Origin of the sequence: Roseovarius sp. EL26 (assembly GCF_900327775.1) — a bacterium.
GTDB lineage: Bacteria > Pseudomonadota > Alphaproteobacteria > Rhodobacterales > Rhodobacteraceae > Roseovarius.
The window spans coordinates 1,776,026-1,885,615 of the sequence record NZ_OUMZ01000007.1 but is presented as its reverse complement, the minus strand read 5'-3'; the positions used below and the strand labels follow the sequence as shown (position 1 = coordinate 1,885,615).

The window sequence follows — 109,590 nt, the reverse complement described above, 5'->3', positions numbered from 1 at the left end:
TATGATACGATGCAATACATCCGTCCGAAAGTTAGTACCCTTGTGGTTGGTCAGGCGGCCAGCATGGGATCGCTTTTGCTGACAGCAGGCGAGCCAGGCATGCGGTTCTCGTTGCCCAATAGCCGAATCATGGTGCACCAGCCCTCGGGTGGTTACCAAGGTCAGGCAACTGATATTATGATTCACGCAGAAGAGACGCTGAAATTGAAGCGTCGCCTGAATGAAATCTACGTGAAGCACACTGGTCAATCGCTCAAAAAAGTTGAAGACGCGCTTGAGCGCGACAACTTTATGACAGCTGAAGACGCAAAATCCTGGGGTTTGATCGACGAAATCGTTGAAAACCGGGCTAAGTCGGATGATGAGGACTGATTGACAGAGTGAGCCTCGTTTCAGCCGACCATTTTGCGATTGTGGTGCCGCGGCACCTGTCTTAAGCTGGCTGATACGAAATGCATGGTTGGGTTGAAATGACCCGTTTGGCACAGGGCACTAGGCCCGAAAGGTAAGTCGATGGCGAACAATTCAGGTGGCGACAGCAAAAACACCCTCTATTGCAGCTTCTGTGGCAAGAGCCAGCATGAGGTGCGTAAACTGATTGCTGGGCCGACTGTTTTTATCTGTGATGAATGCGTCGAACTTTGCATGGATATCATCCGTGAAGAGACTAAAACCGCAGGTTTGAAAGCCAGTGACGGCGTGCCGACCCCGCGTGAAATCTGCGATGTTTTGGATGACTATGTCATTGGCCAAGCTGTTGCGAAACGTGTTTTGTCAGTTGCGGTGCATAACCATTACAAACGCCTGAACCACTCGGGCAAAGGTGACATCGAACTGCAGAAATCCAATATCATGCTGATCGGCCCTACGGGTTGTGGTAAAACCTTGTTGGCTCAGACGTTGGCGCGTATTTTGGATGTGCCATTCACCATGGCTGATGCGACAACGCTGACGGAAGCGGGTTATGTCGGGGAAGATGTCGAAAACATCATTCTGAAACTTCTGCAGGCCAGTGAATACAACGTTGAGCGTGCGCAGCGTGGCATCGTTTATATCGATGAAGTTGATAAAATCACCCGCAAGTCTGAAAATCCATCGATCACCCGTGATGTATCGGGTGAAGGTGTGCAGCAGGCGTTATTGAAACTGATGGAAGGTACGGTTGCGGCCGTTCCTCCACAAGGTGGTCGTAAGCATCCACAGCAGGAGTTTCTGCAGGTGGACACGACCAATATCCTGTTTATTTGCGGTGGCGCCTTTGCAGGGCTGGACAAGATTATTGCCCAACGCGGCAAAGGCAGTGCAATGGGTTTTGGCGCGGATGTGCGTGACAATGACCAACGCAATGTCGGTGAGATTTTCCAAGAGCTTGAACCAGAGGATCTACTCAAATTCGGATTGATCCCGGAATTTGTTGGCCGTTTGCCTGTGATCGCCACGCTTGAGGATCTGGATCAGGATGCATTGGTGACAATTCTGACAGAGCCCAAAAATGCACTGATCAAGCAATATCAGCGTCTGTTCGAGCTGGAAGAGACGGACTTGTCATTCACTGATGATGCCCTAAAGGCTATTGCCAAGCGCGCGATTGAGCGCAAGACAGGTGCCCGTGGGCTGCGTTCCATCCTTGAAGACATCCTCTTGGACACGATGTTCGAGCTGCCGGGCATGGAAAATGTCAGCGAAGTTGTCGTGAATGAGGAGGCTGTGACATCTGAGGCCGCCCCGTTGATGATATACGCCGATGCCAAGAAAGAAGGCGCCAGCGCCTGATAACAACAATACGCGGTGGGCAAGAAATGGCTGGCCGCGTTTCTATTTGTTGAGGCACCAGACACGCTGGACCTTTCCCCTTATATACGCCATATCTGTGACACGCATTGTCGGAGGGACTGATGGGCATTCTCAACACGCTTTTACGCGCTGTCACGTGGTGGAACGGGCAAACTCTGAATACTCAGATGTATACTTGGCGCAAAGGTGTTCGCGTTGGCGAGGATGAACAGGGCAATGTGTTTTACCAGGCACGCGATAGCAAACGCCGGTGGGTAATTTTTAACGGCGAGGCCGAAGCCAGCCGCGTGAGCCCCGATTGGCATGGCTGGCTGCACCATACATTCAACGAGCCTCCGACAGACAAACCGCTGGCCCATAAGTCATGGGAAAAATCGCACGAGGAAAACTTGACCGGAACGGCATTGGCTTATGCGCCAAGAGGATCGATACGGCGCGTTGCAGCCCCGGTGGAGCGGCGTGATTATGAGGCTTGGAGCCCAGAATAGTAAACTGAATAGGCCCTCCAGAGTAAGGCAGTACCAAAATGTCAGAAAACACCACTGAAGTCATCGTTGGCGGCGCTGTTCTTGCGATTGCCATTGGGTTTCTTGCCTATGCAGGACAAGCGACCGGTATATCGGCGGCAGCCAAGGAATACCCGTTAGCGGCGAGCTTTCGCAGCGCTGATGGTGTTGATGTTGGCACCGATGTGCGCCTTGCAGGCGTCAAAGTCGGCCGCGTGACGCAACTGCATCTTGACCCGGAAACATATCGCGCTGAAACAACATTCACAGTGCGTGAAGGGATCGAAATTCCTGATGACAGTGCCGTTTCAATCAGCTCCGAGGGTCTATTGGGCGGTAATTTTGTCGAAATCCAACCCGGCGGATCGCCATTCTATCTGACGGCCGGGGATGAAATTGAATTTACGCAAGGCTCGATCAGCTTGATCTCTCTGCTGCTCAAATTTGTTAGTGGTGATAGCAAGGACGCTGAGGGATGAGAACCGCAGCGCTTGCTTTGCTGATGATCGGTGCCGCTGGCTATGCATCGGCACAACAAGAGGTCAGTACAGGCACAGGCGCGGTATTGCGTGGGTTAGATAAGCTGACCGGTTATGTCACAGACATTACGCTGAAAAACGGCGAAAGCTATCAGTTGGGGCGTCTGAACATCGCGCTAGATAAATGCCGTTATCCCGTCGGAAGTGCGGCCTCTGATGCCTTTGCATTTATGACCATTCTGGACGAGGGCGAGGTAGAGCCAGCGTTCCGGGGTTGGATGATGGCCTCATCTCCGGCGCTGAGCGCGATGGAGCACCCACGTTATGATGTCTGGGTCATGCGGTGCAGTACCGCGTCGGAGGCGGACTCAAACGCCACCGAATCCAACGCGGTCGACTGACCAAGGGCCTGAGCCAACAGTTTGCGATAATCATCTCGTGGTATTTCAATGGCACCAAGACTGGCCAGATGATCCGTCAGAAATTGTGTGTCGCACAGGGTAAAGCGACAGCGGCGCAGGTGGTCACATAGGTGAGCCAAGGCCAGCTTTGATGCATCAGTTTGGCGCGAAAACATACTTTCCCCGAAAAACGCACTACCAAGCGCAACACCGTAAACCCCACCAACAAGCCTGCCGCTAGCTGAGATTTCCAGCGAATGCGCAAAACCCTTACGGTGAAGGGCGGTGTAAAGGCCGCGAATTTCATCGTTGATCCAGGTTTGACTGCGATCAGCGCAGCCATCCAGAACACCACTGAAATCTGTGTTCCATGAGGCAGTGTAATCGCCTTTGCGCATGCGTCGCGCAAGTGAGCGGGAAATGTGAAAACCATCCAACGGTAAAATACCGCGATGTTGCGGGTCTACCCAAAAAATTTCTGGATTGTCCTGACCCTCTGCCATTGGGAAAATGCCGGATGCATAAGCGCGGAGCAAAAGCTCAGGGGTGATCTCATTTGGAATTTTTGTCATGTCCGATCCTAAACCAGACAGATGGTTTCAGAATGCGGCACACCGGATGTCTGACGCCTGACGGCAGGCATCCGGTGTGTCATGGCAGAACAGGTTAGCCCTGCAGGTTGGTTTCCAGCCATTTTTCGAGCCAATGAATGTTGTACTCGCCAGAATGGATGTCTTCCTCGGCCAGTAGCGCGTGAAACAGTGGAACCGTTGTATCGACGCCGTCGACGATCAGTTCCCCCAAAGCGCGTGAAAGGCGCGCAATGGCAGCCGGGCGGTCACGTCCGTGGACGATCAGCTTGGCAATCAGAGAATCGTAATAGGGTGGAATGGAATACCCATCATAAAGCGCCGAATCCATCCGCACACCCAGTCCGCCGGGGGCGTGGAATTGCGTGATCTTGCCGGGGCGTGGTGCAAACTCTGGCACCTTCTCGGCGTTGATGCGGACCTCAATGGCGTGGCCATTGATCACCAGATCATCCTGCCCGAACGACATTGGCAGGCCCGAGGCCACGCGGATTTGTTCACGTACCAGATCGACGCCAAAGATGGCCTCGGTTACCGGGTGCTCTACCTGAAGACGGGTGTTCATCTCGATGAAATAGAACTCGCCATTCTCATAGAGAAATTCGATTGTGCCAGCGCCAGTGTAGTTAATCCGTGCGACGGCATCGGCACAAACGTCACCGATTCTGGCGCGTTCCTCCGGCGTAATGCAGGGGCCGGGGGCCTCTTCGAACACTTTCTGGTGGCGGCGTTGCAGCGAACAGTCGCGCTCGCCCAGATGCACCGCCTTACCCTTGCCGTCTCCAAAGACCTGAATCTCGATATGGCGCGGGGTGGTGAGGTATTTTTCAATATAGACCTCATCATTGCCAAAGGCAGCCTTGCCCTCGGACCGTGCGGTCATGAACGCGTGTTCCATCTCGCTGGCGTCAGCGGCAACCTTCATTCCGCGCCCACCACCACCAGCGGTGGCTTTGATGATCACTGGGTAACCGATTTCTTCGCCAACCCGACGGGCATCTTCCAATGTCGGCACGCCACCATCGGATCCGGGCACACAAGGCACGCCCAGTTCTTTCATCGTGTCTTTGGCGGTGATCTTGTCGCCCATGACACGGATGTGCTCGGCTGTGGGGCCAATGAACGTCAGGTTGTGGTCTTCGACGATCTGCACAAAGTTGGCATTCTCGCTCAGGAACCCATAACCGGGGTGAATGGCCTGCGCCCCGGTGACCTCGCAGGCCGCGATGATCGACGGGATCGACAGATAGCTGTCAGTGCCGGGTGGGGGGCCAATACAAACGGATTCGTCAGCCATACGCACATGCATGGCATCAGCGTCAGCGGTCGAGTGGACCGCGACCGACTGAATGCCCATTTCACGTGCGGCACGGATGACCCGCAGGGCAATTTCGCCCCGGTTTGCGATGAGGATTTTATCGAACATCAACCAGACCTTATTCGATGATCATCAAAGGTGAGCCGTATTCAACCGCTGCACCATCTTCGACCAAAATACGTTTGACCGTGCCACCACGAGGGGCTGGAATGTGGTTCATGGTTTTCATCGCTTCAACGATCAGCAATGTGTCACCTTCGCTGACCTGATCACCAACGCTGACAAATGACGGTGCGCCGGGTTCGGCTTGCGTATAAACGGTTCCAACCATCGGCGAGGCCACAGCACCCGGATGGTTTGCCGGATCATCCGCTGAGGCGGCTTCTACGGCTGCGGCTGAGGGCGCTGCTGCCAAAGGTGCGGCAGCGGCTGGGGCCGCGACCTGCATCGCAACTGGCGCCACTTCCTTGCGGCGGCTGACCCGGACATTCAGGCTGTCATTTTCGCCGTAGTCGCGCTTGACCTGAAGTTCTGTCAGATCGTTATCATTGAGCAATTCCGCAAGTGCCCGAATAAAGGTCACATCGGTTTCATGAGTCTTGTTTGGCATCAGCTTCCTCGACCATAGGCGGGGTTATGATCTGTATGTCCCGCACATTTGTTTTTGCTTCTTATAGGCCAGTCTTTCGCCTGAGAAAAGCAAGCAATTGTAGTGTTAAGTGGGGTTAAATCAAAGAAATGACCATAGGGAAGCCGATTTTTTCCGACATTTGCCCAAATCATAGCGGCATGCCTGAAAGTTTGGCGACCAATTCGGGCAATTTCCGGGCCTGAAATTTTTCTAACAACCGGGCGCGATACATTTCAATCGTGCGATACGATAGCGTCAATTCCAGTCCGATCTCTTTGGATGTCATGCCCCGGCAAGTCAGGATTGCCACCTGCCGCTCGCGCGGGGTCAGTTCAACCATGGGGCGCTCTTCGGACAAATCGGTAAACGACCAGATGCCTTGTTGAAAAGGGGCTTCGGGCGTTAAGGATTGGCCACGTACACGGCACCAGAACAGGTCACCGTCGCGACGCTTCATGATCCGCTCATCATTGTACTGCCCGGTTTCGCGCATGATATTCAAACTACGCTCACCGATGCGGCGGTAATCTTCGATAGAGGGATAATAGAGCGCCAAGGGTACATTGGAGTAATCGCCCGGCGTATCACCGAAAATTTCGGCAAAGCGGTGATTGCACTGCCGGATGACCCGGTTTTCCAATACCACCAGCCCGATGGGCGCATTTTCAAAGGCAAGTTGTTGCAATGTCATGCGGCCACTATGCCGCTCTGGTCAAGCGATGCCAAGGCCGCCTATAAGGACGCAATTCTATCCTGCTGCTTGACGGCGGGCCATCTGCGGCGCAGTGTCCGCGCAAAATGTAATATTGGCAGTAAGACCTTATGTCGGAGCCAAAGAAAAACGACTGAGGTAACACGTGGCAGGCACCCCAGCCCCCTTCGCCCCATTTGAATGGATGATCGCATGGCGTTACTTGCGCGCTCGCCGCGCTGAGGGCGGCGTGAGCGTGATGACCTGGATCAGTCTAATTGGAATTACACTGGCGGTGTTCGCGTTGATCGCTACGCTTGCCGTGCGCTCGGGCTTTCGGGCTGAATTTGTTGATACCATTCTTGGCGCGAACGCCCATGTGACTGTGTACAATTTGGGTGCTGTTGACGAACAGACTGGCAAGCTTGATCGTACGATCAAAGATTACGCTGGAATGGCTGAACGTGTACGCGAGGTTGAAGGGGTGACCCGTGTGGCCCCGCTGATCAAAGGGCAGGTCATGGCCAATATGCGCGACCGTAACGCTGGCGTGCAGGTGTTCGGGATTACGCTGGCTGATCTTCAAACCATTCCGCGTATTGCCAACCCCGAAACCGGGTTGGGTGACATCAGCCGCTTCGGCGATGGGATTGCCATCGGGTCCGGCGTTGCACGCGAGCTGGGTGTGACACTTGGGGATCGGATCAAACTGATTTCACCTAACGGGGTTAAAACCGCCTTTGGCACAAGTCCGCGGATCAATGCCTATGAGGTGACCTATATCTTTAGTGCCGGGCGCTATGATATCGATCGGGTGCGGGTCTATCTGCCGTTTGAAGAAGCGCAGAGCTTTTTCAATCGCGAAGGGCGCGCCGACGAGTTGGAGGTCATGGTGTCCGACCCGGACATCGTTGATGACATGGGGCTGGAATTGATCCGTGCTGCTGGTGAACGCAGTCAGATCTGGACCTGGCGTGATGCCAGTGGTGGTTTTCTGCGTGCGCTTGAGGTTGAGGATAATGTGATGTTCATCATCTTGTCCATTCTGGTCTTGATTGCCGCGATGAATATTACCAGCGGCCTGATTATGCTGGTTAAAAACAAAGGTCGCGATATTGGCATTTTGCGCACAATTGGCCTGACACAAGGCTCTGTCATGCGGGTGTTTTTCATCTGTGGTGCCTTTACGGGGCTGATCGGTACAGCGTTTGGCGTGATCCTTGGTTGCCTCTTTGCGCTTTATATTGATCCGATCTTTTCCTTTGTGAATGCGATGATGGGCGGGGGGGTCTGGGATCCGTCCATTCGGGGAATTTATCATCTGCCAGCTAAGTTGGAAGCCAAGGATGTCCTATCGGCTGTGGGTTTGTCTTTGGGCTTGTCTTTCATTGTTACTATTTTCCCGGCCCGTCGCGCGGCGCGACTGAACCCGGTGGAGGCATTGCGTTATGAGTGAGGTCAAACTGAAGCTTTCGGGTGTTTCCAAAACATACAACAAAGGCCTCGCGCATGAAGTTCCGGTGCTGAACAATGCCGTGGTGGAACTGAAGGCGGGCGAGATCGTGGCGCTTGTGGCCCCGTCTGGTGCCGGTAAATCGACCCTGATGCATATTGCTGGCTTGCTGGACACTGCGGATGCGGGGCAGGTGGAAATTGCAGGCATCGATATGACCCGACTGAGCGACCGCCGTCGGACCAATGCGCGGCGGCGTGATATCGGGTTTATTTACCAATTTCACCATCTGCTGCCCGAATTCACCGCCAAGGAAAACATTGTCCTGCCGCAGCTGGCAAATGGTGTTCCCCGCAAACAGGCGGAATTGCGTGCTTACGATTTGCTAGCACGGGTGGGCATTGCCGAACGCGCCGATCACCGTCCGGCGGCTCTTTCAGGTGGCGAACAACAGCGTGTGGCCTTTTGTCGTGCAGTGGCCAACGAACCCAAAATTCTGTTGGCTGACGAACCCACAGGAAACCTTGATCCGACGACCTCAGATCAGGTGTTTGCGGCATTGGTCGGGTTGGTGCGTGACACAGGATTGGCTGCTTTGGTCGCGACACACAATCTGGAACTGGCTGCGCGAATGGACCGGATTTTACGTTTGGAAAATGGCCAATTGATCGCCGTGTAAACTATTTGACCTGCTGGGTGATAAAGACCCCTGCAGCCATCAGTGCAATACCCATAGCCCGTGTCAGGGTTAGCGGCGTGACGGGGGCGCCGAATAGGCCGAAATGATCAATAATAGCGGCGCTGATCAGTTGCCCCAGCAGCACGGCAAACACTGCATTTCCAACTCCAAAATGTGGTGCAATGTAAGTGATGGACAACACATAGAAAGCCACCAAAATACCACCTAAAAACAGATGTTTGGGCGCACTCAAGGCGCCAACTAAAGCAACCGGTTTATCAAACAGCAGCAAAACGAGAACGGCACAACCAAAGGCAATCATGAACAGGAATACGGCTGCAGCGGCAGGTGAGCCAAGCCGTACACCCAACGCAGCATTCAAAGCGGCAAGCATCGGTACACCAATCCCTGCTGCAAGCATGATTAGGGCATAATATGTGGTTGACGACATCCGAGGTCCTGCGCGTTCATGAATGGTTCACTTCTAGTTATCATTGAAATTGGGGGAAGGGACTAAATTTTTGCTTTGAATTGACATATCACTTCGGGTTGCTCGTAATGACATTGAAACACCCGGAGCTTCGCAAAATGACTTTCAAATACAAACCTGGTGATGATGTGGGCCCGTTGGATGACTGGCCGTTTGACAACCCTTTGAGCGATTATGTGATTCAAGAAGGTGCCCCCCGAACCTCTGGGCGGATTGATGCGGGCGGACCAGGGCATACCAGTAGATATGGAATATGGCGCTGCACCAAAGGCGCTTTTGACTGCACAGAACAGGGTGATGAACTGATGATGGTTCTGTCTGGGCAATGTCGTGTGATCGAGCATGCCAACGGAGACATTTGTGAACTTGCCGCAGGAGACAGCCTGTTTGTGCGCGATGGCAGCCGTGTGACGTGGGATATACGGGAAGATGTGACCAAAGTTTTCTTTGGTCACAAATCCGATGGGTATTAGAATATAGGTTTAAGAGGCATTGCGGCGCAAAGCAGCCAAACCACCAAGCCCTGCCAAGAGTAACCAACCCGCAGCTGGCAGAGGAATGATCGATGTTCTCTCTACGTTGATCGTGTCGAGCCGCGATTGACCTGAGCCTTTTGCGGACCACGAAATTTTATCTACATCTTGGAAGAACGCAGATGTGAGCGTGACCCGGTAGCCTTCGTTTTTACAGATTTCCGCTTGGCAGGTCGCTGATGCACTGCCAGTGGCGCCCTCACCGGCTGCCCAAGTGACATCCGCCAGAGGTGAAAATGACGACAGCATATCGCCAAGGGCAAATTGGATTGTCGTTTCAACTGCACCTTTGATGGCGGTGACAGAAAAGAAGTTATCGATCAACTCACCATCATCGCCAAGAACTGGATTTGCTGCCTTGCCTGTCGGCGAGAACCAGAAATCAATCAAACTGAAAGTGGTGTTGTCCAGTCTTGTAATCTCGGTCTGAGTGGCCTGACCGCTTTCAATGGTGCATGCCATGGTTTCGCATAGGCCACTTTGAATGTTTGTTGGTGAAATGAAGTATCCGTCAATAGTTGCGGATGATCCCGCAGCGTTTTCATAGGTCGGCGATCCGGCATCAAAATCGATTGATGTGCTGATAGTTGCCGCCGAGGCAGTTCCAGCAATGAATGCAGCGCTGGCAAGGGTTGCGAAAAAAGTTGAATTTATGGACAGCATATGACTCTCCCAATACTGGCAAATGTAACTTCTATGACCTGTGAAAGGTCTACATTTATTCTAAATTTTATAGTGCGTCATAATTTTGCCATAATTCCCTCTGCAACGCAAAAATCGTTGAAATTTACACGTTAGGGGCATTGTTTGGGCATTCGAGAGGCTCATCAATCCCCTCATGGTTGATTTTTGCCTACTCATGGCACCAAAAAAATAAGGTAATGATTCGTTTGCAAACCAGATCGAGGATAGCGCATCATCGGGGAATACTGCATTGCGCCTGCTATTTGGCTGCTATGAGGTGTCGAAAGCCCTAACTCAATTTCACTCAGGCGAACTGTGCGCCAAGTCCATGAAGGCACGTATGACACGGACATCGCGGCGTGTTGCCATATGGACCATGGTTTCGCTCATGCTGAGTTCAGTGTCTCGTAACGGAATCTGAACTAGTCGGGCGTCATTTCCAAATTCCGCCTCAGATACAAAACCGATGCCGGTGCCAGCTGCCACAACCTCACGCATGGCTTCGCGTCCCTCGACCTCCAGCGCTGGGGTCAGGGTGATGTTTTTGCGTTGGGCTTCTTCTTCAAGCTTCTGACGGGTTTTCGATCCTGGCTCACGAAAGACCAGCTGTTCATTGCTAAGATCCTTGAGTGAAAGCGTGGTTATACCCTTGGGTAGGTAACCCTTCACGCTGAAGGCGGTGATTCTGGTTGAGCCCAGATCAACGGAATGAAACTCATGGCCGGGGTCGATGCTACCAACGATGCCGATTTCAGCATTGAAGGTGCGTAATTCGTTCAGGATTTCGGTTGTATTCCCTGTGTGCAGAGACACGAACACATTGGGATAGCGCCTGCGAAACCGGCTAAGGTGACTGGTGACGTGGTGGGCCGAATCGGCGATGATTCGAAGCTGCCCTTCCACGGCAGCGCCGGATTCAGAGAGGTATTCCTCTATTTGTTGCTCGACTTCAAAAAAGCGTTTGGTCATCAGGAACATTTGCTCGCCTGCCGCAGTGAGGCGAACGCCTTTTTTATCACGGTGAAACATCAAAATATCGTGGTCTTGCTCTAGCCGTCTAACCTGTTCTGATAGGGCTGGTTGGGTTTGGAAAATAGCCTCGGCAGCGCGGGAAAACCCGCCATAAAGTGCGACATTGTGAAAGGCTTTAATCTGGCTGTATCGCATAATTCTTTGACACTCTTGTGATATATTATTTTCCTATGATGCCATACCAAATAACAATTTTACATATAAAAGATCATTGCCCATTTATTCGGTATTGCGTTTATCTGGAGATGATCCGTGGAACACGTTGGTCACAAGATTGAATCCCCCCGGCTGGGCGAGCCTTACCTGCTGACACCAGGCCCATTAACAACATCATTTGCAGTCAAAGAGGCGATGCTGAAAGATTGGGGTAGTTGGGATGGTGAATTCCGCGCCGCCACACGCGAAATACGCGAGCGACTTTTGACTTTGCTTGGGGATGGTAAGGACGATTTCGACTGCGTTCCGATGCAGGGTTCCGGTTCTTTCGCCGTTGAGGCGATGCTGGGCAGTTTCATCCCGCCACATGGCAAGGCATTGGTTCTGGCGAACGGGGCTTATGGACAGCGCACCGCAAAAACGATGGAATATCTGGGCCGAGCACACGTTGTTTTGGATAAGGGCGATTATCTGCCGCCGCGCGGTGATGAAGTTGCTCAAATTTTGGCGGATGATCCCGCGATCACCCATGTGATAGCCATCCATTGCGAGACGTCCTCGGGCATTTTGAACCCCGTTGAAGAGATTTCCGAGGTGACCTATGCCGCTGGGCGCAAACTGTTGGTGGATAGCATGTCCGCCTTTGGGGCGGTTGAGCTGAAGCCAAGCGAAATGCGGTATGAGGCGATGGTGTCCTCGGCTAACAAGTGCATCGAAGGTGTGCCGGGCTTTGGCTTCATCATTGCCCGCAAGGCCGAGCTGGAGGCCGCCAAGGGCAACAGCCATTCATTGAGTTTGGATGTGCATGCGCAATGGGCGCATATGAATAAAACTGGGCAGTGGCGCTTTACCCCGCCAACCCATGTCGTTGTGGCCTTTTTAGAGGCACTAAAAGCACATGAAGCCGAAGGCAGTGTCGCAGGCCGCGGCGCGCGCTATACACGCAACCGCGATGTCATGGTTGCCGGGATGCGCGAACTTGGTTTTGAGACGTTGCTGAAAAACCGTTGGTTAAGCCCGATCATCGTGACGTTTTTCTGCCCGGCAGATGAGAACTTTATCTTTGATACGTTTTACGAACTGATGAAAGAAAAAGGCTTCATCATCTACCCTGGTAAGCTGACGGTCGTCGACAGTTTCCGTGTCGGCTGCATTGGACAGATGGATGAACATGTCATGCAGCAGGTTGTCACCGCCGCAAAAGAATCGCTGGCACAGATGGGGGTTGCCGACGCGGCACCACCGTCGGCCGCACTGGAAGAACGCGCCAAATTGGCCGCATGAGTTAAGCAAGGACCCAATAAGATGACATTACATACCCCTGTGACCGCGAATGAGCGTGTTTATCCGATGCCCAAGGTGCCGGCGATTGCGATTTGTCTGGATGGCTGCGAGCCGGAATATTTGACCAAGGCGATTGCCGATGGGCTGATGCCGACGCTCAAGCGGATGCGTGAAACTGGAACCGACCGTTTGGCACATTCTGTGATCCCGAGCTTCACCAACCCTAACAACCTGTCGATTGCGACCGGCCGGCCGCCAATCGTGCATGGCATATGCGGTAACTACCTGATTGATCCTGATAGTGGCGAAGAAGTGATGATGAACGATGTGCGCTTCTTGCGTGCGCCAACCGTATTCAAGCAGTTTTACGATGCGGGTGCCAAGGTGGCTATCGTGACCGCCAAAGACAAGTTGCGTGCTTTGTTGGGGGCGGGACTGGCATTTGATGATGATCGGGCAAAGTGCTTCTCGGCCGAGAAGTCGGATACATCGACTGCGGTAGAACATGGTCAGGACAAAGCCAGCGCATGGTTGGGCATGGCGCAGCCTGAGGTCTATTCAGCAGACCTGTCCGAGTTTGTCTTTGCCGCGGGGGTCAAGCTGCTGCGTGAGTGGAAACCAGATGTGATGTATCTGACCACAACTGACTATGTGCAGCACAAATATGCGCCAGATGACGCCGAGGCCAAATCGTTCTACGAGATGTTCGATAAATATCTGGCCCAGCTGGATGAGATGGGTGCCGCGATTGTTGTGACTGCAGACCACGGTATGAAGCCTAAGCACCACGCAGATGGCACGCCCAATGTGATCTATGTTCAGGACCTGATGGATGAGTGGCTGGGCAAGGACGCTGCCCGTGTCATTTTGCCAATTACCGACCCTTATGTGGTCCACCACGGTGCCTTGGGGGGCTTTGGCACTTGCTACCTGCCCGAGGGAGCGGACAAGGCAGATATCATTGCCAAGCTGAAAGAACGCGAAGAGCTGATTCTGGTGATCGACAAGGAAGAGGCGATCAAACGGTTTGAGCTTCCGGGCGATCGGATCGGCGATATCGTGATGATTTCCAGTGAAAATATTTGTATAGGTACATCTGAGCATCGGCATGATTTGGCCGCACTCAAGGAACCGCTGCGCAGCCATGGCGGTCTGACCGAACAGGAAGTGCCGTTCATCGTGAACCGGGTGATCGACCTGCCCAGCCAGCCTGAGTTGCGCAATTTCGATGCGTTTTTCTACGCAACCACCGCTGCCGCGCTATAAGTAGGGAGAAGATGACAATGGATGGAAATATGACAAAACACGATATCCGCCATGATGGCATGCGCATTGGGGGCGAAGTTGTCTTTACTGATAACGTGGTAGAGGTGCTTTATCCCTACACCGATGAAGTGATCGGTACCGTTCCTGCGGGCACGGCGGAGCATGCGGCACGAGCGTTTGAAATCGCAGCCAACTACAAACCAAAGCTGACGCGTTACGAGCGCAGTCAGATCCTTCAGCGCGCTGGTGAATTGATCGGTGAGAAACGCGAGTATCTGGCCAAATGGCTGACGCTGGAGCTGGGCATTTGCCACCAGCACGCGATTTACGAGACCAAACGCGCACAGGATGTGTATCAGTTTGCCGCCGCAGAGGCGCTCAAGGATGATGGAGAGATTTTCTCTTGCGATCTGACGCACAATGGCAAAGATCGCAAGATCTTCACCACGCGTGAGCCGGTGAATGCGATCTCGGCGATTACGCCGTTTAACCACCCACTGAACATGGTTAGCCATAAGATTGCGCCATCAATTGCGACCAACAACTGCATGGTTTGCAAGCCAACCGAACTGACACCACTCACGTGCATTGCGCTGGCCGATATCCTGTATGAGGCTGGCCTGCCGCCGGAAATGTTCCAAGTGGTCACCGGCATGCCGCAAGACATTGGCGACGAGATGATCACTAATGACAACATTGACATCATCACTTTTACTGGTGGGGTGCCTGTTGGCAAAATCATCGCCTCCAAAGCCGGTTATAAACGTCAGGCGCTTGAGCTGGGCGGCAATGATCCGTTGATCATCTGTAACGACCTGTCCGATGCGGATTTGGACAAGGCCGCAACCATTGCTGTGGCGGGTGCCACGGGCAACTCGGGCCAGCGTTGCACAGCGATCAAGCGGATTTTGGTGCAAGAAAGCGTCGCGGACAGATTTGTGCCACTGGTGTTGGAAAAGGCCAAGAAGATCAAGTTTGGCGATCCCCAAGATCCAGCGACTGAACTGGGTTGTGTGATCCATTCGCAAGCGGCAGAATTGTTTGAAAAGCGTGTCTTCATGGCCGAAAAAGAGGGCGCGGAAATCCTCTATCATCCGGGTCGTCAGGGCGCATTGTTGCCACCCATCGTGGTCGATAAGGTGCCGCATGATAGCGAGTTGGTGATGGAAGAAACCTTTGGTCCGATTGTGCCGATTGTACGCGTGCCGGATGACGATACAGAGGTCATGCGGATTTCAAATTCGACTGATTTTGGCCTGTCGTCAGGCGTCTGCACCAACGATTTAAATCGGGCGATTTCTTACATCAATGGCTTGGATGTGGGCACGTGCAACATTTGGGAGCAACCCGGCTATCGCATTGAAATGTCACCATTTGGTGGCATCAAGGACAGTGGTAACGGCGTCAAAGAAGGTGTCATTGAGGCGATGAAATTCTTCACCAACGTGAAGACCTATTCGCTGCCTTGGCCACGCTGATCTGAGCGGCGTTTCAACAAAATGCACATCCGGGCCAGATCTGGCCCGGATGACCAAGCAGGGAAAAATGGCGCGGCCTGGCTGACGCTGATTCAGCGAGGCGACGCCCATGTCCACCCATACCGAAGGCGAATCCAATACTTCAGCCGCGCGTGCCAGTTGGGCCGCCCGAGAGGAGGATTCAGCCACCAAGGCGCTATTGAAGCGGGATGCCGATACGTTCTTACATCAGGCATTATCGTCACCCTGCGTGTCGACCATCGCCAAGGCCGAAGGCATCTGGATCGAAGACACCGCCGGGCGCAAATTTATGGATTTCCACGGCAATTCTGTCCATCACATTGGCTATGGTCACCCACGTCTTGTTGCCGCGATTAAGGCTCAGTTAGATGATCTGCCGTTTGCGCCACGACGTTTCACCAATGAGCCAGCTGTGGCACTGGCCGAAAAGCTGGCGCAGATTGCGCCCGGTGATTTGAACAAAACCTTATTCACCACAGGGGGGTCGGACGCCAATGAGGTGGCGTTAAAGATTGCGCGTGCAGCGACGGGTCGGTTCAAAACTGTCAGCTTCTGGGACGCCTTTCATGGGGCCGGATTTGGCGCGGCATCCGTTGGCGGGGAGGCCACCTTTCGTAGCCACATCGCCGGGCCGCTTCTGCCGGGGGCGGAACATGTGGCGCCGTTTGCCTGTTATCGCTGCCCGTACAATCACGCAGGCCCTGATGTCTGTGGTTTGGCTTGTGCCAAGATGGTGGAGTTTGCATTGGAACGCGAAGGCGATGTGGCGGCTGTCATTGCAGAGCCGATGCGCGCCGTTCCCTATGTACCGCCTGCGGGGTTTTGGAAAGCCGTGCGCGAGGCTTGTAACCGTCATGGCGCCCTGCTGATTATGGATGAAATTCCCACCGGGTTGGGTAAGACAGGTCAGATGTTTGCCTTTGAGCATGATGAGATAATCCCCGATATTGTCACCTTGGGCAAAGCGTTGGGCGGGGGCATCTTGCCGATTGCCGCCTGTGTGGCGCGAGAGGGTCTGGATGTCTGTGGAGATTTTGCCATCGGGCATTATACGCACGAAAAGAACCCGGTGACCGCACGCGCGGCTTTGACCACGATTGAGATTATCGAAGACGAAGAGTTGGTAGAACGTTCCGCAGAACTTGGCGCCTATGCGATGGAGCGGTTGCAAAATCAGCTGGGCCATCTACCAATTGTCGGTGACATCCGGGGGCGGGGGCTGATGTTTGGGATTGAGATTGTCGAAGATCAAGCCGCGAAAACACCGGGTAATGAGCGTGCCGAGCGTATTTATTACGCCTGTCTAGAGGCTGGGCTGAGTTTTAAGATCAGCCAAGGCTGCGTTTTGACATTGTCTCCGCCGCTGACCATTGCGCGCGCGGATCTGGATCGCGCATTAAGCATTGTTGAAAATACCATTCTGGCTGAGGCGGCGTGACACCCGCAATCATCTGCACTGTGCTGGCAGCGGCTTTGCTGCACGCGGTGTGGAATGCAATGGTCAAAGGCTCAGGTGACAAAACTGTCATGCTGGGCCTGATTGCTTTGGGACATGTTGTGCCTGGTGTGGCGATGCTGGCCCTGTTTCCGGCCCCGTCCGTTGCAGCGGTGCCCTATATTGTTGCCTCAACGGTCATTCACTGGGGTTATTACTATTTCTTAAGCACAGCCTATCGATTTGGCGATCTGTCGTTTGTCTATCCCATTGCCCGTGGCCTGACGCCGGTAATGATTGCATTGGGTGCAACGGTTTGGGCGGATGAACATTTGCCGCTGACGGCATGGGGTGGCATTGTGATCGTGTCACTTGGGATCATTACTTTGGTGATAAAACGTGGTGGATTTTCCGGTCCCGCACTAATGGCTGCACTGATCACATCGCTGACAATTGCGGCCTATTCCATTGTGGATGGTATCGGAATTCGCCTGTCTGGCAGCCCATTTGGATACATCGCTTGGATTTTCAGTGCCGAAGTATGTGTCTTTGCGTTCATTGTCTTGCGGTTTCATAAACGAATGAGCCAGCTGACACGCCGGATCGGCCTTATTGGGATCTGCGGCGGAGTGTTGTCCGGCGCGGCCTATGGTCTGGTGCTCTATGCCAAAACCTTCGCGCCCCTTGGGCTGGTCTCTGCTCTGCGTGAAACATCGGTCGTGTTTGCTGCGATGATTGGGGTCTTCTGGTTTCATGAAGGGCCGGGGTTTCGGCGTGTGATTGCAGCTATAATCGTGAGTATTGGCATCATCGTGATTACATTGGTCTGACTTTGCATGTTCCCGTTGCAAGATGTCGTAAACCGTATGGCGGGAGACGATTCTTGGTTTGCACAGGGGCACAGCTCTCATTATAGAAAACGGTGACGAAGCCCGAATTCGGGCCGGAGAGGTGTGCAAACGGGGCTGACCCATATCGGGGGCTTTTGAGTTGCGTCGTCAGGAGGGGCCCGCGCCCCTGTTGTTGCTTTCCAGTCATTGTAGAGCTGTTTTGAAATGGGGGATCCCTGCATGAAGTACGCAATGATTATTCCGGCCCTGCTGGCCGGTACGATGGCTCAGGCCCATGTTGGGCACCTGGGCGAAGTGGCCGGCCATGGCCACTGGCTGGGCGCTGCTGCGATTGGCGCAGCAATCGCCATCGGTCTTTGGGCGGGGTTGCGCGGCAAGTCGGACAAGGCGGAAGAAGTAGAAACCGAAGAGGTCACTGACGAAGACCTGCAAGAGGCTTGAGCGTATGACAAAGACAGGTGTGATGATTTGCGGGCATGGCTCGCGGAGCCAGTCGGCGGTTGATGAATTCGCCACGCTAGCTGAAAAACTCCCCCCCTATCTGCCCGCTGATTGGGAAATGGAATACGGCTATCTCGAATTCGCCAACCCGGTGATCCGTGATGGGTTGAACAAGCTGCGCGACAAGGGGTGCGAGCGTATTCTGGCTGTGCCGGGCATGTTGTTTGCCGCGATGCATTCAAAGAATGATATCCCAACGGTTCTGAATACATATTCAACCAAACATGGCGTTGATATTTCTTACGGGCGTGAGCTGGGCGTGGATCCTAAGATGATTGCGGCCGCAGGTGGTCGCATTAAGGAAGCGATTGATGCGGCCAATGCGGAGCAGGGCGAGGTGTCTTTGCATGACACTTGCCTAGTGGTCATTGGGCGTGGCGCATCGGATCCTGACGCCAATGGCAACGTATCCAAGATTGCGCGTCTGCTGCAAGAAGGCATGGGTTTTGGTTGGTGCGAAGTTGGCTATTCCGGCGTAACTTTCCCACTGGTCGAACCGTGCCTGCAGCACGTGGTCAAACTGGGCTATAAACGCGTTGTTGTTTTCCCGTATTTCCTCTTCTCAGGCATCTTGATTGACCGAATTTACGGCTTTACTGATCAGGTTGCGGCTGAAAACCCTGACATTGTTTTTGTTAAGGCGGGTTACCTCGGCGACCACCCCAAAGTCCTTGAGACATTCGCTGAACGGATCACCGAACAGGTTGGCACGGTGCCGCCGCCCAACTGTGGTACCTGCCAATACCGCACACAGGTTCTGGCGATCGAAGGTCAGGGCGAGCTTACAATCACGCCTGAACAACGCGCCGCGATTGCGGCAGAAAATGGCGCGGGGCATCCGGCCTTTGGCGATGTTCCACCACCCACTTGCGTCATGTGCAAATACCGCACGCAGGTTCTGGGTTTTGAAGCCGAAGTTGGTGCGGTGCAGGAAAGTCACCACCACCATGTTGAGGGCCAGGGCGCTTCTGCCCCTGGCTCAAATGTCGAAGACTGCAGCCATTGTGATACCTTCTGTACCGGCATGTGCCGTTTGTTGATGGGCGGGCACCACCACCATCACGACCATGATCATGACCATGACCACCACGATCACGGGCACAGTCATGATCATCATCACCACGATCATGACCACGGGCATCATCATGACCATGATCACCACCATGCTGAATACCCGCACGCCGATCACCCGCACGGGCCGGAAAGCGCACGTAAGGCAAAGGTGTGACACCGGAAATGATGCGCCCTTATGAAAAAGATCCCTCGGCCATCTACGCCGAGAGCTTTGCCACCGTGCGCCGCGAGGCGCGGTTGGAACGTTTTGGTCCGGGGTTGGAATCGCTGGCGATTCGCTTGATCCATGCCTGTGGTATGGTTGAGGTGGCTGATAGGTTGGACTTCTCGCTTGATGTCTACGAATCTGGTCATGCAGCTTTGCAATCCGGCGCGCCGGTGTTGTGTGATTGCGAAATGGTCGGTGCGGGGATCATTCGCCGGTACTTGCCTGCGGACAATCAGGTGATCGTAACATTGAATGACCCATCTGTGCCGGGGCGCGCCAAAGACATTGGTAATACCCGATCTGCTGCTGCGGTTGAGCTGTGGGCCGAGCATCTTGAAGGGGCCGTGGTGGCAATTGGAAATGCGCCAACAGCCCTTTTCCACCTGTTGGAGTTGTTGGATCAAGGTGCGCCGAAGCCGGCGGCTATCTTGGGATTCCCAGTGGGTTTTGTCGGCGCGGCTGAATCCAAGGCTGAGCTGGCGGCGCGACCACGTGGATGTGAATTTGTCGCCCTGCGCGGACGACGCGGCGGGTCGGCAATTGCCTCTGCTGCGGTAAATGCCTTGGCTGCAGGCCTGCCGGAGATTGCCAAATGAGCGAAGCCTGGTTGCACATCGTCGGCATTGGCGAAGACGGGATGGACGGGTTGGTCCCCGCCACCCGAGCGGTTGTTGAGGCGGCCGAGGTGATTGTCGGTGGTGACCGGCATCACAAGCTCTCGGACAACACCACAGCAGAGCGAGTTGCATGGCCATCACCGTTTGATGCGCTGATTGATCTGCTGGCGGACAAGCGTGGCAAGCGCGTGGTGGTTCTGGCCACCGGCGATCCGCTATGGTTTTCCGTCGGTGCCCGGATCGGGCGTGAAATCGCTCCAAATGAGATTGTCTATCACCCACAATTGTCGGCGTTCCAATTGGCCTCGGCGCGCATGGGCTGGTCAATGGCTGATCTGGAAACCCTAACGGTGCACGGTCGCCCAGTTGAACAGATGATCGCCTTTATCCAGCCGGATGTGCGATTGCTGATCCTGACAACTGGGGCCGAGACACCGGGGCAGATTGCGCAATTTCTGTCTGAGCGCGGCTTTGGTCAGTCAAAAATGACAGTGCTTGCCGCTATGGGGGGCAAGGATGAGCTACGCTTTGATGGCGTGGCGGACAGTTGGGATCACGCTGTGCCAGCGTTCAATACCCTGGCGGTCGAATGTGTCGCAGACCCTGGCGCGGCGTTGTTGCCAAGGGTGCCGGGGTTGGCGGATGAGCTGTTTCAGCACGATGGCACCATGACCAAACAGGAAGTGCGCGCAGCGACCTTGGCCAAGCTGATGCCAATGCGCGGTGCACTTTTGTGGGATGTGGGCACAGGCTGCGGATCGATTGCTGTCGAATGGATGCGCGCGGCGCGCTATGCCCGTGCGATTGGAATTGAACCACGTGCCGACCGCCGTGCGATGGCAGCAGCCAATGCGCTGGCACTGGGTGCACCGAAGTTGCAACTGGTGGAAGGCCGTGTGCCGGAAGCGTTGACCAATTTGGATGCGCCGGATGCTGTGTTTATCGGTGGTGGTCTGAGTCGTGAGACATTTGAGGCCGCTTGGAGTGCTTTGCGTCCATTGGGGCGGATGGTCTGCAATGCAGTGACGCTGGAAAGTGAGGCGCTGCTGTTGAAATTGCACAAAGAACATGGTGGGCAGCTGGTCAAGCTGAGTGTCAATCGGGCCGAACCAATTGGTGCGCTGACCGGATGGCGGCCGTTGATGCCGGTGACACAGTGGAGCCTGATCAAACGATGAATGAGACTGCGATAACTGGTAAACTTTATGGCGTGGGCCTTGGGCCGGGTGATCCGGATTTGATGACGCTGCGCGCGCACCGGTTGATTTCTGGTGCGGGAGTTGTAGCTTATCCGGCGTTGACCGGGTCCGATAGCTTTGCCCGGGCGATTGCTGCGGATGTCATTGCTGCGGATGCACGTGAGATCGTCATGGACGTGCCGATGACAGTGGAACGCGCGCCAGCGCAAGAAGCCTATGACAAAGGTGCAGATGAAATTGCAGCCGCGCTAGACGCTGGGCAAGATGTGATTTGCCTGTGTGAGGGTGATCCGTTTTTCTATGGTTCGTTCATGTATCTGTTTGCCCGCTTATCAGATCAGTATGAGGTTGAGGTTGTTCCGGGTGTAACTTCAATCACCACCTGTGCGGCACGGGCAGGGATGCCTTTGGTGGCGCGCAATGAACGTCTAACTGTCTTGCCCGGACCTTTGCCTGAAGATGAATTGCGCGCGCGCATCGAAGGTGCGGAAAGCGTGGCGATCATGAAGGTTGGCCGCCACTTGGCGAAGATTCGTAACGTGATCGAAAATCTCGGTTTCGTTGATAAAGCGATGTATGTGGAGCGCGCGAGCTTGCCAGAAGAGGTGGTTCTGCCGCTTAGAGAGGCGCCAGAAAAGGCGCCGTATTTTTCGATGATTTTGCTAACAAAAGGGGCCGATCCATGGCTGTAAACCCTGTATCCCCAGTGGTTCTGGCGCTGTCGCGCTCAGGTGAAGATGTTGCGCACAAGGTTGCCGCCCTGATCGGTGCGCCGGTGCATGGGCGTGAAGGACGTGTGGAAAAAGCGGATGCGTTTTTTGCCAATGCGCTGGATCATGCGCGCGATCTGTTTGCTGCGGGTGTGCCGGTGATTGGCGTTTGCGCCAGCGGTATCTTGATCCGTGCTGTCGCACCGATGTTGTCGGACAAACGCGCCGAGCCGCCGGTTGTTTCAGTGAGCGATGATGGATCAGTTGTTGTGCCATTGCTGGGCGGCCATCGCGGTGCGAACCGTTTGTCGTCGGAAATTGCCAAGGGTCTGGAAGCTGTTGCAGCTGTGACCACTGCCGGGGATGTTGCCATGGGCGTGGCTTTGGATGAACCACCGGTAGGCTATCGTCTGGCTAACCCGGAAGATGCCAAGGGTGCGATGGTGGCGATGTTGTCAGGCGGCGGTGTTTCGGTGTCTGGTGAAAACATCTTTGACATTGATAATAGCGGTGAGGCGGTTGAGCTTTGCGTGACAGAAACGCCTGCTGAAACAGGTGAAACGCGTCTGGTCTATCATCCGCAGCGCTTTGCATTGGGCTTGGGCTGTGCGCGCGGATGTGACAGCGATGAGCTTTGGACACTTGTGCAGGACACGTTGAAGGCAAATGGGATTGCGGCAGGGGCAATCGCCTATGTGGCCTCAATCGACCTGAAAGCCGACGAAGTGGCGATGAACGACGTGGCACGACGTTTGGGCGTGCCGTTCCGCTTGTTTAGCGCTGCAGAGCTGGAAGCGCAGGCTGGCAAACTGGCCAATCCATCCGAGGTGGTTTTTGCTGAAGTGGGCTGCCATGGCGTTTCGGAAGGGGCGGCGTTGACCTGTGGCGGAGCCTTGGTGGTTGAGAAACAAAAGACAGCTAACGCGACTTGTGCGCTTGCACGTTGTGAGCAGGTGGTCACCGAAATGCCGGGGCGGGCACGTGGACGGTTAAGCGTTGTGGGCATTGGGCCCGGTCAAGCAGCCTGGCGCACGCCAGAGGTGTCAAAGCTGGTTTCGGAAGCCGAAGAGCTGGTGGGTTACGGTCTGTATATCGATCTTCTTGGACCACTGGCAGTTGGCAAAGAACGCTCAGATTTTCCGCTGGGCGGGGAAGAGGCACGTTGTCGTTATGCGTTGGAGCAGGCGGCAAAAGGCAAGAATGTATCGTTGGTTTGTTCGGGTGATGCGGGCATCTATGCCATGGGAGCATTGGTTTTTGAACTATTGGACCGTGGTGAAGATGAACATGGTGTGTCTGATGCGGCGCACCGGATTGAAGTTGTGTGCTCGCCCGGCGTATCGGCCCTGCAGGGGGCAGCGGCGCGGGCCGGGGCACCTCTGGGACATGATTTCTGCACCATCAGCCTTTCAGACCTGTTGACGCCTCGTGATGACATTATTCGCCGTCTACACGCGGCGGCTGAGGGGGATTTTGTGATCGCCTTCTACAACCCCGTGTCCAAAACCCGCCGGACATTGTTGGCAGAAGCACGTGATATCTTGCTGCAGCACCGCCCAGCAGACACGCCGGTGATGCTAGCCAGCTCGTTGGGACGGCCAGAAGAATATATCCGCTACCGCCGGTTGGATGAATTGGAAGTGGATGAGGTGGACATGCTGACCGTGGTGCTGATCGGTTCCTCGAATTCACGTTTGGCACAACTGGGCGAGGGGCCACGGATGTTCACGCCGCGGGGCTATGCCCGCAAGATTGACGGTGATTTGGCACAACAGGCGTGACGGTTTGCGGGCGCTCGTTGCCGAAGGCGGCAACATCGCCCCGCCCACCATCCCGCAAAGAAGGCTCGTGAGGGAGACTTAAGATGACAGTTTATTTTATTGGTGCAGGTCCGGGCGATCCGGAGCTTTTGACAAAAAAGGCAGAGCGGATCATCGGCGAATGTCCGGTGTGTCTCTATGCAGGATCACTGGTTCCGGCCGAGGTGGTGGCTTGTGCGCCTGAAGGCGCAAAGGTAATGGATACGGCGCCTATGACGCTGAATGATACGCATGCCGAAATCAAAGCCGCGCATGACCGTGGCGAGAACGTTGCGCGGGTACATTCCGGTGATCCGTCGCTTTATGGCGCAATTGCCGAACAGATCCGCCGCTTGCGTGCTGATGGTATCGATTATCAGATCATCCCGGGCGTGCCTGCCTATGCGGCAATGGCGGCGGAGATGAAGCAAGAACTGACCATTCCCGAGATCGCGCAATCGATCGTGCTAACCCGGATGTCGATGCAATCCACATCGATGCCAGAAGGCGAAACGTTGGAAAACTTTGCCCGCACCGGCGCGACGCTGGCGATCCACTTGGCAGTGCGCAATATGCGTGAGATCGAACGGGTTCTGGTGCCGTATTATGGGGCAGATTGCCCGGTTGTGGTGGGCTACCGTGTGGGCTGGCCAGATCAGATGCTGATCCGTGGAACGTTGAGTGATATCCGTAAAAAAGTGAGATCAGAAAAGATCACCAGAACGGCATTGATTATGGTTGGGCCTGCCCTACGAGAGGCGCAGGATTTTAAGGATTCCGCGCTTTATGATCCGGCCATTCCGCATGTCTTGCGCCCGGTGACCGGGATTGATTTGGTGGAAGACCACAATACCTGAGATCGATCGTAAACCGATTCTTAAATGGGACTCTGCCGGAAAATGTTCTGGCAGGGCGATCCATGATCCACGCGATGTACGTTCATTGCGGTCGGATCAGAAACAATCGTGACCCAAAGGGTGCGAAAGTGGGGCTAAATTATGGCGTGCCCCCAGTTTTAACGTGATTGTTACATCATTGTGCGACATCATCGTTACCTATGTAGCGAAGGTGATGTGAGCGATGATGAGTTTTTTGCCGAAGGAAATCAGTGACGGATTGGAGCGCGCCCGAAAATTGGCGGAGCGTAAGAACCCCAAGCTAAAAGTCTGTATTGATGGTCAGAACCATCGTGTTCTGTCAGCATGGGATGATGGGTTTGCGTTGGATCCTGACGTGCGGATCAGAGGGCGTGTGGCACTTTATGATGGCGAACGGCTGATTTCACATTGCTTGATTGTGGCCTCTGAAGAGGCAGACGGTGAGCGCCGGTTTGAATACAAGCGCATCACAGAGGCGGTGGAAGAGCAGCCGCTGGATTTCTATCGGGCACCGGATGCGCCTGTAGCACTGCTGGAACAACACTGACTCTCTAAGGGCGGATCACAACAGTTGTGCCATTTGGGGTGACGCGCCAGATCTCTTCGATTTGCGCATTTGTAACGGCGATGCAGCCAGCGGTCCAATCGCCGGGCCGTTTAATCAGGTCTTTTAATTTGTTCGGCTGACCGTGGATGAAAATATCTCCGCCCGGTGATACGCCCGCGGCTTGTGCGAGGGCACGATCTTCGGCCTGTGGATAATCAATGCCCAATGACAGGTGAAAGGCACTCTCGGGGTTGCGGCGATTTATGGTGAAGGTGCCCTCGGGGGTCTTACCGTCGCCTTCGCGAAATTTATCGCCATCGGGGGTAAAGCCAAGAGCGATATCATAGCTGCGTAAGGCCACATCGTCACGAAAGACCGTGAGCAGGCGGTCAGATTTATCAACTTCAATACGGTCGATTTGGCCGGTGAGCGGTACCAATGGGGACGCGGGTGGGCGCGGTGCATAGTGTTGCCACCCAATCAGGGCGAGCAGGACAATCAAACCACATGCAGTGGCATAGATGATTGCCCTGATCAACCGACGGATCATTGCAAATCGGCAAAGGCCGCTTGCAGACGTTTCACTGCCTCTTGCAACATTGGACGTGGCAGCGCGATGTTGAAACGCAGGAAGTTTTCACCACCCTTTCCGAAATCGGCCCCGATGCTGGGGGCTATTCGAGCGTCTTCGGTCACGCGACGGATCACTTCGTCCATGTCCATGCCGGTGTTTGAGAAGTCGATCCAACTGAGGAAAGTGGATTGCATTGGCATCGGAGTCACACCAGGGATATCGGCTAAGCCCTCCAGAAACAGGCGGTGATTGCCGTCGATGTAGGCGCGCATTTCATCGGTCCAGGCGGCCCCGCGTTCACTATAGGCCGCTTGCGTCAAAACCTTGCCAAACAGATTTGGTTGGATGTTGAGCGCGTTGACGAAGGATTGGAACCGCTCGCGAAGTCCTGCATCAGCAATGATGACACTGCCCAAGCGCACACCCGCGATGCTGAACGTTTTTGACGCGGCCGTTACGACAATACTATGGGCGGCTGCCTCGGGGGCTGCGATCAGAAGCGGGGTGTAGGTTTGCCCCGGATAAATGATGTCATGGTGAATATCATCTGAGACCAGCAGCAGATCGTTGCGCGCACAGAAGGCTGACAGCTCGCGCAGCTCCTCAGGCGTCCAGATCCGGCCCGCCGGGTTATGTGGCGAGCAAAACAGCATCATCTTTTCTTTGCCGGTCAGTGTGGCCTCGAGCCCCTCGAGGTCCAGTTGATACACGCCATTTTCAATCGGCATAGCCCATTGTTTTGGGGTACGGCCAGCGCGCAGGATTTTAGAGGTGAATTCATGGTAAACCGGAGTGAAGACGATAATTTCATCATCGGGTTCGGTATAGATGTTGATGCATAGGGCGATGGCATTGCCAAGCCCATAGGTATTGGTAATCCAGTCGGTGTCGATGTCCCAGTTATGGCGGGTTTTCATCCACCACGCGATTGAGCGGTTCAGGTCTCCCTCGCCAGTGAAATATCCGTAATTATCAAGATCGACCTGCTTTTGGGCGGCTTCCTTGATGAAATCCGGTGTGCTGAAATCTTTGTCAGCGATCCACATGGCGATGGCATCCGGAGCAGTGACGCCTGTGGCGGCACGCATGCCATCCCATTTTGCGCTGTTGGTGCCGCGGCGTTCGGGGAATTCGTCGAAATTCATGGGATGCTCCGTTCTGATCGACGGCAAGCTAACGGATTTCAAGCCGGGTGCAAGGGGCGTTGCGGAATGATCAATGATCGCCTAAATGACACCCATGATACTGCCTATTCTTATTCACCCCGACCCTCGCCTGAAAAAGCTTTGCGCCCCGGTTCCTGATCTGACAGATGAGCTGCGCAAGCTGGCCGATGATATGTTGGAAACCATGTATGACGCTCCCGGTGTAGGGTTGGCGGCGCCGCAGATAGGCGTTTTGCAACGCCTGTTTGTGCTTGATTGTGCCAAAGACGATACAGAAGATCCGCAACCGATGGTTATGTTCAATCCTGAGATTGTTGCGTCCTCGGACGAACTGAATGTTTATGAAGAGGGTTGCCTGTCTATCCCGGAACAATACGCCGAAGTGACCCGCCCGGCCGAAGTTGACGTGCTTTGGATGGATCGTGATGGGAACGAACAGAAAGCCACGTTTGACAGGTTGTGGGCGACGTGTTTTCAGCATGAGCTGGATCATTTGAATGGCAAGTTGTTCATTGACCATCTAGGGCCGATGAAACGACAGCTAATCACTCGCAAAAGCCAAAAATACAAACGCGAAAAGGCGCGCGGCTGATGGCCGTGCGCAGGTGCTTGCCATGGCCGGATAAACGATTGCGGACCAAAGCGTCTCCGATCGATACGATTACGGATGAAGTGCGCGCAGTTTGGCAAGACATGATCGACACGATGGAGGCCATGCCCGGTGTGGGCATGGGCGCGCCGCAGATCGGAGTGATGCAGCGATTGGCGGTGGTTGATGCCAGTGCCGAACGTGGTCAGGTTGTGCGTATGGCCAACCCCGAGGTGTTGCATGCCAGCGCCCAATTGCGTCCGCATGAAGAGGCCAGCCCCAATCTGGTTGGTGTTTCAGCTGAAATTAAACGCCCACGTGCCGTGACTGTGCGATTTATGAACGATCAGGGTGAGATGGAAGAACGTGACTTTGTTGGGCTTTGGGCCACAAGCGTGCAGCACCAGGTCGACCATCTGAATGGCCGGATGTATTTTGATCACCTGAGCAAGGTGAAGCGCGATATCCTGCTGCGCAAGGCAAAGAAAATGGTGAGTTAACACTCACCCTACGGGGGATGGCATGCGTATTGTTTTTATGGGAACGCCTGATTTTTCTGTGCCAGTGCTGGATGCGTTGATACAGGATGGTCACGAGATTGCGGCCGTCTATTGTCAGCCCCCGCGCCCTGCTGGTCGGGGTAAAAAAGACCGTCCAACACCGGTTCACGCCCGCGCGCTGGAGTTGGGTTTGGATGTGCGCCACCCGATCAGCCTGAAAGGCACCGATGAACAGGCCGAATTTACCGCGCTGAATGCTGATGTGGCGGTGGTCGTGGCCTATGGGTTAATCCTGCCGAAACCTGTTTTAGATGCACCCCGGCTGGGATGTTTGAATATTCACGCTTCGCTGTTGCCGCGTTGGCGTGGGGCCGCGCCAATTCACCGTGCTATTATGGCTGGGGATGTGCAGACGGGCATCTGCATCATGCAGATGGAAGAGGGGCTGGATACTGGGCCGGTACTGATGCGGCAGGCCACCGATATCGAAGCTGAGGAAACGACCGGTCAACTGCATGACCGCTTGTCCGAGATGGGCGCGGCGCTGATAGGTGAGGCATTGGCTGGGATCACGACGTTAACACCAGATCCACAACCCCAAGAGGGTGTCACGTATGCCGCCAAGATCGACAAGACCGAATCCAAGCTGGACTGGGGCTGGACAGCGGCAGAGGTAGATCAACATATTCGCGGGTTGTCGCCGTTTCCGGGGGCTTGGGTGGAACATGGCGGTGAGCGGCTTAAACTGCTGGCCTCACGCCGGACACAAGGCTGTGGCGCGCCGGGAACATTACTTGATGAGCTGCTGACCGTAGCCTGCGGCCGTGGTGCGGTCCAGATTTTGCGCTTGCAACGGGCGGGTCGGGGCGCGCAGGATGCGAAAACATTTTTGCGCGGGACGCCCTTGATCAAGGGCGCGCGACTGTAAGCGAGGGTAGGCATGTTTCTGCATCTGTTCGGGACCGTAGTGATTGCAGGCATTGTTGGGTATGTGGCCGAGAAATCCCGCTTTACCCACAATGGATATCTTCCATCGATCATCATATGCGTTGGTGGCGCATTCTTGTTTTATTTTGTCCGGATCATGTTTGGGGTGAAATTTGGTGCGCCGGGGGTGGATGCGATCTTATCGTCCATCGGGGCGTTGATCATTGTGCCAACCCATTGGCGTAAACGCAAATAAGGAGGCGCGTATGTCCATTATCATGCTGTTAATTGTTGGGGCGGCTGCCGGGTTTCTGGCCACGCGGCTGATGAAAATGGAAACCGGTATCTTGCCTACAGTTGCGATCGGTATGGCGGGGGCCTTGGTGGGTGGTTTAGTCTTGCGCCTGTTGCTGAGCACCCTTGGGGCATTGTCGGGATTGGTTGGCGCAGTGCTGGGTGCGATGTTGCTGATCTGGCTATGGAAAACCTACATGAGCTGATTGAGTTACATGCGTGGCGGGCGGCTGCGGTAGGTTGGCAGTTGCCAGCCGAAAGCGAGCGACCCAGCGCGCAGGATCCACGTTGCTCCAGCGCATGATATCATGACCAATTTGATATCCCCAGTTGCGACGTTGACCCAAAACCCCACAAGTGCACCCGTGAGCGCGGCGGTGACGTAAAGCTCCCCTTGTTTGAGAACCAATGGCACTTCGTTGCACACAACATCGCGTAACAAGCCACCCATGCAACCGGTCAGGATGCCCATCAAAACCACGATCAAAGCAGGTTGTTGCATGTCAATCGCCAGTACAACGCCTGCAGGCACGGCGATGGCAAAGGCAAAGCTATCGAGCCAAAGCAACCAGCGATAGCGGCTTTCGACTAAGGGGGCAGTAAAGAAAATCAACAGGGCTGCGGCGCAGGCGATCATGATGTAATTGGGATTGCCGATCCAAAACACCGGATCCCGATTCAATAATACATCGCGGATTGTGCCGCCGCCCACCGCCGTGAGGCAGGCGATAAAGGCAAAGCCGATCAGGTCCAGTTGCGCGCGGCTGGCGACCAGTGCGCCGGTCAGCGCAAATACCAGAACCGAGGCGTAGTCCAGAAACGCCAGCGTGGTCATTTCTTTACCTTGTGTGGCTTGAATGGCTCCATGCCCGCACGAGCCAGCTCGTCAGCGCGTTCATTTTCGGGGTGACCTGCGTGGCCTTTAACCCATTCCCATTCTACCGAATGACGGGCTTGAGCCGCGTCTAGCTGTTGCCAAAGTTCGGCGTTTTTGACTGGTTTCCTAGCGGCGGTTTTCCAGCCGTTTTTCTTCCAGCCGTGGATCCACTTAGTGACACCGTCTTTGACGTAAGAGCTGTCGGTCACGATGGTGATGGTACTGGAACGCTCCAGTGCCTCTAGCGCGCTGATGGCGGCCATCAGCTCCATCCGGTTGTTGGTGGTGTCGGCCCCGCCACCGCTGAACTCTCGTTCTTTAACGATTTCGCCATCTTTTGTGGCGCGCATTAAAACGCCCCAACCGCCCGGGCCGGGATTTCCGGAACAGGCGCCATCTGTGTATGCGTATAGCTTAACCATGTGCAGCAATCGTAACCCAGTCGGCCAGTGTTCCATCAAGGCCTTTGTCGCGCCCCGTGGTGCTGAAAAACGGGGTGAAACCTGCCAATTTCAAAAGGCCGTGTAATTCATCGGCGGTGTAATAGGTGTACATTCGACCAAGCGCATCGCGGTGCATTCCGGTACCGGTTTTCATACCGATATGAAACAATCCGCCGGGCTTCAGAACCTGACGAAGTGCTGCCAAATGGCAAGGCATGTCAGGACGTGGCGCATGTAGCAGGCTGAAATTAGCCCAGATGCCATCATACAGATTTGTGCCGGTGATGTCGTCAAAACTGGCAACGTGGGCTGTGACATTAGTGTGCTTTGCTGCCATTGCAACCATTTGGGCACTCGCGTCTGTTGCTGTGACGTGATGACCCGCTTGCGCCATAAAAGCTGATGCAAATCCGGGGCCGCAACCCAAGTCAAGAATATGTGACCCCTTGGGCAGGCTGGAAACAAAGGTTTCAAGCTGTGGATCATTATGATCTGTCGTCACCAGTTCAGCATATTCCGCAGCTTTGGCATTATAAATGCCGACGGTTTCAGGGTCACTGCTCATGCGGTTTCCCTCAATACGCGCGGCACTTTGAAATGCACACTTTCCTTGGCGGTTTCGATCTGTTCGATCTGCACATCATAGCGGGATTTCAACGCATCGATAACTTCGTCCACCAGGATTTCGGGGGCAGATGCACCTGCGGTGATGCCGATGCTAGTGATGCCCTCAAGCGCGCGCCAGTCGATATCACAGGCGCGTTGCACCAGTTGCGAATAGCAACAACCCGCCTTGGAACCGACCTCCACCAGACGGCGCGAGTTGGACGAGTTTGGCGCACCAACAACCAGCATTGCATCAGCCTTTTCCGCTATGGCTTTGACCGCCTCTTGCCGGTTTGTGGTGGCGTAGCAAATATCTTCTTTGTGGGGGCCGCGAATGCTGGGAAAGCGAGCCTCAAGCGCGGCAACGATGCCTTTTGTATCATCAACTGACAAGGTCGTTTGCGTCACAAAAGCCAGCTTGTCAGGGTCGCGCACGGTAACGGCGGCAACATCATCGACGGTCTCAACCAACAGAACCTCGCCATCCGGAAGCTGCCCCATGGTGCCGATGGTTTCGGGGTGGCCGTCATGACCGATCATGATGATCTGTAGCCCAGCGTCATAGTGGCGCTCGGCCTCGATATGTACCTTGGAAACCAACGGGCAGGTGGCATCGACAAAAGCCATCTCGCGACGGCTGGCCTCAAAAGGGACCGATTTGGGCACGCCATGGGCGGAAAAGATCACCGGGCGATCGCTGGGGCATTCATCCAGCTCTTCGACAAAGACTGCGCCTTTGGCACGCAAATCATCGACCACATATTTGTTGTGCACGATCTCGTGGCGGACATAGACCGGTGCGCCCCATTTTTGCAGGGCGATCTCTACAATTTTGATGGCGCGGTCAACACCGGCACAAAAGCCACGTGGCGCGGCCAGATATAGCCTGAGCGATGGTTTCGTCATAGGGCCCTCCTGTCAGGGCAGAGGTAAGCTGTCTTGCTGCGCGCGTCCAGTGGCAGGGTGGTGTGTCTCTCAAACAAAAACGCCCGCGTGAGCTGCGGGCGTTTTTGCAAATTGTATCCAAAGCTACGTTTAAGTGCCGTGGCTTTCGAACAGAACTTCTCTTTCGCCTTGATTTTCACGCGGTGGTCGCCCAACAACTTCGCGTAAGCCTTCCAGCTCGATGAAATTGTCCGCCTGACGGCGCAGGTCGTCCGAGATCATTGGGGGTTGGCTGCGAATGGTTGAAACAACCGATACGCGGACGCCTTGGCGTTGCAGGCTTTCGATCAGTGGGCGGAAATCCCCATCACCAGAAAACAGCACAATATGATCGACACGTGGTGCGAGTTCCATCGCATCAACCGCCAGTTCGATATCCATGTTGCCTTTGACTTTGCGTCTGCCTTGGCTGTCAGTGTATTCTTTGGCTGGTTTGGTCACCATTGTGAAGCCATTGTAGTTCAGCCAATCAACCAGTGGGCGAATAGGAGAGTATTCGTCGTTTTCAAGCAAAGCGGTGTAGTAAAATGCGCGTACCAGTTTGCCGCGACGCATGAATTCTGTCCGGAGAAGCTTGTAGTCGATGTCAAAACCCAGTGCCTTTGCAGCCGCGTAAAGGTTTGATCCATCAATGAACAGCGCCAGCCGTTCGTCTTTATAAAACATTTTTAAACATCCTTCCGAAGTCATAAATCCGTTCGTCGTGAAAATATGTGAGTGGCAATAAAACGAACAGATCTGTTTGGTTAAGCTAGAATTTCAGATGCTATTATGCAAGGGGAGTGTTCCTGAGCAAAAGGATAGGTCGCGATGAATGATTTACAAGAATTCTTGATCGCTTTAGGTGGGAATCAAGACGAGATACCCGAAAATATAAGTAAAACCATTGAGATGGCGCTTTTTGAGCTCGAAAGTTCAGGTGTTGTTATTTCAAAGGTAAGCCGCTTTTACCGTACGTCATGTTTTCCAAAAGGTGCTGGCCCGGATTTTGTGAATGCAGCAGCGCAGCTGCATTTTGGTGGTACCGCGGATGAAATGCTAAGGCGGTTACATGCGGTTGAAAACGCATTTGGCCGCAAACGGCTGCAGCGATGGGGCACGCGGAGTTTGGATCTGGACTTGATTGCAGCCGGAAGTTTGGTTTTGCCAAATTCAAAAACGCAAAAGCACTGGCGTGATTTGCCACTGGACGAACAGATGCGGCAGGCACCCGAGGAATTGATCTTACCTCATCCGCGCCTTCAGGATCGCGCCTTTGTACTTGTTCCACTTGCGGATGTGGCCCCGGATTGGGTGCACCCCATGACTGGCACAACTGTGGCCAAGATGCTGTCTGCGCTGCCTCAAGACGAGATCTCAGATGTGGTTCCTTTGTGAATTCGCCCCTTGTAAATCCAAATTTATGGCCTTAAATATCGCCCTTCTATAATTGTCTGCCCTATGGGAGAGGTCCTGATGGCCCGCGTTACCACAGAAGATTGCGTTGATAAGGTTCCAAACCGGTTTGACCTTGTGATGCTTGCCGCGCATCGCGCACGTGAAATTTCGGCCGGAGCGCCACTGACCGTTGATCGTGACAACGATAAAAACCCCGTTGTTTCGCTGCGTGAGATTGCGGATGAAACCCAATCTGCCGAAGATCTGCGCGAGCGTTTGATCGAATCGAATCAGACTCAGATCGAAGTTGATGAGCCTGAAGAAGATTCTATGGCTCTGCTGATGGGCGGGGGTGAGCCAGAAGCCCCAGCCGAAGACGATATGTCCGAAGAGAAATTGCTTCGGGCGCTGATGGAAGCTCAAGGTCAGGGATAATCCTGACCCAGCGGGCGGGGTACAGGCCGGATGATAGCCGTTGATGACCTGATTGAGCTGGTCCGGGCCTATAACCCAAAAACAGATGAAAAACTTATTCGCGCGGCCTATGATTACGGTCGCGATATGCACGAAGGGCAGTTTCGCCATTCGGGTGAACCTTATTTTAGTCATCCCGTCGCTGTTGCCGCGATCTTGACGGAACAAAGGTTGGACGATGCGACGATCGTTACGGCATTACTGCACGATACCATTGAAGATACCCGCGCGTCTTATGCGACAGTGACGGAACAGTTCGGTCAGGACGTGGCTGATCTTGTCGATGGCGTGACTAAGCTGACTAATTTACAACTCTCTAGCACCGAAACCCAACAGGCTGAAAACTTTCGCAAGCTGTTCATGGCGATGTCCAAGGATATGCGGGTTATCTTGGTCAAACTGGCTGACCGTTTGCACAACATGCGTACGATCAAGGCGATGCGGCCGGAAAAGCAGCTAAAAAAAGCCCGCGAAACCATGGATATCTTTGCTCCGCTTGCCGGGCGCATGGGGATGCAGTGGATGCGCGAAGAGCTGGAGGATCTGGCATTCCGGGTGATCAACCCCGAGGCCCGTGCATCCATTATCCGACGTTTTATTACGTTGCAGAAAGAAACCGGTGATGTGATTGCCCGGATCACCAACGATATGCGTCATGAGCTGGACAAGGCTGGCATTGACGCCGAAGTGTTTGGCCGCGCCAAGAAACCTTATTCAATCTGGCGCAAGATGCAGGAAAAAGACATGGGTTTTTCCCGCCTGTCAGACATCTATGGTTTTCGGGTGATCACGCGTCAGGAACGGGATTGTTATGGCGTTCTGGGGGCAATCCATCAACGATGGCGTGCTGTGCCGGGGCGGTTCAAGGATTATATAAGCCAACCCAAATCCAACGGTTATCGGTCTATTCACACAACCGTCAGTGGGCGCAATGCGCGCCGTGTTGAGGTGCAAATCAGAACCCGGCAAATGCACGACGTAGCGGAAACCGGAGTTGCGGCGCATTGGTCGTACCGCGACGGTGTGCGCAGTAAGAACCCGTTTGCTGTAGATCCTGCAAACTGGATTGCCAGTCTGACCGAGCAGTTTGACGCTGAGGATGACCACGCGGAGTTCCTCGAGGCGGTCAAGCTAGAGATGTACGCCGATAAGGTGTTCTGCTTCACCCCAAAGGGCGCAGTGGTGAAACTACCGCGCGGGGCGACGCCAATTGATTTCGCATATGCGATCCACACGCGGATCGGCAATGCATGTGTTGGTGCCAAGATTGATCATATGCGCGTGCCACTCTGGACTCGAATTAAAAACGGCCAGTCAGTCGAGGTGATAACTGCTGATGGCCAAACCCCACAGGCAACCTGGCTGGATATCGCGACGACCGGCAAGGCGCGCTCATCGATTCGTCGTGCCCTGCGGGAATTGGACCGTGATCGCTATATTAAGCTTGGTCGTGAGCTGGCACGGTCCGCGTTCGAACATATTGGCAAAAAGGCGACTGATAAGGCGCTGGACACTGCCTCCAAAACATTGCGTCTTAAAGACCGTGATGAGGTCTTGGCCCGGATGGGCAGCGCTGAGTTGACAGCACATCAGGTTTTAAGCTCAGTTTATCCTGATCTGGCACCTGTCGATGGGGCTGAGGTGCGTTTGGATCGCGCTGTGATCGGTCTGGGCGCGGATCAAAGCTTCAAGCGTGCCAGCTGCTGTCAACCGCTGCCGGGGGAACGTATTGTTGGGATTACCTATCGCGGGCGCGGTGTTTTGGTACACGCAATTGATTGTGAAGACTTGTCCAACTACGAGGAACAGCCCGAGCGTTGGCTGGATCTCCATTGGCATGCGGGGACGCATCCACCAGTTTACGATGTATCGATTGATGTCACTATCGGTAATGATGCTGGTGTATTAGGGCGGGTTTGTACTCTGATCGGCGAACAAAAGGCCAATATCGCAAACCTGGCTTTTCTTGATCGAAAAACAGATTTTCACCGCGTGTTGATTGATGTCGAAATACGCGATGCGGAACATTTACATAGCGTGATGTCTACACTTGATGCAGAAAGCCATGTAGCAGCTGTTGAGCGTCACCGAGATCCGAATCGGATCGGGGACGAGTAACAAGTAATCAACCAGGAGCCCCTCAGTGGTCTTCAAAAGACGAGACAAACGTCCCCTGTGGAAAGCGGTCACAGATTTCGTGTGGCCTAAAGGCGGCTGGGCGCGTGGCTTTCACTATGTAAAACACCGGGTACGACGTCTACCTGATCCGCCACATCGAATTGCGCGGGGTATTTTCTCTGGAATTCTCGTAACCTTCACGCCATTTTTTGGGCTACATTTCTTTCTGGCAGCTGGGCTGGCATGGCTTATTCGCGGCAATCTGGTTGCGTCGTTGTTATCTACCTTTGTAGGCAATCCGTTGACTTTTCCTGTCATTGTCACCGTTTCCCTGCGATTTGGGCATTATGTGTTGGGTCGCCCGATGCCGACGGAAGTGGACGAGGGGCTAGCCCGGATTTTTTGGGAAGCTATCAAGGAATTTTTTTGGAACATCTGGGCGGGAATAACGGAAGCCAATGCTGACTGGACACGCCTGTCAGAATTTTATCACGAGATTTTCTTGCCCTATCTGGTCGGTGGAATTCTCCCCGGATTGATCGCTGCTTTTGCAGGATATTATGTCAGCTTGCCCTTGATTCAGGCCTATCAGAAACGGCGCAAGGGCGTGATAAAAACAAAACTTGCGGCCCTGAAAGAAAAAGCCGCTTCCAAGGCTGACGGACGGACGAAACAGGACTAGTCTGCAAGAGATTCGGCCAGAATTAGGCACTTGGCAGGGAAGGAAAGAATATGCAGGGCTTGGGTGATCTACGACTTGGGATCAACATCGATCACGTGGCTACGGTGCGTAATGCGCGCGGCGGGATGTATCCTGACCCAGTTCGTGCGGCCAAGCTGGCTGAAACTGCGGGTGCGGATGGTATCACTGCGCACCTGCGTGAAGATCGCCGTCATATCTCAGACGCTGATATTGATGGTTTGATGGATGCGCTGAGCGTGCCGCTGAATTTTGAGATGGCCGCCACAGAAGAAATGCAGGACATTGCCCTGCGCCATAAGCCGCATGCGGTGTGTATCGTGCCAGAGAAACGCGAAGAACGCACAACTGAAGGCGGGCTGGAAGTGGCGCGCGAGGAGAACCGTCTGGCACATTTCATAGCGCCTTTGCGTGAAGCCGGCAGCCGGGTGTCGATTTTTATCGCGGCTGACCGCAAACAAATCGAAGCTGCACACCGTATTGGGGCTGAGGTAATTGAGCTGCACACAGGAGCATATTGTGATGCCCATGCCGAAGGGCGTTTTGAAGAACGCGATCACGAATTGAAAATGCTGCGCGAGATGTCTGCCTATGCGCATTCGTTAGGACTTGAAGTGCACGCAGGTCATGGGCTGACGTATGATTGTGTGAAGCCGATTGCGGCTTTCCCAGAGGTGATGGAGCTGAACATCGGACATTTTCTTATTGGTGAGGCGATCTTTTTGGGGCTTCAGCCTGCAATGGCTGAAATGCGCCGCCTGATGGACGAAGCTCGCGGCGACGAATATCGGTCTGCTGTATGATCTGGTTACGTTACGCCTGCGTTTTCGTGGTTACGGCACTGGGCACAGGGGTGCTTGTCTCAGTGCTGAAACAGAATGTGACCAGTGGCATTGGATCGTCTGCGCAATTGATGGTGCCTGCGATGATTGCTGCCGTGATCGAAGGGCAAAGGTGGGCGAAGACTCAAAAAGTTAAACCAAACTCGGGGCAGGTATGGGGCTTTGCTTGGATCGCTGCAGCATTAGCTACTGGGTTGAATGTGGTTCTGGCCTACGGTGCTGGGGCTATACTACCTGAATTTGCCAAACTCGCCATCGCACCGGCTTTGTCAAAGCAGTTTCTGATTTTATTGGGAATCTATGCTGGTGGCTATCTGATCTGCAACTGGTTCTTTTACAATTTGGGGGCTGGTAACCAGCTGACCTTGATGCAAGACCGCGACAAATCAAAGTGATGAGGCGTAGATGATTTTGGGCATCGGTAGCGATCTGGCCAATATCGAACGGATCGGCAAGACGATAGAACGGTTTGGTGACCGATTCAAAACCCGTGTTTTTACAGAAGCCGAGCGCGCCAAAGCCGAGCGCCGTCGTGACAGTGTCGGCACCTATGCCAAACGCTGGGCCGCGAAAGAGGCCTGCTCTAAGGCCTTGGGCACTGGTCTGGCCATGGGGATCTCTTGGCAGGATATGGCTGTGACCAATCTGGAAACGGGGCAACCGATGATGCAGGTTACAGGCTGGGCCGCGGACCGGTTGAGCGAAATGACCCCCACCGGGCATGAAGCCATAATCCATGTTACGTTGACGGATGATCACCCATGGGCGCAGGCTTTTGTGGTGATCGAAGCCCGGCCAAAATCTGGATGACAACAGGTCACACAAAGGTTCAGGCGCACAACTTGACACCTGACGCGCCACGCCGCATGTAGCGCTTGTATTGAGGACGGAGATTTTTTCGATGGCGACAGAAGAAAAAAAAGGCAGCGCGATACTTGAAACCATCAAGACGGTCTTTTGGGCGCTGATTATCGCCGGTATTTTCCGCACGATTTTGTTTCAGCCCTTCTGGATCCCGTCGGGGTCGATGAAAGACACATTGCTGGTCGGTGATTTCCTCTTTGTAAACAAAATGGCATATGGCTATTCCTATGCGTCCTGTCCCACTATTCGGATCCAACGTATTGGCGTTAACATCGATGCTGCCGATATCTGTGGATTTTTGGACGGCGACAACACCCGTATCATGGGTGGTGAACCAGAGCGCGGCGATATCATTGTTTTCCGCCACCCTGTCACCGGCGCTGATTTTATCAAACGCCTGATTGGCACGCCGGGCGACCGCGTGCAGGTGAAAGACGGTGTCTTGTATCTCAATGACGAAGCGGTCAAACGCGAAGACGCAGGCGTCTTTGAAGAAATTTATGAACCGCAAGGCCCGATCAGATCCCGCCCGCGCTGCGAAAACCGGGTGATCGCCGAGGGCGCTATTTGCCGTAAGTCACGCGAGCGCGAAACATTGCCCAATGGCGTGTCTTACGACATTTTGAATATCGGCACTCAACGTTCTGACAATACGGGCGTATTTGTCGTGCCGGAGGGGCATTACTTTTTCATGGGTGATAACCGTGATAACTCGACCGACTCGCGTTTCCCTCAAGCTGTTGGCGGCGTCGGTATGGTGCCCTATGAAAACCTTGTTGGCCGTGCTGATCGGGTGATCTTTTCTTCGGCGGGTCGCTCAATGCTGTTCTTCTGGACATGGCGAGGTGATCGTTTCTTTAAGGGGTTGGAGTGAAACTATCCGCTGATCTGAAAGCCTTTGAGGCGCGATTGGGGTATGAATTTTCCGACCCAGAATTACTGGTGCGTGCCGTTACGCATTCGTCAATGTCATCGCCAACGCGTGATGACAATCAACGGCTCGAATTTCTTGGAGATCGCGTTCTGGGCTTGGTTATGGCTGAGGCAGTTCTGGAACATGATCGAGCCGCCAGCGAAGGGCAATTGGCACCGCGGTTCAACGCCTTGGTGCGCAAGGAAACCTGTGCTGAAGTGGCGCAGGAGATTGATTTGGGCAAGGTGCTTAAGTTGGGCCGATCTGAGATGTTGTCAGGGGGGCGACGTAAGCTGGCCTTGTTGGGGGATGCGATGGAAGCGGTGATTGCCGCGGTCTATCGCGATGCTGGTTTTGAACCTGCCAAAGCAACCGTGCTGCATCTCTGGGGAGGTCGCGTCAAGACGGTTAAAGCGGATGCGCGTGATGCTAAAACTGCCCTGCAGGAATGGGCGCAAGCGCGCGCATTGCCGCCACCAGAATATATTCAGGTGGCACGTTCAGGGCCCGATCATGCGCCGCAATTCACCATAGAGGCGCGGTTGAAATCTGGCGAACGTCAAATCGCCTCAGCCGGGTCGAAGCGGCAGGCAGAGCAGGCCGCAGCGCAAGCGCTATTGTCCAGCCTGGGCTGATCAAACCACGCTGATATACCCGGCAAGCCCGGTTTTTTGGTGTTCAATCACATGGCAGTGAAACGCCCAGTCGCCGGGATTGTCGGCAACAAGGGCGATGTCCACGATCTCATCCTTAAGCAACAATAATGTGTCTGTGAACAGCGCCGGTAGCTGTCGCAGATTGGATCTCAGCGGCACAAACGCCAGTCCGTGCAGGTGGATCGGATGCAGATTTGGTGACTCATTGCGCAGGCGTAGGATATAGCTACGGCCGTGTTCCAACGTGGCCAATGGGCCGGTGCCTTTGGCCGCATCCCCCGACCACGGGGTGCGATTAATGGACCAGAACGTGTAGCCGAGGGATCCGCAATAACCGTCATTTGGAGCTGTGCCCTCCGGGCTCCAACCAAAGATAAACTCATGGGGCTGGGCCGTGCTCAGGTCTGGCATGGAAACGGGGTTGGCGGGCAGGCGGGGCAGGTCACGTAGATCCCGTCTCAAATCATTGCCCACGGCCCTCAATTGCGCCATTGGACGTGCTGCGACACCGGGAAATTTTGCCATCAGCGTGATAGATTCCCCTTCGCCAGATGGCATCTGAACCGCAAAATCAACCCGCTGCCCCGGCCCTAGCAGAAGCGGTTCTTCGGGGGTTGGTAGCGGCAGGTTCAGGTCAGTTGGGTGGCCATCCCAAGCGATGATACGGGCGTCAGTTGTATCAAGGTGCAGTTTGTAAATTCGGGTGGTATCGGTGTTCAGCACACGCAGCCGTACCAACCCACCACAGGGGTGGTCGTAACTTGGCGAGCGATACCAGTTTGCAGTTTGAACGTTGCCAAATGTCCCGGCTCGCGCTGCTCCACGTGCGGTGTAGGATGGCAAAAGGCTGCCGTCATCATTCAGGCGGAAATCACGTAGGTTTACCACCTGATCGGCATCGAATTCAGGGGCGTTTGCCTCTTCGATGATCAGGGCCCCGGTTAAGCCATGCGCCATTTGTGACATAGTCATGCAATGTGGGTGATACCAATAAGTACCAGCATCTGGCGGGGTGAATTCGTAGACGAATTGATCATTCTGACCCATAGGTAGTTGCGTTAAGTAGGGGACGCCGTCCATCTGATTGTCAATCCGCATGCCGTGCCAGTGCATCGCGGTATAATCGGGCATGGAGTTTGTCACTGCCAAGCACAATGGTACGCCCTGTTTGCCGTATATTACGGGCGGGGGCGCATCCGGTGATAGGCTAACCAACCCATGAGTGGTCTGCGCGCCAAATTGATAGATCGCAGGCTGAATGGTCATATCATATGTGATTGGGGAAGCTCGTCCCTGAAACGTGTTCGCCAGACAGGTCGTGCCTGCCATTGCAGCGGATCCCAGTAGGAAAGTGCGGCGGTTCATAGCCGTGTCCTCGTTGGTGATGTGGGCAGGCTGCTGGCGTATGGCTGGCAGGGATTTATGAGAGTACGGTGCCCAACGTACCACTCTATTGTGTCATGAATATTCAGGGGTGTGCAATGCGTGTTGTGACTTTGCTGCCTAAAATTGGCCTCTGGCCTGCTATGATAAACTGCTGTAGGGCATAGCGCTTAACACAGGAGCCGAAAACATGAGCACACGCGCCGGATTTATTGCCCTGATCGGAGAACCGAACGCAGGTAAATCCACGCTTCTTAACCGGATGGTTGGGGCGAAGGTCAGTATTGTGACGCATAAGGTGCAAACCACCCGTGCGCGTATTCGTGGCGTGGCGCTTGAGGGCGAGAGCCAGTTGGTGTTTGTCGACACGCCCGGCTTGTTTCGCCCACGTCGCCGATTGGATCGTGCGATGGTTGCCGCAGCTTGGGGTGGAGCGGCGGATGCGGATGTGGTTGTGCTCTTGGTCGAGGCCCATCGCGACATCACCGAAGGCGTGCAAAGTATTCTTGAGGGCCTGGGTGATGTCACCAAAGGCCGCAAAGTTGCGCTGGCGATCAACAAAATCGATCGCGTCAAAGCCGAAGCATTGCTGGCTCTGACTGAGAAGCTGAATGAACAGTTTGATTTTGCTGAAACATTTATGATTTCAGCCGAGAAAGGCTACGGCGTGGATGTCCTACGCCATTGGTTGGCGGAGCAACTGCCTGAAGGCCCGTGGCTCTACCCCGAGGATCAGATTGCTGATCTGCCATTGCGGATGATTGCCGCAGAAATGACCCGCGAAAAACTGACTCTACGCCTGCATCAGGAACTGCCTTATCAACTGACCGTTGAGACCGAAAACTGGGAAGAGCGCAAAGATGGGTCCGCCCGAATTGATCAGGTGATCTATGTCGCCCGTGACGGCCATAAGGGCATCATTCTGGGTCACAAAGGTGAGACGATGAAAGCGGTTAGCAAAGCCGCGCGCGAAGAACTGCAGGAATTCCTTGGCCGCCGTATTCACTTGTTCTGTCAGGTCAAAGTGCGTCCAAACTGGCTCAATGAAGCCGAGCGGTATTCTGAGATGGGACTCAACTTCAAGGACGGCAATGCATGAGTCGCCTGACGGCGGAGTTTTGGGTGCAAGCCTATATGACGCGTCTACGACTGACCGATATTCCGGCCTTTGTTGTCGCCCATGGTGATAATACGGCTGGCGCGGTTTTGGTCAAACTGAACACGCTGGATGGACAGGCGCAGGCTTATCAGCGCAGTTTTGATTTGATGAGCGGCGAACGCCAGTGGATGGTGCTGTCCGAAGGTGCTGAAACTGAGGTCGATGAAGCCATCAAACGCCAGCGCAGTTTTGATCCCGACCTATGGGTGATCGAGGTCGAAGATCGTGCAGGGCGGCACTTGCTGGATCAATCGGGTTTAGCTTATTAATCAGTGTCGCCCAGCGCTAATCTAATTTTGAGACATGTGATGCAGCTTGCCTGCGTTTGAAAACTGGTATCCAATGCTGGAAACTTTGAGGGCCGCGCATGGAGTGGCGAGATACAGGTATATTGCTGTCCAGCCGGACGCATGGGGAAAACGCCGCGATCATCGAGGTGTTCACCCCGACCCGTGGCCGTCATGCGGGCGTGGTGCGCGGGGGCACGTCGCGCAAAATGGCGCCGGTGTTGCAGCCCGGGGCGCAGCTTGATCTGATGTGGCGCGCCCGACTTGAGGATCACATCGGCACGTTTCAAGCCGAATTGGAGCAGTCGCGCGCTTCGCAATCGATGAATGACCGGTTGAGCCTTGCGGGGTTGAATGCGGTGACGGCGCTGCTTTTGTTTTGCCTGCCAGAGCGTGAGGTGCATGCGCGGCTGTATGAACGCACTCAGACTTTGCTCAATCTGTTGGGTCAGCGCGAGGTCTGGCCATTGGCTTACTTGCAGTGGGAGTTGGCTTTGTTAGAAGACATGGGTTTTGGTCTCGATCTGTCGTCTTGCGCGGTCGAAGGAGCGCGAGCCAATGACCTGAGTTACATTTCTCCCCGAACAGGAAGGGCAGTCTCGCGAAAAGGGGCAGGGGACTGGGCGGATCGACTATTGCCGCTGCCGCAATGTCTGATGGGACATGGTCCGGCACCGGATGCAGAGATCGCACAAGGGTTTGAGGTCACTGGGCATTTCCTACAAAATCATTTGGCCCCGGAAATCGGCAATAAACCTCTGCCTGATGCCCGGCAGCGCTTTGTCGACCGGTTTGCGCAAAATCACTGCGCCTGAAAGATCATTTCACGCCCAGCATCATTGCTGAGGATGAGAGTATCGCCAGCGATTTCAGACAAGGTCATCGCGCGGAGTGATTTAAGATATCGCCCCTCTGCAGCCAGATCTGGGCACGCGCGTTTTGTGGTGCTGATGTTTTTGGCTTCGAACCATGGATAAGGCGCAGTTTGCTGGCCGTGGTAGCTATTGCAGGGGCCGGAACCTGAAACCACGCCTGGTGCGGGGAACAGCAAAGTCGCGTTTGTTTGGCTGGGTTCACCATCAATGTCGCGCAGATGCCAAGTTGCCTCAGCACCGCCATAAGCTGCGAGCGTTTCGTCACTGGCGCATTGCGTCAAAGCCGCGAGCAAGACAAATGCGAGGACAGCGCGCGAAAGCATCATCTGAGCGCCAAAACTAAATCAACCAAAGAACCGATGGCGTCTTGATCTGTGGCGGTGCCCCGCGCGGGTAGTGACGTCATGCCAATGGCTGCGGCATAGATGATGCGCGCCATTTCGGGGTTGGTCACCCCAATTTGACTCAGCAATGATTGTAGGTACATCAAACGGCCTTCATCGACACGCATCAAGCTGGCCTGTACTAAGGGCGATGCCGCGCCCCAAGCTCGTATGGCAGCGTCAAGACGGGCGGACTGTTCTACCAGTGACTGCACGAAGCTGCGCAGTTGCGAGACAGGGTTGGTACCTGAATTTGGTGGCGGCGTTGCTAGGCGGCTTTCCCAATCTTCCAACAGAATTTGATGATAGGTGGGCACATCCTTGAAATGCCAATAAAACGACCCCTTGGTGGTGCCGATACGGCGTGCCAGAGGTTCGGCCTTTAAGAAATCATGACCCCCAGTGGAGAGCGCGGCAAAGCCAGCGTCGATCCAGTCTTTTGTAGTAAGACGTTGGGCATTCGCGTTTCGCATGTGCAATCAATACGTAGGCGTATGTTGATCGGCAACCCCAGTAACGATTGTGAGTGAGAAATAGTTGATCAGGGCTATCGTCAAGGCGTTGGCTGGGGCAGGGTAACAAGATGAGTAACGGATTGTCACATATCACTTTTGTTGTGTCTGACCTGAACCGGATGCAACAGATTTTGGAAACGGTATTTGATGCGCGTTGTGTCTATCAAAGTGGGGATGATCAGTTTTCCCTGTCAGAAGAGCGATTTTTCCTGATTGGAAATGTTTGGGTTGCTACGATGTGGGGGCAGTCTTTGCCCACGAAAACGTACAATCATGTGGCATTTCAAATCGAAGAGGATGAGTTTGATGATCGTCAGGCCCGAATTGAACAATTGGGGTTAGAATTGCGTCCGCCTCGTCCACGGGTCGAGGGTGAAGGGCGGTCGCTGTATTTTTATGGGCCAGATAATCACTTGTTTGAATTACACACCGGGACGTTGGCACAAAGATTACAACGCTATGCGAGCGGCCCCAGCGAATAGCGTGTGATCAGGTGGAAAAAACCGTCTTTCGCCTCACCTACCAGACTGAGTGCATCAATTTCTAAAGGTGCCTCAAACGGTGCGGCCAATGACGCGAGGCATTTTTGAACAAGGGGCAGCTGCCTCTTGGGCATTTTTCCTGTGAGGGTCATGTGAAACCGAAAGCCATCCATTACATGCGGATACCCCCACTTGAGTAATCGTTCTTCCTGGTCTGCGCTCAGGCGTCCAGATCGGCGGCGGTCCAGCTCTGCATCTGTCAAAGAGGCTCGATAATTATCAAACTGCTGCACAACACGCGCCGCAATCTGGTGCATTTCGCTTGTGTCTCCGGTTGGCGTGAGTGCCAAAAACCGGCCTAGTGGCCTGAGCGTTAAACCCTCCAAATTGACTGCAGAAGTTTGTTGGCAAAACTTCTCAAGCTCAAATTTAAGCCCCTCTTCAGTGCAATCTGGTGCTAAACGAAAGGGCGGCTTGATGGTCGCGTGCAAACCGTACTTGCGTGGTGTTTCTGTCAATTCTGGCAGGTCTATGGGTAAACCCGGGCAATCGATGTGCGGGTTTAGCTGACCAAGGGCAATGTCCCATCCCAGCCAACCAGCGCCGAATGTCGCCAGAGGGCTTGTGGGAGGGGTGTAATAGATTGCGTAACGTTTAAACTGCATTGATAGCCTTGAGTGTGACGGGCGTTGCCCTCTCTTCGCACAAGTTCGTGTTTACGCCAATGGCGGGGTGATCTGTTTTGACAACCGGCGGAGAGCGCCGCATAACCGGGGCAGGTGCCAATTGCAGGAGACCTGATCATGACTGCCGCCACGCTGTTCCCCTTACCACTCGCCCCTGAGGTCCCAATCGTAGGTGAGGATCTGAGCTATCCGGTCAGGCGTATTTTCTGTGTTGGGCGCAACTACGTGGCCCATGCGGCGGAAATGGGCAACGAGGTGGACCGCGAGGCACCATTTTACTTTACAAAATCACCCTCAAATATTTGCCATACTGGCGCAGAGATCGCCTATCCGCTTGGTACTCAGGATTGTCACTATGAGATGGAGTTTGTTGTGACAATTGGTTCAGCAGCGTTTCAGGTCACAGCAGATCAGGCGATGGATGTGGTCTATGGTTATGCCTGTGGCATTGACTTGACCCGCCGAGATTTGCAGACCGCAGGTAAGGAAAAACGCCGCCCTTGGGATCTGGGTAAGGACTTTGAGAATGCAGCCGTGATCGCACCGATCACGCCGGTGGCCAGCTTTGGAACAATTGCCGATCAATCCATCACGTTGAGGCATAACGGGCAGGTCTCTCAGCAAGCCAAACTGAGTGATATGGTCTGGTCAGTTCCAGAGATCATTGCGCATCTCTCGGGTTATTATCATCTTGGGCCGGGAGACCTGATTTACACCGGAACACCTGCGGGTGTCGGGCCTGTGGTGCCGGGTAGTACATTGCATGGGATGATCACCGGATTGGAGCCTATCGCGTTGGAAATCGCTGCAGAATGAGAATGAGTTTGGGGCACAAAATTCAATGACACTGCAACGTTTGAAATGGTTGGAACACTTCCCCATCGCGATGTTCACCATCACCATGGGATTAAGTGGATTGGCAATGGCATTGCGCGCGGCCGAACCGGTACTGGGTTTGACCGGGGTGTTGTCCACGGCTGTGTTTGGGCTAACGTTGGTATTGTTCTTTAGCTTTTTGGTGCTCTACCTGATCAAGTTGGCTAGTTGCGTGCGTTCTGTTGCGGATGAATGGAACCACCCGGTGCAACTGGCGCTGTTCCCGTCTATGTCGATCTCGCTTTTGTTGCTGTCGGCGCTGATGCTGGACAGCTGGGCCGGGCTGGCACATCTGATGTGGTTGGCAGGCATGGTGCTGCAAGGCGTGCTGACGTTGGCCGTGGTCTCGGGCTGGATCAGTGCAAGGGCGTTTCAACATGGGCATCTGAACCCCGCGTGGTTTATTCCAACCGTGGGCAATGTTATCGTGAGCTTTGCCGGGGTGCCATTGGGCTATATAGAGATCAGCTGGTTTTTCATCTCTGCCGGGCTGATGTTTTGGCTGATCCTTGTGTCATTGGTGATGAATCGATTGATTTTTCACGACCCACTGCCAGAGCGACTGCAGCCCACACTGGTAGTGTTGATTGCGCCACCCGCTCTGATCTTTCTGGCGTGGGTCGGGTTGATGGGCCGCGTTGACGCCTTTGCCCATATCTTGTTGAACGTGACCTATCTGTTTGTGCTGATCGTGGCGATGCAATTACCGCGCATGTTGAAACTGCCCTTTGCTCTGACGTTCTGGGCGCTGTCGTTCCCGATTGCTGCTGCAACCAGCGCCAGCTTTACCTACGCAGCAGCAACCGACTCTATTCCGCATCAGGTGATCGGATTGGGGCTGCTTTTTGCGCTTTGTGTGATTATTAGCTTTCTGGCATTCCATACGATCCGTCTGGTGATTTCTGGGCAACTTTTCCAGCCAGACTAAACCTAATGCTCATAGGTCACTGCTTTTGTTGGTAAGATGCGTGGGGGCTGGTAGGCTGGCAATATCATGACGTGAGAGATGTAAATAGCGGTGATGATAAAGAGTAAATTGGCCAAGGCGCGTATTATGGAGCTTCAACGGGAGCTATCGCAGCCTGTGACCGTCTGGGGGCGGCGCTATATGGCGACATTGATCGTTACGATCATACTGTCGGTATTTTATCTGTTCATTCAGGATGAATTCCCGCTGGCATTGCCGATGGGCAGTTTGCGATTGTTGGCGATTGAACTGTTTATTCTTGTGGTATTTTCCGCTGACTTTCTGCTCAGATTGTTGGTGGCGAAAAAAGACAAGCGAGAGATTTTGTTTCTTGCGATTGACTTTCTGGCAATTCTACCTTCGGTGATTGTGGTGCTGCAATACACTGGGTTGATTACGGACAATGGGTTTGAATATCTAGCGTTGCTTCGCCTGATGCGGTTATCGCGTATCCTGAAACTGTTGCGAATGCAGAATGCGGTTGTAGACATTTTTGGTGCCTCAGTACTGACTTTAGTGTTTGGCGTCATGGCGTTGCACCTTGGGCTGCGGGTGTTTTTGTTAGAACTCACCGAAGTGTTCGGTGTCAGTATTGAGGATTATTTTGATCGAAATATTTTGATGATAGCAGTTACGGCCGTTGGTTCGGTTTTTGGTATTGCACTGGCCATTACCTTTGGAATTGCCAAGCGCAAACAAATTGAAATTTCTGAACTGCACAGATTAGCTCTGGATGCATTGGATGCGATCGAGGCAGATATTGAGCGCCTTAAACCTGACAATACTTGGAAAGGCTCGCAAGTGTGGAGAGACAGCATTGACCAGTTTTTGAATGAAGAGGTCAGCTACCCCGAAATGAAGAGCAGAACGCGGGTGTTGTTGTCAGACGTTAGGGCACAAATTATCGACAGGCCTTCGCTTGATGTGCCGTTTCACAACAATCTTGTGGCAAGGGTAAGCCAGTTTCTTACCAAGACACAAATCGAGTTTCACCCGGTGTTTTACAAATGGCTCAACCGGATCGCACAACTGTATTTCGTTCTGGTCCTGTTAGCGGCCCCAGGGCTGACAGGTGTTTTTGTACAGTTGATGGTGATCTTTGTCTTTCAGGGGTTGGTGGTGATCATCGATGATATGGACCACGCTGTAGATACAGAAGTGACGTTGTTTAATTCCAAGATCCTTGAGGTTTGATCGCGTTATCAAAGCGGTGTTCACCATCTAAAACGTGAGGCTTTTGTCTTTGGTGTAAAGGTAAGGCTTCTAGTTTAGTAAAGCGAACCCGGAAGCTTTGTCAGCTCGCAGGGTTGAGGCAACAAATTAGCCAAGCAGACGGCGGGCGATTGTTTGCGCCAGATTGAATGGCTGATTTTGTCGTGTATCTTTTGTGTTCAAGGTGCAATGTGCGCGTTAGATACCACCCGTCGATGAAATCATGTATCACGGCAAATCGTGTGAACTCTCCCATTTCTCAATCAACCGATCACTGAGTTCTGGAAAATGTGACCCAGTTGGTGTGCATTGCTCAATACGATCAATTCTGAAATGTCGGAAGTGTTGGCGTAGCTCACACCATGCCGCAAGGAGTACTGCATCGATATAGTAGACAAGCGCAAGAGGTTTGATCTCACGCTCGGTACGTTGGTCTTGTAGGTCTAGATACGTTATCTTTAGCTCGGTTGCCTCTCGTATGAAGTGGCGCAATGTGCGTGCCTCAATGCTGGGCGTCGGTATCGCATTCCATTTCGAGACATGTAGCGGGGTCCTACGCTTCAAGTCTTGGGGTAATACATCTGAAATCTTGGCCGTTACGCTGTTGGCAGAGCGCTCAAGCCCCGGATCGCCAATACGACCCAAGAGTGCGAGCCCCACAGCAATGGCTTCGATTTCATCCTGAGTGAACATCAGCGGTGGCAAGTCAAAGCCTGCGCGCATTACATACCCAATGCCCGCTTCACCTTCGATTGGCAGACGCATTGCCTGTAGTGCGGCCATATCCCGGTATATGGTACGTTTTGTAACTTCCAGCTCGTGGCTAATTTGTTGCGCTGTCATGGGCGTGTTGGCGCGCCGCAATAGCTGGATAATTTCAAACAAGCGAGTCGATCTGGGCATATTGCAATGTAGTAGAACACTACTGACACCATGTTGTCAGTAGTGATTTTATAGAACGACAAAAATCGCCAATATATCGCTCAATAAGGACACCGTAATGCTTCATGATTACAAGGCCAGTTCAGGGACATTTGAAGCTATCTGGGCACTCGAAATTAAAACTCTAACTGAAGACACTGATCGAATATTGGATGCCGTGTTGAAGGTGCATCCCCTTAGCTATGGGCGCTACCAACGCACGGCATCGATATCTGCGGTTGGGATGGAAGCCGCGCAACCACAGGTCAACTCGACCACAACCACCCATAAGCAAGGTTATGAGGTTGGTGCCACGATGGTCGCGGATTGCCCAATCAAAGCAGGAGTATAAGGTGATTAAATATTATTATCTGAATGGTGACCATTGTTACCGCGCACTACATACGGCACATGCAGTGTATCATTCTGATGATGGCAAACTGATTGCGCGCGCTATGCGACCAGACAACAGCGAGCTATATGAGTTTGAAATCGCAGGATTTGAGATCGTAGAAGCGGGCGTGCGATGTGATTAGACCCCGTAGCGGGGCTAATTCTTTCGTCAAGCCGGGTCGTGCCATACGTGAGGCGTCTTGCGGGGCTTTCCCCATCTGCCATTATGGCACAGTTGTAACACGACGTAGTGTTAACCTAAAAGCCGCCTTGCAATCACTTGCGCCTGAATTTCGGCAGCGCCCTCAAAGATGTTCAGGATGCGGGCGTCGCACAGGATGCGGCTGATGGTGTATTCCGTCGCAAAGCCGTTGCCGCCGTGAATCTGCAATCCGTTGTCGGCGGCAGCCCAAGCGACGCGGGCGCCGAGTAGTTTGGCCATGCCAGCCTCAAGGTCGCAGCGGTGACCATGGTCTTTTTCCCAAGCGCTGAAATAGGTCAGTTGACGGGCGATCATGATCTCGACCGCCATCATCGCCAGCTTACCGGAGACGCGCGGGAACTCGATTAGGGATTTGCCAAACTGCTTGCGGTCGATGGCATATTGCATCGCCACATCCAGCGCCGATTGTGCGACGCCGATGGCGCGGGCGGCGGTTTGGATGCGGGCGGACTCAAAAGTCTCCATCAGCTGTTTGAAGCCTTTGCCTTCTTCGCCGCCCAGCAGGTTTTCACCTTTGACGTGGAAGTTGTCAAAACCCAGCTCGTATTCTTTCATGCCGCGATAACCCAGAACTTCGATCTCGGTGCCGGTCATGCCTTCGGTTGGGAAGGGGTGTTCATCCGTGCCGGGTGTCTTTTCGGCCAGCAGCATCGACAGGCCACGGTGATCGGTAGTGTCGGGGTTGGTTCGCGCCAGCAGGGTCATCACATGGGTACGCGCGGCGTGGGTGATCCATGTCTTGTTGCCGGTGATTTTCCAGTCACCGTTTTCATCTTTGACCGCACGGGTGCGCAGGCTGCCAAGGTCGGAACCGGTGTTCGGTTCTGTAAAGACGGCTGTTGGCAGAATTTCACCGCTGGACAGTTTGGGCAGCCAGTTGGCTTTCTGCTCGTTCGTGCCGCCGCAGAGGATCAGTTCAGCGGCAATTTCAGACCGGGTGCCCAGAGAGCCGACACCGATGTAGCCGCGGCTGAGTTCTTCGGAGACTACAACCATGGACGCCTTGGACAGGCCCAAGCCGCCAAAATCCTCGGGGATGGTCAGGCCAAAGACGCCCATTTCGGCCAGTTCCTCGATGATCTCCATCGGGATCAGCTCGTCCTTGAGGTGCCAATTGTGCGCGTTTGGAATGACCTTATCGACGGCGTAGCGGCGGAACTGCTCGCGGATCATTTCGAGTTCTTCTTCCAGACCGGTAGCGCCGATGGTGATTTCGGCGCTGCGTTCCTGCATCAGCTCGACCAGACGGGTGCGGGCCGCTTGGGAGTTGCCCTGCGCCATCAGTGTTTGAACTTCTGAACATTGGAAGCCGCCAAGCACATCCCAACCCAGACCCAAATCAGCCAGACGCACGACCTCGGTTTGGTTCATCGGAATGCCGCCGGCGATCTGGTGCAGGTATTCGCCAAAACCGATTTGAAGCAACAGCTGCTCGACTTCGCCAAACTTTCCATCCGCATCCAGACGTTTCGCCCAGTTGCGCATCTGACGCAGAGCTTCCACATATGTTGCCAGCCAGGACAGCCCATGCGCGGCATTCTGGTTGGCTTCCATTTCGGCACCTGAAACCCGGCCATCAATCGTCACCAAGTCGCGTAGTTTCTGCTTTGCAGCATCGAGTACGGATTCAGCGGGTGGCACGGCGGCTTCGGCCAGTGAAATCAGGTTATCGAGAACAATCGGCTTAGTCATGGTGGCGTCCTGTCTTGGCGGAAAGTGAATTACAATTACGTCCTATCTATTTTGCAGTTGCAGCGCAACTATAATGCATGTGGATGCGTTGATTTGTTCAAATCTTGCGTGACGGAAAATCTTGCTGCACACAACAAGCAACCTGTTATGTGTGGCTCATGGAGACGTTGTTTGGCGCTGATGCGCTCTGGATTTTGAGCTTTGGTTGTTTGATCGCCATCTTGGCCGGGACGGTCAAGGGGGTCGTTGGCTTTGGCATGCCCATGTTGCTGATTTCGGGGCTGAGCACGGTGATGCCACCCGATCTGGCGCTGGCGGGGCTGATCATGCCGACGCTATTGACCAACGGCTGGCAAGCATTGCGGCAGGGGTTTTCTGCAGCGTGGGAATCTGTGCGCAAATACCGAGTGTTTTTGTTGGTCGGATTGGTGTTTCTGCTGGGCTCGGCGCAGGTGGTTCGGGCGGTGCCCAGTCAGGCCTTGTTGCTGGGGATCGGCGCGCCGATTGTGCTTTATGCATTGGCATCTTTGTTGGGCTACCCTTTGCGCTTGCCTGCGGGGGCAGGGGCGCGGGCTGAGGCGGCCATCGGTGCGGTGGCCGGGTTCTTTGGCGGGATCTCTGGCGTCTGGGGGCCGCCAACGGTGGCGATGCTGTCGTCGCGTGATACCGAAAAGACCGAGCAGATGCGAGTTCAGGGCGTAATTTACGGGCTTGGTGCTGTGGCATTGGTCGTGGCGCATGTGACATCGGGTGTGTTGAACCGAGAAACCGCCCCGTTTTCGATGATCCTGATTGCCCCTGCGATGGCGGGCATGTGGATCGGATTTCGTATTCAGGATCGGTTAGATCAGGTCACGTTTCGTCGATTGACGTTTTTGGTGTTACTGCTGGCGGGGGCCAATCTGGTGCGCCGGGGACTTTGGGGCTAAGACGGCTTGATTGGTAAGAGGAAGCAGTGATGCAGGCGGCACTGGCGGGCTTTGCCCTAGGGTTTTCATTGATTTTGGCGATTGGGGCGCAGAATGCCTTTGTGTTGCGGCAGGGGCTGCGGCGCGAACATGTGTTTGCGGTTTGCCTGACTTGTGCGGTCTCAGACGCGCTGTTGATTGCTGCAGGTGTGGCGGGCTTTGGTGCACTGGCGGAGGCCGTGCCATGGTTGGAAACCGTGATGCGTTATGGCGGGGCGGTGTTTCTGATCTGGTACGGGTTGCGCAATTTTCTATCAGCCTGGAAGGGCGGCGAGGTGATGGAGAAGGGCAAGGGGACCAGCAGCCTGCGGGCGGCTTTGCTGACCTGTCTGGCGCTGACCTGGCTGAACCCGCATGTTTATCTGGATACGGTGGTATTGCTTGGATCGATCAGCGCGCAATACGCCGACAAACTGTCGTTCGCGATGGGGGCGATGACGGCCAGCTTTGTTTTCTTTTTCTCATTGGGATATGGCGCCCGCATTCTTGATCCGTTGTTTCGCAAACCCTCGGCCTGGCGGGTATTGGATGTGATTGTGGGGCTGACAATGTGGGGAATTGCGGCGAAGTTACTGCTGCATTGAGGTGTGGCGCACATGGGCTGTGCGCCCGCATCTAATAGCCGTGGTGCGATTTTGGGTTAGGTTGATGGCAACGAGACCTTTAACGGAGCCTGATCCATGAGCTGGAACCCGATGCTGGAGCCGCAACACCCCGATCAGGGGCGGTTGGACGATATTGAAACTGTGATCATTCCGCGTGCACGGGATCTGGGCAGCTTTGAAGTGCGCCGGGCCTTACCGGCTCCGCAGCGGCAGATGGTTGGGCCGTTTATTTTCTTTGATCAGGCGGGGCCGGCTGAGTTTGTGACCGGGCAGGGGATCGATGTGCGACCGCACCCGCATATTGGGCTGGGGACGGTGACATATCTGTATAAGGGTGAGTTTGAGCATCGCGATAGTCTGGGCACCCATCAGATGATTTACCCCGGTGAGGTAAACTGGATGGTGGCCGGCAATGGCGTGACCCATTCAGAGCGCACCAGTGAAGAGACCCGCAAGGGGCGCAGCGAGTTGTTCGGCGTGCAAACATGGGTTGCCCTGCCCGAAGAGGACGAAGAACGTGGTGCCAATTTTGAGCACCACGACGAGGCGGCCCTGCCGTTTTTGCAGGCCGAGGGCAAATCGCTGCGCCTGATTATGGGGCACGGCTGGGGCGAGGTTGCGCCAGTGAATACATTCACGGACATGTTTTATGCCGATGTGGTGCTGGAGGCGGGTGCGGCATTGCCATTGCCAAGTGATCATGAGGATCGTGGGATCTATGTGATGACTGGTAATATTGAGGTTGCCGGCGACACATTTGAGGCGGGCCGCATGATGGTCTTTCGCCCCGGTGACGAGATCACCATCAAAGCAGGCGAGCAAGGTGCGCGGCTGATGGCGTTGGGTGGTGAAACAATGAACGGCCCACGTCATATCTGGTGGAACTTTGTGGCTTCCTCGCGCGAGAAGATTGAGGCAGCCAAAGAAGCTTGGGCGCAAGGAGATTGGGAGCAGGGTCGGTTTCAGCTGCCGCTGGGGGATGATGCGGAGTTTATTCCGCTGCCGTGAACATGGATTGAACAGATAATCGACTGAGGATTCAATCTGACCTTTGACCTGAGCGGGGAATTAAGACACTCTGGCCTGATGTCGTCGTTATCCCAATTTGAGGTTTTGCTGCCTGAGCTGAGGGCCTATGCGCGCTCTATCGCAGAGCGGGCGGAGGATGCCGAGGATCTGGTGCAGGATGCGATTGAGCGAGCTTTGCGTAGTGACGCGCAGCCCAATCGCCTGGAAGAGTTGCGACCCTGGATGTTTCGTGTCATTCGCAACCTCTACTATGATGAATTGCGCAAAAGACGGGTTCGTCGGGAATATTCGGATGGTTTTAAACGTTTCTCTCAGGAACAGACTCACCTGAGTGACCATGTGCGGGATATTACAATTCGACAGGCATTTGATCAGCTCCCCCCTGCGATGCGGGAAATCTTGTTTCTTGTGGATATTATGGGAATGAAATATGCCGAGGCCGCAGTGGTTTTGGATGTTCCAAATGGCACAGTGATGAGCAGGATCAGCCGGGCGCGACGCGCTTTGTTGGAGTTGGTGAACGGGTCCGTCATGGGCGAGATGGAAAAACAAAAGTGACGCAGGTAACGGATCACGATTGGGCGCTTTTGAATGCGCTGGCAGACGGAGAATTGCCTGCTGATGAAGCCGAGGCTCTGTCCCAGCGGATTGAGGCCGATCCGGAGCTGGCGGACATGTTGGCGTCAATTCAACAGGTCTCGCACGCGTTGTCGGCGCTCAAACCCGACACGGTTCCTGACACGATTGTACAGTCCGCCCCAGCCAATGTGAACTGGCAGCCGTGGCCGTGGTCGTGGCTGGTGGGCGGCGCTATTGCCGCTGCGATGTCGGTGATGGTGTTTTTTGCCAACACAAGTAAATCTGTTGATCCCGCAGCCATTCATGCACTGTATGCGGCACAAATGTTCCCGGTGGCGAGTGCTCAGAACATTCAGATGGTGTTAGGGGCCGAAATCGATGGCTTCCCCAGTCTGGTAGGGGCCAATCTGACATTGGTTGTAACCAAGACCGATACCGCAGCCACATCAGCGCATTATGTTGGGGTAAATGGCTGCCGTTTGACGGTATTGCAGGGGGCTGGGGAGCAACCGGCTTTGCCGCAAAAGCTGCAATCAATTCAGTGGCGGGTCGGAGAACGTTGGTATCAGGCTCTGGCCTCGGGTATGGATCCGATTAAATTCAAAGCGGTCAGTGCCTATCTGCAACAAGCTACGCGTCGTCAAGCCACCAAAGTCGATGTCGTTGCGCTCCATGGGGCGACAAATGCTGCCGCCCCATGTGCATGAATTAAAATTCCGCTTGTCGATGTTCTGTGAGTTAGTTTTGAGCTGTCGGAAAATTGGGCCGATCTTCGTTGTAGTGGGTCTCTAAATAGTCAAGGATGATCGTCAGATCTGGATCTTCAATCTCTGACATGCCCTGTTCATCAACCATCCATTCCAGCATCTCTTCCCAACCATCACGCGTCAGGCCCTGTTGAGCGACAATCATTTCTGAATGGCAGGCAGAGCAGGCATAAAAGGTTTCTTCCGCCCCGGGTGCCATTTTCAGGATGCCGAATTCATTTTCATCGGATTCGTCGGTAGAAGTTTCTGTTGTTTCAGAGGCTGCAGGTGCATCTGACAAGGTGCTCAGATAGGCAATGAGGTTGACGCGGTCTTTTTCTTTCTTCAACCCCGCAAAGCTCATCTTGGTGCCCTTCACCTCGGCTTTGGGTCTGGTCAAAAAGGCTTCCAAACGATCAATGCTCCAGCTTCCGCCATATTCCGTCAAAGCGGGGGAGTATTTAAATTCCGGCACAGCGGCGACGTCACTGCCTATAATGCCATAAAGATTGGGGCCGGTCTTTTTTTTGCCATCAGGGCTGGCGGCGTGACAGGCTTTACATTTGTTGAAGACTTTTTTGCCTTTTTTGACGTCGCCGGCTGCGATGGCTTCGGCCAGATCGGCTTTGACTGTCGTGGCCGGCAGCAAAGTTGTGCATAGCGCAACGAGGCACATGTTCAAACTACGATTCATTGAGTGTTCCGGGATAAATGAGGGCGGAAGCATCGCTGCTTCCGCTGGGTTGGGTTAGCTGACACGCAGGCCGACGCGGTGCATGGTGTTGTTCAGATAACCCTTGGGGTTCCAGTCGATTGCAAAGGGCTGCATTGTGCCTTCGCTATCCGTTGCACGTGCCCAAACCTCGTAATAGCCTGCCTGAGGGAACGCGACGTTGGTGCGCCAGTTCTGCCAGGCGCCTGAATTGACCGGCACGTCCAGTGCGGCATCCTGCCATGTGGCTCCAAAATCGATAGAGACTTCCAGCTTCTCAACCGTGCGATCACCTGACCACGCGTGGCCGCGGACTTCGCTTTCCAATCCAACATCGGCACCGTTGGCCGGGAAAGTCACCAGTGATTTGACCGGCATACGCTCGATGATGACAAAATCCTTTTTCTCGACTTTTTCACCGGGTTCCACAGCGCGGTTAGGGACACGGTAGGCTTTGCCTGTCATTTTTGGCCCGTCATGTACGACATCGCGCAGTTGAATACGCGTGAGCCACTTTTGCGCGGTTGAGGCTGGCCATCCGGGCACCACCAGACGCAAAGGCGCGCCGTTGAGTGGGTGTAGGGCTTCGCCGTTCATTTCAAAAGCAATCAGGATGTTATCGGTCATCGCCTTGGCAATGGGCATGCCGCGAGAGATTGGCAATTTCTCCGGATCGCCGGACAGGTGCGTATCTGCACCGTAATGCGCGGTGTAAACCACGTTGGACTGAATACCCGCTTGTTCGAGCACGTCTTTCAAACGCACGCCGGTCCATTCAGAGCAGCCAACGGCGCCGTAGGTCCATTGGTTGCCTTTTGCTGGGGGATTAAAGAACCCACGGCCGTTGCCGCCACATTCCAGTGTCAGGGCCATGGTGACGACCTCGAACTGAGCTTTTAGATCAGCAATCGACAATTCCATCGGGCTGTCGACCAGCCCGTCAATGGTCAGGGTCCAAGTAGCAGGGTCGACGTCTTCAGGCGGAATGCCGTTGTTACGCACAAAGTGGCGCGATGTTGGCGTGATGGCATCATCCAGCAGCTCAGGCGGTGTTTCTGCGTTAACCGGGCGGTCATTGAGCAAGGTAAGGCCGTCTTTGCCCACCAGCACGTTGTCCTGCGCCATTGCGGCCGGCACAAAACCAATCGGCATATTGCCAGAAAACGGAATCGAGGTGCCAACCATTGCGGCCATGGTTGCCAGGCCGGTGTTTTTCAAAAATCCACGGCGATCTGGATTGGCCACGCGACCAAAGAATTCTTTGTCGGCGCGCTCGGGATCTTCTGCAAAAAAGCTGTGCACGTCGCGTGATTTATCGGGGGTTTTGGCCATATCTTCCTCCACTGGCAATGTCACGGCGTTTACTTTTTCACCGTGTTGTTTCGACATTGACGTGCGGGAAAGCCGGTTTATTCCACCGAGGTTGAAGTTTTGTTAACCAAAGCAGAGGTTTTTGTTCGCCGGGAACGCATTGAATTTCGAGAATTACCGCAACCAGGCAGGTGGGTTTCCTATTTTCTCGACGAGGTAGTCGATGAAAACCCGGACCTTGGATGTCAGCACATTTGATTTCGGGTAGACCAGCCAGATGGCCGAGCTGTCTTTGATTTCATAGTCAGGCAGGATCTGAACCAAAGATCCGTTTTGTAGCTCGCGGTACACGCTCCACATTGAGTTCATCGAGATACCAGCCCCAGCAACGGTGGCCAGACGCATGCTGGCCCCGTCATCACAGGTGACCCGGCTGTCGGAATCGGATGGCGGGAAGCTGTAGTCGTGCGGATCACCCATCTTAGAGAGTTTCCGTGGCTCGTTGCTAATGAAAGTGAGGGTTTGGTGATTGGTGAGATCCTCGGGCGTTGACGGCGTGCCGTATCGCGCAAGATAGGTGGGGGAAGCGCAGAGGATTCTGGGATCATCAGAAAGTTTGCGCGCTTTCAGGCTACTATCCTCGATGGCGTAGATGCGGAGCGCTAAGTCGAAGCTGCCGTCGATCAGGTTCATCTGCGTGTCAGAGAATTTGAGTTCGAGATTTATGCCCGGGTAGCGGTCAAGGAATTCTGGCAGCAGTGGAGCAATAAAAAGCTGCGCAAAGGTGCTGGAGGCTGCGAACCTTAATGTGCCGGTGACATCAGCACTGCCGTGCCCGAGGGCTGCGAGTGCGGCTTTTTCTTGCGATAGTATTTCCTTGGCGTAGGGCAGGAATTCGGCCCCTTCTATCGAGAGGGAAACCTTTCTTGTGGAGCGGTGGAGCAGGTCTGCACCGAGTTGATTTTCTAGTTTCGCCAATCGCGCACTCGCAACAGCAGGAGCCAACCCAAGTCTGCGCCCGGCCTCGCTGATGTTCAAAAGCTCGGCGGCCATGACGAAGAGTTTGAGGCCTGCAGTATCCATTATTATATCCAATTTACGAATTCTGAAGTGGATTTACGCCCATTTATTAAATTTCACTAGCTAATATCTTGTGTGCCAGATGCCGGCAGACTGACCTGCATCTAACTTAGCGCCCCGTACAGCAATCGTTGTGGGGACGTTTCAATGCTCAGGCTGATATAAGGATAGCTGCAATGAAATATGAAAACTTCACAACCTTTGATGTTGTGGTGAAAGATGCAATCGCAACCGTGACCTTTGACTTTGGCACTGTGAATGTTCAGGGGCAGGAAATGTTGGCGGACTTGAATAACCTTGCGATGCGGCTTGAACGAGACCGGGAAACAAAGGTTGTTGTATTCCAGTCGGCTAATCCGGAAATCTGGGTTTGCCACTATGATACGGAATTGTTGAAAGATATGTCGACAGAGGTTGTGTCACGTGAAGAGGCCCAGTTGCTTGACCTGCAATCGGTTTGCGAACGCATCAGCAAGGTGCCACAGGCTACAATCGCAAAGCTTGAAGGTTTCGCGCGCGGTGGCGGGCATGAGCTTGCCCTGGCATTGGATATGCGGTTTGGGGCGCGTGGCAAGTTCAAGTTTATGCAAATGGAGGTTGGCATGGGCATTCTGCCATGTGGTGGCGGGGCATCGCGAATGGCACGCCAGGCTGGTTTGGGCAGAGCGCTGGAAATCATTCTGAGTGCGCGTGATTTTGACGCGGATGAAGCCGAAGCAATGGGAACCATCAACAAGGTGTTGGAGCCCGATGAGATCGGCAAATACGTTGATGATCTGGCCAAGCGCATTGCCCAGTTCCCGGCGGAATCTATCAATGCATGCAAGCAGATGGTTTACGAGTCCATCGACAAGCCGATTGATGAGGCTTTGAAGGCGGAAGCGTACTGGCTATATCAGGCGACCAGCAAAACACCAGCGATCAAGCGGTTCACAATCGCCGATGAGCAGGGGCTGGAACATGACATCGAAAATCAGCGGAACTGGAATGACCTTGTCATGAAAGTTCAAGAAATCAACTAATTGAATTTAGTGTTTGAGGCGGGTATCGCTGGATAACTGGCGAAGTCCACCATTCCCTATCAATGATCGGCTTGGCGGATACGATGAACTGCGATTTCAATTGTGGTGGCGAAAAATCAGAATACTATAATTGTGAGCAATGCGATCAGCCTCGGCTGCCGCATGTCACGCAATAATCAGATTTTCGGAGCGCAAAATGATTGAACGGCTTGATTATGTTTCCCTAAATGGTCCTGCGATTGCCGGGATGGCGCAGACAAAGGATATGATGCCTTCGATTGAAGGTGGATTAAGAGCTCTGGTTGAACTTCGTGTTTCGCAAATCAATGGTTGTGCTTATTGCGTTGACTTGCACACTGTTGAGGCACGGCAGGCTGGTGAGACACAGCAAAAGCTTGATTGCCTTACCGTGTGGCGGGAAGTGCCCTTTTTTGATGCAGCGGAGAAAGCGGCGTTAGATTGGGCTGAGGCCGTCACTTTGGTTTCTGAAAGCGGTGCGCCAGATGTCGTATACGATGCCTTGTCGCCGCATTTTTCCGAAAAGCAGATTGTCGACCTTACGTTGATCATTGCGCAAATGAATGCGTGGAACCGGATCGCGATTGGTTTCCGGCACCTTCCGGAAGCGAGAACTAAATAAGTTCTCGCTCGTTGTGTAGAAATCAGTTGAATGAAACGGCGTGGATCAGAATGCTTCTGGCTTTGCCTCACGCGCCATGTGATCCAGCACGGCGTTGACGAACTTGGGCTCGCGGCCTTCGGGGTAGAAGCTTTTGGCGATGTCAACGAATTCCATGATCACCACTTTGGGTGGGGTATCGGCTTGTGTCAGCTCGGCCCCTGCAGCACGGAAAAGCGCGCGAATGGTGGGATCAATTCGGTTGATTGGCCATTTGGCCACTAGCGCGCGGTCAGTCATCTGGTCGATGCTGGCCTGATAGTTAACCGCGTCTTCCAGTATTTTGGTGAACAGGGTCACGTCACCTTCGACCATGTCCGTGTCTTCGTCTACTTCGGCACCGAAGCGGAAATCGAGAAATTCAAGACGTACTGCATCAATGGACAGGCTTGAATGTTCCATTTGGAACAGGGCCTGAACGGCATAGAGCCGGGCGGCAGATTTCATCTGGCGCTTTTTGTTGCCCGAAAGGGGTTTGACTGCGTCGCTCATGCCTTTGGCGTGTCCTCTGTGCTGCCTGCCAGCTTGTATTCATCCGGGGTAGGGACAAACCCCACGCCCTTGCTCTGACCGCCCCACTTACGGCTGAGTGCAATGAGATGCAAGGCCGCAGCGGCGGCACCGGCGCCTTTGTTCATGCGGGCCGGATCAGCGCGCACTTCGGCTTGCTCACGGCTTTCGACGGTCAGAATGCCGTTGCCAATGCAAAGCCCTTCGAGGCCCAGCAGGGTGATGCCGCGCGAGCTGTCGTTGCAGACGGTTTCATAGTGTGTGGTTTCACCGCGAATAACGCAGCCAAGGGCGACGTAGCCGTCATAATTGCTGAGACGTTCGGCTAGGCCGATGGTGGTGGGCACTTCCAGTGCTCCGGGCACTTCGACCAGATCATAGGTGCCGCCAGTGGCTTCGATCTCGGCCACAGCGCCTTTGATCATGTTGTCGGCTATGTCGCGATAGAACGGCGCAACAACGATCAGCAGTTTCACTGGCTTGTCGAATGTGGCGCGGGGCAGGGTGTATTCGGTTCCAGCCATTGGTTTATCCTTCGGTGATGCGGCGGGTGCCGACGATTTTGATGCCGTAAGCATCAAGGCCCAAATAACGAGTGTCAGGGCTGTCGGTCAGCAAGATCAGCTCGTGCAGGCCCATGGTCGACATGATCTGTGCGCCAAGGCCGGTTTGCTTGATCGTGCGGGGTCCTTCGTCGTCTTCGATCTCGCTGGCCAGTTTTGGACGCGGCTGGCGGAACAGGAAGACGGCGCCACGTCCCTCAGTCGCAATGATGTCCATCGCATTGGAAAGCTTGCCGGAGTCGTCGTTCAAGCCAATGCCAAGTACATCTTCGAGCGCATTGAGGGCGTGGGTGCGCGACAGAACTGGTGCGCCATCAGAGATGTCACCTTTGACCAGCACAACATGTTCGGTACCGCTGATCTGATCTGCAAAGATCCGCATGTCCCATTCACCGCCATGGACGGAATTTATAGTCTCGCGGCGCACTTCGCGGACCAGATTATCGTGCTTATGACGATAGGCGATCAGGTCGGAAATAGTGCCGATCTTAAGCCCGTGTTTTTGTGCGATTTCGATCAGGTCAGGCAGACGGGCCATTGTGCCGTCTTCGTTCATGATTTCGCAAATCACACCGGCAGGGGCGCAGCCAGCGAGGCGCGAGATATCAACAGCAGCCTCGGTATGGCCAGCACGTACCAAGACGCCACCGTTTTTGGCGCGCAGGGGGAACACATGCCCCGGTGTTGCGATTTCGGCCGCTGTGTTGTGCTCATCGATTGCAACGGAAACGGTGCGGGCGCGGTCCCCGGCGGAAATGCCGGTGCTGACACCTTCGCGGGCCTCAATCGAGACGGTGAAGGCCGTCTCGTGACGCGACGAGTTGTTTACCGCCATCATTGGCAGGCCCAGCTGGGATACTCGTTCGGCTGTCATCGGCAGGCAGATCAATCCGCGGCCATGGGTGGCCATGAAGTTGATCGCAGTAGCATCGGCGTATTCGGCGGCGATGACAAAATCGCCCTCGTTTTCGCGATCTTCATGATCGACCAGAATATACATCCGGCCAGCCTTGGCCTCGGCAATGATTTCTTCGGTCGTGGCAAGCGCCGTGCGCAGCCCCTCTTCGATGGGGCCGGGTGTTTCATATGGAATGGTATCGGACATGGTGCCCTCTTGGCTGTCAGCGTTTGCCATTTATCGCAGGCTGGGCGCGAATGCCAGAGGGGAAGTGCGAAGAAGGGAGTACGCATTGATGTAATCGGGTCGTTATTTCGGCGGTTCCGCCTTGTTGGGGCGATTGGCTGCAGGCTTTTTGCCTGTGCAACACCTGTACAGTACGAAGAGCATGCAAAGAATGATTGAAATCAGGAATGCAAATGTAGACGCAGCGACAAGATTGAACTGACCAACCAGATATAAAATGACGGTCAAACTAACAAAGTTGAGCATGATTTTCAGTACAAAGCGTTCGACTGGGTCATGCGGCTGGCTTGATATCGGCAATTCCACTGGCTGCGGTCCTTTGATGGTTCGCAATCATAGGATATCAGAGCAGGCCTTGTTTGGCGGAAATTCGCTATCAAAAGGGTGTGACCTTGCGTCACCTTGGTATTTTCTTGAGACCTGATTTTGTTCTGCTACTGTGCCCGTATCACAGCAGAAGAGTCGCCAAATGCCAAAACTCATCCGCCTTTACATCATCAATGTCGCCATCGGCTTTGGTCTGGCGGCGGTGTTTGTAGGTATGTTGCTGTGGTTTAATATCGCAAATCTGTGGCATTTGATTAGCACTTCAGACAAGGGTTGGTTGGCGCTTTTGATCTTGTGGATTGCCAATGGCATTGTTTTTGCAGGAGTTCAGTTCGCGATTGCAGTGATGCGGATGAAAGATGATGACGATGACGAGCCGCGCGGCGGTTTGCGTCAACATGTGATGCGGTGCGATCCTGTCCCGATCCCGGTGCGCGTTGAGGAAAACAAGGCGCGCCCGTTCTGGAAGTCTCAATAACGCGATCTGAAAATGGACACAGCTTTCTAAGCTATGAATGAGGCTTTGCGGTTTTCAGCCGACGGGATTGACGAATGTTGTCCTGCCCGTTTTCATAGTGCTATGTTTTGTATGTGTTTTTGTGCTTGGAGGGGCCATCGTATCAGGCAGATATTCCTATCAACAAAGATATTGTCAGTCACTGATTTGCACAACTCTCGGCAAACTGACGCCACAATCGCGACGTTCATTGCAGTGACGATATCTGCAAATTGGGCGGGAAGTTGAGATGACAATAGCGATTGAAAGTAATGAGGCTAATGCCGAGGAAACACGGCTTACTGCTGTAATATGCAGCTCGATGCGTTTTGTAAAAGCTGCAGTCAGAATTACGGCCTGTGCGATTGTTCCAATGTTGTTTGCGACCCAATCGGTTAATGCAGATACATCTAACCGCATTCAACCTAAACGTCAGATGGCAGCACCATCAGGTGCTGTCGAGCTATGTTCACGTTATGCATGGGCCTGCGCAACCTCTTCAGGTGGTGCGAAAATCAGTTCTCTTCAAATCCCCGCGGTTCAGAAGATTAACCGGCGGATCAATCAATCTGTGCGGAGCGTTCCGGATCAAAGACAATATCGTACCAAAGATGTCTGGGCCTTGCCGACGCGCACGGGCGGGGACTGTGAAGACTACGCTTTGGCAAAAAAATTGAAACTTGTGCAGATGGGATATGCCCCGGAGGAATTGCTGATCGCAACCGTGGTTCATAAAAAACTAGGGCCGCACGCAGTTCTGGTAATCCGGACGGAACAAGGTGATTATGTTTTGGACAATCTCACCAATCGGGTTCTTCTTTGGAAAGAGACAAATTACTTTTTCGTACAAATGCAAAACCCGCAGAATCCCAAACAATGGGTCGGCGTGTTCTTAGGCTGATTTGACTAAAGGCTGAGAGCACTCTGATCAGTGTTGAATGCTAAATACTCAAAAGCTCTCACACTTGAGTGAGAGCTTTTGAGCCGTCTTATAATATTCAAATTTATTTGGCAGTGCCAGATCCATCAGATCCACCAGTGGACCCACCTTCGTTCGGATCACCGCCACCTTCGTTCGGATCACCGCCACCTTCGTTCGGATCGCCACCACCATCGTTCGGATCGCCGCCACCATCATTCGGATCACCGCCACCAGTGGGACCGTCACCGCTTGGACCGTCACCGCTTGGACCGTCACCGCTTGGACCGCCACCGCTTGGACCGCCATTGCCGTCGTTGCCACCATCACTGCCACCTGGATCACCGGGACCGCCGCTCGTTGCAGCGGGTGCAAAATCCGCCAGCACTGTCGCCAGCGCTGGGCATTCCGCATACAATGCTGATGCAACATCGCCGAAATTGCGCGAGCGTTGCAGGTAGCGGAGTAACCCTTTTGTAACAGTCTGGCATTCGCAAAGTTCGGTCACTTCGCTGACATTTTTTGCGGTTTGGACGGTACACGCCACTTCGGCGTTTGCGGGGGCTGCGGCCAGGCTCAGCATAAATGCACCGATCATCCCGGAAAATCCGCTTGTTGTTTTATAATACATTTTGGTCTCCATTTAACCAGTATATTGGCGCATGCCTGTTTATTTGGCGCCGTCACTCTCTACCCAGATAACACCTCAAGTATAAATAAAATTCGCCACAATTGGCAAGGTTGCGGGGGGGTGAGTGGGGGTTATTGTGTGTTATTTTGCAACAATAGGTGCAGATTGCGGTATAGTTTCCTGAAATCACATCAATCAAGGAGTTCGTGGGGCTCAAATGTGGTTATTTTGCGTTTTCATTGGGCGCAGAATCATTGTGTTAAAATGACGCCTAAGCCACCATTTCAAACTGGTCATGAAATGGGCCCTGAGGCCTGAATTGAAGTTAAGAGGATTTGGTGTGGCGGGCCCGCACGCAGCCGTTTGGTTATCTCATTCCCGAGGACCTGTATATACAGGTGGGCGCCGGGTAACCGAACCAGGGCCCGGACAGAGCCAGCTCCCTCGGAATTGCTTAAGGCCACCGGAATGCAACCGTAGACGAGAAGGGCAGCACCCGCCACCGGCTTTACCTAGTGCCTGTTGCGTTGCGGGGCAAGGGGTTGCGTGCGTTCATGTTTTGTTCATAATTGAGTGATGAAGAACCTCAGGTCCAATGTTGAACAGCCTGGACAGTTGTTGGCGCGCGGTGTTTGCCGTGGCCTGTTGGGGTATGACTTTGCTTGCGTTACGGAATTTACGCCCGAACGCGGCCGGCGTGTGGATGTAATGGCGGTGGGGCCGAAAGGCGAGATTTGGGTGGTGGAATGCAAATCGTCGCGCGCCGATTTTCAGACAGATAGCAAGTGGGAAGGATATCTTGGTTGGTGTGACAGGTACTTTTGGGCAGTGGATGCCTCATTCCCTGCCGAGCTTTTGCCTGAAAATACCGGGCTTATGATTGCCGATGCTTATGGAGCAGAGATTGTCAGGATGGGGCTGGAGATTAAATTGCCTGCCGCTCGGCGGACGGCCCTGACACGCCGGTTTGCTCGCTATGCCGCACAGCGCCTGCAGGCAATCCGTGATCCACGGTTATGAATTGCGCGCCTCAGCGGCGGCCACGGCCGCGAGAATTTCGTCGGCGATTTCACGCGCTTCATCTGGATCAAAGTCCATCGGGATTTCGATGCCCTGAGCCTCAATATACAAACGAATCATCCCTTGGTCGGTTGGCCCGATCTGCAGATTAGCTTCGACATTGCTTTCTTTGTTGATACCCATGGGTGTCTCCATCTTGATAAAGAGCTGGTAGCCATTTTACCTGAAAATTACAAGCAGCCACAGGATTGACTTGGAGGCAAATTTCCTGCGAAATTGAATGCCTGCGCTATTGCATTCAGTGCGTAGGCCGGGTAAATCGCCCGACAGTGCCGCCTTAGCTCAGTAGGTTAGAGCGCCTGATTGTGGATCAGGAGGTCCCCCGTTCGAGCCGGGGAGGTGGTACCACTCCCAAACATCAGAATATGTTTTACTGTCCGGCTTCGATTTGAATCGTTTGCTGCAACTGTCCCGATACACGGTTGTAGATCAGGATCTGGTTGTCTTTTGTCACAACGGCGTACCAGCCATCGCCTTGGGTAAAGGCTGCGGCTTCGCTGCCATTTGGTAAAGTGATGGTTTCGGGCAGCTCAGTTGTGCCAATGTTAGAGAAGCGGATGACAAACAGGACGGTGATCACTATGAAGCCGATAATCATTGTCGCCGACAGGATTGTGACCAGCAGGCGCAGATATTTCACCATCGCCGGATCGACCGGCTGAGATTCAGGATTATCCGTCATGGGCGATGCCCCTCTCTCGTTTCAGATCGCTGCCGATCCGCCTGCGCGTCTTGATAAGGCGCTTTCACGGGATGTGCCAGAGGCGGCATCGCTTTCGCGGACCCGGCTGACCAAGCTGCTGAGTGATGGGGCGGTTACCGTAAACGGTGTGGTTGCCTCTAACCCCAAGGCACGGGTGAATGAGGGCGATTCGGTTGAGATCACAGTGCCCGAGGTGCGAGATAGTCATATCAGCGCGCAAGATATTCCGCTTGAGGTGGTTTACGAGGATGACGATCTGATCGTTGTCAACAAACCGGCTGGCATGGTGGTGCACCCTGCGCCCGGCAGCCCCGATGGGACCTTGGTGAATGCCCTATTGCACCATTGCGGCGATAGCCTCTCAGGCGTTGGCGGGGCCAAACGCCCGGGTGTTGTGCACCGGATCGACAAGGACACCAGCGGCTTGCTGGTGGTGGCCAAATCGGATGCGGCGCATCATGGTCTGGCCGATCAGTTTGCGGCACATACGATTGAACGTAAGTATCACGCGCTGGCCTATGGGATGCCGGATGTGGCGCATCCACGGCTGCGTGGTGTGCGCGGCGTTGGGGTGGAGCCGGGAAGCATTATTCGCATCACCACAAACCTCAGCCGGCACAAGACGGATCGTCAGAGGCAAGCGGTGTTGTTTGAGGGCGGAAAACACGCAATCACCCGCACCCGCGTTATCGAAAGTTTTGGGCAACCCTCTGCAGTGTCTATGGTTGAGTGTTGGTTGGAAACCGGGCGCACGCATCAGATCAGGGTTCACATGGCGCATATCGGCCATGGGTTGATTGGTGATCCGGTCTATGGTGGTCGCCGCAAAATCTCGGCGCGGGCCTTACCTGACGATGCCGCGGCGCAGTTGGCGGGGTTCTCGCGTCAGGCCCTGCATGCGGCGGTCTTGGGGTTTGATCATCCGGTCAGTGGTGCGCAGATGCATTTTGAGGCGCAGTTGCCTGATGATATGGTAAAGCTGCTTGAGTGTCTGCGCGGCTGATGGCCGATCGTTGGTGGAATTGGCGAAAACCTGCAATATTTAGCACGGTTTCGTGTAAACTCTGACATAGACCTCGTAATGCGCCATAGGCGTATTCATATTTTATTAAACGAATTGGTTCAGTGGCTTGAAATGAACGCCACCCGTTCCTAAATATAATGTTAAGCCAATATACATTGGAGGGACAGAACATTGAGTAACTATAAAAATCTTCCTGCACCAACACCTGAAGGTGGTTTGAACCGCTATATGCAGGAAATCCGTAAATTTCCGCTGCTAGAGCCAGAAGAAGAGTACATGCTGGCCAAGCGCTGGGTTGAAGAGCAAGACAGCCAGGCTGCGCATAAGATGGTCACCAGCCACCTGCGTTTGGCGGCCAAGATTGCCATGGGGTATCGCGGCTATGGATTGCCGCAAGCCGAGGTGATTTCTGAGGCGAATGTGGGCTTGATGCAGGCGGTCAAACGGTTTGACCCGGAAAAGGGGTTCCGTCTGGCGACCTATGCCATGTGGTGGATCCGCGCCAGCATTCAGGAATATGTCCTGCGCAGCTGGTCGATGGTAAAGCTGGGTACAACTTCGGCGCAGAAAAAGCTGTTTTTCAACCTGCGCAAAGCCAAGTCGCGCATCGGTGCGTTGGAGGAGGGCGACCTGCGCCCAGAGAACGTCAAGCGGATCGCGCATGATCTGGGCGTGACCGAGGATGAAGTCATCTCGATGAACCGGCGGATGTCGGGTGGGGATGCCTCATTGAATGCCACGGTTGGTTCTGAGGGCGAAGGCACGATGCAATGGCAGGATTGGCTGGAAGACGAAGATGCCGATCAGGCCAGCGATTATGAAGCCCGTGATGAACTTGAAGCCCGGCGCGAGCTGTTGGCCGATGCAATGAGCGTTTTGAATGATCGCGAACGCGATATTCTGACCCAACGTAGGTTGAGTGATAAGACCATCACACTTGAAGATCTAAGCGAATCTTATGGTGTTAGCCGTGAACGTATTCGCCAGATTGAGGTGCGTGCTTTTGAGAAACTGCAAAAACGTATGCGCAGCCTGGCTCAAGACAAAGGAATGCTAAGCGCCGTCTGACCGCTTGGCGTTGCCAAAGAATCACAGTAGCCTCTCTCCGTCTCCGGAGGGAGGCTTTTGATTTCAAATTTACGGTAACGCAAACATGCTTTTTCTTAGGATTGCCAAACGCGGATTTATGATCGGCCTGTTCGTGGGCTTGGCAAGTTGCGGCCCGCGATATCATGCCCAGCGCGCCGCGCCATCGCCGAACGCGACGATTACTCCGGTCTATGTCGCGACCGGACGAGCCTTGGATAAAACAGGCCCCGCCTTTGGAGCGCGCCGAACAGCTGGGTTGAACTATTTCCGGGCTGACGTGTCGATCCCACCAACGCATACGCCGGGACATATTGAGGTGCATAAGGGGGAGGCAAATGCGGACGAGCATTTTGTTGTGACTGCCACGCGAGTCTACGAGACGGCGGGTGATTTTCGATCACAGGTGATGAAAAGCGCGCCAAATCACGAAAGCATCGTGTTTGTACATGGATACAACAATACGCTTTCGGAGGCGATGTTTAGGTCTGCACAGATCAAACATGATTTTGAAGGCAAAGACCCGATGGTTCTGTTTTCGTGGCAATCCGCAGGCAGCGCCAAAGGGTATATCTATGACCGAGACAGTGTGATGTTTGCGCGGGACGATTTGGAAGATCTGCTGAATAACCTTACCAAGGGTAAAAATGACAAGGTGTTTTTGTTCGCGCACTCGATTGGGTCACATCTAGCGATGGAGACCTTGCGGCAAGCCGCATTGCGTGGGGATCAACGATTGCTTTCGCGGATCAGCGGTGTTGTGTTGATGTCGCCGGATTTGGATATCGACGTTTTTAAACGGCAGGCTGCGGCCATTGGCGAGCTTCCGCAACCGTTTTTCATTTTCACAACGCAAGATGACAAGGCCTTGGGGTTGGCGGCACTTGTGACCGGCAAGAAGCCAAGACTTGGGTTGCTCAACAGTACTGAAGAGGTCGAAGGGTTGGGCGTTACGATTATTGACTTCACTGCTTTGGAAGAGGGTGAAGGGGGTAATCATGCTGTGCCGGTCAGCTCCCCTGCGGCTATTTCGATCTTGCAAGGTATTGGCCGGCAGGCGGAACTGGGGACGGAAGGGTTTTCACAGTATCTGGCGCTTGAGGCCCCATTGAACTGAGAAGGAGCGGTAACATGGCTGGTGGGTGGGCCCGCGACGGGGCTGTCAGCGAACAGATTGAAGCATCAATCTCGGACGAACTGGCACGGATGAAGGCGAAGGCGCGGCCTGTTGGCGAAAGCCTGAAGTATTGCGCCGAATGCGAAGAGGAAATCCCCGAAGCACGCCGTCAGGCTCTGCCCGGCGTTAAACTGTGCATCGATTGCGTGCAGGAACGCGACGCCACTTTCAAGGCGCGCGGTGGTATCAATCGGCGTGGATCAAAGGACAGCCAGTTGAAGTAAGAGTTTATCTCAATTCCAAATTCATACATTCCCATGGATTAGCAATAAGTTTGGTGCGAGTGAGCAATCAATCAGTGATGTGAATGACATCAGGTTTTTCGCTGGCGAGCAATTATACCAATATTATGTCTTGTTAGTCGTCCCGTGCGTTTTTGGACAATCTGTGTTAGATCCAACTGTATTGGATTTGTTGATGATGACTTTATGATAACTGTTTTAAAAAAATATTACCCTACGTTTGCTTTTCATTGTTCAGAAAAACTGCGCAGCTTAAGATTTATGTTTTGTTGTGCATTGGGGCTTTCCTGAACATTACAATTGCATCAGCCGGTGAAAATCACGTTGTCATATTTGCAGATTTTGCTTGCACGGATAATGCGGCTGGCGATCCAGATGATTGTTTGGCTGTAGAAGCACTAAAGGGCATCCCACATGTAAATATTGTCGCGGTGATGACGACGGGCGGGAATACGCAAGCCAGACGCGCGTTCGAACTGGGAAAAACCCTGTTTCCTGATTTGGTCGTTCTTCCGGGTACACGGCCACGCAGCAAACAAATATTACCAGCTCATTATAAATTGGCGTCTTTGATAAAGGATCTCGGATCTGAAGTGCGTGTTCTTGTGCTATCACCCGCGACGGATTTAAAGAAATTGAACGCCATATCCCCTGATATCCTTAAAACTGTTGAACAGGTCGTTTTTGTTGGGGTCGCGCACCTGGTGATACATTTGCAATGCGGCCCGGGTGGCGGACATTGCGTGATATGAATTTTGAAAAGGATCGACGCGCGTTTGCTGTATTACTACCTATGTTGTCGAGGCACCGTGTTGAAACAATGTTCGTTGGTTTTCGAGCAGCAATGAACACGGATGTTCCCATAGAATTTGTTCCTCGGGATTATATACAAAAAACACGAAAAGCTTGGGCGCGGAAATGCAGGCTTTGGTTCGGTGCCGAGACACCACTTTTCGACGTTGTCGCGGCTATGGCGGTTACTCCGTACCGAGATCATCTGAATTGTCAGGGCGTGTGGGTCAAAATAGGTTATGATTTAATCGGGATAGCAATGACGAGGTCAAATTTTCGATTATGCCGTTAGCTCTAACAGTTTGTAATGCAGTAGCAGATGCTGAGGTAGGCCAAGTGAATTTGATTTTATCTGTGGCAGCAGGTTAGGATCTGAAAAATTCAAATCAAAGGGAATTTTTAATGACGAATCTTACTAAACGCGGCTTTTTGAGTGCTGCAATTGTTTGGGTCAGCGCCCCAGTTTGGGCTGCTTCAGAGCCCTATTGGTTTACTGGAAAAACATCATATGGAGCGCAGGGCGCGGATGTCGTGGCTTATTTTGGCCTTAACAAAAGAGCCGATGCGATCATAGGGAATGATGCCTTTCGAACCAAATGGAAAGGTGTGCAATGGCGTTTCTCGAATGCGCAGAACATGGCCGTCTTTAAGGCTAATCCCGCAAAGTATGCGCCTCGTTTCGGGGGGTACTGTTCTCTGGCCATGGCAAATGGATATCTTGCAAGCGGTGATCCAGGCGCTTGGAGTGTCATCAATGGTCGCTTGTATTTGAACTATTCCAAGTCTGTTCGATCACGGTGGTTGAAGAAAGCCAATGGCAACATCCGAAAAGCGCAGGAACATTGGCCTTCTGTACTGAACGCATAGCTCAGCAGAATTGTGGGTGATGTCAGGTTTTGATCGTTTTTAGATGAAGATCTGCGAACAGAGCAGAGCACTGCCTACAGTTCTGAGTTAATCCTCCATCGCTTCCAGCTCATCGATGAAGCGTGAAATCATGCTAAGGCCCTTATCCCAGAATTTGGGGTCAGAGGCGTCAAGGCCGAAGGGGGCAAGCAGCTCTTTATGGTGTTTCGATCCACCGGCGCGCAGCATGTCGAAATACTTGTCCTGGAAACCTTCGGGGTTTTCTTCGTAAACCGCATAAAGCGCGTTCACGAGCCCATCACCAAAGGCATAGGCGTAGACGTAGAAGGGCGAATGCACGAAATGCGGGATATAGGCCCAGAAGTTTTCATAGCCTTCGACAAAATCAAATGCAGGCCCAAGACTTTCGGCCTGTACTGACATCCACAATGCGTTGATGTCGTCGGGCGTCAGTTCGCCTTCGCGCCGCGCGGCGTGCAGTTTGCATTCAAAGTCGTAAAACGCGATCTGGCGTACGACGGTGTTGATCATGTCTTCGACTTTGCCGGCGAGCAGGACCTTGCGTTCTTGATCATTGGCAGCACCGTCCAGCATTTTGCGGAAGGTTAGCATTTCACCGAATACGCTGGCGGTTTCGGCCAATGTGAGGGGCGTGCTGGACAGCAGTTCACCCTGATCAGCGGCCAGCACCTGATGCACGCCGTGGCCAAGCTCATGCGCCAGTGTCATGACATCGCGCGGCTTGCCCAGATAATTAAGCATCACATAGGGGTGTACATCGGTGACGGTGGGGTGGGCAAAGGCACCGGGAGCCTTGCCGGGTTTCACGCCTGCGTCAATCCAACCTTTGTCAAAGAACGGTTGCGCGATTTCTGCCATGCGTGGGTCAAAGGCGCCATAGGCGTCCATCACGGTGCTCTGAGCACTGGCCCAATCGACAGTTTTGGTGTCTTCAATCGGCAGTGGCGCGTTACGGTCCCAGACCTGCATCCGGTCCAACCCCAGCCATTTGCGCTTCAGCTCATAATACCTGTGCGAGAGTTTGGGATAGGCGGCGACAACTGCATTGCGCAGGGCCTCGACCACCTCGGGTTCAACATGGTTCGACAGATGCCGCCCGGTTTGTGCCGTGGGCATGCCGCGCCAGCGGTCGATGACCTCTTTTTCCTTGGCAGCGGTGTTGTGGACGCGGGCGAAGGTACGGATGTTTTCGCCCAAAACGCGCGCGACCTCACGCGAGGCGGCCTCGCGGATGGCGCGGTCTTGTTCAGTTAAGAGGTTGAGCGTGCCTTCGATATTCAGCTCTTCGCCGTTCACTTCAAACTCCAGCCCGGCGATGGTTTCATCGAACAGCCGCTCCCACGCGTCGCCAACCACGCCCATATCGTGCAAGAATCTTTCCAATTCATCAGACAGCTGGTAGGGCTTCATTGCACGAATGCGGTCAAGCACAGGCTTGTAGCGGGCAAGATCGGCGCTTTCTGCGTATATTGTGTCAAGCGCGTCTTCTTCCAAACGGTTCAGCTCGAGAGAGAAGAACACCAGTGGCGTGCTGAATATTGTGACCTTTTCTTGAGAATCGGATAGGAACTTTGCCCGTTCACCATCGGTGGTCAGTTGATAATAGCGCAAACCGGCAAAAGACATGATGCGCCCGGCAACGGTACTGATCTTCTCATCGCGCTGAATGCATTCCAGCATGCCCGCCGCATCCAATGTATCGAGCTTGCCTTCATAATCGGCGGCAAAATCGGCACAGGCTTTTTCCAGCCATTCCAGATCACGGGCCAGCTCAGGCGCGTCTTCACCAGTGTACAGATCACTTAGGTCCCATTCCGGCAAGTTGCCAAGGTCTTTGCCCCCGGCAGTGGCGTTGGCGTCTTTGACAGGAAAGGGAAGGGTCAGCATGGGATACCTCAGCTTAAAATATGTTGCCCCAGACATATTGCGCCCGTGCGGGGGGAACAAGGGCTGGGCTTGTCATTTATGTGTTGCGGCGTAGGGTGCAGGCCAACACGTGATCAAGGAGTGGCGAAATGCGGTTTGTGCGATACGGTGAAACGGGGGCGGAGCAGCCAGGGGTTCTGGATGCTGACGGTCGGTTGCGTGATCTGAGCGGTGTGATCTCCGATCTTGCCGGTGATGTGCTGGCGCAATTGCCGGATGTTGATCCTGAATCTTTGCCATTGGTACAGGGGCAACCGCGTCTTGGCCCGCCGGTGGCGAATGTGGGCAAGTTCATCGGAATTGGGTTGAACTATTCTGACCATGCAGCTGAGGCCGGAATGGAGCCGCCAACAGAGCCGATTGTGTTCATGAAGGCCACATCTTCGATCACGGGACCTTATGACCCTGTCATGTTGCCACGCAGGTCTGAAAAATCAGACTGGGAAGTGGAACTGGGCGTGGTGATTGGTAAGCCCGCGAAATATGTATCTCAAGCGCGGGCGCTGGATCACGTTGCAGGGTATTGCATTGTTAATGACGTGTCCGAGCGCGCGTTTCAGATCGAGCGCGGCGGCCAATGGACCAAGGGCAAGGGCTGCGACACCTTTGGGCCGATTGGACCCTGGCTTGTGACACCGGACGAGATTGGGGACCCGCAAACTTTGGATCTGACGCTGGATCTGAACGAAGAGCGGGCGCAGACAGGCAATACCGCATCGATGATCTTCTCTGTAGCGGAGATCATTTCTTATCTAAGTCAAATGATGAGCTTGCAGTCCGGGGATGTGATTGCCACTGGTACGCCGCCCGGTGTGGGTATGGGGGCTAAGCCACCGCGCTATTTGAGCGAGGGGGATGTGATGGAGCTGACTGTTTCTGGTCTTGGTCATCAGAGCCAGATCGTTGGTCGAGATCAGTAGCGGCCTGATCAAAATGATCGCATAGCTTGCGGGTGATATCCGCACGGATGTCGGGCGTGTCCATCAGCAATTCGTGATGGCCACCTTCGACGACATGTAATGTGCCATTGGGCCAGCGTGTCATGCGGTCTTCGATCCGCGGAACATCAACAATCGCCTCAAGTGAGCCGTAAAAGGTAAAGCACGGCAGATCAGGCGAGGCGAGGCGCTGCATTTGTCGGGTGGCTTTGAGTGCTTCGATTAACCAGCCCATACTGGGACCGCCAAGGCCAAGATCCGGCTTTGTGCGCACCTGATCGATCATGTAATCATACATCGGGCGATCATTGGTTAGCTTATTGTCTTCAAACGCCTCTTGCAGAACGTAGCTCTCTCTAGAGGTGCCGGGGGTATATATGTGCCCAAGGCCAACCTTTTGCGCCAGTGTGGACAACGTCCAAGCCACGGGCCGCATCTGGGGCGAGATTGAGATGCCCCACATCGGGCCGGAAAAGGCGCAAGAGGCAACCGGCAGGCCATTATAGATGGCCTGCAACCCAATGCCGCCGCCCATGGAATGACCTAGCAAATGCCACGGCTTAGGCAGGTTCAGCTCTGTCGCCATTTCGAGCAGTGCATCAATGTCTTTCTGATAATCAGAAAAACGAATGACATGGCCGGGCATAGGATCCGATATCAAACGGTCCGACAGCCCTTGACCGCGCCAGTCAATGACACAGCTGGCATAGCCGCATTGCGCCAGATCAGATGCCGTGCGGCCATATTTTTCGACATATTCGGTGCGGCCAGGAAACAGAAGAACGGTACCTTTGGCCCCTTCATGTGCCCACACACCCGCGCGAATACGCACCCCGTCGTCGGTTCTCAGCCAATAGGCCTGTCCTTGGTCAGGCCCATCGGTGATTTCCGTATAGAGAGGTGCGATTTCCATCACGACAGGACGTTACCCAGTTGCATCGCCATGCCCATGTCACCATCAACGGTCAGCTTACCGGACATGAAAGCACCGGTTGGGTTCAGCTCACCGGACAGGATCGACTGAAAGGTATCTGCATCGGCAGTCAGAGTGACGTCTGCATCGCCGTCCTCGGCACGCACGCCTGCGCTATCCAGCATGATCGCGCCTTCGCCTTCGATCATGAATTTGGCAGAGCCGTCAAAAGAACCGGACAATTTCTCGGTTAGGGCTTCTACGGCGGCGTTTACGATGTCGCTCATTGGGCGATCCTCCTGAATTGATCGATACGGGGCTTTGATTCCCGCTGATCTGCGCTAAAGTCATATATGTTATGAGCATACAAACCCGCATATACAATTGTATCGTCACGGCATTTTTAACGATAGCCGTAATTTCGCTGCCAGCGGCTGCGGAAAATCACGCGTTGAGTCGGATGTTTGCCCAGCTCAAGAGTGCAGAGCCCGAAGAGGCGCAGAAAATCGCTGATGAGATAGAGTTGGAATGGTCGAAATCCGGCTCTCCTGCGATGGACCTGCTTTTGAAACGAGGGGAGGACGCACTGGAGGTGGGTGATTCGCGTGCTGCGATCGAGCATCTGACTGCGCTGACCGACCATGCACCAGAATTTGCGCAGGGTTGGCATATGCGGGCGGTGGCATTTGCACAGGCCGGGATGTACGGGCCTGCAATGGCGGATCTTGAACATACGCTGGCACTGGAGCCGCGGCATTTCAATGCGATCCTCAGTCTTGGCGTGGTGCTGGAAGAGGTGAATAAACCGCATTTGGCCTACGAGGCCTACAAGCAGGTACTGGCTATACATCCGCACCAAGAGGACGTAACCACCGCATTGGAACGTTTGGACGGCACCATTGGCGGTGCGGACCTCTGAACAATGACCTCTGAGCAGTACGGAGAGCGCTGATGGGCGAGCAGTCGCGGATTTTGGCCGTTCTCGGTCCAACTAACACAGGCAAAACACATTTTGCAATTGAACGGATGCTGGCGCACCGAACCGGGGTGATTGGCCTGCCGTTGCGGCTATTGGCGCGTGAGGTTTACGACAAGATCGTTGCCATCCGCGGGCCGTCTGTGGTTGCGTTGGTGACAGGCGAGGAACGGATAGTTCCAGCCCGTGCAAAATACTGGGTGTGCACTGTCGAGGCTATGCCCGAGGGGATGGGCGCGGATTTTGTCGCGATCGATGAAATTCAGCTTTGTGCCGACCCGGAGCGCGGGCATGTATTTACTGACCGGCTGTTGCGGATGCGGGGCTTGCTGGAAACTCAGTTTTTAGGCTCGCACACCATGCGCAGTGTGATTGCGGCCCTTGTACCAGGGGTCGAGTTTGTTGGCCGTGAACGCATGTCGCAGCTGTCCTATACAGGCCCTAAGAAGATCTCAAAAATGCCGGCGCGCAGTGCAATTGTTGGATTTTCCGTTGATAATGTCTATGCCATTGCCGAGCTGATCCGCCGTCAGAAAGGCGGCGCTGCGGTGGTGATGGGCGCGTTGAGCCCGCGTACGCGCAACGCGCAGGTCGAGCTCTATCAAAATGGTGATGTTGATTATCTGGTGGCCACCGATGCGATTGGGATGGGCCTCAATTTGGACATAGACCATGTGGCGTTTTCGTCACTCAGCAAGTTTGACGGGCGGCGGATGCGCCCCCTTGCGCCAAATGAACTGGGCCAGATCGCCGGCCGCGCGGGGCGCGGGATGAGCCACGGCACGTTTGGGGTGACGGGCGATGCACCGGACTTACATGAAGAGGTCGCGCAGGCGATCACGGATCATCGCTTTACCCCGATCAGCAAACTGGAATGGCGCAATGCGCAGCTTCAGTTTGGAACGGTAGATGCTTTGATCGGCTCGCTAGAGCAGAAGTCAGACAGTGAGCTGCTGATGAAAGCCCGCGAAGCCGATGACCTGAAAGCGCTAAAAACCCTCTCGCAAGTTGATGAGGTCAGCGGCCGGGCGCGAGATGGATCCTCGGTGCGTTTATTGTGGGATGTGTGCCGCATTCCTGATTTTCGTGGCATCAGTCACGCTGAATACACAGGTTTGCTTGAGCGTATATTTTCTGATCTGCATGAATATGGCCGGGTGGGTGATGACTGGTTTGGACGTCAAGTACGCAGGTTGGATCGCTCTGATGGCGACATTGACACATTGTCGAAACGATTGGCGTATATCCGCACATGGACCTACGTTGCGCAAAGAAAAGGCTGGGTAGACAATGAAACCCATTGGCGAGAGGCTACTCGCGCTGTAGAAGACCGCTTGTCAGATGCGCTGCATGGAGCGCTGACGCAAAGATTTGTGGACCGGCGGACATCCGTGCTGCTTCGCCGGCTCAAGCAGAAGGAGGCCATGGTGGCCGAAGTAAACGACAAAGGTGATGTGACGGTCGAAGGTGAATTCGTAGGCCGTCTCGAAGGATTCCGTTTCATTCAGGACAAAGGTGCGGCTGGGCAAGAGGCGAAAGCCATTGCGCAAGCGAGCCTGCAAGCATTGGCACCGCATTTCCATTTGCGCGCTGATCGTTTTTATAACGCGCCTGATACAGAGATTGATTTCACTGAGCAGGGCGGTCTGATGTGGGGCGAGCATGCCGTTGGTAAACTGACTACAGGCAGCGATGCACTCAAGCCGCAGGTTGTAGCCTTTGTTGATGAGACGGCAGGCCCTGACGTTGAGCAGAAAGTGCAGCGCCGTCTGCAGCATTTCATCGACCGCAAGATTGCGACCCTGTTTGAACCGCTGCTGAATATTCAGCGCGATGAAACACTTGCCGGCTTGGCGCGTGGCTTTGGCTTTCGGCTGACCGAGGCGTTCGGGATTGTGCCACGTGGTGATGTCGCCGAAGATGTCAAAGCACTGGACCAAGATGCCCGTGGCCTGTTGCGCAAACACGGTGTGCGCTTTGGTCAGTTCACAATATTTATGCCTTTGTTGCTGAAACCAGCACCGACACGTCTGCGTTTGGTTTTGTGGGCACTGTCGAAGGGCTTGCAGGAATTCCCGGAATCGCCGCCGCCAGGGCTGGTGACAGTGCCAGCACAAACCACGGATGCCAAGTTGACAGGCTATCACAGCATGTCCGGCTATCGTGCTGCGGGTGAGCGGGCGATTCGGATCGACATGTTGGAGCGTCTGGCTGATATGCTGCGCGGGCAAGACAGCCGTGGTGGATTTGAAGGCACTGCTGACATGCTGTCGATTACAGGCATGACATTGGAGCAATTCGCAGACCTGATGCAGGGCTTGGGATACAAGGCCGAAAAAGGCGAGCGCGAGAAAGTTAAGATCACGCCTGCGCCAGCGGCTGAAACTGTACCCGCAAAGGGCGAAGCCGCAGATGCGGCTCTGGCGGAAACACAAGCTCCTGAAACTCCAGTTGTCGAAGAACCAGTTGCAGAGGCGACCGAATCCGCGCCTGAGGCAGAAGCGGAGCCGACGGTTGAGGCAGAAGCGGAGCCGACGGTTGAGGTGTTCTACACCTTCACATGGGGTGGCCGCGCTAACCAACAGCAAAATCGCGGACAGCAACGCAACCGCCGCGATAATGCACAGGGTGGCAAGCCTAAGGGCAAGCCGGGCAACAAACCCAAAGGCAAAGGTCGCCGGGATGATGGCCCACGCCAATTCCAAGCGCGCCCAGCCAAAAAGGAAAAACCAATTGACCCGGATAACCCATTCGCAGCTGCATTGATGGGATTGAAAGACAAGGGTTGATCCTTGGTGGCTGAAAACAGCACGAAGATACGCCTTGATAAATGGCTATGGCAGGCGCGGTTCTTTAAGACCCGTAGTCTGTCGGCCAAGGTGATCAGTGGCGGGCATATGCGGGTCAACAGCCAGAAGATTGCAAAACCAGCCTACGCGGTTGGGCCAGGGGATGTGCTGACATTTCCGCAGGCTAAATTGGTTCGAGTCATTCGCGTCTGTGCAGTCGGTGTGCGGCGTGGTCCAGCCTCCGAAGCGCAGCAGCTGTACGAGGATTTAAGCCCACCTAAAGTGCCGGAGAAGGATATTGTTCCATCTTCTCCTCGATACGAGGGACAGGGTCGCCCAACCAAGCGTGACCGGCGCAAACTCGATCTCAAACGCTCAGACCTGCTTGATTGATCGGTTCTGCTGGATTAGGTGAGGCGCAAGCCGCTTTGGAGTGAGAGACTCAGATGACTTATGTTGTCACAGAAAACTGTATCGCCTGCAAATATACCGACTGCGTCGAGGTGTGCCCGGTTGATTGTTTTTACGAAGGTGAAAACACGCTGGTGATCCACCCTGATGAATGCATCGACTGTGGGGTGTGCGAACCAGAATGCCCAGCCGACGCTATCCGCCCGGATACCGATCCAGATATGGAAAAATGGGTTGAATTCAATCGCAAATACTCGGAAATGTGGCCGGTTATCATTTCCAAGAAAGACCCGATGCCTGACGCTGAAGAGCGCGATGGCGAAGAGGGTAAAATGGAGAAGTATTTCTCCGAAGCCCCCGGTGAAGGTGGCTAAACCGATTCGTTTCGCTGTTCTCATCGATGAGCCGATTTCGTGAGGGAATCTGGTGTAGTGAATTGAAAGTTAATAAAAAAACACTGAAATGCTGCGATATTTCAGTGAACCCCGTTTTGTGATACAATACTGTCATAAATGAAGTTTACTGCCTGATATCCATTTTGCCCTTAGTAACTTAAGGGGATGGATTTCTTTGCGCCTGAAGCACGTTGCTCATTAACTCCAGCGGTTTTTGAGATGCTCTTTTTGCGCTTTGATAAGGTGAACCCGTAAAGGAAAGTCTGAATGAGCAAGTCAAAAAAGTCCGAGTTTCGTCCTGATGATTACGTTGTCTACCCTGCACATGGGGTTGGGCAGATTGTATCCATCGAAAAGCAAGAAGTTGTCGGGATCGAGCTGGAACTGTTTGTGATTTCTTTTGAGAAAGACAAGATGACACTGCGTGTTCCTACCAACAAAGCCGAAGAAATTGGTATGCGCGGCCTGTCCAGCCCAGATATGATTTCCAAGGCGATGACCACGTTAAAAGGTAAGGCCAAGGTCAAACGCGCCATGTGGTCGCGCCGAGCGCAGGAATATGAGCAAAAGATCAACTCTGGTGATTTGATCGCCATTGCCGAAGTTGTGCGCGACTTGCACCGCACCGATGACCAGCGTGAGCAAAGCTACTCTGAGCGTCAGCTATATGAGGCCGCGCTGGAGCGTCTAACCCGCGAAGTTGCCGCTGTGAACGGTGCAGATGAAGTAGCTGCTGCCAAGCAGATTGGGGATGTGTTGATCTCACGCGCGCCGGCTGCGGCGTAAGCGGAACACATTAAGAATGAACCGCCGCGCAACTTGGATTGCGTGGCGTTTTTTTATGTCACAGGTTTAAGCCACAAGGCTGAACAGAATAGCGATTTCCGTGATCTGTTGTGTGGCTCCCAGAATATCGCCAGTTTGACCGCCTATCTTTTTGCGGGCGATCAGCCCAACCGATACTGCGCCAAGAGCGGCCCAGAAGATTGCGCCGAAAGCAGACGCCCCTGACATCATGATTGCGCAAACCACACCGATAGCACAAGCAACGCCAGCTGTTTGTGCTGAAGGTTGTCCAACGCTATGTGATAAACCTGAGGCGCGCGCATTTGGCAAGATCGCCATGAGCGCAACCATAGCTGCCCGCGACAGGCAAGCTGCGGTGGTGATAAAAAGTACTGCTGTGGCCGGGCTTTGGGATAGCAGCAACCAGAAGACAGCCCAGCGTGCAGCCAATGACAACACCAGCGCCAGAACGCCGTAGGCCCCGATGCGGCTGTCTTTCATGATTTCCAGTCGACGCGCTTTGTTCCAGCCGCCCCAAAGACCGTCTATGGTATCGGCAAGGCCGTCCTCGTGCAGCGCACCTGTTGTAACGATTTGAATAGTCAGGCAAATCAGGGCTGCCAGTGGTGTCGGCAAACCCATCCAAATTGTAAAAAGTGCCACACAAGTTGAGGCGATTCCGATGGCCACTCCAACCAGTGGGTAGGCCCAAGCAGATTGTGCAATGCGGGTGGTTTGCGATGCAGGCACTGGCAGGCGAGTGAGCAGGCTAAACGCCAGTGGTAAATCAGATAGTGAGAATAGGGCGTCGTTTTTAATCATGTAAGAGGCCCTTTTTCTGCTGCTGCGGGGGTCTTCCTGCGATACACAGACAAAGCGCAATATGCAATGAGGGATGAAATGATCAATGAATTCAATACTCTGAATGAGTTCTCCGAATTGCTGCGCAGAATGCCAGAGCAGAACGAGGTGGCGTTGGCTGCGGCACAGGCGCGCGATGATGTTTTGACCAAACCCCCCGGCGCCCTAGGCCGCTTGGAGGATCTGGCGGCATGGTACTGCGCTTGGCGCGGGGTAGAGAAACCGCGAGTGAAAAATCCGCAAGTTATTGTTTTTGCTGGAAACCATGGTGTGACAGCACAAGGTATTTCGGCCTTTCCTGCGGAAGTTACTGTGCAGATGGTTGCCAATTTTCAGGCCGGGGGGGCGGCAGTTAACCAACTGGCGCAGGCAGTTGATGCGCGGATGGATGTCCATGCCTTGGGCCTGGATAAGCCAACCCGAGATTTCAGCCAAGGGCCAGCCATGAGTGAAGCTGAACTGGTCGAAGCATTGACGATTGGATGGCAAGCTGTTGATATTAATTCGGATATTTTGGTTGTTGGTGAAATGGGGATCGGAAATACGACGTCTGCTTCGGCCATTTGTTGCGCGTTGTACGGGGGGGATGCAGCGGATTGGTGTGGCCGCGGTACAGGTTTGGATGAGGCCGGTGTTGCCCATAAGGCCCAAGTCGTTGCAACGGCTCTGGATGTGAATAGATCTGAAATGTCTAACGGGTTGGATGTATTGCGCTGCCTGGGCGGGCGTGAACTCGCGGCGATGGTTGGGGCGATGTTACGAGCGCGGCACTCGCGTATACCATTGATTTTAGACGGTTTTATATGTTGTGCGGCGGCGGCGTGTTTGGCTGAAACCCAAGCTGGGGCGCTGGATCATACTGTGGCGGGACATCAAAGCGCCGAGGCGGCGCATGTCGCTCTTTTGGACAGGCTGGGCAAAGAGGCGTTGCTGTCATTGGGTATGCGCTTGGGCGAAGGCTCTGGCGCGACACTGGCGATTAGCGTGGTTAAGGCCGCATTGGCCTGCCATTCGGGTATGGCAACCTTTGCCGAAGCTGGCGTTTCCGATGGGTAATTTGCGTACAACATGTACGTTTTACCCCCTTGTTTGGTACACAAATCGCAAACTGCACCATTTTGTTGATTTTTCTTTGAGCCGGGCTAACTGTGCCCCCAAGGGAGAGACAGGATGAAACAGATTTTTTGGGCTGGGATTTTTACGCTTTTGGCAGTGCTGCCCGTGCGAGCGGACGAGGCTGCGATCCGGTCGGTGATCTCGTCCCAGATCGAGGCATTTTTGGCAGATGACTTTGAACAGGCTTTTGAATTTGCCAGCCCGACCATTCAAGGGATGTTTAAAACACCTGATCAATTCGGCACCATGGTGCGCGAAGGTTATCCGATGGTCTGGCGTCCGGCTGATGTGCAGTTTCTGTCCATCGATGAGATTAACGGCGTACTGTGGCAAACCGTTTTGGTACAGGACGGGCAGGGCAATGAGTTTTTGCTGGGCTATCAAATGATCGAGGACCCGGAGGGATGGAAGATTAACGCCGTTCAGGTTAAACCCGCGCCAATGGGCGCGGTGTGAATGCTACTCACAGGCTTTGCGAAAGCTGGGATGGGATGTGGTTGTGACGGGCCAAATCACCAGTTCGGGGTCGGAGACCGGTTCTAACCATTCGTGTTTGCGGCTCAGGAAGTCGCCATGAAGGGTTTCAAAGGTGTAATCTTTGAGAGCACCGCATAGCGGGAGGACGGGACATGGAAGAGGTCACAGGTGGGTGCGTGTGCGGCAAAGTTCGTGTGCGCGCCACGGGGGTGCCCAAGCGGGTTGGACTGTGTCACTGTTTTGAGTGTCGCAAGCATCATGGGGCCTTGTTTTATGCGGCAGCGATTTTTGCGCAGGAAACGGTGGAGATCATGGGTGAGACCCAGAGCTATGAAGGACGACACTTTTGTCCCGGCTGCGGATCATCGGTTTTTGCCCGTACAGGGGATGAGGTTGAGGTGCATCTGGGGGCATTGGATGCGCCCGATCAGTTTGCGCCAACCTATGAGGGGTGGACCGAGCAGCGCGAAGGATGGTTGCCAGAGTTCCCCGATATGGTTCGATATGCGAGGAATCGAGAAGATGAACGCTAACCCGCTTTATTGCGCGCGGCCATAGAAACCATGGCGTTCTTCCGCGGAAAAGGAGATATCGGGTTGCTCAAAGTATGAGAAGACGGCGATCACACGCGGGGTGTCGCCCGCAACGGTGGTGACGCGGTGGGCAGTGTTGCGGCCGCGAAATACATTCAGCATGCTGGCAGAGAGAGGCCATTCGTATAGCCGTAATAGCGCGCTTTGTGGTATTTGGTCAGCACAGAGTGGTCGGCAGGCAGGGTGTCACCCCTTGAGAAAATAGATGTTGTGCTCTCTCTCATGCAAGAAGGCGTCGGTTTCAAACAACGGCGCTATGCTCGGGGCTTCTTTCTGGGCAATCAAGAGGGAATGCATCAAGGTTGAGAATATCACGCATGTTCCGTCTCCTATGTTATTTACCATTATGGAATTTACTGACCTTGCCAAGAGACGACCTGCCCTTGCACTAGCGCACATGGCTGGCGAATGATGCATTAATCACTTGCAGTCGCTTTTGGCTGCGATACATGCGATATTGGCAATTCGCGCTGGGGTGCTTTATGTAAGGCTCTGGCAATCTGCAACGGAAGGCATAGGCCAATGAATGTACACGCAACGGAGCTGGAAAAACAGCGCGAGCGAGAGGCGGCAGAGGCGGCTTTGGCAGTGTTGCGCGGTTGGGCTGAGACGGCAACGCCGGAAGAGGTGGCTGACCTGGATCCGTCGGTTGCACGGTTGTTGCCGGATGCACCACTGCCAAATTACCCGGAGTTGCGCCGGGAGTATCCGCAAGATTTTGAACCTGATGACGCGTACCGTGCGTCGATGCCCGATTTGCAGAATGGGCCAAGCTCACTGATCAAGGGGGCCAAGCAGCATTTGCAGCATGTGGGTATTTCGAATTTCCACTTGCCGATCCGGTTTCACACCCGCGATGCAGGAGATCTTACGCTGGAAACCTCGGTCACCGGGACCGTGAGCCTTGAGGCCAGCAAGAAGGGAATCAACATGTCGCGGATTATGCGCAGCTTTTATAAGCATGCGCAGAAAACGTTTAGCTTTGATGTGATTTCAGATGCACTGGATGACTATATCGCTGATCTGGGCAGTGTTGATGCGCGGCTGATGATGAAGTTTCGCTATCCGGCAGAGGTGAAATCCCTGCGCTCAGGTCTTGTGGGGTATCAGTATTACGATATCGCGCTGGAACTGGTTGATGCTGGCGGTGTGCGTCGCAAGTTCATGCATCTGGATTATGTCTATTCCTCGACCTGTCCATGTTCTTTGGAGCTGAGCGAACATGCGCGTGAGACACGAGGTCAGTTGGCGACCCCACATTCGCAGCGCTCAGTCGCGCGGTTGTCGCTAGAATACAGTGGCGAAGATTTTTTGTGGTTTGAGGACGTGATCGACATGGCACGCAAGGTTGTCCCAACCGAGACGCAGGTCATGGTCAAACGCGAAGACGAACAAGCCTTTGCCGAGCTGAACGCAGCAAATCCGATCTTTGTAGAAGATGCGGCGCGGCTGTTTTGTGAACCATTGTTGAACGACCCGCGGGTTGGTGATTTCCGCATTGTTGCCAGCCATCAAGAAAGTTTGCACAGCCATGATGCGGTAAGCATTCTGACCGAAGGGCCGACATTTGCCTCGGACAGTATTGATCCGAAACTCTTTTCAACTCTGTTCCATGTGGGCTGATCTGCAAGTGATCAGCTTGACAGTACGCTATTAGCCGGAAAACTGTCTGCTTATGTTGGATTTACGCCCAGTTGGATATGTGATCGGCCTGTCGCTTGTGGCGCTGGGTGTGACGATGTTGATGCCGCTGCTGGTGGATATCGCTGAGGGGCGTGACCATTGGGATGTCTTTGCCCAAAGTGCGATTTTGACTGTGCTGATTGGCGGGCTCGTCTCGCTGAGCTGTAAAAATGGCGTGCGCGAGGGGCTGACCCTGCAGCAGACATTCCTGCTGACCACCGGCGTTTGGGTGGTGCTGCCGGTCTTCGGAGCGCTGCCCTTTATGTTGGGCGAGACACAATCGGATTTTACGGATGCGATTTTTGAGGCCATGTCAGGCCTGACCACAACGGGATCAACTGTCCTGAGTGATCTAGACAATCTGCCCAAAGGTATCTTGCTGTGGCGCGGTATCTTGCAATGGTTGGGCGGCGTCGGAATCGTCGTCGTGGCAATGGTGTTCCTGCCCGAACTCAGGGTGGGAGGGATGCAGATCTTCCGCTCAGAAGGGTTCGATACTTTTGGGAAAATCTTGCCTCGTGCGACCGAAATAGCCTCGCATATTTCGGTGATTTATCTAGGGCTGACGTTGACCTGTGTACTGGCTTATATCATGAGCGGGATGAACGCCTTTGATGCGACGGTTCATGCGATGACCACAGTCGCGACCGGGGGATTTGCCAATTATGATGCGTCGTTCGGGGCGTTTGGGATGGCCAGTGAATATGTGGCTGTAGGCTTCATGATGTTGGCGGCCCTACCGTTTGTACGGTTTGTACAGATGACTGCAGGAACAATTCAACCATTGCTGGAAGATCGCCAAATCCGCGCCTTTTTCGGGACACTGGCGGTGATTGTTTCAATCCTTACATTATGGCAGGTCTGGCAGGCTGGAGATTGGTCAGAACTGGCATTTCGCAAAGTGCTGTTCAACACCGTGTCGATCGTAACCGGCACGGGCTACGCCAGCGCAGACTATATGCTGTGGGGGTCTTTTCCCGTGGCGGTTTTTTTCTTTGCTGGCCTGATTGGTGGCTGCGCGGGATCAACGGCTTGCTCGGTCAAGATTTTCCGCTATCAACTATTGTTTGCGTCGATCAAGGTACAGCTTAAGCGGATTTACAGTCCGCATGGGGTATTTACACCACGCTATCAGGGCCGTGCAATCGGCGATGACGTTCTGAACTCAGTTATGGCCTTTTTTGTTTTTTTCATCCTGTCCCTAGGTGTGCTTTCGGTGCTGTTGGGATTGACAGGGTTGGATTTCATAACCTCGGTTTCCGGCGCTGCGGCGGCATTGGCCAACATCGGACCAGGTCTTGGTGATGTGATCGGACCTGCGGGCAATTTTGAACCACTCAACACGGCGGCAAAATGGATGCTGACAGCAGGGATGTTGGTCGGGCGATTGGAGCTGTTGGTGGTCTATGCAATGTTCACCATTGGATTTTGGCGCGCATAACGGTGACACAGATCATTTGGGGTGCAGACGTGATTACGCTGCCCTCACGTGACGCGGGGGTAACGTAATGTGGATCAGCTGTGTTATTTCATCTTAGGTTTTGGTTTGTGATCTTTGCGAGTTTCGTAAGTTTGCGCCATGCCAGATGACACAAGGCCCACTTCGCGCATTTCCACCTGACTTGGGCCTTTGGGGGGCATAGTTTCTTGTGCTTGCTCAGCCGCGCCCTGCTTCAGGCGGTGCCGTGTGGCGAAAATCAACACCCCAACGATCAGGATGCAAGCCAAGATTGCAAAGATTTCATAGACGTGGAAAAAGATGTAACGAAACATGGGGACACCACGCTTTCTGTGATTGGGATTTCGATGATAGGATCCATTAAGCCCCTTTGAAGTTGACGCTGCCTTCCAGCTCAAGTGATTTTTGCATTGCCATTTTTTCAGCCAATGCACGTTTTCTGCGACCGTATTGCGCAACGCCGATGCCCCCCAAAATGACCGTGGCGCCGGGTATCAAGCCAGAGCCAGGGGTTTCGCCCAGCAGGAGCATCGCGATGCAAATGGCGGCCAATGGTGAAAAGGAAGTCGCCAAGGCAACATCCCCCGAACGGGCGTGTTTGAGGCCAAGATTCCAGGCAAATTGGCCGATGATGATGACAATAACGGCATAGACCCAGATCCATTTGAGAACGACGGGTGCGAACAGATCCTGAAAATGATGCGAGCCAAAGAGATACATAGCCCAGCTAAAATAAATCGCCGTGCCCAAAACGGTACGGTAAATTGAAAAGATACCCAATGGTACACCTTGCAGCCCGATCCGGGTGACAAGGGTTGAGGCGATAAAAGACAGCGTGGCCAGTACTGCCGCGATTTCGCCTTTACCGAATGAAAAGGATGCGTCATCCCCTTTCAGGGCGATGATCAAAACTGCGCCAACCAGTGCGATCAGTCCCCCAGCAAATGCCCAGGGATCCAATTCCTCTTTGAGGAAAAAGGCAGCCGCCAGCAAAAACAACGGCGGATCAATCCGCCCGATTAGAACCACATTGGTCACAGTAGTGTTTTCCAACGCAAAAAAGAATAAACCCGGCGTGAGGGCAGAAGACAGAACCGCGGATGTTGTGAGAAATACCCAGTCAATTTTTGTGAGGGCACGGAGGTTTTCCCATGTCCAGTCGCGCCAGAAGAAAAATACCATAGGGATAAGCGAGATCAGTGACCCCAAAAACAGCAGATTACAAAAGGTTATGGCGTTGCGTCCATTCACCAGATTCTGCGAACCAATGTCACTGAGCAACGTGATGATAGAGTTTGAAGAAGCATAGATCAGCACGGCAACCCAGGCCAATGTTACACCAAACCAGGCGGTAGATTTTGTAGTGGGAATATCGCTGATGCTGGCCATGCTGGCATTCGCTTCCTGTTTCGTGAGGGTAACTTTATTTGCATGATCCAACAGGATGCAGAGAGGTTCAAATCAACTCACGGAACAAATGCGTGAGGAAATGCCCATAGAAACCTGAAATTTTCATCGATTATGGGTCACTACACAACCTGTTGTGAAACAAAGGCCTTCCGCCACGCCGAAGTAATAAAAAAAGCCGACTTTTGTGTCCACAGCGGCAAACTTCGGAAGAGGGCTAACATCTGAATTGTCAATTTCGTGCTACAGGTGCCCATTGAGCAAATATTGCTGTGGTTGCGCAAATTTCTGTATCACGGCGCAGAAGTCGACGTAACAGTGATCGCAGACTGACCCTCGTTTCGGTTAGGTGGGCAGCAGTTTTGTAGACGCCCGTTTGCCGCGCAAGCAAAAGTTCTATTTGAAACTTGTCGAATTCGGATTGGGCGAACTGCTGGTCGATGGAATTAGCAGTGTCGCTTCAAATGCCTCGCTGCAATCGTGATGGCTTTCTGCATTAGCAAAAGCCGCGTTGGTAGAAGCCAGTTTATCCGCGTCTCGGTGGTAGGGCCAGACTGCGGCGAAAGGTCGATTTGAAATCTGACCATTTGAATAGCTTTCAATGTCTGGACTTGTGAAAATCGCCGCAGCGCTGAAACGATGGCGCTGAGTGTGCGAGGAAAAGCTGAACCACATGAATTAAAAGGGCGCATAACAAGAAGCATGTTCACAAAAACCATGGGCGCAGAAAAGGCGAAATTAAATTTGACGAAACCGATCCGCTCAACCCTTTGGTGCAAGGCCGTCGGTGACAAAATGAAAATCTAGTAGGGGAAGAGGGCTTCGGCCCTCTTTTCTTTTTGCCGGGTGTTGGCTCTGTTACGGTAAAGCCGCTTTGCAATTATTGCAGCGCTGTGGTTTTAGGGCGGTATGAGCCAACCTGATTATTCCTACGAAACCGAAGCGTTTGAACGCGGGGCAACCTGTATTGCAGGGGTCGACGAAGTTGGACGTGGTCCGCTAGCCGGGCCGGTCACGGCGGCGGCGGCGGTGTTGGATCCCATGCGGATCCCCGAGGGATTGAACGATTCAAAGAAGCTGACGCTGAAACGACGGCAAATCTTGTATGACGCTTTGATGGAATGCGCTGATGTCTCGATTGCGCATGCAAGCGTTGAGGAAATTGACGAGCTCAACATTCTGCGTGCCTCGCATCTGGCAATGGAGCGGGCGGTGGCTGGATTGAAGAACGTGGCTGATTTTGCGCTGATCGATGGCAATATGATCCCCAAGGGTTTGACGATCCCATCGCGGGCAGTGATCAAGGGTGATGCGGTTTCTGTGTCGATTGCGGCGGCATCCATTGTGGCAAAAATCACACGCGATCGGATCATGGAGGACTTGGCGCAACAGTTTCCCGGCTATGGATGGGAAAGAAACGCAGGTTACCCGTCAAAACAGCACAAAGAGGCGCTTCAAAATCTTGGGGTGACCCCACACCATAGACGTTCGTTCAAGCCGGTACACAATATGTTGTATCAAGTAAAAATAGTAAGTGATTGATTCAAAAAAGAAATTGACGCCGAATCGGGTTTGAATCATCTTGGTTGTCAAGAACCAGAGCGCAAAAAGCGCCGGGAAACGAGGCAGCACATGACGACGAAGACCAAAGCGAAGAGCGTGAAAACGCTCCCATTGAACACGATTCTGGATGGCGATTGCATCGAAATGATGAATAGCCTGCCGGAGGCATCCGTTGATCTGATTTTTGCGGATCCGCCTTATAACCTTCAGCTGAAGGGTGATTTGCATCGCCCAGACAACAGCCAGGTTGATGCGGTTGATGATGCTTGGGATCAATTTGCATCCTTTGAGGCTTATGACCGCTTCACCCGTGATTGGCTCAAGGCGGCGCGCCGCTTGCTCAAACCGAATGGTGCGATCTGGGTGATCGGCTCGTACCACAACATTTTCCGTGTTGGTGCGGCCCTTCAGAACGAGGGTTTCTGGATCCTCAATGATGTGGTCTGGCGCAAATCCAACCCGATGCCGAATTTCCGTGGTAAGCGTTTCACCAATGCGCATGAGACGATGATCTGGGCCAGCAAGGAAGAGGGTGGTAAATACACCTTTAACTATGAAGCGCTGAAGGCGCTGAACGAAGGCATCCAGATGCGCAGCGATTGGGTGCTGCCGATCTGCACCGGCCATGAGCGCCTGAAAGACGAAAACGGCGACAAGGCCCACCCAACACAAAAACCCGAAAGCCTGCTGCACCGTGTGATGGTTGGATCGACCAATCCGGGCGATGTGGTGCTGGATCCGTTCTTTGGCACCGGTACGACTGGTGCTGTGGCGAAAATGCTGGGCCGTGACTTTATCGGGATTGAGCGCGAAGCGGCATATCGTAAAGTGGCCGAGAAACGTATCGCCAATACCCGGAAGTTTGACCGCGAGGCGTTGCAGGTGTCTGTCAGCAAACGTGCGGAACCGCGCGTGCCCTTTGGCCAGCTGGTTGAGCGTGGCATGCTGCGCCCGGGCGAAGAGCTTTATTCGATGAACGGCCGTCACAAGGCCAAGGTACGTGCTGATGGCACGCTGATTGGTGACGATGTCAAAGGCTCAATCCATCAGGTGGGCGCTGCGCTTGAAGGCGCGCCAAGCTGCAATGGCTGGACCTATTGGTGCATCAAGCGCGAAGGCAAACCAGTGTCGATCGACATTTTCCGCCAACAGATCCGCGCGGAAATGGCCGAGCGCCCGAACTGAGCATAACAGAACAACAAGGTGTTACCGCCGGTGCCTGTGCCTGACATAGGGCACTTACCTTGCCCCGCCATCTGGCGGGGCTTTTTTGGTTTCGAAGACACGTGGAATGTGGCTGAGTTGCGCCATCAGCCGGTGTGATAGGCTCGGTTGGCGCGCATGAAAAACATGGGGTGAACTTAGGTCGGATTATGGGCCGGGGTGAGCGTTTCGCGCCATACCATGTAAAGACCTGACCCGAGAATGAGAGCAATGCCGGCCCATGTGCTACCATCGGGCCAGGTGTTGAAAAAAGTGATCCCCCAGAAGATCGCCATAGGCATGGAGATATACTCCATCGGGGCGACAAAGGCAGCCTCGCCCAGACGGAAGGCCTGAGAAATCAGGAAGCTGCCCATCATCCCGGTCGACCCTAGCAAGACGAATGTCAGGTAATCGGCTGGATCAACTGTGGTCCATGCGCGAAACAGCAGTTCTAACGCCGGGATGCTGGAGGCGGCCATGCGGCCATCACCTAACGATAGCCCCACCAGACTGGCGACCAGAACAAGGGACAGCTGGGTGTAGATTGCCATGGTGGCCGCGCTTTCAGTTTGACCGATCCGGCGGGCGATGATGTGCATGCAGGAATACAGTGTGGCGGCAAAGATCGGAAAGATCGAGGCAATCTGAAACGCCGAGGTGCCGGGGCGAATGATGACCAACACGCCAATCAGGCCAATGATCACGGCTGCCCAACGACGGGGGCCAACAGTTTCGCGCAGGATAAAGACTGACAACAAGGTGATGATCAGGGGCGAGACAAAGAAGATCGCTACGGCATCTGCGATGGGCAGAGCCCAAAGGCCAAGAAAGAGGAACGTATTCGCCAACACCGCGCACATCCCGCGCAGGGCCAATGCGCGCGGGCGTTTGGTGCGAAACACCCGTAATCCACCGTTAAAGGGCATGACGATTATGAAAAAGGTGAGCGTGCCGATGCAGGCACGGATCAATACGACTTGATGTAGGGCGTAGTTATCCGAGAGTTGCTTGATCCACAGGTCATTGAGTGAAAAGCAAAAGACGGCGGCCATGCCGAACAAGGCGCCTAGCAGATTTGCGCGTCGGAGGGCTGCGGTCATCCCTGTGCTACGGCACTGCGCACCGCACGTTCCAGAGCGTTCAGAAATCGCGAACGGTCGGCCTTACTGAATGGTTTGCCACCGCCACCTTGTCGGAAAGGGTCGGCCGCGCGCAGATCTGTCATCAGATCCCGCATCGCCAATTGTTGTCCTATATTTCCGGGGGTGAAGGCATCACCATTGTGGCGCAGGACCTGCGCTCCGTTTTCAATGCAGCGCGCCGCCAGAGGGATGTCTCCGGTGATGACAACGTCGCCTTTGCCTGCGCGATCGGCGATCCACATGTCGGCAATATCAGGTCCGTCAGGCACAATCACATTTTCCACCAGAGGATTGGGTGAAGGGCGCAATCCGCCGTTTGAGACGACAAACATCTTTAGATTATGGCGTGTGCCAACCCGTTCGACTTCGGCCCGGACAGGGCAGGCATCTGCATCGACATAGATCATGCTGCCCCCTTTTGTGGCTATTTCTTCTTTTTCTTGGCGTCGCGTTTGACCTTGTATTCCTCGGGGATCGGCATGCGGTTAAAGGCATCCAAGCCAGCGATTTTATAGGCCTCGGCCAAAGTTGGGTAGTTGAAGGTGTTCTGGACGAAGTAATCAACCGTACCTTTGAGGTTCAGCACGGCTTGTGCGATGTGAATCAGTTCAGTTGCGCCTTCGCCCACAATCTGCACGCCCAATACGCGGCGGGTTTTCAGGCTGAACAGCATTTTCAGCATACCATGTTCTAACCCCATGATGTGCCCGCGCGATGTTTCGCGGAACCGCGCAATACCAACTTCATAGGGGATGCCGCGCTCTTGTGCCTCTTCCTCGGACATGCCGCAGGTTGAGATTTCAGGCACCGAATAGATCCCATAAGGGAACCAGGCGCTTTCGGGCAGGGTGGGAGTGTCAAGCGCATGGCACGCCGCGATCCGGCCTTGTTGCAGAGAGGTTGAGGCCAATGAGGGGTGGCCGATCACGTCACCGGCAGCATAGATATGCGGCACATTGGTTTGGTATGTTTTGCGGTCGACTTCTATCCGGCCACGGTGGTCGGTTTCCAAGCCGGCAGCAGCGGTGTTCAATTTTGCTGTAGCCCCCATACGTCCAGCTGCAAAGAGCAGCATCTCAGACCGGATGTGGCGGCCATTGGCCAATGTGACTTCGACATGCTCGCCAGCATCTTCGATACTGTTGATGGCAGAGCCCAAACGTAGATCAACACCGTTTTCACGGGTTTGATGGGTGAATTCCTGAATGATCGTGCGGTCGATGAAATCAAGGAAACTATCGCGCGGCTCGATCAGGGTGACGCGTACGTCTAGCGCTGAAAACATTGTAGCGTATTCAACACCAATGACGCCTGCACCAACCACGATCAGGCTGCGCGGAATACGTGCGAGTTCAAGAAACTCGTCGCTGTCTACGATTGTGGTTCCGTTGAATGGCACGGTGTCAGGGCGATAGGTTTTGGTGCCGGTGGAAATCAGGAACTTATCAGCCGTCAGGGTTGTTGTTTCTCCAGCCTCGGTCGCCACTTCGACTGTGTTAGGGTCAAGAAACTTGGCCATGCCCAGCAGGGTTTCAACGTGGTTACGGTTGAACTGATGCTCTAGCACGTCGACCTCGTAATCGAGGGTTTTGTGCAGGCGCATTTTCAGATCCTGCGCCTCAATGTCGTCTTTAACGCGGTATGATCTGCCGTAAAAACTACGCTCGCGCCAACCGGAAAGGTTCAGCACGGTTTCGCGCAGGGTTTTGGACGGGATGGTGCCGGTATGGACGGACACCCCTCCCAAACGATCCTTGCGGTCAATGACCAACACCCGGCGCTTGAGTTTGCCGGCTTGAATGGCGGCAGAGCGGCCAGCAGGGCCGGAGCCAATAACGATCAGATCATAATGCGACATGGTTTACCCCGTATATAAAGCCTCTGCATGGAAGGTGACGTGGTCTTCCATGAATGTGGACACAAAGAAATAGCTGTGATCATAGCCCGGCTGCAGGCGCAGGTTGGCTTGTTGGCGGCGTGCGGCGGTGGCTTCAAACAGGCTTTCGGTTTTTAACAGGTCGCCGAACTGGTCGTTGGTGCCAGTGTCGGTCAGGATTGGGCCGTCAAATCCTTTTTCGCGCATCAACAATGAGGCGTCATGTGCTGTCCATTTGCTCTCGTCGTCGCCAAGATAGGCTGAGAGCTGTTTGCGGCCCCAGTCGCTGGCAGTGGGGTTGCAGATTGGAGAAAACGCCGAAACCGATTTGTAACGTCCGGGCAGGTTCATCGCCAGCGTCAGCGCGCCGTGACCGCCCATGGAGTGGCCGGTGATGGCTTGACGGTCAGCATCGATGGCAAATTCGGATGTGATCAGATTTGGCAGTTCCTCGGCGACATAGTCCCACATGCGGAAATGCGGCGCCCAAGGGTTTTGCGTTGCATTGACGTAGAACCCGGCACCTTGGCCCAAATCGTATGCCTCATCATTGGCCGCACCGTCGCCGCGTGGGGAGGTGTCAGGGAACACCAATGCGATGCCTTGCTCAGCCGCCCAGGCTTGCGCGCCAGCTTTGGTCATAGCGTTTTCATGGGTGCAGGTCAGACCTGAAAGATACCATAGCACTGGCACCGGGCCGTCCTTAGCCTCGGCTGGCAAAAATAGGCCAAAAGTCATGTCGCAGCTGCAGGCCTCTGAAGTGTGGCTATAGACTCCTTGAACACCGCCAAAGCAGGCATTTTCCGAGACGATTTTCATGGTGAGACTTCCCTTGGGTTAATGTGTTCTGAGCACAGTCAGCATTTTAAGGGGGCTGTGACAACCCCTGTTGGTGCTGGCTATTCTCAATTCATTTGCGTTACCCAACCGATTACCAGCGACACGGTGAGCAAAGCAAGTGTCGTTGATATAAGGATTGAGGCGGACACCCGTTGCGGGGCGACGCCGTAGTGTTGCGCCAGAATGTAAACGTTCCCGGCTACAGGTAGCGCGGCGGCGGCGATCATGACTGCAGCAGCATAAGGATCCACCTTGAAGAGAGCGATGGCGGTGATGGCAACTGCAAGAGGATGCAGGACGAGTTTGCATAGCGATAGCCATCCCGCCACAAAGGGGCGTTCGGCAGCTTTTGTGGCCAGTGAAGCCCCGATTGCGAACAGTGCACAAGGCGTCGCCGCATTGCCAAGAATGGCAAGAAAATTGTTCATTGGTGCCGGAATCGGCAAGCGCAGACCTGACCAGATCAGTCCAAGGCTGATGGAGACGATCATCGGGTTTTTCAGCAGGCCCATTGCCACGCTACCAAGAATGCCGATGGACATCCTGCCATCACGCGACCCCGTGATTAGGATCACGATGAGTGAGCCGAATACGATCAGGTCGACGGCGAGAACCAGCATGACCGGGCCAATCGCCTGGGTTCCCAGCAATAGCGTTAGCATCGGTACACCGAGGAAACCCACATTCCCAATCACGGCGCATTGCGCCTCGACCGCGGTTTCCTCGATGTTCATGCCACGTAGCATCGCAATGACACTGGCCAAGATATAGACAAATGCCGAACCGCACAGATAGGCGAGCACAAAGTTCAGATCGAACAGTTCGGCCAGTGACAGGTTCGCGGCAAAGCGAAACAACATGGCCGACAACGCGAAGTAAAACACAAATTTGGTCAGATAGGCGGTGGCCTCTGCATTGAAAAAGCCACTGCGCCCGGCCCCAAAGCCGAGTCCGATCATTAGGAAAAACGGTAGAGTCTGAAAAAATACGTCTTGCATTCATGTGCTGTTAACATGCGGGGAGGTAAACACAAATGATAAACCTTTGCACAATTTCTGCGTTTGCATCTGTGGCGTGGCAAGGGTAGCAAAGAGGATATGGCAAAATCACGCAAGTCAAAGAAATCCCGCAAAATACCCCGTATCAACCCGATACGGTTTTTGCGGCGCTGGGGTTTGCGATTTGCCACCCTTATCGTGGTTGTGATTGTCGGCGTTGTGGTGGCGCATCGTTGGATGATGCCGCCTGAAACCTATTACATGGGACAAGAAGAACACCGGCTTGGCAAGATTTCATATCGCTGGGTGAGCATCGATGAAGTGGCCCCCGTGATGGCGCGGTCGATTGTGGCGGCCGAGGATGCCAACTTCTGTAATCACTGGGGTTTTGACATGAATGCCATCCGCGATGCGATTGAGGATGGTGGCGGGCGTGGTGCGTCGACCCTGTCGCAGCAGACGGTCAAGAATACTTATCTGTGGCACGGGCGTAGCTGGCTGCGTAAGGCGCTTGAAGCACTGATGACGCCGTTGGTTGAGCTGGCCTGGGACAAGCGGCGTATTGTTGAGGTATACATGAATGTTGCGGAATTTGATGAGGGCGTGTTCGGCGTTGGCGCCGCGTCGCGTCATTACTTTGATGTTGCGCCCTCGAAATTGACGGCACGCCATGCGGCGCTGCTGGCGGCGGTTTTACCTGACCCAAAGGGGCGTTCTGCCAAAAATCCCAGTGCCTGGATGAAGAAACGGGCCTCATCTATCATGGACGGGGCAGCAACAATTGACCGGGATGGCCGGGCTGATTGTTTCGAGGATTGAAAAACTCCATCATTCCGGGCATTGAGGATGAAACCCATTCTTTCTAGAGATTGTCATGGCCAAGCTGTTCCACGTTCCCCTGTCCCCGTTTTGTCGCAAAGTTCGCCTGTCACTGGCGGAAAAGCGTATTGAATGCGAGCTGACCGAGGAACGGTATTGGGAACAGGACCCGGATTTTCTGCGCCGCAATCCGGCAGGCAAGGTACCTGTGCTGAAAATTGACGGTATGGTGATGGCCGAAAGCAGCGCCATTTGTGAATATCTGGAGGAGGCTTACCCCGAGCCGCAATTGATGCCCAACGACCCCAAGCAACGCTTTGAAGTCCGTCGCATGGTAAGCTGGTTCGATGACAAGTTTCACCACGAGGTGACCTCAAAGTTGGTTTATGAGCGGGTAAACAAAAAGGTGATGAAACGGGGCTTTCCTGACAGTACCAATGTCAAAGCCGGTGCTAAGGCGATCAAATATCACCTTGATTACATGGCCTGGCTTCTGGATCGCCGGCGCTGGCTGGCCGGCGATGTGATGACATTGGCCGATTTCGCCGCCGCCGCGCACCTGAGTTCGCTAGACTATATCAGTGACGTTGATTGGAACCGTTCGGATGTGGTCAAAGACTGGTACGCCAAGATCAAATCTCGCCCGGCCTTTCGCAGAATTCTGACCGACCAAGTGCCGGGCTTCCCACCGCCTGCGCATTACGCAGATCTGGATTTTTAGAGCTCACATCCTCACGTGGAACATTACGATCTGCGTTACCTTTGCATGAGATTACCGCGGGTCTTGACTCGTATTATCACGATGGAAACTACAGCAGCACGGGAACTTAGACCATCTGATCACAATGATGTAGGCCTGCCTTTCATGGCAGTGCGTTTCTCGTTAGAAATAGCAGAGCTGATGAAGCCGAACCTGCCGAAAACCCTGCGTGTCCGGCATTGCACAGATGAGAAGCTGACGATGCCGTTTCTACGTTATAGCCTTACTAAACCGCGAGCCGATGCGCTTAAGCATTGCCTGACCCGGTTAAGTGAGGGGTTTCATAGGCGAGCCTTCGGATGATGAGGCGGTCAGTTTTTGTTGCGGCCGTCGCTGTCCTTCTGTCACTGCTTGTGCACGGCTTGGGGTTGAACTTCACAACCCCGGAATTGCAGCAACAATCAGTGGAAAACGGCGCATCTGACCTGGCTGATGTTGGCGGTTCATTTGAAGATTTTGCTGAAGCAGCAACTGTGACGAAACCAGAGGCAGTCCAGACGCCTGATCCACCAAGTGTGACGCCACCAGAACCAGTCATCGAGGAAGCGCCGACCTCGCAAGCGTTGGTAGCATCTGACAATCCTCAGGACGTGATGGCGCCTGACACGGGCACAGGAGAGGCGACTAAACCGGATGTTATAGAGCCATCTGAGAGTGAAACCTCAGCAGATGATTCCGCAGGGCCGTCAGGTGGTGAAGATGACACGAATTCGGATGTAGCAGCATTGCAACCCGATGAGATAGATAATGTGACCGAGGTACCTGAAGGAACCGCAGATGGCAGCATTGCCCCTGCAGAGGCGCTAACCAGCGAGGCGGTGAGTGAGCCATCACCTACCCCGGAAACACCTGATGAGCAGGAAGTATTGGAACCTGTGCTGCCTGAGGTCACCGTTGCATCCGCGCCTGATGATCCTGAAACTCTAGCGACAGAAGACGCTGATATTCTTTCAAAATCAGCCGTTAAAACGTCGGTACGACCGCCAAAGGCACGGCCGTTAGGCGCCGCGTTGGGCCAATCTGGGGGTGCGCAGAAATCGGGTTCGGTTGGCGTTATAGAATCGCCGCTGGCTGCGTACAAACGCGGCGGTGCCGATCCGTTTGCTGGTCGCCGTAGTGGCCAATCTCAGGGCACCGGTTTTAGCGGCTCTCGAAATTCTGGAAATGCAAGTATAACCAACTATGCCGGCCGGGTGCTGATGCAGTTAAATCGCTCTCCGATCCTATATGCCAGTTCTCAAGGGACGGCACAGGTGTCTTTTGAGATCAATCCAGACGGAACATTGGCCTGGGTCAGAGTTCTTCGTAGTACAGGATCACCAGATATAGACCGTGCAGCCAGTGCACAGGTGCGAAGCGCTGCTCCATTCCCTCCTCCTCCAGGAGGTGCGAGTAAAAGAATGTCGTTTGTATATCGGAACCGGCGATAGCATGAATTGGTCAGCACATTTCACAATACCGGTTTCAATAGCTCAGCCTGCCGAGATTGACATGTTATACCGACTGGGATTGGTGATGAGACCGAATTTGAAAACTAGAATACACACTTTCCAAGTGAGCAGACGCTGCTTTGACATAAAAGGAAGAAAAATGAAGATGATCCGACTGGTCGCCGGGGCGATCATTGCCAGCCTCACGTTCACCGCAGAAACTGTGGCACAATCCAATGAACTGAGTGCGGCTGTTTCGATTGAATTGAATGCAGTTAAATCCAAGGCTGAAAGCTGTACTTTGTCTTTCTTAGTGCTGAATGGTCATGCCGTACAGATCGAGAAAGCGGTGTATGAAACCGTTTTGTTTGACAAAGATGGGCAGGTGGATCGCCTGACTTTATTTGATTTTGGCACCTTGCCAGCTCAACGACCCCGGGTGCGGCAATTTACTGTTTCGGGTATTTCATGCGAAGGGTTGAGCAAGGTCCTGATCAATGGCGCACATACATGTGAAGCGGCACAATTGACCGACACTGCATGCGAGGACGGTTTGGTTTTGCGCACACGTACTAAGATTGAGGTGATAGGATGAACCAAATTATTGAAAGCCTGCGCTATACGGTCGATCTTGGCGGCCCGGTGGTCATGATCCTTCTTCTTGTTTCGATCATTACGTTGGCAACCATATTATACAAGTTATGGCAGTTTTCTACTGCTGGCGTGGGGCGGCACCGGGCATTGAAGGATTCTGTTGCCGCTTGGGACAGAGGTGACCGTAGCACTGCGGCCCACGCATTGAATGCATCCACGAGCTATCTTGCGCCGGTCATGGAAATGGCTTTTTCCGCAGGGCCGGAAGACCTTAAACGGCTAGAAGCCGAAGCCGAAGTGCGTTTTGCCCGTCTGGAAAGTGGCTTTCGTCTCTTGGACAGCGTGGCGCAACTTGCGCCTCTTTTAGGTCTATTTGGTACGGTTCTGGGCATGATCGAAGCATTTCAATCTTTGCAAGAGGCCGGATCGCAAGTTGATCCTTCGCTTCTGGCAGGCGGAATCTGGGTGGCGCTATTAACCACCGCTGTGGGTCTTGCGGTGGCAATGCCTACAGCGATGGTCCTCAGCTGGTTCGAAGGACGAATGGACGCCGAACGAGTGACCGCAGAACGAGCGATTGCATCGATTTTACGCCCACAGAGCGGGCATAATGCCAATAGTACAGTCGCAGCGGACCCTGCCCATGCGTAAACAAACACGGCGTCGGCGGTTGACGATGACGTCGTTGATCGACGTCATTTTCCTCTTGCTCTTGTTTTTCATGCTGTCTTCGACGTTCTCCAAGTTTGCCGAGGTGGAGCTGTCCACCGCCAACGCTGACGGTAGCAAGAGCAGTGATGTCAAAAAAAGCTTTCTTCAACTGGGCGAAGAGACTTTGCGCGTGAACGGTCAGGATATAGCTTTGGAAGCGCTGCCTGGCACATTTTCGGAGATTTCACCTGATGTTGAAACCGTCCCAGTGATCGTTAGCTTGCAGGACGATGTGACGGCACAAAGGTTAACTGACGTTCTTGTCGTTTTGCGCGGTATCGACCGGTTACGTATCAACGTGTTGGGGTCGTAATGCGCAAGCGAAGACAAAGAACGCGGATTGAGCCGACAATTGCATTGATCAATATCGTCTTTTTGATGTTGGTATTTTTCATGGTCGCGGGCACGCTGTCCCAGCCTTTGGATAAAGATGTCAAACTTGTGCGCACATCTGATCTGGAAGGGCGTGCGCCGCCTGACACGCTTGTCGTGCATTCAGACGGCAGGCTTGTATATCGGGGTGAAACCGTCACCTCGGCGCAGGCATTCTATGCCGCGCGCCCTCAGGATGAACGCGATGTGGTGCGGGTTGTACCGGATGAAGCGTTGTCCGCCATTACTTTGGTAAACTTGGCAAAAGAACTTCGTGCAGAAGGCGCTACCCGAGTGATGATAGTTACGCAAAGAGGGATAGAGTGATCGTGGGACTTCATGATGTCAGCCCAGTGATGCGGCCTGCTGGCATGTGATCTTGCGGTTTTTGAAACGGTTATTTCAGGCGTATTTTTTACTGTGCCATATAGCGCAAGAGCAGAATCCTTTGGTTAGAGATTTACTTTTGAATTGACGCGTGTGCTGTATCCGTATGTCCAGTGTGAATTAGGTTCGAGATCGGCAGCCATGATACGAATGACCTCAATTCAGTCTGGGCCAACCTGTACAGAACATAGATTGCACAAATGCTTGCTAGACCGCTGGCGTATGCCGTCTCGACGACATTTCCAGTCTTTCCGATTGCGACTAAAACAGTAAGCGCAATAATGAAGGTTATCAAAGAGGATGCCGCAAAAACGCCCGTCACCCAAATCGCGATTTTTCTAACCATATGCACACCAACACTCGTTTGATCGACCACATAATGTAACCACTTCTGGCTGCAACTGTTTTCTGATCTACCTTCCGTCATGTCAGCAAGACGTTAGGGAAAAGTAACTGAAGATCAGATTTTCAGACATAGCGGAGCTAACCAGATTGGTTTGTAGTGTGGTTCAATGTCATTGAACCATGATATGACACGCGTTGATGACGGATAAGTGACAGATGCTCAGGTTTAACTGATCACATGTATGGTGCTGAATTTAGGGAGAAGTTAAGTCGAACAATCTGTGTTGGTGTTCTGGATGCGCAACCGCCATGATGCCGATCGATCCAGTCAAAACACTAAATCAAACGAGTTTTTGGCCCAAAGACTGTACTTTGGCGAGGTGTCGGGTCTTTCATTAATCATAACAAACGGCTATCACTGGTATATAAGGGACTGCCTTTGGAGCAGACTGACAGGGATAGTGATGCAGATAGGCCGAGCAAATCGGATCATGCGGCATCACAGGGCTGCCAGAAATGGTGTGTGACGGATATAGAATATTATCAGTCGCTATTTGCTTTGTTGCTGTCATCTGGGTAAGAGGCTGCACAAGCGGAATCGGATGCAGGGAACAGTAGCGAATTGATGCAAACTTTCACTTTGAAACGCGGGCTTGAGCTACCGGTTACCGGCGCGCCTGCACAGGATATTAATTCGGGTCCAGAGTGCCGACATGTCGGTGTTTTGGGCGCGGATTATTTGGGCCTTAAGCCACGGATGTTGGTGCAAGAAGGCGACGACGTTAAACGCGGAACACCGCTGTTTTGTCACAAGGATGCAGAAGAGGCGATGATGGTCGCCCCGATGTCGGGTAAGGTGGTTGCGATCAACCGCGGCGCGCGTCGGGTGCTGCAAAGCGTTGTGATCGAGGTGGGCGATGCCGATGATACGGGCGTAAGCTTTGCTGAGGTGGGCGATGCAGACAGCCGCGAAGGTGTGACCGCCAAACTGTGTGCCGCTGGTTTGTGGACCTCGTTCCGCACGCGGCCTTATTCCAAGCTGCCTGCGCCGGGGTCTGTTCCGTCATCGATTTTCGTGACTGCGATGGACAGCGAGCCACTGTCCCCGGATGCAGGTCCGATCATTGCGGAGGCTTCTGAAGACTTCGCGGCGGGTGTGAAGGCGATTTCAAACCTGACTGATGGGACAACTTATGTCTGTCATGATGCTGGGGCCTCAGTTCCCGGTGGCGATCTTTCGGGTGTTGAAGTCGCGTCATTCTCAGGACCGCATCCTGCTGGTCTGGCTGGCACGCATATTCACTTTCTCGCGCCTCCCAAGGGAAACGAGGAGGTTTGGACCATTGGATATCAGGATGTGATTGCCATTGGTCGTCTGATGCAGACCGGTCATCTGGACCCAAGCGTTGTTGTGGCGATCTGTGGCCCTGAGGCCAGCAATCCACGTCTGGTGCGGACCGTCATGGGCGCATCAACCGAGGAACTGACCGCGGGTGAGGGTGCTGATGCCACGTCACGGGTGATTTCCGGATCAATCCTGAGCGGTCGTGCCGCATCTGGGCCAGAGGCCTATTTGGGCCGTTTTGCGCGTCAGGTTACGATCATTCGCGAAGATGCGGATCAGATCACATTGGGCTGGATCCTTCCGATGCCATCGAAGTATTCGGTGCAGCCGGTTCTGGGCTCGGCCTTTTCCAAAAAGCTTTATGCGCTAACCAGCAACCTGAATGGCGGTCGTCGTGCGATGGTGCCGACGGGCGTGTTTGAGGAGCTGATGCCGCAGGATTACCTGCCGACGCAGCTACTGCGGGCGCTTTTGGTGATGGACACGGATACAGCACAGGCGCTGGGTGCGCTGGAGCTGGACGAAGAGGATCTGGGGCTTGTCGGTTTTGCTTGCCCTGCGAAATATGAATATGGGATGGCGCTGCGCGATTGTCTCTCCAAGATCGAGAAGGAGGGCTAAGGCATGGGTTTGCGCAGCTTCTTTGACCGGATCGAGCCGAACTTTACCAAAGGTGGCAAATACGAGAAGTATTTCCCCATCTATGAGATGGTTGAAAGCTTCATCTATACACCTAAAACCGTAACCACGGCGGCGCCACATGCGCGGTCTTATGTGGATATGAAACGGATCATGACTTATGTCGTGATCGCCACTATTCCTTGTATCCTATTCGGGATGTGGAACACCGGCTATCAGGCCAACTCGGCCATTGCGGCCTTGGGCCCTGACGCGGCAACCGGATGGCGCATTGGTATCTTGCAGGCCTTTGGCATCTCGCAAGATCCCAGCAGCTGGTTCGCTAACTTCTCACACGGTTTTTTGTATTTCCTGCCTATTTACCTGACGACATTGATTGTTGGTGGTATTTGGGAAGTGCTGTTTGCCACCATCCGTGGGCATGAGGTGAACGAAGGTTTCCTTGTGACATCCATGCTTTACACGCTGATCATGCCTGCGACTGCGCCCTTGTGGCAGGTTGCGCTTGGTATTTCCTTTGGTGTTGTGATTGGCAAAGAGGTCTTTGGCGGCACCGGCAAGAACTTTCTCAACCCTGCACTTGTAGGGCGGGCCTTCCTGTATTTTGCTTATCCGGCCAACATGTCCGGCGATTCAATATGGACACCGGTTGACGGGTTTTCAGGCGCGACTGCGCTGTCTGTATCGGCATCAGAGGGTTATCAACAACTGGCCGCGAATGGCGTCACATGGTGGAATTCGTTCTTCGGCACCATTCAGGGCAGCTTTGGTGAGACCTCGACACTGGCCTGCTTGATTGGCCTAGCCTTCTTGCTGACCACGCGGATCGCCAACTATCGCCTGATCCTTGGTTGTTTAGCGGGAACCATAGGTTTCAGCTTGTTGCTGAACCTGATCGGATCTGACACCAATCCGATGTTTGCGATGCCGTTCTACTGGCACATCGTTGTCGGCGGTTATGCCTTTGGTATGGTCTTCATGGTGACCGAGCCTGTGTCTGCCAGCCACACCAACTTGGGGCGTTACATTTATGGTGCGCTGATCGGTGTCATGGTTGTGCTTATCCGCGTGATCAACCCGGCTTTCCCAGAAGGGATGATGCTGGCGATCTTGTTCGGGAACGTCTTTGCGCCGCTGATCGACTACTTCGTCGTCCAGGCTAATATAAAACGGAGGGCGCGCCGCCATGTCTGATCAACAAAATCAGGGGCCAATCGCCCGTTTCCTTGCGGCTTCACCGGACTCGGTTGGTAAGACCATTATCGTAGCAGTGACTTTGTGCCTGTTTGCCTCGATGGTGGTGAGCCTTGCGGCGGTGTCTTTGCGCCCGGTTCAGGAAGCCAACAAACTGCGCGATAAGCAGGTCAACATTCTGCAGGTGGCGGGTGTCTATGAAGATGGTATCGATGTGGGTGAAGCTTTCGCCGCGTTTGAGCCACAAGTGCTGGAACTTGAAACCGGTGAATTCACTGACAAGTTCGACGCAACCAGCTTTGACGATCTGGCCGCTGCCAGTGACGTTGACCTAAGCAGCGCTCTTGCCGATGATCCGGCGGGCATCGGCCGCAAATCCCATTACCGTGTGATCTACCTGCTGAAAGATGAAGCCGGTGCTTTGGACAAGGTGATCTTGCCGGTGCACGGTTATGGTTTGTGGTCGACGCTTTATGGTTTCATTGCAGTTGAGGAAAACGGCAACGACATCTTTGGTCTGCAGTTTTATCAGCATGGTGAAACACCGGGCCTTGGGGCCGAAGTGGACAACCCACGCTGGAAGTCATTGTGGAGCGGTAAGAAACTGCACGATGATGCCGGTGATTTGCAAATCACAGTAGCTAAATCACAGACCGCGGCAGGCGCTGATCACCATATCGACGCACTGGCGGGGGCGACACTGACCAGTGTTGGTGTTGATAACCTCGTTAAGTTCTGGATGGGTGACGAAGGCTACGCCAAGTTCTTGACCAAACTGCAAGCAGGAGAGATCTGATGTCCCAGACAAGAAGAGAGATGCTGGTCGATCCACTGGTCGACAATAACCCGATCACCTTGCAGGTTCTGGGCATTTGTTCGGCACTGGCGGTGACGTCGTCGCTGCAGGTGGCCTTTGTGATGACGCTGGCGGTGACTTTTGTGACGGCTTTTGCGTCGATGTTTATCTCGATGCTGCGCAACCAGATCCCGGGTTCCATTCGGATCATCGTGCAGATGGTGATCATCGCGTCATTGGTGATTTTGGTTGACCAGATCCTCAAGGCCTATGCCTTCCAGATCTCAAAGACCCTGTCGGTTTTTGTTGGTCTGATCATCACCAACTGTATCGTGATGGGCCGAGCCGAAGCGTTTGCTATGAAGAACCCACCAGTGGCGTCGTTCATTGACGGGATCGGCAACGGTCTGGGCTATGGCCTGATTCTGATGCTGGTTGGTTTTATCCGCGAACTGTTTGGCGCAGGCTCGCTGTTTGGGATCACTATTCTGGAAACCGTGAACAACGGTGGCTGGTATGTGCCTAACGGTATGCTGCTGCTGCCGCCATCGGCCTTCTTCATCATTGGTCTTTTGATCTGGGGCTTCCGCACATGGAAACCGGCGCAGGTCGAAGATCGCGAATATAAAATTCAGACGGTGGAGGCACACTGATGGAAGGTCTTCTTTCACTGGCCGTAAAGGCCGTCTTTGTTGAAAATCTGGCGCTGAGCTTTTTCCTTGGGATGTGTACGTTCATCGCGGTTTCCAAGAAAATCTCGACCGCTTTGGGATTGGGTATTTCTGTGATGGTGGTGCAGGCCATCACAGTGCCGACCAATAACCTGTTGCTGACCTATCTGCTAAAGCCCGGTGCTTTGGCCTGGGCCGGGTTCCCTGATGTTGATCTGACCTTCCTGGGCCTGATTTCCTACATCGGTGTGATCGCGGCGATGGTGCAGATCCTTGAGATGATCTTGGATAAGTACTTCCCACCGCTTTACAACGCGCTGGGGATCTTCTTGCCGTTGATTACGGTGAACTGTGCCATTCTTGGTGGTTCACTGTTCATGGTGGAGCGCGATTACAACTTTGCCGAAGCGACCACTTACGGCCTGTCGTCAGGGTTTGGTTGGGCGCTGGCAATCACTGCGATGGCCGGTGTACGCGAGAAGCTGAAGTATTCGGATGTGCCGGATGGCCTGCAGGGCCTTGGTATTACCTTTATCACAGCGGGATTGATGGCCTTGGCCTTCATGTCCTTCTCTGGCGTGAAATTGTAAGGAGGAGCTGAGTTATGGAAACGTTTTCACTTGGTGTTATCCTCTTTACCCTGATCGTTGTAGCGCTGGTCGCGATCATTCTGGCGGCCCGGTCCAAGCTGGTGTCGACTGGCAATGTGAACATCACGATCAACGGCGAGAAAACCATCTCGGTCCCCGCTGGTGGCAAGCTGCTGCAAACGCTGGCGGCGGAAAAGCTGTTCGTGCCGTCGGCCTGTGGTGGCGGTGGTACTTGCGCGCAGTGTCGTGTGAAGGTGCATTCCGGTGGCGGGTCAATCCTGCCGACAGAAGAAAGCCACATCACAAAACGCGAGGCATCCTGCGGTGACCGTCTGTCGTGTCAGGTTGCGGTCAAGCAGGACATGAACGTTGAAGTTCCGGAAGAGGTCTTTGGCGTTAAGAAATGGGAATGCACCGTTCGCTCAAACGAGAACGTTGCGACCTTTATCAAGGCGCTGACACTGGACTTGCCCGAAGGCGAAGATGTGAATTTCCGCGCTGGGGGCTACATTCAGATCGAAGCGCCGGTGCACCAGTTGGCCTATACCGATTTCGATGTTGAAGAAGAGTATCGCGAAGACTGGGACAAGTTTAACCTGTGGCAGTATAAGTCAGTGGTGAGCGAGCCCATCGAGCGTGCCTATTCGATGGCCAACTATCCTGATGAGCGTGGCATGATCATGCTGAACGTGCGGGTGGCCTCGCCGCCTCCGGGTTCCGAAGGGATCCCTGCCGGTCAGATGTCATCGTATATCTTCAACCTCAAGCCCGGTGATAAGGTCACGATATCTGGGCCATTTGGTGAGTTTTTTGCCCGCGATACCCAAAAGGAAATGGTCTTCATCGGTGGTGGTGCAGGCATGGCCCCGATGCGCAGCCATATCTTTGACCAACTCAAGCGCCTGCAGAACCGTGATCGCAAGATCAGCTTCTGGTATGGGGCTCGTTCGAAGAAAGAGATGTTCTTTGTCGAAGACTTCGACACGCTGGCTGCAGAGTTCGACAATTTCGACTGGCACGTCGCGCTGAGTGATCCGCAACCGGATGATGATTGGGATGGCTACACAGGCTTCATCCATAACGTTCTGTTCGAGGAATACCTCAAGAACCATCCGGCCCCTGAGGATTGCGAATTCTACATGTGTGGCCCACCGATCATGAACCAATCGGTGATCAACATGCTGGTGGATATGGGTGTTGATCGCGAAGACATCATGCTGGATGATTTCGGCGGATAAGCGGATCAATCATTACGAATAAAAAACACCGGCTCAAAAGGCCGGTGTTTTTCGTTGCGATAGTGCTGCGCGGCGCTAGCCCACAATCATCTGCCGCATGCGCAGGGCTTCGTATTCGACCTCTTTCAGGCGGAAGTTGACGACATCGCCGATGGTGATCATGCCGCACAGGCGGTCGTTCTTGATTACCGGCATGTGGCGGAATTTGCCTTCGGTCATTTTCTTGAGCACATCAGAGAGCAAATCGTCGGGCGAGCAGGTGACAACATTTTTGGTCATCAGCGCGTCAACCTCTTGCGGTAGGGTTTCGCCCGGTGTTTCGGCCATGCGGCGGACGATGTCTCGTTCGGAAATAATGCCCTGCAGCGCGCCGTTTTGATCGGTCACCACCAGCGCACCGATGTGTTTTTCGCTGAGCACCTGAACCACGTGGCTGATATTGTCATTGGCCCGGACCGAGAAGATTGCATCCCCTTTGCCCGAGATCAGCTTGGCCACCGTGGTTTGGGCGTTTGATAAGTTTGACTCAAGCGATTGGCTGTGCGTCTTCTTATCGGCCTTGTCGCCTCGGGATGGAGCTTGGTAAGAGCTGGGTGCCATCTTTAGGTGTCTCCTGTCGGTTATGATCTGTTTTCTCTATCTTATCGTGGGATTGTGATCCCGAAAGGGGTAAAATGTAAAGACTGGTCCATTAGGGCCGTTTCAAAGGACGTTATCATGCTGTCAAACCTCTATCTGACCCCTGTGATAGGCACCATTTTGGTGGTGATTGTCGCGCTAAGCGGTCACCGTTTTCGCAAAGCGTGG

Annotated in this window: 131 protein-coding genes, 1 tRNA gene and 1 pseudogene (2 of these 133 only partly in view); 89 read left to right on the top strand and 44 right to left on the bottom strand. The window is 53.9% G+C overall.

From position 1 onward, the window contains the following. From D9A02_RS17265 to D9A02_RS17245, 5 genes are all read left to right on the top strand, one after another. Positions 1–372, top strand: partial view of an ATP-dependent Clp protease proteolytic subunit gene (locus tag D9A02_RS17265; protein ID WP_120502119.1) — the 3' portion only. 258 nt of this gene lie to the left of the window's left edge; only the last 372 of its 630 coding nucleotides appear in the window; its start codon lies off the left edge, out of view; the stop codon is at positions 370–372. Positions 373–513: 141 nt separating this feature from the next. Next, a complete protein-coding gene (gene clpX, locus D9A02_RS17260) occupies positions 514–1,773 on the top strand; it encodes an ATP-dependent Clp protease ATP-binding subunit ClpX (RefSeq protein WP_120502118.1) in 1,260 nt (419 codons plus the stop codon). Between the two features lie 122 nt (positions 1,774–1,895). Further along, on the top strand, positions 1,896–2,282 hold the full coding sequence (locus D9A02_RS17255) for an NADH:ubiquinone oxidoreductase subunit NDUFA12 (RefSeq protein ID WP_120502117.1): 387 nt from the start codon (positions 1,896–1,898) through the stop codon (positions 2,280–2,282). Between the two features lie 38 nt (positions 2,283–2,320). Then, positions 2,321–2,779, top strand: a complete 459-nt coding sequence (gene mlaD, locus D9A02_RS17250) for an outer membrane lipid asymmetry maintenance protein MlaD (protein ID WP_120502116.1) — start codon at positions 2,321–2,323, stop codon at positions 2,777–2,779. After that, entirely contained in the window at positions 2,776–3,180 is a 405-nt protein-coding gene (locus D9A02_RS17245) for a DUF2155 domain-containing protein (RefSeq protein ID WP_120502115.1), read from the top strand. Before mlaD ends, D9A02_RS17245 begins: the two co-directional genes overlap by 4 nt. On the opposite strand, the gene aat is transcribed toward D9A02_RS17245, so the two are convergent. The 4 genes from aat to D9A02_RS17225 all read right to left on the bottom strand — a co-directional run bounded on the left by aat (position 3,102) and on the right by D9A02_RS17225 (position 6,404). Further along, positions 3,102–3,752 carry a leucyl/phenylalanyl-tRNA--protein transferase gene (gene aat, locus D9A02_RS17240; RefSeq protein WP_174232041.1) on the bottom strand — a complete coding sequence of 217 codons (651 nt, stop codon included), beginning with the start codon at positions 3,750–3,752 and terminating at the stop codon, positions 3,102–3,104. The genes D9A02_RS17245 and aat overlap by 79 nt on opposite strands. A gap of 94 nt (positions 3,753–3,846) precedes the next feature. Beyond that, the gene (gene accC / locus D9A02_RS17235) at positions 3,847–5,196 is read right to left on the bottom strand and encodes an acetyl-CoA carboxylase biotin carboxylase subunit (protein WP_120502114.1); all 1,350 of its coding nucleotides are present in this window, start codon (positions 5,194–5,196) and stop codon (positions 3,847–3,849) included. A 10-nt stretch (positions 5,197–5,206) separates the two neighbouring features. Further along, positions 5,207–5,698 carry an acetyl-CoA carboxylase biotin carboxyl carrier protein gene (gene accB / locus D9A02_RS17230; protein ID WP_120502113.1) on the bottom strand — a complete coding sequence of 164 codons (492 nt, stop codon included), beginning with the start codon at positions 5,696–5,698 and terminating at the stop codon, positions 5,207–5,209. Positions 5,699–5,867: 169 nt separating this feature from the next. Further along, on the bottom strand, positions 5,868–6,404 hold the full coding sequence (locus D9A02_RS17225; protein WP_120502600.1) for a LuxR C-terminal-related transcriptional regulator: 537 nt from the start codon (positions 6,402–6,404) through the stop codon (positions 5,868–5,870). Between the two features lie 172 nt (positions 6,405–6,576). Here D9A02_RS17225 and D9A02_RS17220 point away from each other — a divergent pair, with 172 nt between their 5' ends. Further along, complete coding sequence (locus D9A02_RS17220; protein ID WP_120502112.1) at positions 6,577–7,866, top strand: lipoprotein-releasing ABC transporter permease subunit; 1,290 nt, start codon at positions 6,577–6,579, stop codon at positions 7,864–7,866. After that, the gene (locus D9A02_RS17215; protein WP_120502111.1) at positions 7,859–8,542 is read left to right on the top strand and encodes an ABC transporter ATP-binding protein; all 684 of its coding nucleotides are present in this window, start codon (positions 7,859–7,861) and stop codon (positions 8,540–8,542) included. Before D9A02_RS17220 ends, D9A02_RS17215 begins: the two co-directional genes overlap by 8 nt. Position 8,543: 1 nt before the next feature. Here the strand turns inward: D9A02_RS17215 and D9A02_RS17210 are convergent, their stop codons facing one another. Next, positions 8,544–8,993, bottom strand: a complete 450-nt coding sequence (locus tag D9A02_RS17210; protein WP_120502110.1) for a DMT family transporter — start codon at positions 8,991–8,993, stop codon at positions 8,544–8,546. A gap of 137 nt (positions 8,994–9,130) precedes the next feature. Between D9A02_RS17210 and D9A02_RS17205 the strand changes: the two genes are divergently transcribed. Next, positions 9,131–9,505, top strand: coding sequence for a cupin domain-containing protein (locus D9A02_RS17205; protein ID WP_162933118.1), 375 nt, complete (start codon positions 9,131–9,133; stop codon positions 9,503–9,505). Positions 9,506–9,514: 9 nt separating this feature from the next. Here D9A02_RS17205 and D9A02_RS17200 read toward each other — a convergent pair whose 3' ends face one another. Then, positions 9,515–10,228: a VPLPA-CTERM sorting domain-containing protein gene (locus tag D9A02_RS17200; RefSeq protein WP_120502108.1), complete on the bottom strand. Its 714-nt coding sequence runs from the start codon at positions 10,226–10,228 to the stop codon at positions 9,515–9,517. 321 nt (positions 10,229–10,549) lie between these two features. Then, complete coding sequence (locus D9A02_RS17195) at positions 10,550–11,416, bottom strand: LysR substrate-binding domain-containing protein (protein WP_120502107.1); 867 nt, start codon at positions 11,414–11,416, stop codon at positions 10,550–10,552. Between the two features lie 117 nt (positions 11,417–11,533). Here D9A02_RS17195 and D9A02_RS17190 point away from each other — a divergent pair, with 117 nt between their 5' ends. The 13 genes from D9A02_RS17190 (at position 11,534) to D9A02_RS17130 (ending at position 25,305) form a co-directional block, all read left to right on the top strand. After that, positions 11,534–12,721 (top strand): 2-aminoethylphosphonate--pyruvate transaminase, encoded by a 1,188-nt coding sequence (locus D9A02_RS17190; protein ID WP_120502106.1) that lies wholly within the window; start codon positions 11,534–11,536, stop codon positions 12,719–12,721. Positions 12,722–12,742: 21 nt separating this feature from the next. Beyond that, entirely contained in the window at positions 12,743–13,987 is a 1,245-nt protein-coding gene (gene phnA / locus D9A02_RS17185) for a phosphonoacetate hydrolase (protein WP_120502105.1), read from the top strand. A 29-nt stretch (positions 13,988–14,016) separates the two neighbouring features. After that, the gene (phnY, locus tag D9A02_RS17180; RefSeq protein ID WP_120502599.1) at positions 14,017–15,465 is read left to right on the top strand and encodes a phosphonoacetaldehyde dehydrogenase; all 1,449 of its coding nucleotides are present in this window, start codon (positions 14,017–14,019) and stop codon (positions 15,463–15,465) included. Positions 15,466–15,574: 109 nt separating this feature from the next. Next, positions 15,575–16,924, top strand: coding sequence for an aspartate aminotransferase family protein (locus D9A02_RS17175; RefSeq protein ID WP_120502104.1), 1,350 nt, complete (start codon positions 15,575–15,577; stop codon positions 16,922–16,924). After that, a complete protein-coding gene (locus tag D9A02_RS17170; protein ID WP_120502103.1) occupies positions 16,921–17,751 on the top strand; it encodes a DMT family transporter in 831 nt (276 codons plus the stop codon). Before D9A02_RS17175 ends, D9A02_RS17170 begins: the two co-directional genes overlap by 4 nt. 240 nt (positions 17,752–17,991) lie before the next feature. After that, positions 17,992–18,213: a DUF6732 family protein gene (locus tag D9A02_RS17165; RefSeq protein ID WP_120502102.1), complete on the top strand. Its 222-nt coding sequence runs from the start codon at positions 17,992–17,994 to the stop codon at positions 18,211–18,213. A 4-nt stretch (positions 18,214–18,217) separates the two neighbouring features. Further along, entirely contained in the window at positions 18,218–19,501 is a 1,284-nt protein-coding gene (locus D9A02_RS17160) for a sirohydrochlorin chelatase (protein ID WP_120502101.1), read from the top strand. Between the two features lie 11 nt (positions 19,502–19,512). After that, complete coding sequence (locus tag D9A02_RS17155) at positions 19,513–20,151, top strand: precorrin-8X methylmutase (RefSeq protein ID WP_174232045.1); 639 nt, start codon at positions 19,513–19,515, stop codon at positions 20,149–20,151. Continuing rightward, positions 20,148–21,350 carry a precorrin-6y C5,15-methyltransferase (decarboxylating) subunit CbiE gene (gene cbiE / locus D9A02_RS17150; RefSeq protein ID WP_120502100.1) on the top strand — a complete coding sequence of 401 codons (1,203 nt, stop codon included), beginning with the start codon at positions 20,148–20,150 and terminating at the stop codon, positions 21,348–21,350. The genes D9A02_RS17155 and cbiE overlap by 4 nt, the downstream gene beginning before the upstream one ends. 11 nt (positions 21,351–21,361) lie before the next feature. Further along, positions 21,362–22,063, top strand: coding sequence for a precorrin-2 C(20)-methyltransferase (gene cobI, locus D9A02_RS17145; protein WP_120502597.1), 702 nt, complete (start codon positions 21,362–21,364; stop codon positions 22,061–22,063). Next, on the top strand, positions 22,054–23,862 hold the full coding sequence (gene cobJ, locus D9A02_RS17140) for a precorrin-3B C(17)-methyltransferase (RefSeq protein ID WP_120502099.1): 1,809 nt from the start codon (positions 22,054–22,056) through the stop codon (positions 23,860–23,862). The genes cobI and cobJ overlap by 10 nt, the downstream gene beginning before the upstream one ends. Before the next feature lie 83 nt (positions 23,863–23,945). Next, positions 23,946–24,737 carry a precorrin-4 C(11)-methyltransferase gene (gene cobM / locus D9A02_RS17135; RefSeq protein WP_120502098.1) on the top strand — a complete coding sequence of 264 codons (792 nt, stop codon included), beginning with the start codon at positions 23,946–23,948 and terminating at the stop codon, positions 24,735–24,737. Positions 24,738–24,963: 226 nt separating this feature from the next. Beyond that, entirely contained in the window at positions 24,964–25,305 is a 342-nt protein-coding gene (locus tag D9A02_RS17130) for a hypothetical protein (protein WP_254054662.1), read from the top strand. Between the two features lie 4 nt (positions 25,306–25,309). On the opposite strand, the gene D9A02_RS17125 is transcribed toward D9A02_RS17130, so the two are convergent. Together D9A02_RS17125 and D9A02_RS17120 are read right to left on the bottom strand one after the other, a co-directional pair. Then, complete coding sequence (locus tag D9A02_RS17125; protein WP_120502096.1) at positions 25,310–25,855, bottom strand: murein L,D-transpeptidase family protein; 546 nt, start codon at positions 25,853–25,855, stop codon at positions 25,310–25,312. Beyond that, positions 25,852–27,024, bottom strand: coding sequence for a MalY/PatB family protein (locus D9A02_RS17120; RefSeq protein WP_120502095.1), 1,173 nt, complete (start codon positions 27,022–27,024; stop codon positions 25,852–25,854). The genes D9A02_RS17125 and D9A02_RS17120 overlap by 4 nt, the downstream gene beginning before the upstream one ends. 94 nt (positions 27,025–27,118) lie before the next feature. Here D9A02_RS17120 and def (D9A02_RS17115) point away from each other — a divergent pair, with 94 nt between their 5' ends. The 5 genes from def (D9A02_RS17115) to D9A02_RS17095 are packed head-to-tail and all read left to right on the top strand — an operon-like array spanning position 27,119 to position 29,561. Then, positions 27,119–27,637, top strand: coding sequence for a peptide deformylase (def, locus tag D9A02_RS17115; protein WP_120502094.1), 519 nt, complete (start codon positions 27,119–27,121; stop codon positions 27,635–27,637). Continuing rightward, positions 27,637–28,134 (top strand): peptide deformylase, encoded by a 498-nt coding sequence (def, locus tag D9A02_RS17110; RefSeq protein WP_120502093.1) that lies wholly within the window; start codon positions 27,637–27,639, stop codon positions 28,132–28,134. Before def (D9A02_RS17115) ends, def (D9A02_RS17110) begins: the two co-directional genes overlap by 1 nt. 22 nt (positions 28,135–28,156) lie before the next feature. Beyond that, positions 28,157–29,062, top strand: coding sequence for a methionyl-tRNA formyltransferase (gene fmt / locus D9A02_RS17105; protein ID WP_120502092.1), 906 nt, complete (start codon positions 28,157–28,159; stop codon positions 29,060–29,062). Between the two features lie 12 nt (positions 29,063–29,074). Further along, positions 29,075–29,317 (top strand): hypothetical protein, encoded by a 243-nt coding sequence (locus tag D9A02_RS17100; protein WP_120502091.1) that lies wholly within the window; start codon positions 29,075–29,077, stop codon positions 29,315–29,317. Between the two features lie 10 nt (positions 29,318–29,327). After that, positions 29,328–29,561 carry a GlsB/YeaQ/YmgE family stress response membrane protein gene (locus D9A02_RS17095; protein ID WP_120502090.1) on the top strand — a complete coding sequence of 78 codons (234 nt, stop codon included), beginning with the start codon at positions 29,328–29,330 and terminating at the stop codon, positions 29,559–29,561. Positions 29,562–29,566: 5 nt separating this feature from the next. Here D9A02_RS17095 and D9A02_RS17090 read toward each other — a convergent pair whose 3' ends face one another. From D9A02_RS17090 to D9A02_RS17070, 5 genes are all read right to left on the bottom strand, one after another. Continuing rightward, entirely contained in the window at positions 29,567–30,190 is a 624-nt protein-coding gene (locus D9A02_RS17090; RefSeq protein WP_120502089.1) for a trimeric intracellular cation channel family protein, read from the bottom strand. Beyond that, positions 30,187–30,654, bottom strand: coding sequence for a ribonuclease HI (rnhA, locus tag D9A02_RS17085; protein WP_120502088.1), 468 nt, complete (start codon positions 30,652–30,654; stop codon positions 30,187–30,189). The genes D9A02_RS17090 and rnhA overlap by 4 nt, the downstream gene beginning before the upstream one ends. Further along, entirely contained in the window at positions 30,647–31,240 is a 594-nt protein-coding gene (locus D9A02_RS17080; protein WP_120502087.1) for a bifunctional 2-polyprenyl-6-hydroxyphenol methylase/3-demethylubiquinol 3-O-methyltransferase UbiG, read from the bottom strand. The genes rnhA and D9A02_RS17080 overlap by 8 nt, the downstream gene beginning before the upstream one ends. Further along, positions 31,237–32,187 carry a 4-hydroxy-3-methylbut-2-enyl diphosphate reductase gene (gene ispH, locus D9A02_RS17075; RefSeq protein WP_120502086.1) on the bottom strand — a complete coding sequence of 317 codons (951 nt, stop codon included), beginning with the start codon at positions 32,185–32,187 and terminating at the stop codon, positions 31,237–31,239. The genes D9A02_RS17080 and ispH overlap by 4 nt, the downstream gene beginning before the upstream one ends. Before the next feature lie 129 nt (positions 32,188–32,316). Next, entirely contained in the window at positions 32,317–32,892 is a 576-nt protein-coding gene (locus tag D9A02_RS17070; RefSeq protein WP_120502085.1) for an NYN domain-containing protein, read from the bottom strand. 144 nt (positions 32,893–33,036) lie between these two features. Here D9A02_RS17070 and folK point away from each other — a divergent pair, with 144 nt between their 5' ends. The 9 genes from folK (at position 33,037) to rnc (ending at position 40,149) form a co-directional block, all read left to right on the top strand. Further along, positions 33,037–33,603 (top strand): 2-amino-4-hydroxy-6-hydroxymethyldihydropteridine diphosphokinase, encoded by a 567-nt coding sequence (gene folK, locus D9A02_RS17065; RefSeq protein WP_120502084.1) that lies wholly within the window; start codon positions 33,037–33,039, stop codon positions 33,601–33,603. A 78-nt stretch (positions 33,604–33,681) separates the two neighbouring features. Continuing rightward, positions 33,682–34,038: a DNA-directed RNA polymerase subunit omega gene (gene rpoZ / locus D9A02_RS17060; RefSeq protein ID WP_120502083.1), complete on the top strand. Its 357-nt coding sequence runs from the start codon at positions 33,682–33,684 to the stop codon at positions 34,036–34,038. Between the two features lie 30 nt (positions 34,039–34,068). Next, positions 34,069–36,195, top strand: coding sequence for a bifunctional (p)ppGpp synthetase/guanosine-3',5'-bis(diphosphate) 3'-pyrophosphohydrolase (locus D9A02_RS17055; RefSeq protein WP_120502082.1), 2,127 nt, complete (start codon positions 34,069–34,071; stop codon positions 36,193–36,195). Positions 36,196–36,220: 25 nt separating this feature from the next. Then, on the top strand, positions 36,221–36,877 hold the full coding sequence (locus D9A02_RS17050) for a DUF2062 domain-containing protein (protein WP_120502081.1): 657 nt from the start codon (positions 36,221–36,223) through the stop codon (positions 36,875–36,877). Positions 36,878–36,927: 50 nt separating this feature from the next. Further along, a complete protein-coding gene (locus D9A02_RS17045) occupies positions 36,928–37,698 on the top strand; it encodes a pyridoxine 5'-phosphate synthase (protein WP_120502080.1) in 771 nt (256 codons plus the stop codon). Beyond that, the gene (locus D9A02_RS17040; RefSeq protein ID WP_120502079.1) at positions 37,695–38,132 is read left to right on the top strand and encodes an ABZJ_00895 family protein; all 438 of its coding nucleotides are present in this window, start codon (positions 37,695–37,697) and stop codon (positions 38,130–38,132) included. Before D9A02_RS17045 ends, D9A02_RS17040 begins: the two co-directional genes overlap by 4 nt. A 10-nt stretch (positions 38,133–38,142) precedes the next feature. Then, complete coding sequence (gene acpS, locus D9A02_RS17035; protein WP_120502078.1) at positions 38,143–38,547, top strand: holo-ACP synthase; 405 nt, start codon at positions 38,143–38,145, stop codon at positions 38,545–38,547. A 91-nt stretch (positions 38,548–38,638) separates the two neighbouring features. Continuing rightward, the gene (gene lepB, locus D9A02_RS17030; RefSeq protein WP_120502077.1) at positions 38,639–39,475 is read left to right on the top strand and encodes a signal peptidase I; all 837 of its coding nucleotides are present in this window, start codon (positions 38,639–38,641) and stop codon (positions 39,473–39,475) included. Next, complete coding sequence (rnc, locus tag D9A02_RS17025; protein ID WP_120502076.1) at positions 39,472–40,149, top strand: ribonuclease III; 678 nt, start codon at positions 39,472–39,474, stop codon at positions 40,147–40,149. Before lepB ends, rnc begins: the two co-directional genes overlap by 4 nt. Here the strand turns inward: rnc and D9A02_RS17020 are convergent, their stop codons facing one another. Next, a complete protein-coding gene (locus tag D9A02_RS17020) occupies positions 40,150–41,535 on the bottom strand; it encodes a multicopper oxidase family protein (protein WP_120502075.1) in 1,386 nt (461 codons plus the stop codon). It abuts the gene before it with no gap. 208 nt (positions 41,536–41,743) lie between these two features. Between D9A02_RS17020 and era the strand changes: the two genes are divergently transcribed. From era to recO, 3 genes are all read left to right on the top strand, one after another. After that, a complete protein-coding gene (gene era / locus D9A02_RS17015; RefSeq protein WP_120502074.1) occupies positions 41,744–42,652 on the top strand; it encodes a GTPase Era in 909 nt (302 codons plus the stop codon). Beyond that, a complete protein-coding gene (locus D9A02_RS17010) occupies positions 42,649–42,981 on the top strand; it encodes a DUF1491 family protein (protein WP_120502073.1) in 333 nt (110 codons plus the stop codon). Before era ends, D9A02_RS17010 begins: the two co-directional genes overlap by 4 nt. 98 nt (positions 42,982–43,079) lie before the next feature. Beyond that, on the top strand, positions 43,080–43,814 hold the full coding sequence (recO, locus tag D9A02_RS17005) for a DNA repair protein RecO (protein WP_120502072.1): 735 nt from the start codon (positions 43,080–43,082) through the stop codon (positions 43,812–43,814). Here the strand turns inward: recO and D9A02_RS17000 are convergent. Together D9A02_RS17000 and D9A02_RS16995 are read right to left on the bottom strand one after the other, a co-directional pair. Beyond that, a complete protein-coding gene (locus tag D9A02_RS17000) occupies positions 43,802–44,200 on the bottom strand; it encodes an META domain-containing protein (RefSeq protein WP_367946755.1) in 399 nt (132 codons plus the stop codon). The two genes, recO and D9A02_RS17000, sit on opposite strands and share 13 nt — an antisense overlap. Further along, positions 44,197–44,730: a TetR/AcrR family transcriptional regulator gene (locus tag D9A02_RS16995; RefSeq protein ID WP_120502071.1), complete on the bottom strand. Its 534-nt coding sequence runs from the start codon at positions 44,728–44,730 to the stop codon at positions 44,197–44,199. The genes D9A02_RS17000 and D9A02_RS16995 overlap by 4 nt, the downstream gene beginning before the upstream one ends. A gap of 110 nt (positions 44,731–44,840) precedes the next feature. Here D9A02_RS16995 and fosX point away from each other — a divergent pair, with 110 nt between their 5' ends. Continuing rightward, positions 44,841–45,254 (top strand): FosX/FosE/FosI family fosfomycin resistance hydrolase, encoded by a 414-nt coding sequence (fosX, locus tag D9A02_RS16990; protein ID WP_120502070.1) that lies wholly within the window; start codon positions 44,841–44,843, stop codon positions 45,252–45,254. Here fosX and D9A02_RS16985 read toward each other — a convergent pair. Further along, complete coding sequence (locus D9A02_RS16985) at positions 45,230–45,919, bottom strand: DUF1045 domain-containing protein (RefSeq protein ID WP_120502069.1); 690 nt, start codon at positions 45,917–45,919, stop codon at positions 45,230–45,232. The two genes, fosX and D9A02_RS16985, sit on opposite strands and share 25 nt — an antisense overlap. A gap of 138 nt (positions 45,920–46,057) precedes the next feature. Between D9A02_RS16985 and D9A02_RS16980 the strand changes: the two genes are divergently transcribed. The 3 genes from D9A02_RS16980 to D9A02_RS16970 all read left to right on the top strand — a co-directional run bounded on the left by D9A02_RS16980 (position 46,058) and on the right by D9A02_RS16970 (position 48,977). After that, entirely contained in the window at positions 46,058–46,756 is a 699-nt protein-coding gene (locus D9A02_RS16980) for a fumarylacetoacetate hydrolase family protein (RefSeq protein WP_120502068.1), read from the top strand. 25 nt (positions 46,757–46,781) lie between these two features. Continuing rightward, a complete protein-coding gene (locus tag D9A02_RS16975) occupies positions 46,782–47,744 on the top strand; it encodes an SLAC1 anion channel family protein (protein ID WP_120502067.1) in 963 nt (320 codons plus the stop codon). 126 nt (positions 47,745–47,870) lie between these two features. Next, a complete protein-coding gene (locus D9A02_RS16970) occupies positions 47,871–48,977 on the top strand; it encodes an ion transporter (RefSeq protein WP_162933117.1) in 1,107 nt (368 codons plus the stop codon). A gap of 246 nt (positions 48,978–49,223) precedes the next feature. Here D9A02_RS16970 and D9A02_RS16965 read toward each other — a convergent pair whose 3' ends face one another. Further along, complete coding sequence (locus D9A02_RS16965; RefSeq protein ID WP_162933116.1) at positions 49,224–49,880, bottom strand: YafY family protein; 657 nt, start codon at positions 49,878–49,880, stop codon at positions 49,224–49,226. A 115-nt stretch (positions 49,881–49,995) separates the two neighbouring features. On the opposite strand from D9A02_RS16965, the gene D9A02_RS16960 reads away from it, so the two are divergent. Together D9A02_RS16960 and D9A02_RS16955 are read left to right on the top strand one after the other, a co-directional pair. After that, the gene (locus D9A02_RS16960; protein WP_120502064.1) at positions 49,996–50,268 is read left to right on the top strand and encodes a hypothetical protein; all 273 of its coding nucleotides are present in this window, start codon (positions 49,996–49,998) and stop codon (positions 50,266–50,268) included. A 1-nt stretch (position 50,269) separates the two neighbouring features. Next, entirely contained in the window at positions 50,270–50,452 is a 183-nt protein-coding gene (locus tag D9A02_RS16955; protein ID WP_120502063.1) for a hypothetical protein, read from the top strand. Positions 50,453–50,562: 110 nt separating this feature from the next. On the opposite strand, the gene D9A02_RS16950 is transcribed toward D9A02_RS16955, so the two are convergent. After that, positions 50,563–52,224, bottom strand: coding sequence for an acyl-CoA dehydrogenase family protein (locus D9A02_RS16950; RefSeq protein ID WP_120502062.1), 1,662 nt, complete (start codon positions 52,222–52,224; stop codon positions 50,563–50,565). A 158-nt stretch (positions 52,225–52,382) separates the two neighbouring features. Between D9A02_RS16950 and D9A02_RS16945 the strand changes: the two genes are divergently transcribed. From D9A02_RS16945 to D9A02_RS16925, 5 genes are all read left to right on the top strand, one after another. After that, a complete protein-coding gene (locus D9A02_RS16945; RefSeq protein WP_120502061.1) occupies positions 52,383–53,153 on the top strand; it encodes a sulfite exporter TauE/SafE family protein in 771 nt (256 codons plus the stop codon). Positions 53,154–53,182: 29 nt separating this feature from the next. Next, positions 53,183–53,776, top strand: coding sequence for a LysE/ArgO family amino acid transporter (locus D9A02_RS16940; protein ID WP_120502060.1), 594 nt, complete (start codon positions 53,183–53,185; stop codon positions 53,774–53,776). Positions 53,777–53,872: 96 nt separating this feature from the next. Further along, positions 53,873–54,805, top strand: coding sequence for a pirin family protein (locus D9A02_RS16935; protein WP_120502059.1), 933 nt, complete (start codon positions 53,873–53,875; stop codon positions 54,803–54,805). Between the two features lie 78 nt (positions 54,806–54,883). Next, positions 54,884–55,384, top strand: coding sequence for a sigma-70 family RNA polymerase sigma factor (locus tag D9A02_RS16930; protein ID WP_120502058.1), 501 nt, complete (start codon positions 54,884–54,886; stop codon positions 55,382–55,384). Next, a complete protein-coding gene (locus tag D9A02_RS16925; RefSeq protein ID WP_120502057.1) occupies positions 55,381–56,112 on the top strand; it encodes an anti-sigma factor in 732 nt (243 codons plus the stop codon). The genes D9A02_RS16930 and D9A02_RS16925 overlap by 4 nt, the downstream gene beginning before the upstream one ends. 31 nt (positions 56,113–56,143) lie before the next feature. On the opposite strand, the gene D9A02_RS16920 is transcribed toward D9A02_RS16925, so the two are convergent. The 3 genes from D9A02_RS16920 to D9A02_RS16910 all read right to left on the bottom strand — a co-directional run bounded on the left by D9A02_RS16920 (position 56,144) and on the right by D9A02_RS16910 (position 59,257). Beyond that, positions 56,144–56,845: a cytochrome c family protein gene (locus D9A02_RS16920; protein WP_216824965.1), complete on the bottom strand. Its 702-nt coding sequence runs from the start codon at positions 56,843–56,845 to the stop codon at positions 56,144–56,146. Positions 56,846–56,899: 54 nt separating this feature from the next. Continuing rightward, entirely contained in the window at positions 56,900–58,195 is a 1,296-nt protein-coding gene (locus D9A02_RS16915; RefSeq protein WP_120502595.1) for a sulfite oxidase, read from the bottom strand. A gap of 153 nt (positions 58,196–58,348) precedes the next feature. Beyond that, positions 58,349–59,257 (bottom strand): LysR family transcriptional regulator, encoded by a 909-nt coding sequence (locus tag D9A02_RS16910; protein WP_120502055.1) that lies wholly within the window; start codon positions 59,255–59,257, stop codon positions 58,349–58,351. Between the two features lie 173 nt (positions 59,258–59,430). Between D9A02_RS16910 and D9A02_RS16905 the strand changes: the two genes are divergently transcribed. Together D9A02_RS16905 and D9A02_RS16900 are read left to right on the top strand one after the other, a co-directional pair. After that, a complete protein-coding gene (locus tag D9A02_RS16905; protein WP_120502054.1) occupies positions 59,431–60,276 on the top strand; it encodes an enoyl-CoA hydratase/isomerase family protein in 846 nt (281 codons plus the stop codon). A 196-nt stretch (positions 60,277–60,472) separates the two neighbouring features. Then, positions 60,473–60,916 (top strand): carboxymuconolactone decarboxylase family protein, encoded by a 444-nt coding sequence (locus tag D9A02_RS16900; protein ID WP_120502053.1) that lies wholly within the window; start codon positions 60,473–60,475, stop codon positions 60,914–60,916. A gap of 45 nt (positions 60,917–60,961) precedes the next feature. Here D9A02_RS16900 and nusB read toward each other — a convergent pair whose 3' ends face one another. The 4 genes from nusB to D9A02_RS16880 all read right to left on the bottom strand — a co-directional run bounded on the left by nusB (position 60,962) and on the right by D9A02_RS16880 (position 63,478). After that, positions 60,962–61,447 carry a transcription antitermination factor NusB gene (gene nusB, locus D9A02_RS16895; protein WP_120502052.1) on the bottom strand — a complete coding sequence of 162 codons (486 nt, stop codon included), beginning with the start codon at positions 61,445–61,447 and terminating at the stop codon, positions 60,962–60,964. Then, positions 61,444–61,989, bottom strand: coding sequence for a 6,7-dimethyl-8-ribityllumazine synthase (locus tag D9A02_RS16890; RefSeq protein WP_120502051.1), 546 nt, complete (start codon positions 61,987–61,989; stop codon positions 61,444–61,446). The genes nusB and D9A02_RS16890 overlap by 4 nt, the downstream gene beginning before the upstream one ends. A gap of 4 nt (positions 61,990–61,993) precedes the next feature. Next, the gene (gene ribB, locus D9A02_RS16885) at positions 61,994–63,133 is read right to left on the bottom strand and encodes a 3,4-dihydroxy-2-butanone-4-phosphate synthase (RefSeq protein ID WP_120502594.1); all 1,140 of its coding nucleotides are present in this window, start codon (positions 63,131–63,133) and stop codon (positions 61,994–61,996) included. 102 nt (positions 63,134–63,235) lie between these two features. Next, the gene (locus tag D9A02_RS16880; RefSeq protein WP_120502050.1) at positions 63,236–63,478 is read right to left on the bottom strand and encodes a hypothetical protein; all 243 of its coding nucleotides are present in this window, start codon (positions 63,476–63,478) and stop codon (positions 63,236–63,238) included. Positions 63,479–63,641: 163 nt separating this feature from the next. Between D9A02_RS16880 and D9A02_RS16875 the strand changes: the two genes are divergently transcribed. Together D9A02_RS16875 and D9A02_RS16870 are read left to right on the top strand one after the other, a co-directional pair. Further along, complete coding sequence (locus tag D9A02_RS16875) at positions 63,642–63,977, top strand: hypothetical protein (RefSeq protein WP_120502049.1); 336 nt, start codon at positions 63,642–63,644, stop codon at positions 63,975–63,977. Positions 63,978–64,245: 268 nt separating this feature from the next. After that, positions 64,246–64,896 (top strand): transglutaminase-like cysteine peptidase, encoded by a 651-nt coding sequence (locus D9A02_RS16870; RefSeq protein ID WP_120502048.1) that lies wholly within the window; start codon positions 64,246–64,248, stop codon positions 64,894–64,896. A 103-nt stretch (positions 64,897–64,999) separates the two neighbouring features. Here the strand turns inward: D9A02_RS16870 and D9A02_RS16865 are convergent, their stop codons facing one another. Continuing rightward, positions 65,000–65,545 (bottom strand): hypothetical protein, encoded by a 546-nt coding sequence (locus D9A02_RS16865; RefSeq protein WP_120502047.1) that lies wholly within the window; start codon positions 65,543–65,545, stop codon positions 65,000–65,002. Between the two features lie 576 nt (positions 65,546–66,121). On the opposite strand from D9A02_RS16865, the gene D9A02_RS16860 reads away from it, so the two are divergent. Continuing rightward, positions 66,122–66,565, top strand: a complete 444-nt coding sequence (locus D9A02_RS16860; RefSeq protein WP_120502046.1) for an MmcB family DNA repair protein — start codon at positions 66,122–66,124, stop codon at positions 66,563–66,565. Here the strand turns inward: D9A02_RS16860 and D9A02_RS16855 are convergent. Continuing rightward, a complete protein-coding gene (locus tag D9A02_RS16855; protein WP_120502045.1) occupies positions 66,560–66,748 on the bottom strand; it encodes a DUF6324 family protein in 189 nt (62 codons plus the stop codon). The two genes, D9A02_RS16860 and D9A02_RS16855, sit on opposite strands and share 6 nt — an antisense overlap. Before the next feature lie 148 nt (positions 66,749–66,896). Here D9A02_RS16855 and D9A02_RS16850 point away from each other — a divergent pair. Next, positions 66,897–66,973 (top strand) — tRNA-His (locus D9A02_RS16850). 22 nt (positions 66,974–66,995) lie between these two features. Here the strand turns inward: D9A02_RS16850 and D9A02_RS16845 are convergent. Further along, complete coding sequence (locus D9A02_RS16845) at positions 66,996–67,307, bottom strand: DUF6476 family protein (RefSeq protein ID WP_120502044.1); 312 nt, start codon at positions 67,305–67,307, stop codon at positions 66,996–66,998. On the opposite strand from D9A02_RS16845, the gene D9A02_RS16840 reads away from it, so the two are divergent. From D9A02_RS16840 to D9A02_RS16810, 6 genes are all read left to right on the top strand, one after another. Next, positions 67,306–68,331: an RluA family pseudouridine synthase gene (locus tag D9A02_RS16840; protein ID WP_120502043.1), complete on the top strand. Its 1,026-nt coding sequence runs from the start codon at positions 67,306–67,308 to the stop codon at positions 68,329–68,331. The genes D9A02_RS16845 and D9A02_RS16840 overlap by 2 nt on opposite strands. A 192-nt stretch (positions 68,332–68,523) precedes the next feature. After that, the gene (gene rpoH / locus D9A02_RS16835; protein ID WP_120502042.1) at positions 68,524–69,420 is read left to right on the top strand and encodes an RNA polymerase sigma factor RpoH; all 897 of its coding nucleotides are present in this window, start codon (positions 68,524–68,526) and stop codon (positions 69,418–69,420) included. Positions 69,421–69,505: 85 nt separating this feature from the next. Beyond that, the gene (locus tag D9A02_RS16830; RefSeq protein WP_254054661.1) at positions 69,506–70,555 is read left to right on the top strand and encodes an alpha/beta hydrolase; all 1,050 of its coding nucleotides are present in this window, start codon (positions 69,506–69,508) and stop codon (positions 70,553–70,555) included. A gap of 14 nt (positions 70,556–70,569) precedes the next feature. Next, positions 70,570–70,839: a DksA/TraR family C4-type zinc finger protein gene (locus D9A02_RS16825; protein ID WP_120502041.1), complete on the top strand. Its 270-nt coding sequence runs from the start codon at positions 70,570–70,572 to the stop codon at positions 70,837–70,839. Between the two features lie 284 nt (positions 70,840–71,123). Beyond that, positions 71,124–71,609 (top strand): hypothetical protein, encoded by a 486-nt coding sequence (locus tag D9A02_RS16820; protein ID WP_162933115.1) that lies wholly within the window; start codon positions 71,124–71,126, stop codon positions 71,607–71,609. Positions 71,610–72,051: 442 nt separating this feature from the next. Beyond that, positions 72,052–72,516 carry a YHS domain-containing (seleno)protein gene (locus D9A02_RS16810; RefSeq protein ID WP_120502038.1) on the top strand — a complete coding sequence of 155 codons (465 nt, stop codon included), beginning with the start codon at positions 72,052–72,054 and terminating at the stop codon, positions 72,514–72,516. 87 nt (positions 72,517–72,603) lie between these two features. On the opposite strand, the gene D9A02_RS16805 is transcribed toward D9A02_RS16810, so the two are convergent. Further along, a complete protein-coding gene (locus D9A02_RS16805) occupies positions 72,604–74,424 on the bottom strand; it encodes a M3 family oligoendopeptidase (RefSeq protein WP_120502037.1) in 1,821 nt (606 codons plus the stop codon). A 128-nt stretch (positions 74,425–74,552) separates the two neighbouring features. Between D9A02_RS16805 and D9A02_RS16800 the strand changes: the two genes are divergently transcribed. Further along, entirely contained in the window at positions 74,553–75,383 is an 831-nt protein-coding gene (locus tag D9A02_RS16800) for a fumarylacetoacetate hydrolase family protein (protein ID WP_120502036.1), read from the top strand. Here D9A02_RS16800 and D9A02_RS16795 read toward each other — a convergent pair. Together D9A02_RS16795 and D9A02_RS16790 are read right to left on the bottom strand one after the other, a co-directional pair. Continuing rightward, the gene (locus D9A02_RS16795; protein ID WP_120502035.1) at positions 75,289–76,314 is read right to left on the bottom strand and encodes an alpha/beta fold hydrolase; all 1,026 of its coding nucleotides are present in this window, start codon (positions 76,312–76,314) and stop codon (positions 75,289–75,291) included. The genes D9A02_RS16800 and D9A02_RS16795 overlap by 95 nt on opposite strands. Beyond that, positions 76,314–76,601, bottom strand: coding sequence for an SCP2 sterol-binding domain-containing protein (locus tag D9A02_RS16790; protein ID WP_120502034.1), 288 nt, complete (start codon positions 76,599–76,601; stop codon positions 76,314–76,316). The genes D9A02_RS16795 and D9A02_RS16790 overlap by 1 nt, the downstream gene beginning before the upstream one ends. Before the next feature lie 71 nt (positions 76,602–76,672). Between D9A02_RS16790 and D9A02_RS16785 the strand changes: the two genes are divergently transcribed. From D9A02_RS16785 to D9A02_RS16765, 5 genes are all read left to right on the top strand, one after another. Next, positions 76,673–77,233 (top strand): hypothetical protein, encoded by a 561-nt coding sequence (locus D9A02_RS16785; protein ID WP_254054660.1) that lies wholly within the window; start codon positions 76,673–76,675, stop codon positions 77,231–77,233. Between the two features lie 32 nt (positions 77,234–77,265). Further along, positions 77,266–80,079 carry a helicase-related protein gene (locus D9A02_RS16780; protein ID WP_120502033.1) on the top strand — a complete coding sequence of 938 codons (2,814 nt, stop codon included), beginning with the start codon at positions 77,266–77,268 and terminating at the stop codon, positions 80,077–80,079. 6 nt (positions 80,080–80,085) lie between these two features. Beyond that, positions 80,086–80,472, top strand: a complete 387-nt coding sequence (locus D9A02_RS16775; protein WP_120502591.1) for an RNA-binding S4 domain-containing protein — start codon at positions 80,086–80,088, stop codon at positions 80,470–80,472. Between the two features lie 53 nt (positions 80,473–80,525). Further along, on the top strand, positions 80,526–80,864 hold the full coding sequence (fdxA, locus tag D9A02_RS16770) for a ferredoxin FdxA (protein WP_120502032.1): 339 nt from the start codon (positions 80,526–80,528) through the stop codon (positions 80,862–80,864). Between the two features lie 288 nt (positions 80,865–81,152). Continuing rightward, positions 81,153–81,671, top strand: coding sequence for a CarD family transcriptional regulator (locus tag D9A02_RS16765; protein WP_120502031.1), 519 nt, complete (start codon positions 81,153–81,155; stop codon positions 81,669–81,671). Positions 81,672–81,737: 66 nt separating this feature from the next. On the opposite strand, the gene cobS is transcribed toward D9A02_RS16765, so the two are convergent. Next, positions 81,738–82,493 carry an adenosylcobinamide-GDP ribazoletransferase gene (gene cobS / locus D9A02_RS16760; RefSeq protein WP_120502030.1) on the bottom strand — a complete coding sequence of 252 codons (756 nt, stop codon included), beginning with the start codon at positions 82,491–82,493 and terminating at the stop codon, positions 81,738–81,740. Positions 82,494–82,571: 78 nt separating this feature from the next. Between cobS and cobT the strand changes: the two genes are divergently transcribed. Together cobT and D9A02_RS16750 are read left to right on the top strand one after the other, a co-directional pair. Beyond that, on the top strand, positions 82,572–83,588 hold the full coding sequence (gene cobT, locus D9A02_RS16755) for a nicotinate-nucleotide--dimethylbenzimidazole phosphoribosyltransferase (protein ID WP_120502029.1): 1,017 nt from the start codon (positions 82,572–82,574) through the stop codon (positions 83,586–83,588). A gap of 114 nt (positions 83,589–83,702) precedes the next feature. Then, positions 83,703–84,104, top strand: coding sequence for a DUF4864 domain-containing protein (locus tag D9A02_RS16750; protein ID WP_120502028.1), 402 nt, complete (start codon positions 83,703–83,705; stop codon positions 84,102–84,104). Between the two features lie 3 nt (positions 84,105–84,107). Here the strand turns inward: D9A02_RS16750 and D9A02_RS19605 are convergent. After that, positions 84,108–84,242 (bottom strand): annotated as a pseudogene (locus D9A02_RS19605) (DUF3291 domain-containing protein); the annotation flags it as partial. A 35-nt stretch (positions 84,243–84,277) separates the two neighbouring features. Between D9A02_RS19605 and D9A02_RS16740 the strand changes: the two are divergent. Then, complete coding sequence (locus D9A02_RS16740; RefSeq protein ID WP_120502027.1) at positions 84,278–84,658, top strand: GFA family protein; 381 nt, start codon at positions 84,278–84,280, stop codon at positions 84,656–84,658. A 6-nt stretch (positions 84,659–84,664) separates the two neighbouring features. On the opposite strand, the gene D9A02_RS19485 is transcribed toward D9A02_RS16740, so the two are convergent. Further along, positions 84,665–84,820, bottom strand: coding sequence for a hypothetical protein (locus tag D9A02_RS19485; protein ID WP_254054659.1), 156 nt, complete (start codon positions 84,818–84,820; stop codon positions 84,665–84,667). A gap of 420 nt (positions 84,821–85,240) precedes the next feature. Between D9A02_RS19485 and folE2 the strand changes: the two genes are divergently transcribed. Next, positions 85,241–86,341, top strand: a complete 1,101-nt coding sequence (gene folE2, locus D9A02_RS16730; RefSeq protein WP_120502026.1) for a GTP cyclohydrolase FolE2 — start codon at positions 85,241–85,243, stop codon at positions 86,339–86,341. A 52-nt stretch (positions 86,342–86,393) separates the two neighbouring features. Then, complete coding sequence (locus D9A02_RS16725) at positions 86,394–87,842, top strand: TrkH family potassium uptake protein (RefSeq protein WP_120502025.1); 1,449 nt, start codon at positions 86,394–86,396, stop codon at positions 87,840–87,842. An 83-nt stretch (positions 87,843–87,925) separates the two neighbouring features. Here the strand turns inward: D9A02_RS16725 and D9A02_RS16720 are convergent, their stop codons facing one another. Together D9A02_RS16720 and D9A02_RS16715 are read right to left on the bottom strand one after the other, a co-directional pair. Continuing rightward, positions 87,926–88,174 (bottom strand): hypothetical protein, encoded by a 249-nt coding sequence (locus D9A02_RS16720; protein WP_120502024.1) that lies wholly within the window; start codon positions 88,172–88,174, stop codon positions 87,926–87,928. Positions 88,175–88,220: 46 nt separating this feature from the next. Continuing rightward, on the bottom strand, positions 88,221–89,249 hold the full coding sequence (locus tag D9A02_RS16715) for a DMT family transporter (protein ID WP_120502023.1): 1,029 nt from the start codon (positions 89,247–89,249) through the stop codon (positions 88,221–88,223). Positions 89,250–90,176: 927 nt separating this feature from the next. On the opposite strand from D9A02_RS16715, the gene D9A02_RS16705 reads away from it, so the two are divergent. After that, a complete protein-coding gene (locus tag D9A02_RS16705; RefSeq protein WP_120502021.1) occupies positions 90,177–90,809 on the top strand; it encodes a ribonuclease HII in 633 nt (210 codons plus the stop codon). Positions 90,810–90,899: 90 nt separating this feature from the next. Then, on the top strand, positions 90,900–92,015 hold the full coding sequence (locus tag D9A02_RS16700; RefSeq protein WP_120502020.1) for a site-specific DNA-methyltransferase: 1,116 nt from the start codon (positions 90,900–90,902) through the stop codon (positions 92,013–92,015). A 176-nt stretch (positions 92,016–92,191) separates the two neighbouring features. Here D9A02_RS16700 and D9A02_RS16695 read toward each other — a convergent pair whose 3' ends face one another. From D9A02_RS16695 to D9A02_RS16675, 5 genes are all read right to left on the bottom strand, one after another. Next, on the bottom strand, positions 92,192–93,136 hold the full coding sequence (locus tag D9A02_RS16695; RefSeq protein ID WP_120502019.1) for a DMT family transporter: 945 nt from the start codon (positions 93,134–93,136) through the stop codon (positions 92,192–92,194). Continuing rightward, positions 93,133–93,585: a YaiI/YqxD family protein gene (locus D9A02_RS16690; protein WP_120502018.1), complete on the bottom strand. Its 453-nt coding sequence runs from the start codon at positions 93,583–93,585 to the stop codon at positions 93,133–93,135. The genes D9A02_RS16695 and D9A02_RS16690 overlap by 4 nt, the downstream gene beginning before the upstream one ends. 17 nt (positions 93,586–93,602) lie before the next feature. Next, positions 93,603–95,036: a Si-specific NAD(P)(+) transhydrogenase gene (sthA, locus tag D9A02_RS16685; protein ID WP_120502017.1), complete on the bottom strand. Its 1,434-nt coding sequence runs from the start codon at positions 95,034–95,036 to the stop codon at positions 93,603–93,605. A gap of 3 nt (positions 95,037–95,039) precedes the next feature. After that, positions 95,040–95,873: an S-formylglutathione hydrolase gene (gene fghA / locus D9A02_RS16680; protein WP_120502016.1), complete on the bottom strand. Its 834-nt coding sequence runs from the start codon at positions 95,871–95,873 to the stop codon at positions 95,040–95,042. A gap of 86 nt (positions 95,874–95,959) precedes the next feature. Beyond that, positions 95,960–96,892 (bottom strand): AEC family transporter, encoded by a 933-nt coding sequence (locus tag D9A02_RS16675; protein ID WP_120502015.1) that lies wholly within the window; start codon positions 96,890–96,892, stop codon positions 95,960–95,962. 99 nt (positions 96,893–96,991) lie between these two features. Between D9A02_RS16675 and mtgA the strand changes: the two genes are divergently transcribed. The 14 genes from mtgA (at position 96,992) to nqrF (ending at position 108,783) form a co-directional block, all read left to right on the top strand. After that, on the top strand, positions 96,992–97,711 hold the full coding sequence (gene mtgA / locus D9A02_RS16670) for a monofunctional biosynthetic peptidoglycan transglycosylase (RefSeq protein WP_120502014.1): 720 nt from the start codon (positions 96,992–96,994) through the stop codon (positions 97,709–97,711). Between the two features lie 55 nt (positions 97,712–97,766). Further along, on the top strand, positions 97,767–98,432 hold the full coding sequence (locus D9A02_RS16665) for a glutathione S-transferase family protein (protein ID WP_120502013.1): 666 nt from the start codon (positions 97,767–97,769) through the stop codon (positions 98,430–98,432). 63 nt (positions 98,433–98,495) lie between these two features. After that, positions 98,496–98,774: a hypothetical protein gene (locus D9A02_RS16660; RefSeq protein WP_162933114.1), complete on the top strand. Its 279-nt coding sequence runs from the start codon at positions 98,496–98,498 to the stop codon at positions 98,772–98,774. Then, positions 98,771–99,901, top strand: coding sequence for a cell envelope integrity protein TolA (locus tag D9A02_RS16655; RefSeq protein WP_120502011.1), 1,131 nt, complete (start codon positions 98,771–98,773; stop codon positions 99,899–99,901). Before D9A02_RS16660 ends, D9A02_RS16655 begins: the two co-directional genes overlap by 4 nt. Positions 99,902–100,061: 160 nt before the next feature. Continuing rightward, positions 100,062–100,496 carry a hypothetical protein gene (locus D9A02_RS16650; RefSeq protein ID WP_254054658.1) on the top strand — a complete coding sequence of 145 codons (435 nt, stop codon included), beginning with the start codon at positions 100,062–100,064 and terminating at the stop codon, positions 100,494–100,496. After that, entirely contained in the window at positions 100,493–101,146 is a 654-nt protein-coding gene (locus tag D9A02_RS16645) for a MotA/TolQ/ExbB proton channel family protein (protein ID WP_120502010.1), read from the top strand. Before D9A02_RS16650 ends, D9A02_RS16645 begins: the two co-directional genes overlap by 4 nt. Then, positions 101,139–101,519 carry a biopolymer transporter ExbD gene (locus D9A02_RS16640; protein WP_254054657.1) on the top strand — a complete coding sequence of 127 codons (381 nt, stop codon included), beginning with the start codon at positions 101,139–101,141 and terminating at the stop codon, positions 101,517–101,519. Before D9A02_RS16645 ends, D9A02_RS16640 begins: the two co-directional genes overlap by 8 nt. Further along, positions 101,519–101,905: a biopolymer transporter ExbD gene (locus tag D9A02_RS16635; RefSeq protein WP_120502009.1), complete on the top strand. Its 387-nt coding sequence runs from the start codon at positions 101,519–101,521 to the stop codon at positions 101,903–101,905. The genes D9A02_RS16640 and D9A02_RS16635 overlap by 1 nt, the downstream gene beginning before the upstream one ends. Positions 101,906–102,935: 1,030 nt before the next feature. Then, positions 102,936–104,276 (top strand): Na(+)-translocating NADH-quinone reductase subunit A, encoded by a 1,341-nt coding sequence (locus tag D9A02_RS16625; RefSeq protein ID WP_120502007.1) that lies wholly within the window; start codon positions 102,936–102,938, stop codon positions 104,274–104,276. Between the two features lie 3 nt (positions 104,277–104,279). Next, the gene (locus tag D9A02_RS16620) at positions 104,280–105,488 is read left to right on the top strand and encodes an NADH:ubiquinone reductase (Na(+)-transporting) subunit B (RefSeq protein ID WP_120502006.1); all 1,209 of its coding nucleotides are present in this window, start codon (positions 104,280–104,282) and stop codon (positions 105,486–105,488) included. Beyond that, on the top strand, positions 105,481–106,284 hold the full coding sequence (locus D9A02_RS16615; protein ID WP_120502005.1) for a Na(+)-translocating NADH-quinone reductase subunit C: 804 nt from the start codon (positions 105,481–105,483) through the stop codon (positions 106,282–106,284). The genes D9A02_RS16620 and D9A02_RS16615 overlap by 8 nt, the downstream gene beginning before the upstream one ends. Further along, the gene (locus D9A02_RS16610; protein ID WP_120502004.1) at positions 106,284–106,937 is read left to right on the top strand and encodes an NADH:ubiquinone reductase (Na(+)-transporting) subunit D; all 654 of its coding nucleotides are present in this window, start codon (positions 106,284–106,286) and stop codon (positions 106,935–106,937) included. The genes D9A02_RS16615 and D9A02_RS16610 overlap by 1 nt, the downstream gene beginning before the upstream one ends. Continuing rightward, the gene (nqrE, locus tag D9A02_RS16605; RefSeq protein ID WP_120502003.1) at positions 106,937–107,545 is read left to right on the top strand and encodes an NADH:ubiquinone reductase (Na(+)-transporting) subunit E; all 609 of its coding nucleotides are present in this window, start codon (positions 106,937–106,939) and stop codon (positions 107,543–107,545) included. Before D9A02_RS16610 ends, nqrE begins: the two co-directional genes overlap by 1 nt. Before the next feature lie 14 nt (positions 107,546–107,559). Next, the gene (gene nqrF / locus D9A02_RS16600; protein WP_120502002.1) at positions 107,560–108,783 is read left to right on the top strand and encodes an NADH:ubiquinone reductase (Na(+)-transporting) subunit F; all 1,224 of its coding nucleotides are present in this window, start codon (positions 107,560–107,562) and stop codon (positions 108,781–108,783) included. A 75-nt stretch (positions 108,784–108,858) separates the two neighbouring features. Here nqrF and D9A02_RS16595 read toward each other — a convergent pair whose 3' ends face one another. After that, positions 108,859–109,383 carry a CBS domain-containing protein gene (locus tag D9A02_RS16595; protein ID WP_120502001.1) on the bottom strand — a complete coding sequence of 175 codons (525 nt, stop codon included), beginning with the start codon at positions 109,381–109,383 and terminating at the stop codon, positions 108,859–108,861. 117 nt (positions 109,384–109,500) lie between these two features. Here D9A02_RS16595 and D9A02_RS16590 point away from each other — a divergent pair, with 117 nt between their 5' ends. After that, positions 109,501–109,590, top strand: partial view of a hypothetical protein gene (locus tag D9A02_RS16590; protein ID WP_254054656.1) — the beginning only. It continues 99 nt past the right edge of the window; 90 of the gene's 189 nt are visible here — the first part of the coding sequence; the start codon lies at positions 109,501–109,503; the stop codon falls past the right edge of the window.

Coding starts and splice junctions, on each gene's coding strand:
- clpX (WP_120502118.1), top strand. CDS start 514: ATGGCGAACAATTCAGGTGGCGACAGCAAAAACACCCTCTATTGCAGC.
- D9A02_RS17255 (WP_120502117.1), top strand. CDS start 1,896: ATGGGCATTCTCAACACGCTTTTACGCGCTGTCACGTGGTGGAACGGG.
- mlaD (WP_120502116.1), top strand. CDS start 2,321: ATGTCAGAAAACACCACTGAAGTCATCGTTGGCGGCGCTGTTCTTGCG.
- D9A02_RS17245 (WP_120502115.1), top strand. CDS start 2,776: ATGAGAACCGCAGCGCTTGCTTTGCTGATGATCGGTGCCGCTGGCTAT.
- aat (WP_174232041.1), bottom strand. CDS start 3,752: ATGACAAAAATTCCAAATGAGATCACCCCTGAGCTTTTGCTCCGCGCT.
- accC (WP_120502114.1), bottom strand. CDS start 5,196: ATGTTCGATAAAATCCTCATCGCAAACCGGGGCGAAATTGCCCTGCGG.
- accB (WP_120502113.1), bottom strand. CDS start 5,698: ATGCCAAACAAGACTCATGAAACCGATGTGACCTTTATTCGGGCACTT.
- D9A02_RS17215 (WP_120502111.1), top strand. CDS start 7,859: ATGAGTGAGGTCAAACTGAAGCTTTCGGGTGTTTCCAAAACATACAAC.
- D9A02_RS17210 (WP_120502110.1), bottom strand. CDS start 8,993: ATGTCGTCAACCACATATTATGCCCTAATCATGCTTGCAGCAGGGATT.
- D9A02_RS17205 (WP_162933118.1), top strand. CDS start 9,131: ATGACTTTCAAATACAAACCTGGTGATGATGTGGGCCCGTTGGATGAC.
- D9A02_RS17200 (WP_120502108.1), bottom strand. CDS start 10,228: ATGCTGTCCATAAATTCAACTTTTTTCGCAACCCTTGCCAGCGCTGCA.
- D9A02_RS17195 (WP_120502107.1), bottom strand. CDS start 11,416: ATGCGATACAGCCAGATTAAAGCCTTTCACAATGTCGCACTTTATGGC.
- phnA (WP_120502105.1), top strand. CDS start 12,743: ATGACATTACATACCCCTGTGACCGCGAATGAGCGTGTTTATCCGATG.
- phnY (WP_120502599.1), top strand. CDS start 14,017: ATGACAAAACACGATATCCGCCATGATGGCATGCGCATTGGGGGCGAA.
- D9A02_RS17175 (WP_120502104.1), top strand. CDS start 15,575: ATGTCCACCCATACCGAAGGCGAATCCAATACTTCAGCCGCGCGTGCC.
- D9A02_RS17165 (WP_120502102.1), top strand. CDS start 17,992: ATGAAGTACGCAATGATTATTCCGGCCCTGCTGGCCGGTACGATGGCT.
- D9A02_RS17160 (WP_120502101.1), top strand. CDS start 18,218: ATGACAAAGACAGGTGTGATGATTTGCGGGCATGGCTCGCGGAGCCAG.
- D9A02_RS17155 (WP_174232045.1), top strand. CDS start 19,513: ATGCGCCCTTATGAAAAAGATCCCTCGGCCATCTACGCCGAGAGCTTT.
- cbiE (WP_120502100.1), top strand. CDS start 20,148: ATGAGCGAAGCCTGGTTGCACATCGTCGGCATTGGCGAAGACGGGATG.
- cobJ (WP_120502099.1), top strand. CDS start 22,054: ATGGCTGTAAACCCTGTATCCCCAGTGGTTCTGGCGCTGTCGCGCTCA.
- cobM (WP_120502098.1), top strand. CDS start 23,946: ATGACAGTTTATTTTATTGGTGCAGGTCCGGGCGATCCGGAGCTTTTG.
- D9A02_RS17130 (WP_254054662.1), top strand. CDS start 24,964: ATGAGTTTTTTGCCGAAGGAAATCAGTGACGGATTGGAGCGCGCCCGA.
- D9A02_RS17125 (WP_120502096.1), bottom strand. CDS start 25,855: ATGATCCGTCGGTTGATCAGGGCAATCATCTATGCCACTGCATGTGGT.
- D9A02_RS17120 (WP_120502095.1), bottom strand. CDS start 27,024: ATGAATTTCGACGAATTCCCCGAACGCCGCGGCACCAACAGCGCAAAA.
- def (WP_120502094.1), top strand. CDS start 27,119: ATGATACTGCCTATTCTTATTCACCCCGACCCTCGCCTGAAAAAGCTT.
- def (WP_120502093.1), top strand. CDS start 27,637: ATGGCCGTGCGCAGGTGCTTGCCATGGCCGGATAAACGATTGCGGACC.
- fmt (WP_120502092.1), top strand. CDS start 28,157: ATGCGTATTGTTTTTATGGGAACGCCTGATTTTTCTGTGCCAGTGCTG.
- D9A02_RS17100 (WP_120502091.1), top strand. CDS start 29,075: ATGTTTCTGCATCTGTTCGGGACCGTAGTGATTGCAGGCATTGTTGGG.
- D9A02_RS17095 (WP_120502090.1), top strand. CDS start 29,328: ATGTCCATTATCATGCTGTTAATTGTTGGGGCGGCTGCCGGGTTTCTG.
- D9A02_RS17090 (WP_120502089.1), bottom strand. CDS start 30,190: ATGACCACGCTGGCGTTTCTGGACTACGCCTCGGTTCTGGTATTTGCG.
- rnhA (WP_120502088.1), bottom strand. CDS start 30,654: ATGGTTAAGCTATACGCATACACAGATGGCGCCTGTTCCGGAAATCCC.
- D9A02_RS17080 (WP_120502087.1), bottom strand. CDS start 31,240: ATGAGCAGTGACCCTGAAACCGTCGGCATTTATAATGCCAAAGCTGCG.
- ispH (WP_120502086.1), bottom strand. CDS start 32,187: ATGACGAAACCATCGCTCAGGCTATATCTGGCCGCGCCACGTGGCTTT.
- D9A02_RS17070 (WP_120502085.1), bottom strand. CDS start 32,892: ATGTTTTATAAAGACGAACGGCTGGCGCTGTTCATTGATGGATCAAAC.
- folK (WP_120502084.1), top strand. CDS start 33,037: ATGAATGATTTACAAGAATTCTTGATCGCTTTAGGTGGGAATCAAGAC.
- rpoZ (WP_120502083.1), top strand. CDS start 33,682: ATGGCCCGCGTTACCACAGAAGATTGCGTTGATAAGGTTCCAAACCGG.
- D9A02_RS17055 (WP_120502082.1), top strand. CDS start 34,069: ATGATAGCCGTTGATGACCTGATTGAGCTGGTCCGGGCCTATAACCCA.
- D9A02_RS17045 (WP_120502080.1), top strand. CDS start 36,928: ATGCAGGGCTTGGGTGATCTACGACTTGGGATCAACATCGATCACGTG.
- D9A02_RS17040 (WP_120502079.1), top strand. CDS start 37,695: ATGATCTGGTTACGTTACGCCTGCGTTTTCGTGGTTACGGCACTGGGC.
- acpS (WP_120502078.1), top strand. CDS start 38,143: ATGATTTTGGGCATCGGTAGCGATCTGGCCAATATCGAACGGATCGGC.
- lepB (WP_120502077.1), top strand. CDS start 38,639: ATGGCGACAGAAGAAAAAAAAGGCAGCGCGATACTTGAAACCATCAAG.
- D9A02_RS17020 (WP_120502075.1), bottom strand. CDS start 41,535: ATGAACCGCCGCACTTTCCTACTGGGATCCGCTGCAATGGCAGGCACG.
- era (WP_120502074.1), top strand. CDS start 41,744: ATGAGCACACGCGCCGGATTTATTGCCCTGATCGGAGAACCGAACGCA.
- D9A02_RS17010 (WP_120502073.1), top strand. CDS start 42,649: ATGAGTCGCCTGACGGCGGAGTTTTGGGTGCAAGCCTATATGACGCGT.
- recO (WP_120502072.1), top strand. CDS start 43,080: ATGGAGTGGCGAGATACAGGTATATTGCTGTCCAGCCGGACGCATGGG.
- D9A02_RS17000 (WP_367946755.1), bottom strand. CDS start 44,200: ATGATGCTTTCGCGCGCTGTCCTCGCATTTGTCTTGCTCGCGGCTTTG.
- D9A02_RS16995 (WP_120502071.1), bottom strand. CDS start 44,730: ATGCGAAACGCGAATGCCCAACGTCTTACTACAAAAGACTGGATCGAC.
- fosX (WP_120502070.1), top strand. CDS start 44,841: ATGAGTAACGGATTGTCACATATCACTTTTGTTGTGTCTGACCTGAAC.
- D9A02_RS16985 (WP_120502069.1), bottom strand. CDS start 45,919: ATGCAGTTTAAACGTTACGCAATCTATTACACCCCTCCCACAAGCCCT.
- D9A02_RS16980 (WP_120502068.1), top strand. CDS start 46,058: ATGACTGCCGCCACGCTGTTCCCCTTACCACTCGCCCCTGAGGTCCCA.
- D9A02_RS16975 (WP_120502067.1), top strand. CDS start 46,782: ATGACACTGCAACGTTTGAAATGGTTGGAACACTTCCCCATCGCGATG.
- D9A02_RS16970 (WP_162933117.1), top strand. CDS start 47,871: ATGGAGCTTCAACGGGAGCTATCGCAGCCTGTGACCGTCTGGGGGCGG.
- D9A02_RS16960 (WP_120502064.1), top strand. CDS start 49,996: ATGCTTCATGATTACAAGGCCAGTTCAGGGACATTTGAAGCTATCTGG.
- D9A02_RS16950 (WP_120502062.1), bottom strand. CDS start 52,224: ATGACTAAGCCGATTGTTCTCGATAACCTGATTTCACTGGCCGAAGCC.
- D9A02_RS16945 (WP_120502061.1), top strand. CDS start 52,383: ATGGAGACGTTGTTTGGCGCTGATGCGCTCTGGATTTTGAGCTTTGGT.
- D9A02_RS16940 (WP_120502060.1), top strand. CDS start 53,183: ATGCAGGCGGCACTGGCGGGCTTTGCCCTAGGGTTTTCATTGATTTTG.
- D9A02_RS16935 (WP_120502059.1), top strand. CDS start 53,873: ATGAGCTGGAACCCGATGCTGGAGCCGCAACACCCCGATCAGGGGCGG.
- D9A02_RS16930 (WP_120502058.1), top strand. CDS start 54,884: ATGTCGTCGTTATCCCAATTTGAGGTTTTGCTGCCTGAGCTGAGGGCC.
- D9A02_RS16920 (WP_216824965.1), bottom strand. CDS start 56,845: ATGAATCGTAGTTTGAACATGTGCCTCGTTGCGCTATGCACAACTTTG.
- D9A02_RS16915 (WP_120502595.1), bottom strand. CDS start 58,195: ATGGCCAAAACCCCCGATAAATCACGCGACGTGCACAGCTTTTTTGCA.
- D9A02_RS16910 (WP_120502055.1), bottom strand. CDS start 59,257: ATGGATACTGCAGGCCTCAAACTCTTCGTCATGGCCGCCGAGCTTTTG.
- D9A02_RS16905 (WP_120502054.1), top strand. CDS start 59,431: ATGAAATATGAAAACTTCACAACCTTTGATGTTGTGGTGAAAGATGCA.
- D9A02_RS16900 (WP_120502053.1), top strand. CDS start 60,473: ATGATTGAACGGCTTGATTATGTTTCCCTAAATGGTCCTGCGATTGCC.
- nusB (WP_120502052.1), bottom strand. CDS start 61,447: ATGAGCGACGCAGTCAAACCCCTTTCGGGCAACAAAAAGCGCCAGATG.
- D9A02_RS16890 (WP_120502051.1), bottom strand. CDS start 61,989: ATGGCTGGAACCGAATACACCCTGCCCCGCGCCACATTCGACAAGCCA.
- ribB (WP_120502594.1), bottom strand. CDS start 63,133: ATGTCCGATACCATTCCATATGAAACACCCGGCCCCATCGAAGAGGGG.
- D9A02_RS16875 (WP_120502049.1), top strand. CDS start 63,642: ATGCCAAAACTCATCCGCCTTTACATCATCAATGTCGCCATCGGCTTT.
- D9A02_RS16870 (WP_120502048.1), top strand. CDS start 64,246: ATGACAATAGCGATTGAAAGTAATGAGGCTAATGCCGAGGAAACACGG.
- D9A02_RS16865 (WP_120502047.1), bottom strand. CDS start 65,545: ATGTATTATAAAACAACAAGCGGATTTTCCGGGATGATCGGTGCATTT.
- D9A02_RS16860 (WP_120502046.1), top strand. CDS start 66,122: ATGAAGAACCTCAGGTCCAATGTTGAACAGCCTGGACAGTTGTTGGCG.
- D9A02_RS16855 (WP_120502045.1), bottom strand. CDS start 66,748: ATGGGTATCAACAAAGAAAGCAATGTCGAAGCTAATCTGCAGATCGGG.
- D9A02_RS16840 (WP_120502043.1), top strand. CDS start 67,306: ATGGGCGATGCCCCTCTCTCGTTTCAGATCGCTGCCGATCCGCCTGCG.
- D9A02_RS16845 (WP_120502044.1), bottom strand. CDS start 67,307: ATGACGGATAATCCTGAATCTCAGCCGGTCGATCCGGCGATGGTGAAA.
- D9A02_RS16830 (WP_254054661.1), top strand. CDS start 69,506: ATGCTTTTTCTTAGGATTGCCAAACGCGGATTTATGATCGGCCTGTTC.
- D9A02_RS16825 (WP_120502041.1), top strand. CDS start 70,570: ATGGCTGGTGGGTGGGCCCGCGACGGGGCTGTCAGCGAACAGATTGAA.
- D9A02_RS16810 (WP_120502038.1), top strand. CDS start 72,052: ATGACGAATCTTACTAAACGCGGCTTTTTGAGTGCTGCAATTGTTTGG.
- D9A02_RS16805 (WP_120502037.1), bottom strand. CDS start 74,424: ATGCTGACCCTTCCCTTTCCTGTCAAAGACGCCAACGCCACTGCCGGG.
- D9A02_RS16800 (WP_120502036.1), top strand. CDS start 74,553: ATGCGGTTTGTGCGATACGGTGAAACGGGGGCGGAGCAGCCAGGGGTT.
- D9A02_RS16795 (WP_120502035.1), bottom strand. CDS start 76,314: ATGGAAATCGCACCTCTCTATACGGAAATCACCGATGGGCCTGACCAA.
- D9A02_RS16790 (WP_120502034.1), bottom strand. CDS start 76,601: ATGAGCGACATCGTAAACGCCGCCGTAGAAGCCCTAACCGAGAAATTG.
- D9A02_RS16785 (WP_254054660.1), top strand. CDS start 76,673: ATGAGCATACAAACCCGCATATACAATTGTATCGTCACGGCATTTTTA.
- D9A02_RS16780 (WP_120502033.1), top strand. CDS start 77,266: ATGGGCGAGCAGTCGCGGATTTTGGCCGTTCTCGGTCCAACTAACACA.
- fdxA (WP_120502032.1), top strand. CDS start 80,526: ATGACTTATGTTGTCACAGAAAACTGTATCGCCTGCAAATATACCGAC.
- D9A02_RS16765 (WP_120502031.1), top strand. CDS start 81,153: ATGAGCAAGTCAAAAAAGTCCGAGTTTCGTCCTGATGATTACGTTGTC.
- cobS (WP_120502030.1), bottom strand. CDS start 82,493: ATGATTAAAAACGACGCCCTATTCTCACTATCTGATTTACCACTGGCG.
- cobT (WP_120502029.1), top strand. CDS start 82,572: ATGATCAATGAATTCAATACTCTGAATGAGTTCTCCGAATTGCTGCGC.
- D9A02_RS16750 (WP_120502028.1), top strand. CDS start 83,703: ATGAAACAGATTTTTTGGGCTGGGATTTTTACGCTTTTGGCAGTGCTG.
- D9A02_RS16740 (WP_120502027.1), top strand. CDS start 84,278: ATGGAAGAGGTCACAGGTGGGTGCGTGTGCGGCAAAGTTCGTGTGCGC.
- D9A02_RS19485 (WP_254054659.1), bottom strand. CDS start 84,820: ATGCTGAATGTATTTCGCGGCCGCAACACTGCCCACCGCGTCACCACC.
- folE2 (WP_120502026.1), top strand. CDS start 85,241: ATGAATGTACACGCAACGGAGCTGGAAAAACAGCGCGAGCGAGAGGCG.
- D9A02_RS16725 (WP_120502025.1), top strand. CDS start 86,394: ATGTTGGATTTACGCCCAGTTGGATATGTGATCGGCCTGTCGCTTGTG.
- D9A02_RS16720 (WP_120502024.1), bottom strand. CDS start 88,174: ATGTTTCGTTACATCTTTTTCCACGTCTATGAAATCTTTGCAATCTTG.
- D9A02_RS16715 (WP_120502023.1), bottom strand. CDS start 89,249: ATGGCCAGCATCAGCGATATTCCCACTACAAAATCTACCGCCTGGTTT.
- D9A02_RS16705 (WP_120502021.1), top strand. CDS start 90,177: ATGAGCCAACCTGATTATTCCTACGAAACCGAAGCGTTTGAACGCGGG.
- D9A02_RS16700 (WP_120502020.1), top strand. CDS start 90,900: ATGACGACGAAGACCAAAGCGAAGAGCGTGAAAACGCTCCCATTGAAC.
- D9A02_RS16695 (WP_120502019.1), bottom strand. CDS start 93,136: ATGACCGCAGCCCTCCGACGCGCAAATCTGCTAGGCGCCTTGTTCGGC.
- D9A02_RS16690 (WP_120502018.1), bottom strand. CDS start 93,585: ATGATCTATGTCGATGCAGATGCCTGCCCTGTCCGGGCCGAAGTCGAA.
- sthA (WP_120502017.1), bottom strand. CDS start 95,036: ATGTCGCATTATGATCTGATCGTTATTGGCTCCGGCCCTGCTGGCCGC.
- fghA (WP_120502016.1), bottom strand. CDS start 95,873: ATGAAAATCGTCTCGGAAAATGCCTGCTTTGGCGGTGTTCAAGGAGTC.
- D9A02_RS16675 (WP_120502015.1), bottom strand. CDS start 96,892: ATGCAAGACGTATTTTTTCAGACTCTACCGTTTTTCCTAATGATCGGA.
- mtgA (WP_120502014.1), top strand. CDS start 96,992: ATGGCAAAATCACGCAAGTCAAAGAAATCCCGCAAAATACCCCGTATC.
- D9A02_RS16665 (WP_120502013.1), top strand. CDS start 97,767: ATGGCCAAGCTGTTCCACGTTCCCCTGTCCCCGTTTTGTCGCAAAGTT.
- D9A02_RS16655 (WP_120502011.1), top strand. CDS start 98,771: ATGATGAGGCGGTCAGTTTTTGTTGCGGCCGTCGCTGTCCTTCTGTCA.
- D9A02_RS16650 (WP_254054658.1), top strand. CDS start 100,062: ATGAAGATGATCCGACTGGTCGCCGGGGCGATCATTGCCAGCCTCACG.
- D9A02_RS16645 (WP_120502010.1), top strand. CDS start 100,493: ATGAACCAAATTATTGAAAGCCTGCGCTATACGGTCGATCTTGGCGGC.
- D9A02_RS16640 (WP_254054657.1), top strand. CDS start 101,139: ATGCGTAAACAAACACGGCGTCGGCGGTTGACGATGACGTCGTTGATC.
- D9A02_RS16635 (WP_120502009.1), top strand. CDS start 101,519: ATGCGCAAGCGAAGACAAAGAACGCGGATTGAGCCGACAATTGCATTG.
- D9A02_RS16625 (WP_120502007.1), top strand. CDS start 102,936: ATGCAAACTTTCACTTTGAAACGCGGGCTTGAGCTACCGGTTACCGGC.
- D9A02_RS16620 (WP_120502006.1), top strand. CDS start 104,280: ATGGGTTTGCGCAGCTTCTTTGACCGGATCGAGCCGAACTTTACCAAA.
- D9A02_RS16615 (WP_120502005.1), top strand. CDS start 105,481: ATGTCTGATCAACAAAATCAGGGGCCAATCGCCCGTTTCCTTGCGGCT.
- D9A02_RS16610 (WP_120502004.1), top strand. CDS start 106,284: ATGTCCCAGACAAGAAGAGAGATGCTGGTCGATCCACTGGTCGACAAT.
- nqrE (WP_120502003.1), top strand. CDS start 106,937: ATGGAAGGTCTTCTTTCACTGGCCGTAAAGGCCGTCTTTGTTGAAAAT.
- nqrF (WP_120502002.1), top strand. CDS start 107,560: ATGGAAACGTTTTCACTTGGTGTTATCCTCTTTACCCTGATCGTTGTA.
- D9A02_RS16595 (WP_120502001.1), bottom strand. CDS start 109,383: ATGGCACCCAGCTCTTACCAAGCTCCATCCCGAGGCGACAAGGCCGAT.